This is a genomic window from Bradyrhizobium sp. USDA 3240 (assembly GCF_054063295.1).
Genome location: NZ_JBSSGD010000002.1, coordinates 6,798,813 through 6,913,866 on the forward strand (window position 1 = coordinate 6,798,813; position 115,054 = coordinate 6,913,866).

Sequence of the window (115,054 nt, forward strand, 5' to 3'; positions counted from 1 at the left end):
AGAATCCGTCGAGCCCTTATTTTGGACAGAATGCACGGGCCTACACAGCGATCGCCACTCTCTTCCCGGCCGGCTACGGCTACACCGACAACAGCCTGGGCATCGACGGCAAGGCGGCGCCGAAGATCGCGACCGGCAGGTTCAACGTCGCGGCCTCCGTGCTCGAGACCCAGATGGGTGGCGACATCAACATCCTCGGGCCGGGCGGCGGCATCACCGTCGGCCACTCCTCGCTCGATACCTTGAGCCCGAGCCAGGAGGGCATCCTGACGCTCGGCGGTGGCACCATCCGTGCCTTTGCCAACGACTCGATCCTGGTCAATCAGAGTCGCATCATGACCCAGCAGGGCGGCGACATCGGCCTGTTCACCGCCAATGGCGACATCAGCGCCGGCGCGGGACCGAAGACCTATGTCTCGAGCCCAGCGCTCAGCGAGATCTGCACCACCGACGGCTACTGCTATATCAACCCGCAAGGGCTGGTCACCGGCGCCGGCATCGCCGCGCTGGTCACGCTGCCCGGGCAGGATCCGACCAGGAGCAACGTTACTTTGGTTGCGCCGCGCGGCACCATCGACCTCGGCGCGGCGGGCATCCGCGGCAACGCGATCACGCTGGTCGCGCCGGTCGTCCTCAACGCGTTCAACCTGCAGGCCACCGGCACGGTGACGGGCCTCGCCTCCACGCCAACGCCGAGCACCACGCTGTCCGCCGTCACCAGCAACGCGACCGCTGCGACCCAGCAGGCCGGTCAGCCGGCGCCGAACAAGCCCAACGACCAGCCTTCGATCGTGATCGTCGAGGTGCTGGGCTATGGCGGCAGCGGCGGCGATGACGCGGCGCCGGCGGGCAGCAGCGGCGGTGGCAATAGCCAGACGCCGAACAGCAGCGATGACGAGCGCCGTCGCCGTGGCGGTGGGCAGTAGCCTGTCGTTGGTGCGAGCCATGGCTACGCTGATCCGGATTGCGCACTATGCGTCCTCGTCATTGCGAGGAGCGAAGCGACGAAGCAATCCATGGTTCCGCGTGTGCGGACGGATGGATTGCTTCGCGGAGCCTGTCATCCGGCGGCGCTTCGCGCCGACCGGGTGGCTCGCAATGACGGGGATAGGGCTGCGCGCTTCGACCGCAAGGTTCGACGCGCCTTGCGCCGCGCCGTGAGGTCCCCATGACGTCATCCGCATCGATCGCACCCACGCCATCAGCTTCAGCCGCCGATGCCGACCTTCTGAGCGCGCTGCTTGCGCCGGAACGTCTCACCGCCGTGGTCGATATCGGCGCCAATCCGCTCGACGTTCCGCCCTACGTGCCGCTGCTGCAGAAGCGGCTATGCCGGCTGTTCGGCTTCGAGCCGCAGCCCAGCGCGTTGGCCGAGCTGAATGCCCGCAAGAGCGAGCTCGAAACCTATCTGCCTTACGTCATTGGCAATGGCGAGCAGGCCCGCCTTCGCGTCTGTGCTGCGCCGGGGATGACCAGCCTGCTGGAGCCTGATCCCGTGATGCTGAAGCACTTTCAGGGCTTCAGCGAATGGGGCCGCATCATCGCCGACAGCAAGATCGCGACCCACCGGCTCGATGATATCGGCGAGATCGATGAGATGGACTATCTCAAGATCGACGTGCAGGGCTCGGAGCTTGCGATCTTCCAGAACGGGCGGCGGCGGCTCGCGGACGCGGTCGTCGTCCAGACCGAGGTCTCGTTTCTCCCGCTGTACAAGCAGCAGCCGGTGTTCGGCGAGATCGACCTCGAGCTGCGCAGCCAGGGCTTCATTCCCCATGCCCTGATGGCGATCAACAAACGCATGATCTGGCCGATGCGCGGCACCAATCCCTATGAGGCGTTCAATCAGCTGCTTGAGGCCGACGCCGTCTATGTCCGCGATTTCACCAAGGCCGACGCGATGAACTACGAGCAGCTCAAGCATCTCGCGCTGGTCGCCCATCACTGCTACGGCTCCTTCGATCTCGCGGCGATCTGCATCCAGCATCTGCTCAACCGCGATGCGATCGTCCCGCAGGCGGGAAGCCGCTATTTCGAGCTCGCCGCGGCACAGCGCGCCGCCGCCAAAACCGGCTGAGAGGCCGGCTGAGACGGCAAGAAAACAGCCGGGCCCCGATCGAGAGCCCGGCTGCTGATGTCTTGCGTGAAATCGTGATCCGGATCGTCCCGGATCACGATCTCATGTTGGCGTTATTTCGCGCCGCCGGTGACGCCCGTGCAGCCGTCGGTCTGCGTACCCGACGTGCTGGAGGCCGCGATCGCGCTCGGCAGGCCGCCGGCCGCGCTCGAGATCAGATAGGCATTCAGGATGTTGGTGGCCCACACGCCGTCGAGCTCGTGGAAGCCGTTGTTGCGGATGACCCGGGCGACATTCGGATCATAGCCGGGGTTGTCGGAGTTCGATGCCGCCGGATTGTAGTTGGGCAGCCCGGTGACCGATCCGCCGAAGAACCAGGCGAGCCAGTTCTTCACGGCGGGTACCCGCGTCCCGGTCGTGTCGGCGTAGCAGCTATACACGTTGAGGAAGCTCGCGCCGGTGATCGGATAGTCGGCCTGCGACTGCAGCGGGATGCCGATCACGGACAGGCCGTCATAGGTCACGCCGCCGACGACGGTGCCGGCGGGATACACCTGGGCATACAGGTTCCAGGCATCATAGCTGCTGCTGACGTCGGGGGCGGTCAGGTTGGTGAATGCCTGTTGGGCATTGTTCGGCGTCGGCGGCACGAAGTTCAGCGCCCTGCCGTTGCTGCCCACCTGGCCCGGATGATAGACGCCGAGCAGGCGCTGCTGTTCGTTCTGGATGCTGGCCGACAGCGGAGCCGCCGCGGAGATCGTGGTGCCGGCGATTTCCTCGGTCACGGTCTGCGCATAGGGCTGGGTGTAGTCGGCGCTGAGATAGCCGATCCGGCCGGCGAAGCGCGGGTCGGTGCCGATCTTGAGCGCTTCGTGGTTGCTGCCCGAGGCGCTGATCCAGCGCGGATCCGGACGTTCCTCGTCGTCATCCACGTCGTAGGGGTCGCTCTGGTCGGAGCTCTTCACCGCCTTGATGTTGTCGAGCAGGCGGACGAATTTGCCCGACGGCAGGTTGGCGGTGGCGCTGCCGCCGACGCCGACCCCGGTGAATATCTTCTTGTAGTTGTAGGTGCCGGTCGGGTCGAGCAGCGGGCAGAGGTTGGCGAGGTAGTTGGTCAGGATGAAGCTCGCGCCGGCATCATCCGCACGGTAGACCACCTTGATCGGCAGCCGGCCGCTGGTATAGGCGACCGGGGTCAGCGCGCCGTTGGTGTTGGCGTCGTAGAAGTGCTGGAATTGCTGCACACCGTTGGCGTCGAGCGCGGGGATCAGCGTCGAGGTGTCGTGCCAGTCGGTCACGGTCGCCGAGAAGATCGCGCAGAGCTGGGCAGCCGAGAGCTGGATCGCTCCGCCGGCCTGGCTGTTCGGCGACAGCGCCGACTGGTTGGTCCAGGTCACGCCCGAGGCGGAATTGGCGGTGTTGACCGAGATCGCAACCGGGACCTCCATGGCCGGGACCTGGATCGGCGCGCCGACGGCCGAGCTGTTGAAGCTGGCGTTCGATTTGCTCAGGGCGCCGATCAGCAGCGTGTTCTGCCAATTGGTCGACGGGACGAAATTGCTGAACGAGATGGTGGTCAGGCTTGCAATCGAGCTGGCGAGCGGCGCGTCGCTGGCGGCGAAGTCGAGCCGCGGATAGGGATAGCTCTTGAAGGCCGAATTGGCGGTGTCGCGGAACGGCGGCTTGGCCGAGGGCTTGCGCACCACGGCCGGCGCGGAGTCCGGGCTGCCGCGGAACAGCTGCCGCGCGTCGTCGGCGATGTAGGCGCGCTGGCCGTTGCCGGAGCCGACGGCGGCGAACAATCCCTCGACCGAGGTCGAGACGAGGGTGCAGCTGGTCGGCAGCAGGTTCGGGCTCGGTGTTGCGGTGGTGAAGCTCGGCGAGAACGCCTGGCCGTCATTGGCCAGCGTCGCGCCCGCATAGCAGTCGAAGATCTGCCGCAGCGCCAGCGACGACAGCGTGCTGCCGCCGCCGTAGATGCCGGTTTGGGCCGCAGCCGGTTGCTGGGCTCCGATCATGGCGGCGGCCGACAACACGACCAGCGAGGTCGTGCCCAGCACGCGTTCGGCGAACGATTTCGTCTTCATGATAACCTTCCCTGTTTTTGTTGCGTGACACAGCAGCGCCGCGCGACCGCCTGACGGCCGAGTGATGTCCGGAATGTCTTGTTCGATGGCTGTGAATGGGACGGCGATGAAGAAGACCTTGCGGGAACGTCTCAAGACAATCGAAGCTGTTCGCCGCGCAGAGCGAACAGCCCAGCGCGTCGTCGTCGGCATCGGCGCCGATGTGGCTCACACCCCTTAGACAATTTGAGCCGGCGCGATGCGCAGCTGGCTTGCGGTGATTTTTCGGGTGGGTGAATTCTCGGATGCCCGGGTGGCGCGATCCGATGTGAAAGCTGGATTACAATAAGGATGGCGGTGCGGAGCGAGACATTCGCCGATGCCGCAATTGATCTTGAACCCGCGGCTATCCAACGCGAGTGCGAGGCTGTAATGAGGGCGCTGGCCGCGTGCGTCGGGGGGCGCCGGCGGCCCGCGTTCGACCGGAGATGCTTGTCTCCGGGCGATCGAACTTGCGCAATAACGATGGATTTGACGTGGCGAAGACCAAGAAGGCCCGCGCGGTTGCTGGCGCGAAGAAGAACAGCAAGGGATCGACGCGTTCCGGGATCTCATCCTCCTCGCCACTCGGCATGCTGGCGCTGCATCTTCTCGAGCAATGGAAGAAGTCCGGGCGCGACGGCATCGTTTTTCTTGCGGAGAGCGAGAACCGAGCGGAGCGCCTCGGCAGCGTGCTGCATTCGCTCGATCCGTCGCTCGAGGTGCTGGTGTTCCCGAGGCTGAATACCTTGCCGTTTGACGGGCTGGAGCCGTCGCGCGAGATCGCCGGCCGGCGGAGTTCGGTGTTGCGGCGTCTTGCGAAAAGCAGGAAGCCGGTCTTCCTGGTGTCGACGGCCGAGGCGATCATGGAACGGTTGCCGTTGCCCGCGAGCTGGAGCCGCCTCAGCATCAGCCTGAAGGTCGGTGCGCGCTATTCCGAGCAGGATCTCAAGGATCGTCTGGAAGCGCTGGGATACGATCTCGACGAAGAGGCGGATTGTCCCGGAAGCGTGCTGTTCCACGGAATGACGTTCGAAGTGTTTCCTGCCGGTTCCCTTGGGCCGTACAGAATCGAGCATTCCGGTGGCGTGATCCGCAGGATAGCGGGCGTCGATCCCAACGAGCACGACGTCGTCTTCGATACCCAGGAATTGCTCATCGATCCGATGTCGGAACGGATCGCGTTGGGAGGCAAGCGGGCCCAGCGGGCGGCGCTGCCGGATTATTGTGAGCCCGCCCGCTGGATCGCAGACGCGGGAGTTTCAGGTCACGCCGATAGCTGGCTGAGCACGATCAAGGAGGCGGCCGGCCGCAGAGAGGCGGACCGCGAGTATTTCGGCCCTGGCGACTGGAAGCGGCTGAACAAATCTATGAGTGCGCTGCCTCGCAAGGCGGCCTTCACCCCGACGCCTGATTTCTCGAAGGTCGCCTCGTCGCGAAAAGCGCTCCGCGCATTTGTCGCCGACACGCAGCGCGCCGGATCGCGGCTGCTGTTCGTTGCGGCGGTGGAGGACGATCTGCGCGCGATGGAGCGCATGAGCGGGATCAAGGCGGAGCGCGTCGCCGACTGGAGCGAGGCGGCGAAGGGCCGGGGTGGCGAAGCAGCGCTGCTGGCCGACTTCGACACCGGCTTCATCGGTGCGGGCCGCAAGCCGCTTGTGGTCGTCACGGCGACCGACGTGCTCGGCAGCCGGGCGCATCATCCGCAGCCGATGGCCAGGGCCTTTAGTGCGGCTTTCGATCATCCCGACGTGCCGGAGCGCGGCGCGGTCGTCGTTCATCTGCCACGCGGGTTGGCCGTGCTCGATGGTTTGCAGACCTACGACATGGGGAAGGGATCATCGCGCGAGATGATCCGCCTGGCATTTGCCGGGGATGACGCCGTGCTCGTTCCGCCCGCCGACCTTGCGCTGATCTGGCCGTATGCGGCGGAGCGCGGCAGGCTGACATTGGACAAGGCGGACGGCAGCACGTGGTGGGCGCGGCGGACCAGGGCGGAGCAGGAAATTCAACTTGCCGCCAAGGCGCTTGCCAAGCACATCGCGCAACGCCGCCGACGGCGCGCTCCCAGGCTGGTCGCGCCCGGACCCGCATACGAGCGGTTCGTCGCGCGCTTTCCGTATTTCACGACCGTCGACCAGGCGAAGGCAATCCGGGACGTGCTGGATGATCTTGCCTCGGGTCATCCGATGGACCGGGTCGTCTGCGGCGACGTCGGGTTTGGCAAGACCGAGGTTGCCTTGCGCGCGGCGGCGGCTGTTGCCCTGTCAGGCAAGCAGGTTGCCGTCGTCGTGCCGACGACCGTTCTGGCGAGACAGCACGTCGTGACGTTCCGCAAGCGGTTTGCCCCGCTCGGCATCGAAGTCGGAAGCCTGTCGCGCGCGACGTCGACTGCGGAGATGAAGCAGACCAAGGAAGCCCTGCGAAGCGGAAAGATGAAGGTCGTGGTCGGCACGCAGGCGATCGCAGCGAAGGACGTGAAATTCGCCAAGCTCAGCCTGGTCGTTGTCGACGAAGAGCAGCACTTCGGGGCGGCGGAGAAGGCGAAGCTTTCCGGCCTGGCGAAGAGCGTCCATACGCTCTGGATGAGTGCCACGCCGATCCCGCGCACGCTCGCGGCAGGTCTCGCCGGATTCAGGGACCTGAGCGTGATCGCATCCCCGCCGGTGCATCGGCTTCCGGTCGTGACCAAGATCGCGCCGCTTTCGGACGCCGCCATTGCCGCTGCACTGCTGCGCGAGCAGCGACGTCACGGGCAAAGCTTCCTGATCTGTCCGCGCATCCAGGATCTCGATCCGCTGTTGGCGCGCGTGCAGGCGGTGGCGCCGGAGCTGCGGATCGTCTGCCTGCACGGCAAGCTGCCGGCCGATGAGCTTGACGACCGAATGATGAGCTTTGTCGAAGGCGAGGCCGACGTGTTGCTGGCGACCAACATCGTGGAAAGCGGTCTCGACATTCCGCGGGCGAACACCATCGTGGTCTGTTGGCCGGAAAAGTTTGGTCTGGCACAGCTCCACCAACTCAGGGGGCGGGTGGGGCGCGGTGGCACGCGCGCCTTCGCGTCCATGCTGACGGAATCGAACTCGGAGCAATCGGGCAAGCGTTTGGCCGTGCTCGAGGAGTTCAGCAGACCGGGCGCCGGCTTTGCGATCAGCGAGCGCGATCTGGACCTCAGAGGCGCCGGAGATCTGCTTTCCGAGCGGCAATCCGGCCACGTGCAGGTGTTCGGGCCGGTGCTCTATAGCCACCTTCTGAAGCAGGCCTCGGAGAAGGCGAACGACCGCTCCGCCGATCTGTGGGTGCCCGATCTCAACCTTCCACTCGCGGATCTGCTGCCCAGGAGTTATGTGCAATCGGAATCCATGCGCCTTGAAATCTATGGCCGCGTCGCGAGGTGCCGGAGCGAGGACGATCTGGAAGATCTGGAAGAAGAGACCTCTCGCCGCTTCGGCAAGCTGCCGTCGGCCGCCCGGGATTTCTTCACGGCGGCAAGGCTCAGGATCGATTGCAAGCGGCGAGGCATCGTGAGGCTCGACGTCGGGCCGGAGGCCGTCGCAGCGACGTTTCTGCCGGGGAGGCTGCCTAAATCAAGAGCACGATCGCTCCAGCGCGACGGCGATCGCGTCTTCTATTCAGGCAAGACAAACGAACCGCCGTTCGAGCGGGTCGATGATCTGCTCGACATCTTGGACGAGTGAGTACGACGTTACTCCTGACCAAGCCTTCGTCGTTGGCGTTCCCCGGTGCGAACGATCACGCCGCCGCTTCGCAGCGCTTGCTGACTCTCTTCAGCGACGAGTCTCGTGACTGAATCGGACTGCATCGCGTCTTGTGAGCGCATCGCGCGTGCAGTGGAGATATTTTATCGCGCGGTGGCCACGGAGAACAAATCAACTGATCCCGCGCGCTGACATCGCGGTGACATGTAGCGCCGGTAGTGCACATGTGAGGCGGTCCGTCCGCCGTCTTCCAGCCTGCTCCGAGCAATCGGAATGCCCCCTTCCAGGCGCGAGTCGACGGTATTTGAGGCGGGCTATGTCATTCAGATACCGGGGTTTTCAGGCCGAAAAATTGTGCACCGAGCCGGAATCAGCGGCGCCGGAACGGGCTCCGATTTCGCTTTCTCCATAGGAAGACGCGTTTTGCACACCGTTCCGCCCGGTGTTGCCCGAACTTGTGCCCGCTAGCGGTATCTCAGATATTCTTTTTGTATTTCAATGACTTGCAGATATGCCGCAGTTCAAATACCCGTGATATTTGTGCAACATTTGCCCGAAAACAGCCGTAACTTACCTCAACGCGAGCGGTCTTTTGTTGCGTGATCGGGGGGCTTCTGTCTCTTATGGAACTGCGACGGAGGGGGGCATCCCAAGGTCGTCCCGTTTTAGGTGGTTCGCTTAAGTCCCTCGCGTTCATGCGGGTGTGTCCGAAGGCGCGAAGCGACTGAGCGGGGATTTAAGGGACAAAGGGAACCAACCTAGGGTGTTTTACCCGGCGGATCCGGAACCTTCCCTGAGATAGAGCAACTTGGAGGTTTAACATGAAGATGGTTAAGAGCCTTATCCTCGGCTCGGCGGCGGCTCTCGTCGCGGTCGGCGGAGCTCAGGCGGCCGATCTTCCCGTCAAGGCCAAAGCGGTCGAGTACGTGAAGGTTTGCTCCCTGTATGGTCCCGGTTTCTACTACATCCCGGGCACCGATACCTGTATCAAGCTGGGCGGCTACCTGCGTGTGGACGTTTTGGCGAACACCAACTCGGACAACACGGGCAACACCTCGGGCGCTGGCGCGGCGAACAACCGCTTCACCAACGGCTACACCTGGCGCTCTCGTGAAGACCTGAACATCGATACGCGCACCGCGACCGAGTACGGCGTCGTCCGTACCTTCTTCGATGCGACGTTCTCGTGGACGACCGACACCTACGCCGGCCAAGGCAACGGCGCGACCGTTTACTCGCCGATCGGCACTGCGTCGGCTCCGAACAACGCCAACTCCGGCGGCGTTGCAGGCGGTACGGTTGGCGTCTACTACGCCTTCATCCAGTTCGCCGGCTTCACCATGGGTAAGGCGGTCTCGCAGTTCTCGGCTCCGTGGGCCAACTATCCGGGCAACAACTTCGACGGTCTCGTCGGCGGCGGCGGTACGATCACTGGTGTGAACCAGTTCACCTACACCGCTCAGTTCGGCAACGGCGTGTCGCTGTCTCTGTCGGCTCAGGATCAGACGGCTTACTATCAGGCTGGTGTGGCCAATCTTGGCGCCCTCAGCCCGATTGGTGCTGCTATCGGCGCTACCGGTCCTTTCGGCGCGAGCGATTACGCTGGCACGATCGCACCGGACTTCGTCGCGATGCTGCGCGTCGACCAGGCTTGGGGTCTGTTCCAGGCGTCGTTCGCGGCGCATGACAACCACGCGGCCTACTACGGCGGCACTGAGTTGACCGGCCATCCGGACGACAGATGGGGTTGGGCAGGTCAGTTGGCCTTGTCGATCAAGAACCTCCCGACCGGACCTGGCGACACCATCAACTTGCAAGGCGTCTATACGGACGGTGCGACGCGCTACAACATCCAGGACCTTGCCGGTTCGGCTGGTGGGAACACCATTTATGGTGGCACCAATCTGCCCGGCGCCTATCAGAGCGTAGGGTTCGGCATTGCGCCTGACTCGGTGTTCGCGACCGGAACCCAGCAGCAGCTGGTTCAGACCTGGGGCTTCCGCGGTGCATACGTGCACAACTGGAACCCCTACTGGAACACGTCGATCTACGGTGCTTATGCTGCTGTCATGTATAACGACACGGCCAAGACGCTCATCTGCGGTGTTGGCGGCGTGGGTGGTTCGCTCCGGAGCGCACTTGCTCCCGCGGGCAGCGGAGCTGCTATAACGACCTGCAACCCCGACTACAACATTGCGCAGATCGGCACGCAGACCCAGTGGACCCCGGTCAAGAACCTGACCTTCACGGCAGACCTGACCTACACCCATCTGGATCAGAAGGCCGAAGGTACAGTCGTGGCGCCCAGCACTCCCATTGGCAAGCCCACAGCTTTGTACGAGCTGAAGGACCAGAATACGCTTCTCCTGATGCTCCGCGCTCAGCGCAACTGGTAATACCGGTTGACCTGATTGCAAGCTAACAGAGCCCCCGGTGGAAACGCCGGGGGTTTTGCTTTGCCCGGTGGTGACTGCTCGCTAGCCATTTTTCTTTCGCGCGACGTCATAATTGGGTCATTGACGCAGACCCATCCACGGCGGACGTTTGTCCTGCCATGACGGTAGCCCAACGAATAGTTCGTATAATCCGCGAGCAGCCAGGTCTCACAGAGCGCCAACTTGCTGAGCGCATCTTCGGGGAGGGAGCCTCCATACAGCGCGTCAATCCAACGTGCCGAAAGCTAGTGGCGATGGGTTGGCTGGAACGACATGGCCGAGGATGGGCGGCAGACCCGTTCACCTATCATCCTGCGAAACCTAACCTCTGAGCCGAGAGAGTTCAGCTGATCCGTTCATCTCGACGAAGGGCTATGCAAAAGGGATCGCAAGGATTCGAAAATGCTCATAGGGAGCGTCTATAAGGCGAGTTACAAATTGATCTAACGCTCGTTAAACGAGCGCTCCAGCATAACGAAATTCTATGACATTGAAGCTTGTTCTCCCCGGAATTCCACAAGCCGATAAAGAACTTTTAAGCCCATAGTTGTTCTGCTGGCGTGTGTCAGAGACAACAAAAAGCCCTGTCCTCCAGCCACTTCTTAGTCTGCTAGCGACCGTGGACGTTCACGCTTGTTCGAAAACGCGCTTGAATGGCTGCGACGCATTGATGTAGTCCGTCAGGAGATCGGAGCGCCCAATGTCCACCACCAACAAGCTGACGCTCAATTTCCGCTGCCCGGCGGGGCTTGAGGGGCTAATACCGCGGCCCATTCCGGCAGCGCAGGGCATTCCCGACTGGCTCAAGGCCATGCCGGCGACGGCCTTCTCCTCGATCAATCTGCACGACGAGGACACCATCAAGCGCTGCCCGCCATTCGTGGACGCGATGACCTGCGGGTTCCTGCTGCCACTGGTCTGCGATCTCAAGGTCGCGGACGGCGAAATCACCTGGGATCACGACCTGCCGCCGGGAGGTACACCTGAATTTCCGCGTTCGCCGATCGGATTTCACGATCCGGGTCAGGTCAGCGGCACACCCTTGTTCGAAGCGGGCCGCTTCTTTCTCAAATTCCACAATCTGTGGACCGTCGAGGCGCCTGAAGGCTACGCGATCTACTTCACGCATCCCGTCAACCGCTTCGATCTGCCGTTCACCACGCTCAGCGGCCTGGTCAATTCGGACCTCTATACCGACAACTGGGTGCACTTCCCGGCTTACTGGCACGACCGGAATTTCCGAGGTGTCCTCCGCAAGGGGACTCCCATCGCGCAATGCATTCCGGTCAAGCGCGACGACTGGACTGCGCAGGCATCGTCATTCACCGCGGAAGAAGCCAAGCGCGTCGGCGAGTTCAGGGGTGAGCTCAAACGACAGCCCAACCTCTACCGCAGAAACTTCAGGGCCTGAGGCGCGACGAGATTTCGTTCGATCCGCTCAGCCTGCTTCCCCGCCGAGGAATTTCGCAGCGTCGCTCTGCGCGAAGAAGAAGCGGCCACGCGATCCTGCGGCCATGACGAACGCCGCGCGTCCCAGAAGCTGGGGCTGACCACGAATGACGGAGCGCAGCGCCGCCTCGGCAGCGTCGCGCTCACCCTGCTCGAAGAGCGATGTGGCAAGGTAGGCGCGGGTCGAGCGATCGTCAGGGTACTGGGCGAGCACGCGGCGGAAAGCATCCGCGGCCGCGGCGTAGTCGCCATGCAGGACCAGGACCCGCCCGAGCTGGTTGAGAATATCGGGGCGTCCCGGCGCAGCATCGCGCGCGGCGGTCAGGACATGCGCAGCCCGCGCGAAGTCATCGGTATCATGCAGCAGCCGCCCGAGATCAAGCTTCAGATCGACGCTGTCGGGGGCCAGCGCCAGGCCGGCCTCGACCGTGTCGATCGCCTCGTCGTATTGACCGGCCTTGGCAAGCTGCCCGGCGAGTTCCTGAAATGAAGGGAGATATGGCGGGCGGCGTGCAACCGTGCGCCGAAGCTGTGCCAAGCCGTCCGTGGCCCGCCCCGCACCGCACAACAATGCGCCAAGCAAGGTCTCGACCTCGCCATCGTCGCCGCGGCGCGCAACCCGCTCGAGCGGCGCAATCGCCTCGGCTTCCCGCTTCTGTCCCCTCAAAGCATGGGCGAGCAGAAGCGCTGCGTTCCTGTCTGTGCGGCTGGATTTCAGGATGTTGACTGCAATCTGCTCCGCCTGAGCGAATTGCTGCGTTCGTAACGCCATTGCACCTTGTTGCAGCGCTTGAGCGAGGAAATTGTTTTGCCTGCCACTCACGGGAAGCTTCCGGAGGATGCGAGAGAGAATGTCGTTGAGCCTTAGCCCGCGTCCCTCTGCGCGTCCATCAAAAGTCTCGTGAAAGCACGACATGAGGACAACCGGAGCAATCCGCTTGCGACGCGCTACAACATCCACGACCTCAGTGGTCCGGCTGGCGCCAACACCATCTTCGGCGGCACCGGTGCGCCAAGACCCTCGTCCGCGCCCCGGCGGCAACGGTGTGGGTGGTACTTGGGGTGCTGTTCCTCTGTGCGGCTGTCGCAGGCATCACCTCCTGCAACCCGGACTACAGCATCGCGCAGATCGGCACGCAGACCCAGTGGACCCCCGTCAAGAACCTGACCTTCACGGGTGACTTGACCTACACCCATCTGGATCAGAAATTTGCCGGTACGGTCGCCTTCCCGGGCAGCGCCGCTCTCGGCAAGCCGGCTGCGATTTACGAGCTGAAGAATCAGAACACCCTGACCATGATGCTCAAAGTCCAGCGCAACTGGTGATCCCGGTTGATCTGACAAAGATCTAACAGAGCCCCCGGCGCCAAAACGCCGGGGGTTTTGCTTTGCAGAGCTCGCTCTCGCCGATCAGGCGGCGAGCATGTCGCGCACCAGCGGCACCACCTTGCGGCCATAGAGCTCGATGCTCTTCATCAGCTTCTCATGCGGCAGCGGGCCCGCCGAATATTTCAGCTGGAAGCGCGCAGCGCCGAGCGCCTTCACGGTCGCCGCGATCTTGCGGGCGACGGTTTCCGGTCCGCCGACATAGAGCGAGCCGTGTTCGGCCTCGGCCACGAACTCGTCGCGGCTCATCGGCGGCCAGCCGCGCTCCTTGCCGATCCGGTCACGCATGACCTTGTAGTCGGGCCACAGTTCTTCCCGAGCTTGCGCGTCCGTCTCGGCGACGTAGCCTGGCGAATGCACGCCGATCGGCTTCGGCGTCCGGCCGAACTGCTGGTAGGCGCGCTGGTGCAGGTCGACATAGGGCGCAAAGCGCTTGGGATCGCCGCCGATGATGGCGAGCATCAGCGGCAGGTCGTAATGCGCCGCGCGCACCACCGATTCGGGGCTGCCGCCGACGCCGATCCAGGTCTTCAGCCGGCCGTGCTCGACCGGCGGATAGACCGACTGGCCGTTGAGCGGCGGCCGCAGCTTGCCCTCCCAGCTCACCGGCTCCTGCTTCAGGAGCTCGGTGAACAGGTCGAGCTTCTCCTCGAACAACTCGTTGTATTGCCGGAGGTCGAAGCCGAACAGCGGGAACGATTCGGTGAACGAGCCGCGGCCGAGGATCACCTCGGCGCGGCCGTTCGAGACCGCGTCTACGGTCGCGAAGCGCTGGAAGACGCGGATCGGATCGTCCGAGCTCAGCACGGTCACCGCCGAGCCGAGGCGGATATTGTTGGTGCGCGCGGCGATGGCCGCCAGCACGGTCTCGGGGGAGGAGATCGCGAAGTCGGCCCGGTGGTGCTCGCCAAGCCCGATGAAATCGATCCCGAGCTGATCGGCCAGCACCGCCTCGTCGACGACGTTGCGGATCACCTGGGCGTGGGGCAGCGGCGCGCCGGCAGCGTCCTTGGTGACGTCGCCGAATGTGTCGAGCCCGAATTCGAGAGAGGTGGTCATCACATAGTCCAGTTGTCGGCGTGGCGGAGGATCCGCCACGGGCCACCCATCGCACGCAGGCCGAAAGGTCGTATTGCTGCGGAGATGTCCGCAAGCCTGCGCTGTGGAGCCTTCGGTTGGAGATACAGTGCAGGTATTGCCTGTTCGCCGGCCGGCAAGGTCACGCTGCGAAACGCAGCGTTTCCAGGTCGCTTGTATCCGGCCTGCGCCGGGGCTGCGGCGATCAGCCCGGGATGACCAGGAAGCCGGCCCGCGGGAAATGCACCACGACCTCGCCTGCGCGTTCGTCGGACCGGCGGATCGCGACGTGCTGTGCCGACAGCGAGACGATCTCGCCGCGGACCGGGATCTTGCCGTAGTCATCCGGCATCACGCTGACGATGTCGCCGGGCTTGCGACCGTTCGGATCCAAGGGATCGCCGAAAACCGGCGTCTCCGGCTGTGCCTTCGCCGCGATCTCGAGCGCGTCGGCTGACGACATTTCGGTGCGCGCGCCGTGACCGATGCCGCGCACGCGCTCCTCCCAGGCCGTAGCGCGCGGGAAGGGCTTCATGATCTCGTCCATCGTCGCGACACTTTGCCGGGCGTACCACACGTTCATGTAGGCGCTGACGTCGGCGAGGCTGAACTCGCCGAACAGCCAGGATCGGCCATCGCCAAGTTGCGCCTCGATCCAGTCGACATGGGCGCGGAATTGGTCGCGCATCTGCGGCAGCGCCGCGGTCATGGCAGCGACATCGAACTTGGCGCCGCGCAGCTTCTCGCGATCCTCGATGAAATCCTGCGGGACCTTGTCGCCGATGAAGCCGAACGCAAGGGTGACCGTGTTCTGGAAGAACGGCCGGTCGGTCCACATGCCGAGCGCCCAGGGCATCCCGGCATGGCCTGCGGGAAACAGCGTCGGCGTCGGATAGCGCCGCTCCAGCTCGCGGATGATGATTTGGGTGTCGCAATAGATGTCCGCGCCGATCTGCATCGTCGGCGTGCGGCGATAGCCGCCGGTCATTGGCATCAGATCCGGCCGCGGCATGATCCGGGAAATCCGTACCGAGTTCCAGGCCAGCTTCTTGAAGCCGAAGATGATGCGGATCTTCTCGGAGAACGGCGATTGATCGAAATGATGCAGGATCGGCGTGGGCTGCGACATGGCCTTCTCCCGGGACAGGGCTGCGATCTCCTCGGATATTCTCGCACAGCCTGACAAGATTCCGGCGGATCGCAACCCATTTCCGCTGGAGAACGACGACGGCGCCGTGCCGTCAGAACGACTCCGCCCATGGCCGCAGGTCGAGCTCCAGCGTCCAGGCGCTGCGATGCTGGTGATGCAGCACCCAATAGGCGTCCGCAATGGCTGCGATGTTGAGCAGCCCATCCGGCCCGCGGTCGTCCTTCAATTGCGGACGCAGGCTCAGCAGGCGATCGCCCTCGATGCCGCCGTCGACCACGACATGGCCGACATGAATGCCTTGCGGCCCGAATTCCCGCGCCACGCTCTGCGCCATCGCGCGCAGCGCGGCCTTGGCGGAGGCGAATGGCGCGTAGTTGGCCTTGCCGCGCAACGAGCCGCTGGCGCCGGTGAACACCAGCGTGCCGCCGCCGCGCGCCAGCAGGGCAGGGATCGCGGCCTGTGCGAGCTGGAATCCGCCGAGCGCGTGTTCGTGCCAGTGCTCCTCGAAGCGCTGCTCGGTGACCTTGAGGAACGGCGCCGGCCGGTTGGAGCCTGCATTGTGCACGGCCATCGCCAGCGGCGCGAGCTTCCCGGCGGCCTCGACGAAGCGGGCGACATCTGCGGCATTTGAGGCATCGCCGACGACATGGCTGACTCTGGCGCCGGTTGCCGCGAGTTCGGCCGCCGTCGCGGCGAGCTTCTCGGCGTTGCGCCCGGCGATCGCGACGGGATAGCCACCGGCGGCAAAGCGACGCGCGATCGCGGCGCCGAGGCCGTTGGATGCGCCGACGCCGGCAATCAGCACGCTTCCTTGCACGGCGGTCTGCTCAAGGATGGGTTGGTCGTTCATGGCTCACTCCATCAAGTTGCCCGCGGCGCGGGCGAAATCATTGGTCTGACGCCATCGCGACGATGGCATCGCGCACCGTGCGCAGAATGGCATCGGACCGCTTCGGATCGGTGATGACGCGCGAGATCGCGAGCGCACCGACCATCGCGCTCACGGCGACGATCGCACGGCTATCGTCGTCGTCGCCCAACGTCTCGGTGACCTTGGCGATGAAGGATTCAATGTGCGGTTCCATCACCGCGCGGCACTGCTCGTCGGCGCGTCCGACGTCCGAGATCAGCGCGCCGATCGCGCAGCCCGACTTCGGCGAGTCGCGATGGCTGCGGCTGAGATAGCTTCGCACCAGAGTGTTGACGCTGACCGGTCTTTCGGGATCGCGCGCTGCGTGCGCCGACGCTTCGCCTGAATTCAGCGCCTGTTGCAGCGCCGCGGCGATCAGGTCGGAACGCGAGGCGAAGTGCCCGTAGAAGCCGCCATGGGTCAGCTTCACCTGCTGCATCAGGCCGCCGATGCTGAGCGCGTCGAGCCCCTTGTCGCGGATTTGCGTCGCCGCCTCGTTCAGGATGCGCTCCCGGCTCCTGGCCTTGTCGGCCTGGGAATGGCCCATTTCGCAGTGCCCCTGTTTGACTCTCCATCTGGATTATGACCATCATGCATCTGGATGACAACCATCATCCAGAAAATTCTCAGTCACAAAGCAGGGAGCAACAGATGTCCGGCAGCGCGAGCGAAGGGCGGGTCCGCCACGAGCGGCATGATCACATCCTGAAGATCATCATCGACAATCCCGCGAAGAAGAATGCCTTCAGCCCGGAGATGATGGCTGAGCTGTCCGACGCGCTGACGCTGCTCGACAATGACGAGGGCCTCTGGGTCGGCGTGCTGTGTGCCGCCGGCGGCAGTTTCACCGCGGGTCTCGACATGCCGAAGTTCTTTGGTCCGACGGCAAGCCGCAAGCCGCTGCCGGAGGGCAACGTCGATCCCTTTGGATTGTCGAAGCGGTGCCGGAAGCCGATCATCACGGCCGTGCAGGGCATCGTGTTCACTGTCGGGATCGAGATGATGCTGGTCGGTGATATCGTCATTGCCGCAGACGACAGCCGGTTCTGCCAGATGGAAGCCAAGCGCGGCATCGCGCCGCTGGCCGGCGCGCATTTCCGCTACATCAGCCGCGCCGGGTGGGGCGATGCGATGTATCACCTCTTGCTGTGCGATGAGTTCACTGCCGCAGAAGCGCATCGCATCGGTCTCGTGCAGGAAGTCGTGCCGGCCGGTCAGCAGGTCGAGCGCGCGATGGCGCTTGCGGAGATCATCGCGCGCAATGCGCCGCTTGGAATCCAGGTCACGAAAGAGGCGGGCCGCAGGTTCATCGAAGCCGGCGAGCAGGCGGCAATTGCGATCATCCCGCAGATCCGCGAACGCGTGCTCAACACATCAGATGCGGCCGAGGGCATCAAGTCGTTCGTCGAGCGCCGCGCCGCGGTGTTCCAGGGACGCTAGTCCTCGAAGCGCTAGCCCGGCGGCGCGCCAGCCCGCGGCGCAGCATGCTGCGTTCACGATACGTGCTCGAATTGCGGTTGTGACAATGTTGTCGCAGCCGCGTCAATTTCGATCACGATGACCGTGCGACGACTCTTGTCGAGATTCGTCGAATCAGGGAGATTCGAATCCATTCATTAAATTCAATTTCGTCCTGCTTTCACTCAAGCGTCAGGTATGGATTCCCATGACAAACGCACGAGTAATTGTTGTCGGAAATAACAAGGGCGGCTCGGGCAAGTCGACAATTGCCATGCATGTCGCCATCGCGCTGATCAAGGCGGGTCAGCGTGTCGCCACCATCGATCTCGACAACAAGCAGAAGTCGCTGACGCACTACGTCGATAACCGGCGGGATTGGGCGCGGCAAACCTCGCTGAATCTCGATATCCCGGCGCATATGTGCTTCGAGACGGTGAGCGGCAGAAGCAGCGAAGTCGAGACGCTCGGCCGCAGCGCGCTTGCCGAGATCGTCGAGCGGCTCGGCCGGTCGCACGATTTCGTCGTCATCGATTGCCCCGGCTACGACACCTATCTGACGACGTTCACGCATTCGCTGGCGAACACGCTGATTACACCGCTGAACGACAGCTTCCTCGACTTCGACGTGCTCGGCACCGTCGATCCGAACGACTTCAAGGTCACCGGCATCAGCCATTATTCGAAGATGGTGGAGGAAGCGCGGCGCGAGCGCAGCGCGCAGGATCTGCCGGCATTCGAGTGGGTGGTGCTGCGCAATCGCCTCTCGACGATCGGTTCACGCAACAAGCGCCTGGTTGGCGAAGCCCTCAACGAACTATCGAAGACGCTGAATTTCCGCCTGGTCGACGGCCTGGCCGAGCGCGTGATCTTCCGCGAGTTCTACCCGCGCGGATTGACGGCGGTCGACGACGTCAATCAGCTTGCGCTCGGTGGCCGGCCGACCATGTCGCATGTCACCGCATGGCTCGAGATGGAGCGGCTGATGACCGCCATCATGCTGGGTCACCTGGTGTCGCGCACGACGGAGTCCGCCGACGCCAACCTCGACGCGGCGTAGGCGAGGCCAAGCCACTACCGGCAGTTGGTGTTGCCCGCATTGGCAACGGTCAGGAACGTGATCGTTGCGGGAGCGAACACGAGCGCGCCCGCCGGGGCCGGCTCGCCGTTCAGGGCGGGCATCTCGTCGGAAGGACCAAGCGCAAGCGTGCTGCCGTTGAGCCCAACATTGCCGTCGACAAGCCTTTCGCTCGCCAATGTGTAGCGTTGCGATGCCGCCGGCAGCGTCAGCTTGCGCCGCATCCGCCGATCATTGTTGATGACGAGCAGGGCTATTCCATCAGGCACGTCGCGCGCGCAATGCGCATAGACGTGGAGACCGGAGGGCTCGTCGACGCCGGCATCGAGCACGGTGGTTCCCATCAGTCGTCGCCATAGCAGCGCGGCCCAGTAGTTCGGCCGCGGCAGATGGGTCTGCTCGTCGAGCAGCCCGTAGTCGCTCGCGGCCAGCGTGTTGTGCATCACCACCTGAACACCCGCCTTGGCGAGCCGCCCGAGCTGATCGAGATAGCGGAACGTATCGGCGAAGGTCGCTGCCCAGCGGTTGCCGCCGCACGCGGTCTCCGCGGTCTCGGTCAGCCAGACCGGCCTGCCCGGTGCGAGCCGGTCGCGCAGCGCCTGGTAGAAGGCGAGTGTCTTGCCGGTTCGCGCCAGCCATTGGTCTGACAGCGCATGCCTTGCGGTGCGATCGCCGGAACATCGCGCCGAGAGCGCGCCATAATGATGGTAGGAGATCGCGTCGATGCCCGCTGCCGAGACTGCAAAGAGGGCTTTTGCATCCGCGCCGGTGCCGATCGTGCCTGGGCCGAGGATCGTCACGCCGGGTGCGGTGTCCTTCATGAATGCGCGGAACGTTGCGAAATCGCGGCCGTAAGCGGCGAGCGCCTCCGCCTTCGGCACGCCCAGCGTGGTGATGACGTAGCTCAGGCCAAACACGGGGAAGAAATAGCCGAGCCCGTTCTCGGCCATCCGGGCGCCGAGCACGACGAAGAAGTTGCGCGGGTGCTGGCGCAACGCCTCCATCGCCGGATTGCGCTCGACCTTGCCGCGCGCAACCACCGCCTGGGTGTACACCGGCGTCTCGGTGATGCGCATGCGGACGAAGATGCCGACGACGATCAGGAGGAAGCTTGCCAGGAAGGGCAGGCGCCAACCCCAGCTCATCAGGTCCTCGCGCGGCAGCATCGTCACCAGCGCGAAGGCGGCAGATTGCCGACGGAGACGCCAAGCGGCGCGAAGCCGCCCCAGAAACCGCGATGCTTCGGCGGCGCGTTCTCCACGAGGTAGATCACCGCGCCGCCATACTCGGCACCGGCGCCGAGGCCCTGGATGACGCGCATCGCGACCAGCAGGATCGGCGCCCACACGCCGATCTGCGCATAGGTCGGCAGGAAGCCGATCGCGGTGGTGCCGATGCCGATCATCAACAGCGTTGCGACCAGCACCGGCTTGCGGCCATAGCGATCGCCGAGGATGCCGAATATGAGGCCGCCGAACGGCCGCACCACGAAGCCGACGCCGAAGGTCAGGAACGACAGCAGCGTGCCGACCACCGGATCGCTCTTTGGAAAGAACAGCTCGCCGAACACCAGCGCGGCTGCGGTGCCGTAGAGGAAGAAGTCGTACCATTCGAGCGCGGAGCCGATGCTTGCGGCCAGGATCACACGCAGGCGCGATGTGCGAGCGCCATCTGTTGCCATCTCGGTCATTCGTTTCCCCGTTGTTTTGTTTTTATGTCTTGAAAGCAGCAATGCCCGCGGCTGGCCGCGGGCATTGTGGTCAGTCTCAGGCGGCGCGCGTGAAGTAGGATTTCTTCGACGCCGACTGGGTCTCGTAGATCGATCCCTGTCGCTTGGCCGGCGGCAACGGCATCCGCACCGGCACGTCGGTCAGCCGCGGGGTAACCACCGGCGGTCCCGCCAGCAGGCGGCTGTTGAATTCGTCGAAGTCCTTGACGCCCATCAGCGGCCAGGCGTCGCTGGCGGCCACTTCATAGAGCAGCAGGTTGCGCGGCCGGTCCGATGTGTTGGTCGCCGAGCCGTGCAGCGCGCGCACGTGGTGGAACGACATGCTGCCGGCCTTGCCCATGCAGGGTACCGCGCGCTTGATGTCGCCCTCGATCTGGTCCGGATCGATCAGGCCGGCGAAGCAGCCGTCTTCGCCGTGATGATCCCACATCGTGCTGCCGGTGTGCGATCCCGGCGTCACCAGCATCGGGCCGTTCTCGATATCGCAATCGTCGAGCAGCACGCCGATCGCGAGGATGTCGTCATTGGTGTGCGGATAGAATGCCCAGTCCTGATGCCACTCGACCGGCGAGCCGTATTGCGCCGACTTCATGTTGAGTTTTGAGCCGTGCAGGCGAAGGCCAGGGCCGATCAGTCTGGTCAGGATCGAGATCACGGCGGGGCTGCGGATGATCTCGTCGAAGATCGGGTGCACCTTGTGCGGCGCCTTGATGCGGCGGACGCGCGGGGTCTCCGGCGTATGGCCCGGCTCGAGGTCGTAGACGTCGGTATGCTCGCTGACAGCAGCGGCGCCGGCCACCAGCTCGGCGAGCACCGTGCGAACCTTGCCGAGGGTCTCCTGGTTCAGCACCTCGGGGACCACGATTACCCCGTCGCGCTTGTAGGCCTGGGCCTGCTCGTCCGAAATCATGCCGTTTCTCCCTTTTCGTTCAATGTTAGCGCTAACATTAGGCGATGCTAGCGCTAACATCGTGGCTAGGCAACCCGGAATCGTGCAGGGTCCAGCCCATGAGCTCCGACCTGACCGAACCCGGGACCGGCCCGTCTGGTGCCGCGCCCACCCTTTCAGAGGTGGCCAAGCGCGCCGGCGTCTCCTCGATCACGGTGAGCCGGGTGGTGCGGATGCCCGATCTGGTTGCCCCCGGAGACCCGGGCGCGGGTCGAGCGGGCGATGCGCGACCTCGGCTATGTCCCGAACCTGGTGGCAGGCGCGCTGGCGAGCGCGCGGACCAATTCGGTCGGCGTACTGGTGCCGACCATCGCCAACTCGATCTTCGCCGACACGGTGCAGGGTCTGTCCGACAAGCTCGAGCCGCTCGGCTTCTCGGTGATCCTAGCGCAGTCGCGCTACGACGCGGTGCGCGAGGACCGCGTGCTGGCGGCGCTGCTGTCGCGGCGGCCGGAGGCGATCATCATGGTCGGCTCGCCGGCGACCGAGGAGGGCAGCCGCCTGCTGCGCAATGCGCGGATTCCGATCGTCGAGACCTGGGATCTGCCGGCCAACCCGATCGACGCGGTCGCGGGCTTCGACAATTACAAGGCTGGCGTCGCTGTCGCCAAGCATCTGGTTGCGCAAGGGCGCAAGCAGCTCGCCTTCATCGGGGGCGACGATCCGCGCGGCACGCGCCGTTGGTTCGGCTTCAGGGACGAGGCGTTGGCAAGCGGTCTATCCGAGCCGCGGCGGCTGATCCTCGACCGCAAGGACTCCGGCAGCGTGGCGGCGCATGCGCGGCTGCCTGATGTCGATGCGGTGTTCGCCGCCAACGATGCGCATGCGATCGGCTTCATGTCGGGGCTGCGCAAGGCCGGGCTGCTGCGCGACGGGCCCGCATCGGCGCAGCCGGTCGCCGTGATCGGGCTCGGCGATCTCGAAATGGGCCAGCTGATCTCGCCGACATTGAGCACGATCAGCGTGCATGGCGACGCGATCGGCCGCACCGCGGCGACGTTGACCTTGGAGCGCGGCGGCGAGCGCCGCATCGATCTCGGCTTCGAGCTGGTGCTGCGCGACAGCGGCTAGGTTTTGGTTCGCCGCTGCCAGCGGTCGATGCCGGCGAGCAGTGCAGCGATCACGCATCCCGTGATGATGCCGAATGTCAGGTCCTCGAACACCGTCAGGCCGAAGGTCGGGATCAGCACCGCGGCACCGCGCCAGTCTTTGATCAGCTCCAGGAACGCCTCCTTCTCGGCCATGTACCAGCACACGACGACGAGGACGCCGGCCAGCGCCGACAGCGGGATGTAGCTCGCCAGCGGCGCCGCCACGATCATGAACGACAGCAGGAACGCCGCGTGCAACATGCCGGACAACGGGCTGCGCGCTCCGGCCCGGATGTTGGTCGCGGTGCGTGCGATCGTGCCGGTGACGCTGATTCCGCCGAAGAATGCGGACGCGACGTTGGCGATGCCCTGCGCCACCAGCTCCATGTTGGAACGGTGCTTGCGGCCGGTCATGCCGTCGGCGACCTTGGCCGAGAGCAGGCTCTCGACACCGCCGAGCAGCGTGAAGGAAAGCGACGCCGGCAGGATCTGCAGCAGCAGCGCCCAGGAGAATTCCGGCAGATGCGGCACCGGCAGGCCGCGCGGAATTTCGCCGAACCGGCTGCCGATGGTCTCGATCGGCAGATGCAGCAGCAGCGCCGCGACCGATGCGATCGCAATCGCGATCAGCATCGCCGGCCAGGCCGGCCTGAAGGCGCGCAAGCCGAAGATCACGGCTGCCGAGCCGGCGCCGATTGCGAGCGCGGACCCGTTCAGGGTCGGCAGAGCGTGGCCAAGGGCGGCGAGCTTCGGCAGGAACGGCCCGGGCTCGTGACCTGCAAGTGTCAGCCCGCCGAGATCACGCAGCTGGCTGGCCAGAATGGTGACCGCAATTCCGCAGGTGAAACCGACGGTGACGGGATGCGGGATGTAGCGGATCAGCGAGCCAAGTCCGGACGCGCCGATCAGCGTCAGCATCAGCCCGGAAACCAGCACGGTGAGCAGCAGCCCCTCGACGCCGAACTTTGCGGCCGTCGCCGCGACGAGCACGATGAAGGCGCCGGCCGGCCCGCCGATCTGAAACCGGCTGCCGCCGAGGGCAGAGACCAGGAAGCCGCCGACGATGGCCGTGAACAGCCCGCGCTCCGGCGTCACGCCCGAGGCCACTGCGATCGCCATCGATAGCGGCAGCGCCACCACAGCGACGGTCAATCCCGCCATCACGTCGTGGCGGAATGCATCGACGCCGTAGCCTTCGGTCAGCGTGGTGACGAGCTTGGGACGATAGAGATGCGCCGTAGAGGAACCGTCAGGCATGGGGATAACCTTGGGGAGGGGAATGAAGGAAACGGGCAGCGTCGCTGGATGCGGCAAACCTGCGGGGAATTGTTGCGGGCGACAGCTGCGCGGGCCGCGGAAGAGAGGCTGCGTTCATTCGGCAATCTTCCGGTAGATGTCCGCGGCGCGGCGCAGCAGGCGGCTCTTGCGTTTCCGCTCATGCACGCGCTGGTGCTTGGCCTTGCGCTCATCGTCGCGTCGCGCGAGGGCATCGGCGCTTTCGAGCAGCGCGCGGCGGACCTCGTCATCGTTCAATTCGCCGAGCAGCTGCTGTCCCTTGCGCAGATGCTTGAGGACGTTCCGCCAGGACGCGTATTCGTCGGGTGGCAATCCGCCTTCCGAGAACTCGATGGCGTAGCGCAGCCGCTTGCTGGCGAGCCGGACGCGGTGGCGCTTGTTCTTGCCCATCCCTTGCAGCCCGCGGCTCTTCTGGCACAGTTTGCCATGCCACCGCGCCAGCCGGCGCGCGTGAAACACCGACACCGGCACGGCCCGTCGTTGCGCCGCGCGGCGGTTCTGCCGCGCGGTCCAGGGGCCGCTGCCGACCCAGTCCCACATGCCGTCGAACCATTGCCAGTAACGGTCGCTCTGCAAGGCCTCCTTCAGGGCTTCGAACGCATCGGCGCGTGCCGTCCTGAGCATCTGTTCCTCCGGCAGCTCCTTGCTGTTCTCGATCGCGACGTCGAGATCGCGCGTTGCACCGAGATGGGCGCTCAGCCATTTCAGCTCGGACTTCAGCCGCGTCCATTCGGCGTCCGCGACCATCGGGCCGTAGAACGCGACCGCCGCCTTCAGCCGCGTCAGTGCAATGCGGGTCTGGTGGAGCGCCGCCGGATCGCCGGAGCTCAGCGCCTCGTGGTTGGTCGCGACTTCCTCGAGACATTCGGACAGGATCAGGCGAAACGCGGTCTCGCAACGCATGGCTTCGCTGAGATGGCGCGGCCGCTTCGGGCGGACAACGCGCTCCCTATCCGAACTTGCCGCTGACGTCATGACACTCTCGTGACCCCGCCCGAGCCGCAAGCGCGACACTTGGGCTCCCGGGCGCAAGATTTCCCGTTTGATCGTTGTCGATCAAGGGTTTTCTGCTGGAACGCAGCGCTGCGATCCGGCGTGCGTTCAAAATGTCGCAATCAGCCCAGTCGCGGGGCGCATTCCGGTCAGTTTGCGTGGCTCGCTCGGTCAGCGCGTGCCGAATATCAAGATACTTCGCGCGCGAAATATCTTGATATTTCGCATGCGAAATATATAACAGGGGCATGAGAGCGGAACACCGGCTGATCTTTCTTCTGACCGTGGCCTATCGGCGGCTGCAGCGCGCCATCGAGCAGGAGACGGCCGCGCACGATCTGACGTCGGCGCAGGCTGGCGTGCTGTTCTTCCTCGGGCGCAATGACGGCGCGCTGATCGGCGATGTCTCGCAGGCGGTCGACATCGTGCCGTCGGCGATGTCGGGGCTAGCCGACCGGATGGAGCGCGCGGGCCTCGTGAAGCGCCGGCGCGACGGTGAGGACGGGCGCAGCCAGCGGCTCCATCTGACCGCCGCGGGGCAGGAGCTCGGCAAGCGCGCCGCAACGCGGACCAGGGTGATCAACAACCGTCTGATGGACGGGTTTTCGGAAGCGGAGATCGACGTGGTGTCGCGCTGGCTGACCAGCCTGCAAGAGAAATTTCCGAAGGACAAAGACGGCTAGCGCGCCTTCAAGCGAAACGGATACCAGTTCGCGTCAAGACAACGCGTCAAACAGGAAGCAAGCAACAGGAGTGAGACATGAGTGAAGTGGTCGTAACGCTGGACGGTGGCGTTCTCACCGTGACGATGGCGCGTCCGGACAAGAAAAACGCGATCACCAACGCGATGTATGGCGCGATGGCGGACGCGCTCGAACGCGCGGAAGGCGATCCCGGAATCCGCGCCGTGCTGCTCCAGGGCGACGGCGACAGCTTTACCGCGGGCAACGATCTCGCCGATTTCGCGGCGGTGTCGCGCGGCGTGCAGGGCGAGCGTCATGTGTCGCGCTTTCTCGCCGGCCTCGCCAAGGCGACGCGGCCGCTGGTTGCCGCCGTGCAGGGCAATGCGGTCGGGATCGGCACCACCATGCTGCTGCATTGCGACCTCGTCTACCTCGCGCCGACCGCGCGGCTGATCACGCCGTTCGTCAATCTGGCGCTGGTGCCCGAGGCGGCATCGACATATCTGCTGCCGCAGCGCATCGGCTATGCGCGGGCCTATGCGATGTTCGCGCTCGGCGAGCCGGTCGAGGCGGAAACCGCGGTCTCCATCGGCCTTGCCAATGCCGTGGTGCCGCTTGCGGATCTCCGCGCCAAGGCACGTGCGGCGGCGGACGCGCTGGCGAAGCGGCCGTTCGGCTCGCTCCAGCACACCAAGGCCTTGATGCGCGATCCCGCTGGGATCAGTGCGCAAATGGCGCGTGAGGGCGAAATCTTCCAGCAGCGGCTGATGAGCGCGGAAGCGCGCGAGGCTTTTGCGGCCTTTGCCGAGCGCCGCCAGCCCGATTTCTCCAAGATCACCGGGTAGGCTTGAGGCTACGGGCCGCCACGCGCAGGCGGCCCCGTCGCTTTGGGGTTGACGGCATCGCTGGCATCGAACATCTCGTGTGGGGGCATGGCGCAACCGGCGAGGCGAGGCATGAGCGACAGTTACACGCTGCGCGGCGAGAAGATCACCGCGATCATTCAGGCCCAGGGCGCCGAATTGTCATCGCTCAGGAATGCCGAAGGGACCGAATTGCTGTGGCAGGCCGGCCCGCAATGGCCGCGCCATGCGCCGATCCTGTTCCCGATCGTCGGCCGGCTGAAGAACGACACGCTGCGCCATAGCGGCAAGACCTATCCGATGACGCAGCACGGCTTTGCGCGGGATCGCCGCTTTGCCTGGCTGGAGCAGGGGCCGCGATCGTGCAAGCTCGCTCTCATCGACGATGCGGAAACCCGGGCGCGCTACCCCTTCGCGTTCAGGCTCGAGGTCACCTATGCGGTCGATGGCGCCGATCTCGATGTCGCCTTCGATGTCGTCAACACCGGCGACGAGATGCTGCCGGCCTCGCTCGGCGGTCATCCCGCCTTCAACTGGCCGCTGGTGCAGGGGCTGCCGAAGGAGGCTTACACGCTGACCTTCGGCAAGACTGAACCTGTGCCGATCCGGCGGCTGAAGGATGGATTGATGCGGCCGCAGCCTGAATCCAATCCGGTCAAGGGCAGAACGCTTGCGCTGTCGGAGGAGCTGTTCGACGACGACGCGTTAGTCTTCGATCAGGTCGCAAGTACATCGGTCCTGTTCACGGCGACACTAGGCCCGGCAGCAGCCACGCAAGGCCGGGCGATCGAAATATCCTGGCGCGGCTTTCGCGAGCTCGGCATCTGGTCGAAGGTCGGCGGCGCGCCGTTCCTCTGCATCGAGCCGTGGCACGGTTTTGCCAGCCCCGCGGAGTTCGATGGCGAGTTCGCCGACAAGCCGGGCCTGATGCACATCGCACCGGGCGCACATCAGTCGCTGGGCTATCGCATTCGCGTCAGCTGAGGGGTTGCTTTCGCGATCAGCTCAATGCGCTGCGCGGGTGCTGAGCACGCTCGTGATCGCGCCGACCGATGGCGGGTTCTCGTGTGCCCAGGCCTCATGCGCGGCGAGATCGCGATAATGCTCGGCCATGCGCAGCAGCCGCTCGCGGATGCCGGCATCTTGCTCGCCCCTGGCCTGATCGGCCAGCTGTGCGGCGCGTTCGAGAAGCGTTTTCGGATCGATCACGACAGGCTCCAAATCCGGTTTCGCCGAGCGGACAACGGCCATAGTCAAGCACAGTTCCTGCCACGCCTTGATGACAGCGCGTTCAGAGCTGGAACAAGCCAAGCCCCGCCATGACGTCGCGCCTGGTGCGCTCGGTAATCTCCCGCGCTTTCAGGGTTCCGCGCCGGATCACGTCGGCGATGTGGTCGCGATTGTTGGCGAGCTCGGCGCGCCGTGTGCGGATCGGTGCGATCAGGGCTTGCAGGACATCCTCCAGCCGCCGCTTGACGGTTGCGTCGCCGAGCCCGCCGCGCCGATAGCGCGCCTTCAGTTCCTTGACGGCGTCGCGATCGTCGTCGAACGCGTCGAGATAGGTGAAGACGACATTGCCCTCGACCTTGCCGGGATCGGCGACACGCAGATGATCCGGATCGGTGAACATCGCGCGCACGGCGGCCGAGATGTCATCTGGTGACGCCGAGAGCGGAATCGCGTTGCCTGCGGACTTGCTCATCTTGGCGCGGCCGTCGACGCCGGGCAGCCGCCCCGCGCGCGGGATGATGGCTTCGGCTTCCCGCAGCAGCGTATGGCCCGCCAGCGCATTGACCCGCCGGATGATCTCGTTGGTCTGCTCGATCAGGGGCGCCTGATCCTCGCCGACCGGCACGATGGTGGCGCGAAACGCGGTGATATCGGCGGCCTGAGCCACCGGGTAGCACAGGAAGCCCGCCGGGATGTCGCGTCCGAAACCGCGTGCGCGGATCTCGTCCTTGATGGTGGGGTTGCGCTCCAGCCGCGCGACGGTGACGAGGTTGAGATAGAGCATCGACAGTTCCGCCAACGCCGGGAGCTGCGATTGCAGGCAGATCGAGGTTCGCTCGGGATCGATCCCGACGGCAAGATAATCCAGCGCGACCTCGATGACGTTGCTGCGGACCTTGCCGATATCGTGCGCATTGTCAGTCAGCGCCTGCATGTCGGCGAGCAGCAGGAACTGCTCATGGCTGTCCTGAAATCTCAACCGGCTTCGGAGTGAGCCGGCGTAGTGGCCGAGATGCAGCGGCCCGGTGGTGCGGTCGCCGGTGAGGATGATCGGTTTTGTCACTGGTATCTCCATTCGGTTGAATGGGGACACCGCATGCGGGCTGGATGATGCCAAACAAAAAGGCCGCCCAATGCGGCGGCCCCGAAAATGCATGAACGCGTTCGGCCCGCCTGTCAGTCGGCGAGCCACCAGAAATTGGCGATGAGGTTCGATCGGTTCATGCCGCAAGCGGTAGGGCAAACCTGCGATGCGGTCAAGACATCGCCAAAACCTAGTTGAACGCCATGCCGCCGCTCATCGCGATGGTCTGCCCGGTCATGTAGGGATTGTTGACCAGCAGCATCACGGCCTGCGCGACTTCCTCGGCGGTGCCGAAGCGGCCGATCGGGATCCGGCTGACGAGGCCGCTCTGTCCCTTCATCATGTCGGTCTCGATCAGCGACGGCGCGACGGCGTTGACGGTGATGCCTTCCTTGACGAGGCGCGCGGCATAGCCGCGGGTCAGGCCCTCCATTGCGGCCTTGGACGCGTTGTAGTGCGGCCCGATCGCGCCGGCGCCACGCGCAGCGCCGGAGGAGATGTTGATGATGCGGCCCCATTTCCGGGTGCGCATCATCGGCAGCACCGCTTGCGTGCAGAGAAACGCCGACTTGAGGTTGACCGCGATGGTGCGGTCGAAATCCTCTTCGGTGAGGTCGTCGACACCCCTGACGATCGCGATCCCAGCATTGTTGACGAGGATGTCGACCGGGCCGAGCACCGATTTGGCGCGTTCGACCAGGCTGGCGACAGCGGCGGCTTCCGAGACGTCGGCGGCGAGAGCGGCGGCCCGGCCGCCGGCGGCTGTGATGCTCTTCGCCAGCGCTTCCGCTTCAGCCGACCGTTCGCGATAATTGATGGCGACGGCAGCGCCGGCGTCCGCCAGCATCTTGGCGATGGCAGCACCAATGCCGCGCGAGCCGCCGGTCACCAGCGCCACATGTCCGTGCAGACTGTTTGTCGTCATCGGCCGTCCTCCTTTGCGAATGCAGAGAGGTTCGCAAAGCGGGAGGCGAGGTGCAACGCAACCCTGCTCAAATCTGCGTTGCCGCAGGCGCCATTGCGGCGAAAAAACCGGCATCTGAAGCCGGAATCGGCCTTGCGTCCGGCGCGGGCCGGCGTCAAAGGTTGGGGCATCATTCTGTCCAGCCCACCCACGAGAGTTCGATGAGCAAACTGATTGTCCGCGCCGGCGAGTTCACCTTTGACGCCCGTTTCGAGGAGCAGCTCGCGCCGAAGACGGTCGCCGCCTTCCGCAAGGCGATGCCGTTCGAGAGCCAGGCGATCCATGTGCGCTGGAGCGGCGAGGGCGTGTGGATGCCGCTCGGCGATCTCGATTTCGGCGTGTCCTACGAGAACCACACCAGCTATCCGGCGCCGGGCCAGATCATTCTCTACCCGGGCGGCATCAGCGAGACCGAGATCCTGCTCGCCTATGGCGGCGTGCATTTTGCCAGCAAGATGGGCCAGCTCGCCGGCAATCATTTCATCACGCTGACCTCGGGGCTCGAGAACCTCACCGCCTTCGGCAAGACGGTGTTGTGGAAGGGCGCGCAGAACATCCGCTTCGAGGAAATCTGATGTGACCGAGGCCCGCTATCCGCGCGATCTCCGCGGCTACGGCCGTAACCCGCCGGATCCGAAATGGCCCGACGCGGCGCGCGTCGCCGTGCAGTTCGTGGTCAATTTCGAGGAGGGCGGCGAGAACAACATCCTGCACGGCGATCGTGCCTCGGAAGCGTTCCTGTCGGATGTCTTGGGCGCGCAGCCCTGGGTCGGCCGGCGTCACGCCAATATCGAGACCATGTTCGAATATGGCTCGCGCGCCGGCTTCTGGCGGCTGTGGCGGATGTTCTCCGAGCGCAAGCTGCCGGCCACGGTGTTCGGCATCGCGATGGCGCTGCAGCGCAATCCGGATATCGTCGCGGCGATGCAGGAGGCGGGCTGGGACATCGCGAGCCACAGCCTGCGCTGGGTCGAGCACAAGGACATGTCGGAGGACGAGGAGCGCGAGGAGATCGCGCGTGCCATCGCCGTGCATACCGAGGCGACCGGCGCACGCCCGCTCGGCTGGTACACCGGCCGCTCCTCGATCAACACGCTGCGGCTTCTGATGGAGACGGGCGGCCTGCGCTATCTCTGCGATTCCTATGCCGACGATCTGCCATACTGGATCAAGGCAGCCGGCACCGAAGCGCACCTTGTCATTCCCTACACGCTCGATGCCAACGACATGCGCTTCATCAACGCGCAGGGCTTTGGCGGCGGCGACGAGTTCTACACCTATCTGAAGGACAGCTTTGACGTGCTCTATGCCGAGGGCGCGACCTCACCCAAGATGATGTCGGTCGGCCTGCATTGCCGCGTGGTCGGCCGTCCCGGCCGCGCCGCCGCGCTGATGCGCTTCCTCGACTACATCCAGAAGCACGAACACGTCTGGGTGCCGACCCGGCTCGCGATCGCCGAGCACTGGCACGCCAATCTGAGGCATCTCGCCGCGGACGCATTCGAGATCGGGTAGGTCGGCGTTTGAGTGCGAGGCTCTTTCTTACCTCGCCCCGCGTGCGGGGAGAGGTCGGATCGCATGAAATGCGATCCGGGTGAGGGGAGTCTCCGCGAACTCAGCTATCACCGCATATGCGGAGACGGCCCCTCACCCCAACCCTCTCCCCGCAAAAGCGGGGCGAGGGAGCGCGGTGCCGTTGCCGCCGCTTCAGACTCCTAGTGCCCGGCCATGTGCCGGCCGATTTCGGTGAGGTCGGCCTCGCTGGCGCGGGCTTCGTGCACGAACGCGCCGTGGAACATCACGACCAGCCGGTCCGACAATTCCAGCAGCTCGTCGAGGTCTTCGCTGACCAAGAGCACCGCGGCGCCGCGGTTGCGGGCGGCCATGATCTCGGCGTGGATCTGCGCCACCGCGGCGAAATCGAGCCCGAAGCAGGGATTGGCGGCGATCAGCACCTCGACGTCGCCCGAGAGCTCGCGCGCCAGCACCGCGCGCTGCACGTTGCCGCCCGACAGCGCCGCGATCGGGGTCTCCGGCGTGCGGGTCTTGATCTTGTAGCGGTTGATCTTGCGCTCGGCGTCGGCGCGGAACGCCGATCGATTTAGCCACCAGCCGCCGCGCGCGAATGGAGTGCGATCGAACTCACGGAACGCGATGTTGTCGGCGACGCTCATGCCGCCGACACAGGCGTTCTTCAGCGGCTCCTCCGGCAACAGCGACATCCTGTGGCGGCGCATCTCCTCGCGGCTCGCCGCATAGGCCTCGCCCTGGACGCGGATGACGCCGCCTTCGGCGTCGCGCTGGCCGGCCAGCACCTCGACCAGCTGACGCTGGCCGTTGCCGGAGACGCCGGCGATACCGACGATCTCGCCGCTCTTCACCGTCAGCGACACGCCATGCACGGCGATCGCGCCGGCATCGTCGAGCGCGGTGAGCCTGTCGAGCTCGAGCCGGGGCGCGCCGGCCTCGCCGGTGCGCGGCGGCTGCACGGTCAGCTGCTCGGCGCCGATCATGGTACGGGCCATCTCGTCGGGCGTGAGGTCGGCGACCCGGCCGGTGCCGGCGAGCTTGCCGCGGCGCAGGATCGTGACGTCATCGGCAAAAGCCATCACCTCGCGGAACTTGTGTGTGATCATCAGGATGGTGAGTTCGCCTGCGACGACCATGGCGCGCAGCATGCCGAGCACCTCGTCGGCTTCGCCCGGCGTCAGAACCGAGGTCGGCTCGTCCAAGATCAGGAAGCGGCGCTTCAGATAGAGCTGCTTGAGGATCTCGCATTTCTGCCGTTCGCCGGCGGAGATGTCGGAGACTTTCGCATCGAGCGGCACCTTGAACGGCATCCGCGCCAGGAACGCCTCGAGCTCTTTCTTCTCCTTGCGCCAGTCGACCATCGCAGGCACGTCGTCGCGCGCCAGCACCAGGTTCTCCGCGACCGTCATCGCCGGCACCAGCGTAAAATGCTGGTAGACCATGCCGAGCCCGAGCGCGTGCGCGTCCTTCGGGTTGGCGATGGTCTGCTGGCGATCGCCAACGATGATCTCGCCTTCGGTGGCGTGGTAGTAGCCCATGATGCATTTCACGAGCGTGCTCTTGCCCGCGCCATTTTCACCAAGCAAGGCATGGAACGAGCCGGGACGCACCTTGAGCTCGACATTGTCGAGCGCTGCGAAGTCGCCGAACCGCATCGTCATGGCGATGGCGTCGACGCCGAACGCGCCTATAGGAGCGGGCGGTTCGCCGATGATCACGACAGTGCCCCGATCAGGTTGGTGGATGTCGTCACCGCGCCGAACACGCCGCCCTGCATCTTGATCATCTTCAGCGCGTGGTCGTGGTTGCTTCTGTCGGTCGCGCCGCAGCAATCCTCGACCAGCACGCATTCGAAGCCGCGATCGTTGGCCTCGCGCATCGTGGTGTGGACGCAGACGTCGGTGGTGATGCCGGTCAGCACGATGTTCTCGATGCCGCGCAGCCGCAGCATCAGCTCCAGATCGGTGGCGCAGAACGAGCCTTTTCCCGGCTTGTCGATGATCGGCTCGCCCGGCAGCGGCGCAAGATCGGGAATGATGTCCCAGCCCGGTTCGCCGCGCACCAGGATGCGGCCGCACGGGCCGGGATCGCCGATGCCGGCGCCGATCTGGCGCGAGCGCCAGCGCTTGTTGGCGGGCAGGTCGGCCAAATCAGGACGGTGACCTTCCCGGGTATGGATGATGTGAAAGCCTTGCGCACGCATCACTGCGAGCAGCTTCTTGATCGGCTCGATCGGCGCCCGCGTCAGCGACAGATCGTAGCCCATCTTGTCGACATAGCCGCCGACGCCGCAGAAATCGGTCTGCATGTCGATGATGATGAGCGCGGTATTCTCTGGCCGCAAATCGCCATTGTAGGGCCAGGCGTAGGGCTCGGATTTGATGAAGCGCTCGGGCATGGAATGATCTCGCGGTCTATCGGGTGATGGACAATTCGGCGGGCGCGCCGGTCAGCGTGCGCTTCGGCGAGCAGGTGATGATCATGATCGCGAGCGTCAGGATGTAAGGCGCGGCATTGAACAGGTGGTAGCCGGAGGTGACGCCGACCGACTGCAGCGCCGGCCCGAGCGCGGCGGCGCCGCCGAATGCAAGCGAGGCCCACAGGCACAGCATCGGGTCCCAGCGCGCGAAGATCACCAGCGCCACGGCAGTGATGCCCTGTCCCGAGGAGAGCCCTTCGTTCCAGCTGCCGGGATAGAACAGCGACAAAAACGAGCCGCCGATGCCGGCGAGGAAGCCGCCGACCATGGTGGCGCGCAGCCGGATCAGCAGCACGGAATGGCCCATCGCGCGCGCCGCGTCGGCGCTTTCGCCGGCGGTGCGGATCAACAGGCCCCAGCGCGTGGTCCTGAACGCCCAATAGAGCAGCGGCGCGATCGCGACGCCGATCAGGAACAGCACGTTGATGCGCAGTGCCGCGCGCAGCTGCGGCACGTCGCTCCACCAGCCGAAATCGATTGCCGGCAGCCGTGCCGCGGTCGGCTCGATCAGCGGCTTGCCGAGGAAGAAGGCCAAACCAGTTCCGAGCAGCATCAGCGCGATGCCGACCGCGATGTCGTTGACCCGCGGCAGCGAGCAGATGCCGGCATGCAGCGCGCCGAACAACGCGCCGGTGATGCCGGCCGCGAGCACCCCGAGCCATGGCGAGCCGGAGAGATAGGAGATGCCGTAGGCGCTCATCGCGCCCATCACCAGCGTGCCTTCGAGGCCGAGATTGATCCGGCCGGACCGCTCGGTGATGCATTCGCCGAGGCTGACGAACAGGAACGGCGTCGAAACGCGGATGGCGCCGCCGAACACGGCGAGCGGAACGGTCCAGAGCCCGAGCGAAGCGTCCGCCATGTCAGGTCTTTCCCTTCAGGAAGCCGATCCGCCCGTAGAGCGCGTCGCTTGCCAGCACGAACACGAAGATGATGCCTTGCAGCACCAGCACCGACGCATCGGGCAGGCCGAGCCGCCCGCTGCAACAGGCCGCCGGAGGCCGAGATGCCACCGAGCAGGATCGCCACCGGAATGATCGCGAGCGGATTCTGCCGCGCCAGGAATGCGACGAGGATGCCGGTGAAGCCGTAGCCCGCGGCGAGGTTGGCATTGGTGCGGCCCTGCACGGCCGCGACCTCGATCATGCCGGCAAGGCCCGCGCTGCTGCCGGCAAGGAAGCAGACGGTCAGGATCAGCTTGCCGACGGAAAGCCCGACGATCTTGGCGGCGCGGATGTTGCCGCCGGCGACGCGCGCGGCGAAGCCGAAGGTGGTGTGATAGATCAGGATGTAGGCGGCAACGGCCGCGACGAGGCCGAACACCAGGCCCCAATGCACGTCGGTGCCGGGAATGCTGCCGATCATGTTGGCGGCGCCGATCTCGCGCGTCGACGGCTTGTTGAGGCTTGCCGGATCGCGCATCGGCCCCTCGACCAGATGGTTGAGGATCGCAAGCGCGATATAGACCAGCAGCAGGCTCGAGATCGTCTCGTTGACCCCGCGATATTGCCGCAGGCCGCCGGACAGCGTGATCCAGAGACCGCCGCCGATCATGCCCGCGATCACCATCGCGGTCTGCACCACGATCGGTGCCGCGCCCTGCAGCGCCAGCGCCGCCGATGTCGCCGACAGCGCGCCGATCAGAAGCGCGCCTTCACCGCCGATGATCACCATGCCGAGCTGCGCCGGCAGCGCCGTGCATAGCGCGGTCAGGATCAAGGGCGCGGCGCGGGTCAGCGTGTTCTGCCAGGAGAACCAGGTGCCGAACGCGCCGTAATACATGTAGAAATAGAGGTCGAGCGGGTTCTTGCCGTAAAGCGCGATGAAGCCGCCGAACACCGCGAGTGCGCCGACCAGCGCCGCGCCCGGGATCAGGATGTATTCGATGCTCGCGCCGTAGCGCTGGAGGAAGCCGGGATCGGCGGCCGGAGCAACGCCGCCGGCCGCCTCCACCGATTCCGCCGCCTCGGTCGTCACGCGGTGGCTCCGATCACGCCCTCGACGAGATAGTCCATCTTCTCGAGTTCGGGATCCTGCTGGCCGCGGTCGGTGCCGCCGGCGATCACGGTCTTGCCCTTGTTGTCGACCAGCGGGCCCTTGAAGATCGCGAACTCGCCGGACATGAACTTGGCCTTGACGTCGTCAGCATGCTTGCGGGCCTCTGCCGAGACCATCTCGCCATAGGGCGAGACCTTGACGATCTCTTCCTTCAGGCCGCCGCGATAGAAGTTCGGGATCGCTTCACCCGCGACGATCATCTTGACGAATTTCGGATAGAGCGCTTCCCAGTTCCACTCGGCGCCGGTGAGATAGGCCTTCGGCGCCAGCGGCGACTGGTTGACGTGATAGCCGCACACCATCGCGCCGCGCCGCGCGGCGTTCTCGACCATCGTCTTCGGTCCGTCGACATGGCAGGTGAGCACGTCGACGCCCTGGTCGATCAGGCTGTTGGTGGCCTCGGCTTCCTTGACCGGCATCGACCAGTCGCCGGTGAAGATCACCTGCGTGGTCGCCTTGGGATTGGCGAGCCGGGCGCCGAGCGTGAACGCGTTGATGTTGCGCAGCACCTGCGGGATCGGCTTGGCCGCGACGAATCCGAGCTTGCCGCTCTTGGTCGAATAGCCGGCGACGATGCCGGAGATAAATTGCGCCTCGTCGATGTAGCCGAAATAGCTGCCGGCGTTCTTCGGGTCCTTGTCGCTCCACAGGCCGCCGCAATGCTCGAAGTGCAGCTTGGGAAACTTCGCCGCCATCTTGACGACGTGGGGGTTGTAGTAGCCGAACGAGGTCGGAAACAGCAGCGTGGCGCCGTCGAGATTGATCATGGACTCGATGGTCTTCTCGACCGCGTCGGTCTCCGGCACCTTCTCTTCCTCGACCACCTTGATGCCGGGAAGCTTCTTCACCGCCGCCGCGCCCTGGGCGTGGGCCTGGTTGTAACCGTAGTCGTCGCGGGACCCGACATAGATGAAGCCGACCGTGGTTTCCGCTGCCGCCGCGCCGCGAACGCCGAGCGTACTGCCCAATGCCAGCGCCGCGCTTCCCTGCAATAAATGCCTTCTTGAAATCCTGCCAAAATCCATCGCCTGCTCCCTCCGGCGGGTCCGGCCCGCCTGTCCTTGTCGCGGCCGCCGTAACGGCGGCGCTTGACGGAGTGTCGCAAGCTTCGTGCCAGAGCACGTTTGGCGGTCACCTTTCGGCAAGTATTTGAATATGAACGTGAATGGTTGTTGGAATGGCAGGGACCGGCGGCTGAGCGGGACTCTGTTGCCTATTTTGTAAGCTATCGACCGTTGTTGTATGCAATGCCGTTAAGCAGTCGCTAACCGCCGGACGGCCGGCGCGAGCCAGGTCGGGGGGCGGCGGACAACGCGTGATTTGCCGGCTGGTGAATCGGATCGGGCCTGCTACGAGTGAAGCGGGCTCGGGCGCCGGGTCGGACTGATGGGAAACAGCATGAGCGAGAAGAAACCGTCCGCGAATCCACCTTCTCTTGGCGACGAGATCGTGGCGCGGATCGATCAGCTCGCGGCGATCTCGGAGACGCCGGAGCATCTGGCGCGCGTCTTCCTCACCGATGAGCATCGCAAAGCGGCCGATCTCATCCTGTCCTGGATGCGCGAGGCCGGCATGAGCGCGCATCTCGATGCCATCGGCAATGTCTGCGGCCGCTACGAGGGCGAGCGGCCGGGCCTGCCGGCGCTGATGCTCGGCTCGCATTACGACACCGTGCGCGACGCCGGCAGATGGGACGGCCCGCTCGGCGTCATCACCGCGATCGCCTGCGTCGCCGATCTGAACCGGCGCGGCAAGCGGCTGCCATTCGCGATCGAGATCGTGGGCTTCGCGGACGAGGAGGGCGTGCGCTTTGCGTCGACCCTGCTCGGCAGCCGCGCGGTGGCCGGCACCTTCGACGAGAGCGTGCTCAACACCCGCGATCGCGCCGGCACCTCGATGCGCGATGCGCTGGTCGCGTTCGGGCTCGACCCCGACCATATCGGCAAGGCGGCGCGCGCCCGCCGCGAGCTGCTCGGCTATGTCGAGCTGCACATCGAGCAGGGCCCGGTGCTGGAACAGAAGGCGCTGCCGGTCGGCGTCGTCAGCGCGATCTCTGGGGCGACGCGGCTTGCCGCCAATCTCACCGGCGTCGCCGGCCATGCCGGCACCGTGCCGATGAAGTTGCGGCGCGATGCGCTGACCGGCGCTGCCGAATGCATCGTCGCGATCGAGCAGTTCTGCAAGAGCGATGAAGCCGGTCTCGTCGGCACCGTCGGCTATGTCAGCGCCATGCCCGGCGCCACCAACGTGATCCCGGGCAAGGTGTCCTTCACGATGGACATCCGCTCGCAGAGCGACATGCATCGCAAGCGCGCCGTCGCCGACATCGTGCGGCAGATCGAGGCGATCGCAAAGTGCCGCGAGCTCGCCTTGCAGATCGACGTCACCCACGAGAACCGCAGCGTGCCCTGCGCGCCTTGGCTGAAGACGCAGATCGCCGAGGCGGTCGCGGCGGAAGGCCACGCCGTGTTCGAGCTGCCGAGCGGGGCCGGGCACGACGGCATGGCGATGGTCGACGTCGCTGATATCGGCATGATCTTCGTGCGCTGCCGCGGCGGGATCAGTCACAATCCGGCCGAGCATGTCGAGCTTGCCGACGCCGACACCGGCGCGCGGGTGCTGCTGCGCTTCATCGAGAATTTTCGTCCGCACGGTGCAGTGAATAGCTGAAGCTGCCGCGCGTGGCGGCCCACATAGCACCAGTCCTGGCTCCGCCGTCGTCCGTCCGTGCCGAATCCGGACAGATTCGATTGGCATTTTCTGCATAGGTTGGGGCTATTTGCGGCCCGGCCATGAAGCGCTAGACTTGTCCGAACGGCGGGAAGGACATGCGCTCGTCCGTCGTCCAGGACGTTCAGTTCCCAAAACAACCGGCGCTGCAGCTGATCTATGACACTGCACCGATCGGTCTTGCCTACCTTTCTCCCGACTGCCGTTACCTCCAGATCAACCAGCGGCTCACCGAGATCTGCGGCATCTCGGTCGAAGGTCATCTCGGACGCACGGTGCATGATTGCGTGCCCGCACTCGCCACCGCGGTCGAGGGCATCGTCCGTTCGATCATGGAGACCGGAGAACCCGTCACCGATGTGGAGGTGTACGGCCAGCGCCCGGGCCACAATGACGAGCGATGCTGGATCACGCATTGGCACCCGCAGCGCGAGCCGAACGGCAGCATCGTCGGTGTCAACGTCGCGGCCGAAGAGATCACCGACCGCAAGCGCAGCGAACGCGAGATCCGCGCCGCGCGGGATGCGGCCGAGAAGGCCCTGCATCATCTGCAGGAGACCCAGGCCTCGCTGATCGAGGCCGAGAAGCTTGCAGCGCTGGGCCGGCTGGTGGCCGGCGTCGCACATGAGATCAACAGTCCGGTCGGCACCAGCCTCACCGTCGCTTCGGTGCTGGAGCAGAAATGCGCCGACTTCGCCGCCGAGGCCGCGCGCGGCAAGCTGAAGCGCTCCAGCCTCAGCGATTTCATCGAGGTCGTCGAAAGCGCGTCGTCGCTGCTGGTCGGCAACCTCAAGCGCGCGGCGGACCTGGTGCAATCGTTCAAGCAGGTCGCCGTCGATCGCAGCTATTTCGACCGCAGCCAGTTCGATCTCGGCGAGGTGACCGAGCAGGTGCTCTCGAACCTGCGTCCGGCGTTGCCGAAGAACAATCTGGCGCTCGAGGTCGATTGCCCGTCCGGACTCGCGATGAACAGCTATCCCGGCCCCTACGGTCAGGCACTGACCAATCTGTTCGTCAATTCGGTCGCGCATGCCTTTCCGGACGGCAAGGGCGGCACCATCACGATCCGGCTGCGCGCGTCAGGTCAGGACCAGGTGGAAATCCTGTTCGCCGACGATGGCTGCGGGATGAGCCGTGATGTGCTGCGGCAGGCCTTCGATCCATTCTTCACCACGCGCCGCGACATCGGCCGTATCGGGCTCGGCCTCCACATCGTTCACAACATCGTCACGAACCGATTGGGCGGAGAGCTCCATCTGGATAGTGCCCCGGGCACGGGGACGAGCGTGCGGATCGAACTGCCGCGCCTGGCGCCGCAGCGCGGGACCGATGGTTGATGCCGGATCAGCATGATCCGGAAAAGTGCGAAGCGGTTTTCCGAAAAGATCATGCTCAAACAAAGACCTAAAGCGCCTCGCGCTTTAGGCGCTCAGAAGGAAATACTCCCCGGCTTTCGGGCTGGAAAACGTCCTTCCAAGGAACCGGCGCAAAAGGCAGTCAACTACCCTTGCTTCCACCCCCGCCGTTGCGACATTGTGCTGACATTCCAGATGGTCAAGACGATGAGCCAATCCGCATTCGATCCCTTCGGCGAGCCGGTTCCCGCGGTCGATTCTTCGGCCGCGAGCGAAGGCGTGTCGAAGTGGTTGAAGACCGCGGGCACCAGCGTGTTCTGGGTGCTGGTGGTCGGCATCGTGCTGGCGCGCGCGGTCTATTTCGAGCCCGGCGTGTTCAGCTTCGAGCATGCCGTTGCGTGGGTGCAGGGTCTGTTCGCCGCGCTTTAGCTGACGGCGTGCGCGACGCCGCCTTCGCAGACCGCGTCTCCCGAATGATCCCCTCGAACGCGACCGCCGCCGGCACCTCCAGCCGGCCGGGCGATTTCAATTGCCAGAGTGTGCGCTCGATATGGACGCCCTTGATCGGGATCACCTTGAGCTTCCCGAGCTTCACCTGATCGTCGATCGTCGCGATCGACACGATGGCGACGCCGACCCCGGCCGCCACCGCCTGCTTGATCGCCTCGGTGCTGCCGATCTCGAGCGTCCGCTGCGGCTCGACCCGGTGGGCGGCCAGCGCCTGCGCGACCACCTCGCGCGTGCCGGAGCCGGGCTCGCGCACGATCAGGATCTCGTCGTTCAGCAGGCGGACGTCGATCGCTCCCGCGGCGGCTGCGAAGCGGTGATCCGGACCCGCGATCAGGACCATCACGTCGGTGCGCCAGGCTGCGCTGATCAAATTCTCGTCCTCGACCGGTCCCTCGACCAGGGCGATTTCGATCTCATGTCCGAGCATCAGCGCCGCGATATCAGAGGTATTGGCGCTCACGACATGCAGGTCGATGCCGGGAAACGCACGGTGGAACACGCCGAGATATTCCGGGATCATGTAGGTCGCGATCGTGGTGCTGGCGCCGATGCGCAGCGAACCGCTGTCGAGGTTGCGCAGCGCCTGCAATTCGTCCTCGGCGGCACGCTCGGCCGCGAACAGCGTCTCGGCATGGCGCGCCAGCGCCGCGCCCTCCCGGGTCGGCCGCACCCCCTTCGGCGTGCGGTCGAGCAACCGGCAGCCGACCTGCAGCTCGAAATCCCGCACGCCCTTGGAGATCGCCGGCTGGCTGATGTGCAGGAGATCGGCGGCGCGGGAGAAGCTTCCGGTCTTCGCCACGGCCGCGAACAGGCGGAGCAGATGCGGTTGAGGGACATAACTTCTCTCTATCGGGGCAGTTCGAAAAGATATTAGCCAAGAGGTGCGCCCGGGCGCATAAAATCTTCTCCGAAAAGAGGATTTCGTGCCGCAACAACAAGACCAAGGGCAGAAGCAGGGCGCGCTGAAGCGCATTTTCCTGCTCATTCCGGGCATTCTGCTCTGCGGGGTGGTCACGATCATCTCGCTCGGCATCCAGGCCGCCGAAGAGCGGGTTTTCGACCACCCCTATATCGAGGCCCTGGTCGTCGCGATCCTGCTCGGGATGGCGGTGCGCACCGCCTGGGAACCCGCCGAGCGCTGGCGCTCGGGCATTGCCTTCAGCGCCAAGCAGCTGCTCGAGGTCGCGGTGATGCTGCTCGGCGCGTCCATCAGCTTTGCCGCGATACTGGCGTCGGGCTGGCTTCTGATCGGCGCCATTGCCGCGACCGTCGTGATCATGCTGGCGGTGAGCTATGGCCTCGCCCGCCTGCTCGGACTCAAGGCCAAGCTCGCGATCCTGATCGCCTGCGGCAATTCGATCTGCGGCAACTCCGCGATTGCCGCGGTGGCGCCCGTGATCGAGGCCGATGGCGACGACATCGCCTCGTCGATCTCGTTCACCGCGATTCTCGGCGTGCTGATGGTGCTGGGCCTGCCGCTGCTGATCCCGCTGCTGAAGCTGACGGCGACGCAATACGGTATCCTCGCCGGGCTGACGGTCTATGCGGTGCCGCAGGTGCTGGCAGCGACCGTGCCCGCCGGCATCGTATCGACCCAGATCGGCACGCTGGTGAAGCTGGTGCGCGTGCTGATGCTGGGCCCGATCGTGGTCGGCCTCTCGCTGTTCGTGGCGCGGCGGCGCAAGGCCGCCGGCACCGCCAAGGAAGGGACCGCAAAGGCCGCCTCGATCAGCCCGTTCAAGCTGGTGCCGTGGTTCATCATCGGCTTCCTGGTGCTGGCCGCGCTGCGCTCGTTCCAACTCGTGCCCGATATCGCGATCGCGCCGGTGACCAGGACGGCGGCGATCCTCACCGTGGTGTCGATGGCCGCACTCGGGCTCGGCGTCGATGTCCGCGTGCTCTCGACCGTCGGCGGCCGGGTGACGGCCGCCGTCACGCTGTCGCTGCTGCTGCTGCTGGGCCTCAGCATCGGCCTCGTGCACTTCTTCAAGTAGCCGCGAGGGGTGGCGTGGCTACTCGGCGGCCTTCGCGGTCTTGCCGAACATCCGTGTCGGCGCGGGAAAGCCGCAGGACGTGCCGTCGGTGATCTTGACCTGATCCTCCCACGGCAGGCGGAAGCGGCCGGACACCATGTCCTGCATGAAGGTGTAGGGGCAATCCATCGCGCCGCCCTTCACCGCGACATAGCCGCGGTGCCAGAGCTGATAGATGTTGTTCTCGACACCCCAGTTGATCCGCGCCTCGCGCACGAGATCGGGTCGCACTTCGGCGGTGATGATCTCGTCGGCCCGTCCCGTGGTGCCGTGCGCGATGATGCTGCCGTCGAAATTGACGATCATGCCTTCGCCCATCGAGTCGAACGACCCGTCCGAGCCGCACATGCAGACGTTGGCGGTCACCATCAGGTTCTGGAACGCGTTGGCCTGGTTGGTGAAGCGCCAGCTGTCGCGGATCGGCGCGGTGTAGCCTGCGGTGCGGATCATGATCTCCGCGCCCTTGTAGGCGCATTCGCGCGCCATTTCCGGGAACATGCCGTCGTGACAGATGATCAGCGCGATCTTCGCGCCTTTCGGTCCGTCGATCACGGGAATGCCGACATCGCCGGGCTCCCACGGCTCGACCGGAATCCAGGGATGGAATTTGCGGTAGTAGAGCTTGATCTCACCTTGATCGTCGATGATCAGCCCGGAATTGTAGGGATTGCCGTGCGGGTTGAACTCCATGATGGAGAAGCAGCCCCAGATCTTGTTGGCGATGCAGGCCTTCTTGAAGGCCGCGACTTCAGGCCCATCGAGCCGGCACATGATCTCCGGATTGGTATCCATCGAGAGACCGTGCAGCGAATATTCCGGGAATACGACCAGATCCATGGTGGCGAGATTGCGCCGCGCCTTGCCGACCATCCAGACGATCCGGTCGGTCTGCCGCGCCAGATCGGCCTTGGTCGCAACCACGGGCAGCTGCAGCTGCACCAGTCCGATCACGACGCCGTTGGGTGACTTGTTGAGACCGCCAAGTCCATTCATGCCTGTCCTCCCGTTCTTTCAGACGCGTTGCGTCATTTCGTGAACCATCGTCGTGGTTTCGCTCGGGCCCCCAGCTAGCAACGATCATGCCAGCAAGATCGGTGGCTGCACAAATGCCGTGTGTGGTGAGGCGGTGCGAGCCGCGTCATTGCGCAATGGCACGCGGTTTGCTTAATCATATGCGGGTCTTCTCGCATTCGAGGCGTGCGTCATGGCGAATTCAAGCGGGACAATCGCGGCCGAGCCGGCGCCGATCACGCTCGACTGGAGCAAGACCGCGCTCGTCATCATCGACATGCAGCGCGATTTCATGGAGCCCGGCGGTTTCGGCGAGACGCTCGGCAATGACGTCAGCCGGCTTGCCCGCGCCGTAAAGCCGATCGCCGCCGTCCTCGCCTCTGTGCGCGACGCCGGGCTGCTCGTGGTCCATACCCGCGAGGGCCATCTGCCCGATCTCTCCGACGCGCCGCCGGCGAAAGTCGAGCGCGGTGCGCCGTCATTACGGATCGGCGATCCCGGACCGATGGGACGGATCCTGATCCGCGGCGAGGCTGGCCACGACATCATCCCCGAGCTCTATCCGCAGGGCAGCGAGATCGTGATCGACAAGCCCGGCAAGGGCGCGTTCTACGCCACCGAATTCGGCGACATCCTGCAGAAATACGGCGTCGAGAATCTCCTGGTCTGCGGCGTCACCACCGAAGTCTGCGTCAACACCACGGTGCGCGAGGCCAACGACCGCGGCTACCGCTGCATCGTGATATCAGACGGCTGCGCGTCCTACTTTCCGGAATTCCACGAGATGGGCCTGAAGATGATCAAGGCCCAGGGCGGCATTTTCGGTTGGGTCACCGATTCAGCCGCGGTGCTGGAAGCGCTCGCCGGCTAGGGCAGGATGAGATTGGGACGCGGACTCACCAACGCGTAGCCCTGGCCGGATCGAAGTGCCTAACCCTTCGCGGCGGGTGCGGGCGGCACCGGCAGAATGATTTCGGAAGCGATCTTCCAGTCCTTTCCGACGCGAAGCCAATTGATGATCATGAGAAACGGCCTGGCTGTTCCATCCTGCCCCGCATATGAGACCGTGATGTTCATCGGCACGTAGGACTCGGCGACGTCGCGCGTCAGGCCGACAACCATGAGCTTCGAATAATCCGGCTCGAGCACGACCGGACCGGAGCTGCCGATATCATGCAGCTTTTGATCAACCGCCTCGTTGCCCCAAAACCCGGCCCAGTTCCCCTCGGACGGGATCGCGCTCTTGGCCACCAGCAGGGTTGAGGGCGATTGCCAGAACATCGCATGCAGCGCCCTGAAATCGTGGTTGTTGGCCAATTCCATCAGCCTGCCGAACTTCGATTTTATCGCGCCGAGGGTCGCAGCATCCAGCGGCTCTTTCCTGACGGCGGGAGCAGCCGCGACAGTTCCGGTGGCAAGAGCCGAGGCAATGAGAGTGACAAGAATCGTCTTGTACATGCAGGAGTTTCCGTTCGATACGTTCTGCATTCTTTGAGCGAGCGTGCGCGCTCCCGGCGCGAAAGCGCCGGGAGCGGTACCGTCACTTCACGAGCGCTGCCTTTTCGATGACCTCGGCAACTTGCTTCGCATGCACGACGAGCGAGGCATGGCTGCCGGCGACTTCCGTCGTCTGAGCCTTCATCCTGGCTGCGAACGACTTCTGGGCCGCGGGCGCAAGGACTTTGTCCTTGGTGCTGATGACATAGAACGTCGGCTTGTCGTGCCAGGCTGCAACGTCGACCGGGGCTTCGAACGCAACGTGGTTCAACGGAAGCTGCGAGTTGGCCAGGTGCGCGGCGATTTCCGGAGGAAGGTCGGCCGCGACGGCTGACGGAAACACCTTGGGATCGATGTACAAATTGCCCTTCGCATCGGGATGGATCGCGTTGCCGCCTTCGGTCGGCGGGCCGGCCTTTGCCAGCGACGCGAGGGATTCACCGACCTCCGGTGCGAAAGCGGAGACATAAACGAGCGCCGACACCTTCGGATCGTTACCGGCTTGCGTGATGACCACGCCACCCCAGGAGTGGCCGACGAGGACGGTCTTGCCGTCCTGCTTCGCGAGCGCCTGCTTGGTGGCATCGACGTCAGCGGCAAGGGAGGTGAGCGGATTTTCGACGAGCCTGACGTTGTAGCCTTTCTTCGTGAGAATATCGGCAACGGGCTGCCAGCTCGTCTGGTCCACGAAAGCGCCGTGCACGAGCACGATGTTGTGGGCTGCTCCCTTGGGCAGTTCGGCGGAATGGACAGAACTGACCAATGTCGTTCCGGCCAGAAGTATGGTGGCGGCTGAGAGGAAGATATTTCGCATTGATTGTTCCTGTTGGCGTATCGGACGAACACGGTCCGGAGGAATGGACAGGCGTTTCCAGCAAGGTCGCGGTTCTTCCATCTGCCATCGGCGAAATGGTTGCCGTACGTGACGACGGCCCGCCGCGACGTGACCTATTCCGCCGGCCTTTCGGACGATAGAGATCGATCGTCCGTATGTTGTGTCGGATCGTCCGCCGGTCTAATCTCGGCGGCATGGATATTCTCGCCCAAGTGCTCGATCGCGTTCGTCTCGGCGGGACGCTGCTTTTTCATTTCGAGCTCGGCCATCCCTGGAATCTGGAGTTGCCGGCGCGTCCCTACGCCCTGTTTCACTATCTCAGCCGCGGCTCGGCGACCCTTGCGCTCGGACAGGGACAGGAAATCCAGATGACGGAGGGCGATTTTGTCGTGATTACTCGCGGCGAGCCCCATGTGTTTTATTCGGATCGCCGGGCCAAGCCTTTGCAGATTGTTGATATCGATCGATCGTCGCCGCGTCTTGGCGTCGTTCGCCACGGCGGTCGTGCAAAGCCGCTCTCGACCATGATCTGCGGCAATTTCACCGTCTCACGGCCGCTGTTCGGCAGCGTGCTGGAGCTACTTCCGCCCGTGCTCCTGCTGAAGCCAACGGCGGACGGTGAGTGGCTTGAAGCGATCCTGCGTCGCATGGTCAGCGAATCCGCACTGGAACGTCCCGGCCAACGCGTCGCGCTCTCACGACTGACGGAAGTGCTCTTCGTCGAGGTATTGCGAAACTGGATCAAGTCTCTCGGTCCCGGAGAAGGCGGGTGGCTCGGGGCGATATCGGACCCGCACATCGGGCCCGCACTCAAGCTGATCCACGAAAACCCGGAGCGGCCCTGGGCCCTGAGCGACCTCGGTCAGCGCGTGGGGCTCGGCCGCTCAGCTTTTTCGGCCCGGTTCACCAAGCTCGTCGGCCAGTCGATGCATCGTTATGTCATCGAACGCCGAATGGCAGAGGCGGCGTTCCTGCTCGAAACCAGCGACGAGCCGATCGCACGCATTGCAAGCCGGGTCGGTTACGGGACCGCGGCGGCGTTTTCGAAGCTGTTCCACCGGCATCACGGCCTGTCGCCTGGCCGGTACCGAGCAGCTCGACGATCTGACGGCGGAGGAAGGCAGGGGACGTTCAGGAAGCAGAAGTTGCGCCGAATGACGTTGGCCCAGATGTCCGCTCAACCATAGATGACGGTCTGGATGACCCCTGAGAACTTTGGCACTCCGAAGAGAACCGGTAGTCCCTAGGTTCGGTCGCTGCCAGCGGCTTTTGACCCAGAGCAGACCTTCTGCCTTCTTGATATAGATCAAGGTGGATGGACCCCGCCCCGTTTCATCTCTGGAGGAGGCAGGGAAGGTCCAGCATGTCTATAGACCGTCGCCAAGCGCTTGCGGGGATCGGCACCGCAATCTCGACCATTGCACTTTCGCGCGCAGCTCGCGCCGAGTTTGATGGCCCAGTGGTCCGGGCGTTGGAGGGCGGCGAAGACTTCTGGCTTGCCCAAGATGCATACATTTATGGCTATGCTCTCGTGACAATGGAGATGACCCGCCGGGTCATGACAAATGTTGCGTCAGTAGAGGGCACACGCGGGCCGATGGGGCAACTCATCAAGCTCCGTAAGTACCCGGATGCCAGCTTCAAGGACGTCACAGCCCCCAATGCCGATACGCTCTACACAACCGCCTGGATCGACGTGGGCGACGAACCTTGGGTCCTGAGCATGCCAGACATGAAGGACCGCTACTTCCTGTTTCCGATGCTGGATGGTTGGACCAATGTCTTTCAGGTGCCGGGCAAGCGCACGACCGGCACGAAAGCACAGAACTACGCGATCACCGGACCGGGCTGGAAGGGAACGCTGCCCGCTGGTGTCAAGGAATACAAGTCACCGACGAGTATCGTCTGGATTTTGGGTCGCATCTATTGCACTGGCACGCCAGAGGATTATGCGGCCGTGCATGCAGCACAGGATGAGTTCAAGCTCGTCCCGCTCAGCGCTTATGGCAAAGCGTATGCGCCGCCGGCAGGCAAGGTCGATACTTCAATCGATATGAAGACGGCAGTTCGCGATCAGGTCAATCGTCTGGACGCTGCAGCCTATTTTACCCTTCTTGCGCAACTCATGAAGCGCAATCCGCCGGCGCCCGCTGACGCTGCCGAGATCGCCAAGTTCGCGAAGATCGGCCTTATCCCCGGCAAGGATTTTGACGCGAGCAAGTTCGATGCTGCGTTTGCCAAGCGCGTCCCGCAGGTCGCCTTTGATCGGATCATGCTCCAGTTCAAGGTCAACAAGGCGATCAGAAACGACAACGGCTGGGCGTTCGATGGCGAAGCAGGCATCTATGGCACCAATTATCTCAACCGCGCTCTTGTCGCGGCAATCGGGCTTGGTGCCAACCGCATTCAGGATGCGTGCTATCCAACATCGCAGAAGGACGCCGACGGCAAGGATTACGTTGGCAGCAACAAGTACATCATGCACTTCCCGAAAGGGCACCTTCCCCCGGTCGGAGGCTTTTGGTCGCTCACGATGTATGACGAGAATTACTTCTTCGTCCCAAATTCGATCAACCGCCAGTCCATCAGTGCCCGCCAGAACCTCAAACCCAATCCGGACGGTTCGGTTGATCTCTACATCCAGAAGGATAGTCCGGGTTCCGACAAGGAGAGCAACTGGCTTCCTGCGCCTGCAGGCAAGTTTGTCCTAATGCTGCGCATGTATTGGCCGAACGAAAAGTCGCCATCGATCATCAACGGAACATGGAAACCGCCACCTGTACGGAAGGTGACAAACAGCTAGAGCAGTTCAAAAATGCTGCCGGTGACGCCTTCCATTGACCAGCTCAGCAGTATCATTGCGACTGTTGCAGCTCCGGCTTTCCCACTTGGCGCCGTTGCGAACTTCATTTCGGTGCTGAGTGGGAGGATAAACCGCGTGGTCGACAGGGCGCAGTTTCTGCACGCCATCCCGGATGAAAATGCCTCCAAGGCCTATCTGAAAGCCGATCTATCGCGTCTCAAGCGTCGAGTGGCTTTACTGAACCGGGCCTTAATTTGTGCGGTCATCTCCGCAATTTTCACCGGACTTATCATCATCGTCGCATTTGGGAGCCGCGGTCCCCTGCGACGGCCCAACAACTTGCCCTAGCCACCCTTCACTGCGCCCGCCGTCAGCCCGGCGACGATCTGCCGCTGCGCCAGCACGGTGAGCAGCAGCACCGGTGCCGTCACGATCAATGCAGCCGCGGCGAGCGGGCCCCAGCTCAGCTGGTCGAACGAGATCATGTTGTAGACCGCGACCGGCAGCGTGCGCGTCTCGCGCCCGGTGAGCACGATGCCGAACACGAAATTGTTCCAGGAGAAGATCACCGCGAGGATGAAGGCGACCGCGAGCCCGGGCCTCGCGATCGGCAGCGCGACATGGCGGAAGACCTGCCAGCGGGTGGCGCCGTCGATCAACGCGGCTTCCTCCAGCTCCAGCGGCGTGGTCTCGAAATAGCCGATCATGATCCAGATCACGATCGGCACCGTGACCACGAGATGGATGATGATCTGCGGCACTAGCGTGCCGAGCAGGCCGAGCCACTGGAACAGCAGGAACAGCGGGATCAAATACGACAGGCCCGGCGTGATGCGCGCGATCAGGATCACGATCGCCGATTTATGCGCGGCCATCCGCGCAATGCCGTAGCCGGCGGGCACGCCGACCAGCATCGCAAGCCCTGTGGCGCAGCCGGTGACGACGAGGCTGTTGCTGAAATAGGTCAGGAAGCGGTTGGAGGCGAACACATCGGCATAGTTCTTCCAGGCGAAATGCTCGGGGATGAACACCGGCGGATAGGAGGCGTTGTCGATCTCGAATTTCAGCGACAGCGAGCCCATCCAGAGGAAGAACAGGATCGCCGGCGAGACGATGACGAACACCGACAGCCACAGCCCGATGCGGCCCAGAATCTGACGCGGGCTCATGCCTCGCTCCCAAGCTGAGACGTCCACAGCAGGCGCTTGCGCAAGTAGAGCAACAGCGCCGCCAGCGCCACGATCAGGAGGAAGAACACCACCGCGATCGCCGAACCGTAGCCGAGGTCGTAGTAGACGAAGGCGACGCTGTAGAGATAGACGTTGATGGTTTCCGACGCCGAGCCCGGCCCGCCTTGGGTGATCGCGAAGATGATGTCGAAGCTTTTCACCGCGTCGATCATGCGGATCATGCCGGCGATGAACAGGAACGGCATGATCAAAGGCAGCGTGATGAAGCGGAACACCTGCCAGAAATTGGCACCGTCGATCTGCGCGCTCTCGTAAGGCTCGGTCGGGATCGCGGCGAGGCCGCCGAGCACGATCAACATCACCAGCGGCGTCCATTGCCAGGTCTCGACCAGCACCAGCGAGGGGATCACCGTCGTCGGGTTGAACACCCAGAGCTGCGGCGGCAGGCCGACCAGCGACAGCAGATAGTTCAAGACGCCGAGCTGCGGGTGGAACATCATGGTCCACACCAGCGCGATCGCCACCGGGGTCGCCATCATCGGCATGATGAAGATGCCGCGCAGGAAGCCGCGCGCGGCGAATTTCTGGTGAAACACCACCGCCGCCAGCGTGCCGAACACCAGCGGCAGCACCACCGACAGCGCGGTGTAGGACAGCGTGTGCCCGACCGCCTCGACGAAGCGCGGATCGGTCGGCAGCCGCAGATAGTTGGCGAGCCCGACGAAGACGGTCGGCGAGCCGACCTTCCATTCCTGCAGACTCATCCAGATCGTGAACACCCAGGGAAAGATGATCACGGCCAGCACCACGACGAGCGCCGGGATCACGAATGGCCAGTAGGACGGCGGACGCCATTCACGCGCCGGCGGCTCGCTTTCGGTCACCGCCGGCGAAACTTGTGTCACAACACTCACGCTTTTTCACTACGCTCCAGGATGGGGCGGAACTGCTCGTGCGCCTTCTTCAATTCGGTGGCGGGATCGGCGCCCGACAACGTCGCGGTCAGCGCCGCACCGACGATGTCGCGGAATTCGGCGACCGGGATGATGACGGGCAGGCCGAGCTTCGAGATCTTGGCGGAATCGACCACCGACTGCAGCCATTCCTTGGTCTTCACGCCCTTGGCGACCTCGGGGTCGTCGACGACGGAGTTGCGGAACGGCACGCCGCCGCCGGCCTGCAGCAGGCGGGCGCCTTGTCCCCGCGAGACCACCCATTGGCAGAGCAAATAGGCGGCCTCCTTGTTCTTGCTCGCCGCGGGAATGCCGATGCCGTCGCCATAGGTCGACGAGAATTTGCCCTTGGGTCCGGCGGGCACCAGCGTGTAGCCGACCTTGCCGACGACGCGTGAGGCGGCGGGGTCTTCCAGCGGCGGCGCCCAGCCGTCGGCATCGATCCACATCGCCGCGCGGCCTTGCGTGAACGAGGCCATCGATTCCATCCAGTTGAAGCCAGCGACGCCGGGAGGCGCGCATTTCGTCAGCAGCCGCTGATAGAGCTTGGTGGCCTCGATCGCCTCGGGGCCGTCGGTCAGGATATTGCCCTTGGCATCGAGGAATTCGCCGCCATAGTTCAGATAGAAGTTGGTCCACATCGCCATGTTGGCGTTGCGCAGGCCGCGGCCGACGAAGCCGTAGATGCCTTCCTTCGGATCGGTCAGCTTCTCTGCGGCGACCGCCATCTCCTCCAGCGTCTTCGGGACTTCGACGCCCTTCTTCTGGAACAACTCCTTGTTGTAGTAGAGGATGAAATAGTCGACCGACCACGGCAGCGACAGCATCTGGCCCTTGTCGTTGCGCGCATATTGCAGGCCGGCGGCCGAGAAATCGCTCTCGACGAGGTCCGGCAGCGTCATGCTCGGATCCTTGAGGTAGCCCGACAGATCGGCGAGCCAGCCGGCTTTCTCGAATTGCCGCTTCTGCACGTGATAGCTCAGATGCACGACGTCGAAGCTCGGCTTGCCCGAGGACAGCTCGATCACGCATTTCTGGCGCTGCTGCTGCTCGGGGACCTGCTCGGATTCGACCTTGATGCCGGTGAGCTCGGTGAATTCCTTGATGTATTTTTGCAGATTGTCGCCGCGCGGACCCTTGGCGAGGCTGACTTCGAGCGTGGTGCCGGAATATTTCTTCCAGTTGACCTCGGCGCGGGCCGGAAATCCGGTCAATCCAACCGCTCCGGCGGCAGCGGTGCCGGCCAGCATCTGCCGGCGCGAGATCAGGTGATGCGACATGTTTCTCTCCCTGGACGGTTCTTGTTTGGGAGAGATACTAGCGTCTCAACTTTCCGTGCCTAGCCCCTACATGCGCGGCGCCGCTGCATATCGTTGCGCCGCACATGGTATGGCGGTTATGCCTTGACGAAGGCGAGCAGGGTGCCGTTCGCAGCGGCCGGCGGCACGGTGATGCCGCTGCCGCTCTTGACGCCGGTCGTGCCCAGCGCCTTCTCGGTGGCGGCAAGGTCGGCCGCGATCACGAGGCCGGCGCCGCCGCGCTCGGACAGGCCATCCAGCGACACGCCGGGATAGCGCTTGCCGAGCTGATCCCTGGTCAGGAACACGAAGTCGGCGCGGTCGCCGCCGGACGGCACCGCAACCGCACCGTCGGGATCGTTTCTGACGGCGATATCGATCATCCTGGAGAGATGCGCGGCATCGGTTGCGGGATCCGGCGAGACGATCAGCACCTGCTTGAGGCGTTTTGCCCCATTGGCGTGCGTCATCAATTCGGGGATCCACACCGTCTCGCGGGTCTTGTGCTGGCAGGCGAAGATCCGGACGCCGCCGGGCGCCTCGGCGGTCGGCCACTGGAAGGTGCGGAATTTCGCCGCTGAGACCGTGCCGTTCGGCAAGGTCACCGGGCGCTCGAAATCGGTCGGCCCGATCGGCGGATAGCCGCGTGCGCGAATCTCCTCGGCGCCGGCGGTGGAATCGACGGCAGTGAACGCGATCCGTTCGATGCCTTCGCCGCGCTTCTCGAGGAAGGCGCGTGCCGGAGCGTTGTGTTCGGTCGGCGTCAGCACGCCGAGCAATTCCACGTAGTCGGGGTCGAACATGATGGTGTAATTGCCCGATCCCATATGCGCGCTGTGGGTGCCGCGCGGCGACACGGTGAAGCCGAGCCGCTTGTAATTCTCGGCGGCCTTGTCGAGGTCTTTCACCATGACCACGGCGTGATCGATTCCGATGACGTTCTTGAGTGCCACTTCTTGTCTTCCCGGCTGGAATGAGAGAGTAGAGTAAAGCTAACCAGAACGCGCAGGCCCCCGCAAGAAAGGATCATGATGAGCAGCAATGCCGTGCGCTGGCCCAATTCGCTCTGGGCAGCAGTGACGCCTCCCGGCCCTGATTGTCCCGAATTGACCGGCGCGCAGCAGGCCGATGTCGTCATCATCGGCGGCGGCTTCACCGGTCTGTCGACCGCACTGCATCTGCGCGAGGCCAATGTCGACGTCGCAATCGTCGAGGCCGCCGAGCCGGGCTGGGGCGCCTCGGGCCGTAACAACGGCCAGGTGATCCCGACGCTGTCGCGTCCCGATCCCGAGGACATCATCAAGAGGCACGGCGCGGCCGGCGAGCGCTTCGTGGTGATGCTGCGCGACAGCGCGGCAATGCTGTTCGACGTCGTCAAGCGCTACAACATCGAGGCCGAGCAGGAGCAGGCCGGCTGGGTGCAGCCGGTGCATTCGCCGGGCCGGATCAAGATCGCGGAGCGGCGGGTGCAGCAATGGTCGAAATTCGGCGCGCCGGTCGAATTGCTGTCGCGCGACCAGACCAGGGACATGCTCGGCTCGGATGCGTGGTACGGCGGCTTCTGGAACAGGACCGGTGGTCACGTCAATCCGCTGGCGCTGGCGCGGGGCCTGGCGCGCACCGTGCTCGGCCTCGGCGCGCGGATCTACGCCCGTTCGCCTGCGCTCAGTTTCGAGCGCCGCGGCGATCGTTGGGTGGTGAAGACCGAAAAGGGGGAGATCTCAGGCCGCGCGCTGGTGGTGGCGACCAATGCCTATAGCGGCGAGTTCGCGAAAACGCTGGTGCCTGAGATCGCGACCGAGGTGATGCCGGTGCTGTCGTGGCAGATGGCGACGCAGCCGCTGTCGGACAATGTCCGCAGGACCATCATTCCCGGCCGGCAGGCGATGTCGGACACCCATGGCGAGCTGTATTTCGCGCGCTACGACGCCCGCAATCGCCTCGTCACCGGCGGCGCCGTGCTCGGCCCGGGTGACAAGACCGGGCGGCTGAAGGCGCGGGTCACCGAGCGGTTGCAGCTGATATGGCCGCAGATCGGCGACGTCTCCTTCGACTATGTCTGGAACGGCTATGTCGGAATGACGGCGGATTTCCTGCCCCGCATGCATCGCCTCGGACCGAACGCCTATGGCTGGACCGGCTGCAACGGCCGCGCCGTCGCGCTGACGATCCCGCTCGGCCGCGAACTGGCAAAGGCAGTGCAGGGCGTGCCGGAAAGCGAGCTGGCGCTGCCGTTCACCGAGCCGGTGCAGTACATGGCGCACGGATTGCTGCGCAAGCTCGCGCCCTGGATGCTGGTGCTCTATCGGCGCCGCGATGCCCAGGAGTTGGTCAGGGGCGATCGCTTCGAGTTGCTGCGCTGGGCGGAGCAATTGCTCGCCTCGCGCCGCTCGCGGTGAATGTACGCCGACGCCACGTGCGCGGCTTGATCAGGCGATCAAGGCATCGCGCTTGCGCGTGAAGTCGCCGCCGGGGATCGCCGACAGCAGCGCCTGCGTATAGGGATGCTGCGGCCTGCCGAACACCTCGGCGGTCAGCCCTTGCTCGACCACGGCGCCATCCTTCATCACGGCCACGAGATCGCAGATCTGCGCGGCAACCCGCAGATCGTGGGTAATGAAGATGATGGAGAGGCCGAGCCGCTGGCGCAGCCCGGCGAGCAATCTCAAGACTTGCGCCTGCACCGAGACGTCGAGCGCCGAGACTGGTTCGTCGGCGACCAGCACATCGGGCTTCAGCGCCAGCGCCCGCGCGAGCCCGATGCGCTGCCGCTGGCCGCCCGAGAATTCATGCGGATAGCGATCGCCGGCGGACGGGTCGAGCCCGACCAGTTCGAACAGTTGTCGCGCTTCCGCGATCGCGATCGCCCGATCGGTGCCGTGCACGATCGGTCCCTGCGCCACCAGCTCAGCCGCCTTGCGGCGCGGGTTGAGCGAGGCGAACGGATCCTGGAACACCATCTGGATGTGGCGGGTCTCGCGCCTGATCTCCTCGCGGCCGAGCTTCGCCCAGTCCTTGCCGTTGAGCACGATCGAACCGGCGTCGGGATCGATCAGCCGGACGATGCAGCGCGCGAGCGTCGATTTGCCCGAACCGGATTCGCCGACGATGCCGAGCGTCGCGCCGCGCGGCAGGCGCAGCGAGACGTTCTTGACCGCCTCCGTCACTCGCGCGCCGCGGCCGAGGAAGCCGCCGGTGCGATAGGTTTTTGAGACGCCGTCGATGGTCAGAATATCCTTGCCGGAAAGGATGCGCGGCGGCGGCGCAGTCAGCGGCGGGACCGCCGCGATCAGTTGCCTGGTGTAGGCGTGCTGCGGGTCGTTCAGCACCGTGTCGGCCGCGCCTTGCTCGACGATCGCGCCGTGCTGCATCACCACGACGCGGTCGGCGATCTCGGCGACCACGCCGAAATCATGGGTGATGAACAGCACAGCCGTCTTTTTGCGCTGCTGCAAATCGCGGATCAGCTTCAGGATCTGCGCCTGCGTCGTGACGTCGAGCGCGGTGGTCGGCTCATCGGCGATCAAGAGCTTCGGATCCAGCGCCAGCGCCATCGCGATCATGGCGCGCTGGCGCTGGCCGCCGGAGAGCTCGTGGGGATAGGCCTTTGCGGCCGCCTTGGGGTCGGGGATGCGGACGTCCTCGAGCAGGGCCAGCACGCGCGCATTGATCTCGGCCTTCGAGAGAGCGGTGTGGATCGCAAACATCTCGCCGATCTGGTCGCCGATGGTGCGCAGTGGATTGAGCGCCGTCATCGGCTCCTGGAAAATCATCGCAATCCCGGCGCCGCGCACCTCGCGCATTTCGGCCGGATCGGCGGCGCAGAGGTCGCGGCCGTCGAACATCATCCGGCCCCGTTCGATCCCAACCTCGTTCGGCAGCAGCCGCATGATGGCGTTCGCCATCATCGATTTGCCGGAGCCGGATTCGCCGACCACGCAGAGGATCTCGTTGGAGGCGACCGACAGGGAGACGTCGGACAGCGCATGCGGCCGGTCGGCGCCTTTGGGCAGGCGCACGGTCAGGCCGTCGAGCGAAAGGACCGTGTCGCTCATCGGCTCTTCAGCCTCGGATTGAGCGCATCGTTGAGGCCCTGGCCGACCAGCGACACCGCCAGCACGGTGACGAGGATCGCGATGCCGGGGATCGCCGAGACGTACCATTGCACCCGGAGCACATCGCGGCCGAGCCCGATCAGATTGCCCCAGGAGGCGACGTTGGGATCGGACAGCCTCAGGAACGCGAGCGCGCTTTCCAAGAGGATCGCGACCGCCATCACCACGCTGGCATAGACGATCACGGGCGGCAGCGCGTTCGGCAGGATCTCGCCGAGGATCAGCTGCAGGTCCTTCATGCCGAGCGTCTTGCCGGCCTGGACGAATTCGCGATTGCGCAGCGACAGGAACTCGGCGCGGGTCAGCCGCGCCGGTGCCGGCCACGACACCACGCCGACCGCGATGGTCACCGTGGTCAAGGTCGAGCCGAACACTGCGACCAGAACCAGCAGCAGCACGAAGTTCGGCAGGGTCTGGAATGCCTCGGTGATCCGCATCAGCACATTGTCGACCCAGCCGCCGTAATAGCCGGCGAAGGCACCGACCAGGATGCCGATCAGGATCGCGATCACGGTGGCGACGCCGCCGATCAGGAGCGAGATCCGCGCGCCGTAGAAGATCTGCGCGGCGATGTCGCGGCCGGAATTGTCGGTGCCGAGCAGGAAGCGTGGATTGGAGAACGGCCAAACCAGCGGCCGGCCCGCCAGCGCCAGCGGATCGCGCGGATAGAGGAAGCCGGCGCTGACAGCCATCGCGATGATGAGCAGCAGCAAGATCAGGCCGATCACCGCGGCCGGGCTGCGGAAGTAGCGTTTCACCGTGTCCATCGTCAGCCCTCCGCCGCGATGCGCGGGTCGAGCCGCGCGTAGAGCAGGTCGACGACAAAGTTGACGACGATGACGAGCAGGGCGGACACGAACACGATGCCAAGCAAGGTGTTGAGGTCGCGCTGCACCACCGATTCATAGGCGAGGCGGCCGAGGCCGGGCAGCGAGAACACGCTCTCGACCACGACCGAGCCGCCGAGCATGGTGCCGGCTTGCAAGCCGATCAGCGTCACCATCGGCAGCAGCGCGTTGCGCAGCACGTGGCGGGTGATGACATGGGTCTCGTCCAGGCCCTTGGCACGGGCGGTGCGGACGAAATCGAGGTTCAGGACCTCCAGCATCGAGGCGCGCATGATGCGCAAATAGATCGCAAGGAAGATCAGCCCGAGCGTCAGCGTCGGCAGCACCAGGTGCGCGGCGATATCGAGCACGCCCCGGATGCCGGTCTGCACCGTTCCGATGTCCTGGAAACCGCCGGACGGCAGCCATTGCAGATAGACCGAGAACACCACGATCGCCATCAGCCCGAACCAGAACGAGGGGGTGGCGTAGAAGATCAGGCCGAGCGTCGAGATCAACGTGTCCGGCCAACGGTTGACGCCGCGCGCGGCGATCACGCCGAACACGAGACCGAAGAAGAACGCGAACGACAGCGATGCGGTCATCAGCAGGATGGTCGGCGGCAGCCGTTCCAGGATCACGGTCGCCACCGGCTTGCCGTAGATCGAGGAGAAGCCGAGATCGAGCCGCACCAGGTGCCACAGATAGTTGCCGAGCTGCGCCGGAACCGAGAGGTCGAGCCCGTAGAACTTGCGCAGCTGTTGCGCGGTCGCGGCATCGCCTCCGCCCATCTGCGCCATCAGCGCATCGACGGTGTCGCCCGGCGCGAGCTGCAACAGCAGGAACACGCCGATCAGGATCAGGAACAGGGTCGGGATCGAGGCGGCCAGCCGCCGCCCCGCAAGGCTCAGGATACGCATCGGTTATCTATAGCGTTTTCGAACGAAGTGGACACCGGCCTCTTCTTACCTCGCCCCGCTTGCGGGGAGAGGTCGGACTGCGCAGCAGTCCGGGTGAGGGGGTACAGGTCCATCGATAGAGCAATATTGGTGGAGAGAGCCCCTCACCCCAGCCCTCTAAGAGCGAGCTTCGCTCGTCTTGACCCTGCAAGAGCGGGGCGAGGGAGAAGCAAGGCTTGCCGCCTCATGCGCTCAGCCAAAGATCGTGCCAGCTCGCCGAGCCCCAGCGCGGCGTGTTGGAGTGGTTGCGCGCCTTGGCGGTGATCACGGTGACGAAGATCTGCTCGATCGGCATCCAGACCGGCAGCTCGGTGTTCACCTCCTTGACGAAGTCGGCATAGAGCGCCTTGCGCTTGGCCGGATCGACCTCGGTCGCGGCATCGTCGATGGTCTTGTCGACGGTCTTGTCCTCCCAGCCCCACTGGTTGGTCCACGGCGCGCCCTTGGGCTGACCGGAGCGGTACCACACCGTGGTCGAGACCGCGGGGTCGTTGCGGTACTGGTGCCAGCCGGTCGCGAGATCGAAGGCGTGGTCGTCATAGACCTGCTTGAGGAAGCCGCCGCCATCGTTGCGCACGATATCGACCTGGATGCCGATTTCTCCGAGCGACTGCTGGATGAAGGTCGACCACAGCGAGATGTCCTCGCCCCACGGCGCCGGCAGCAGTTTGAGCGAGAAGCGGTTGCCGCCGGAGGCCTTGAAGCCGGCCTCGTCCAGCAGCGCGATCGCCTTGGCCTTGTCGTAAGCATATTGCGGCGTGTTCGGCCCGGGATAGAAGTCGGTCGAGGTCGAGGGGATCGGGCCGGTGCCGAGCTTGGCGAAATCGCCCAAAAAATTGTCGATGAAGAACGGCACGTTGATCGCGTGCGCGATGGCGCGGCGGACGCGGATGTCGGACAGTTCCTTGCGGCGGAAGTTGAACTCGATGGTGTTGGTGCGGGCGTTGCCTTCATTGCCCTTGGTCTGGACGATGAAGCGCTTGTCCTTGCCGAGCCGCGCCATGTCCGAGATCGTCAGCCCCGAGAACGGGCTGTAGTGCAGTTCGCCGGCCTCCATCTGCGCGGCCGCCGCGGCGCGATCGGTGATCACCTTCCAGACGATGCGGTCGAGATAGGGGGCGTTCGGCCGCCAGTAATCCGGATTGCGGTCGGCAATGATGTATTGCCCGCGCTCGTATTTGACGAATTTGAACGGGCCGGTGCCGACTGGCGCCAGATTGGTCGGGTTCTGCCTGATGTCACCGCTCTCATAGAGATGCTTGGCGGAGACGTAGCCGAGGTCGGGGAGGGCCCGGAGCAAGAGGTTCAGCGGCATCGGCCGCTCGTAGCGGAAGATCGCGGTCTGCGGATCGGGCGTATCGACCGATGTGAGGAACAGCTGCAGCGTCGATCCGTAGTTGAGGATCTTCTTCCACATGTTCATCGCGGTGAAGGCGACGTCCTCCGAGGTGAACGGCTTGCCGTCGTGCCAGGTGACACCCTTGCGGAGTTTGAAGGTGACGGTCTTGCCGTCCGGCGTCGCCTCCCAGCTCTCGGCGAGCACGCCGACCGGCTGGCCGTTGGCGTCGAGGTCGACCAGATTTTCCTGGATCTTGCCGCCAATGATGTAGACGCCGGTCGAGGCCTGAATGCTGGGGTTGAGCTGGCGCTGCTCGGCGCCGTAATGGACGTTGAACACGCCGCCCTTGCGCGGGGTTTCCTGCGCGAATGCCCGCATCGGATTGATGACATTGGCCGCAATTGCGGCCGAGGTCAGAAGGGCCGTGCGGCGGTTGATCTCAAGGCGGGACAAATCCATACGCGGGGTCTCCGGAACATAGATAAAGGCTTGCATCGGGCGGCCAGCCGATCGGCCGTGGCGCCCCTTTGCGATGTTACGATGGAATGGGAACCCGAGTCATTTCTAATGCCTCGGCCTTTTTGAAGGATCGTTTCCGAAACCTGAAGTGGCGCGCCGCAGTGCGCCGCAACCCGAATTGGACGCAACATTGTCGCACACAGGACGCGCGGGACGCGTCGAGTGATTCTCTCAAGGGGACGTTTCGGGCGCCCCGAAGCCGCGCAAACGCTGTAATTTTAGGGGTCGGAAGCGACTTGACTGGAAAAAACACTGGAAAAAACTCTGATTCGGGGGCTGTCCACAGCGATATTGCTGTGGTGAGTGCAGAAAACACTGTTTTTCTCGGCGTTTTCCGCCATATCGTGCCCACTCCAGAATCAATGGAGCAACCATGGCTACCCAACTGTCGAAGTCGCAAGTGATCGAGAAGATCGCGACCACCACCGAACTCTCCAAGCGCGACGTCAAGAACGTTTTGGACTCGCTCGTCGATGTCGGCCACAAGGAGCTGAAGAAGGCCGGGGTGTTCCTCGTCCCCGGCTTCGCCAAGTTCGTTGTGGTCAAGAAGCCGGCGACCAAGGCGCGCAAGGGCACCAACCCCTTCACCGGCGAAGAGATGATGTTCAAGGCCAAGCCGGCCCGGAAGATCGTCCGCGCACGGCCGGTCAAGGCCGCCAAGGACGCGGTTTAAGAATAGAAGGCCTCCGGTGACGGAGGCCTTTTGCTTTTGAGCCGTCGCTTCCTGCCGTAGGTTGCTGCCTGCCAAAGCAAGACCCTGGCGCTTCGGCTTCGACTGGATCGAAGCCGAAGTGCTAGACCACCGGTGATCGGCCACCATCGACATTGATGGCGGTGCCGGTGATGTAGGAGCCTTGCTCCGAAGCCAGGAAGCAGGCGAGGTTGGCGAACTCCTCCGCCGTGCCGATGCGGCCGAGCGGCGTGCCCTTGGCTAGGCCCTTGGCGAATTCCCCGAAATCCGTGTCCGGCGCCTGGGCGGCATGTCGCTTGACCCATTGATCGCTCATGATCAGGCCGACCAAGAGCGCATTCACCAGGATGTTGTGCTCGCCGCCTTCATTGGCCATCACCTTGGTCAGCGCCATGCCGGCAGCGCGCGACACCGAGGTCGGAGCCGAATTGCCGGCCGGCGCCTTCGCAAAGGTGTTGAGCACGTTGATGATGCGGCCCCATTTGCGCTGCTTCATGCCCGGCCAGACGAGGCGGCTGAAACGGATCGCGGCGAACAGTTTCAGGTCGAGGTCTTCCTGCCAGGCCTCGTCGCTGATGTTCTCGAAGGCCAGCGTGCGCGCGGTGCCGGCGTTGTTGACCAGCACGTCGATCTTGCCGAGATCCGCGACGATCTGGTCGTGTGCCTTGGCGATGTCGGCGGCCTTCGCGACGTCGCAGACGTAATCGCGCACCACGAGGCCGTCCTTGGCGAGCGCTTCGCGCGCCGCCGCGAGGTCGGCCGCGCCGCGGGCGAGGATCGCGACCTTGGCGCCGGATTCCGCAAACCGCCGCGCCACCGCGATCCCGATGCCCTTGCTGCCGCCGGTGACCACCGCGACGCGGTCTTTCATGGATAGGTTCATTGTTGTTCTCCCTGGGGCTGGCCCTGAGAGAACGCTATCAAACCGACAGTGCGACCAACAAGGTCATGCAGAGCAGGTGTGCCGTGACGATTATCGCGAGATGGAGCGGGCCGGACATCGGATATCTCCATTGTAGGGGCGGCACGCACTCCGTGAGGCGAGCTGCGCCGCTCGTCGCCCTCCCCCTGAGAGGGGGAGGGCGGGGTGGGGGTTGCTCTCCACGAACGCCAGCGCTCGCGGAGGCAAAATCCCCACCCGGTTTGCTGCGCAAACCGACCTCCCCTTTTCAAGGGGAGGTGAGGATCGCTAGTTCAAGCTTGCGCTTGCCGTAAAACTGCGGTCGACGGCCTTGCCGACATCCAGCGTCTTGCCGAGGATGCCGTAGCGCGTGGCTCGGTCGGAGGCGGCCTGCACCTCCTTCACCACGGCCTCGTCGATCGCGATCGGGCTCGTCTTTTGCGCGGTGTAGGCGGCGAGCAGCACGTCTTCCGGCAGTTTGGTGAGCTCGGCCGTGCTCTTCGCGTATTCGGCAAGATGGTCGAGCGACCACAGCCGTGCCTTGTTGAGCCGCTGCACCAGATCCTGCACCGCGGCGCGCTTGGTCGCGATCGCGTTGTCGGAGGCGACGATGAAGGTAATGGTCGGCGTCAGGCCCTCGCCATCGGCGACGACGCGCGCATTGTCCTTCAGCTTGGCGTAGGAAACGTAGGGCTCCCACACCGCCCACGCGTCGATCGAGCCGGCGAGCAGCGCGATCTTGGCGTCGACCGGGCCGAGCGGGGCGAAGGTTGCGTCCTCGATCCTGCTGCCGGCCTTCTCCAATGTCGCATTGATCAGGAATTGGCCCCAGCCGCCCCGCGTCCCGGCGAGGCGCTTGCCCCTTAGGTCGGCCGCCGCCTTGATCGGCGAATCCCCGCGCACCAGGATCGCCTGGGTCCGCGCATCGGAGCGCGTGCCGCCGATCGCCTTGATCGGCGCGCCCGACGCATAGACCGTGAGGAAGGACAGATCGCCGGTGTAGCCGACATCGAGCGCGCCGGCATTGATCGCCTCCAGGATCGGCGCTGCGGCCGGAAATTCCGACCACTCGATCTTGTAGGGCAGATCCTTGGCGAGACCGGATATCTCCAGCAGCGAGCGGTTGCCGCCCTTCTGGTCGCCGACCCGCAGCACGATCGCATCAGCCGCGAACGCTGCGGCCGATGTCGACAGCGTGATCGCGGCCGTGATCAGCGCGGCCGCGGTGCGGCGTGTGAAACTATAGGGAGAACCCGAGCGGGTCAGTTTGCGCATATGCATTTTCTTTCTGATTCATTCGCTGCTCGTCGGAAAGCGCGGCAGCGTTCGACCAAGTCTATGAGCAAGCCGTTCGCCGTCAACGAAACGGAAAACTGAAATCAGCCCGCGCGCAGCAAGGATGATCTCGCCGGACCGTCATGCGTAGAAGACATCGCGCAAGCGGCGCTGTTTGGCTCAAATTCGGTGCAATCGATGCCGTTCCGCCGCGCGCTTGCGCCGCGACAGCAGCGAAAATGCTTTCATCGTCGCGCGCTGCGATCGTGGAGAGTTTAGCTGCCGCGCCGACCACATTCGAAATTCCATTTCATTGACGGTGAACTTGTCGCGCCGCATCATTTGCGCGTTGCTTTGAGGGCAATAGCGCCGGAGAAATCCGCTTTTTTCTAAACCATGAGCTTCGAACGACGGGGCGCGCAGACGGACACGTCTTGTGCGCGGGGCGGAGCCTTGCCGAAATGCAGGAGTGATGATGTCGACGAACAAGAAGACGGTGATGGATCGCCGCACCTTACTGCGTGCAGGCGCCGCTGCAGCTCTTGCCGCGCCGATCGGCGCCTATAGCGCGCAGGCGTTCGCGCCGCGCCCGGTCGCATCGGCGATCGACTTCTCCGAATTCCCGATCTGCAAGACCGCCTCCGATGCGCCCCCGCTGACCGGCGTGCCGCGCAAGTTGAAGCTGTCCTGGAATGCCGGCGCGGTCTGCCTCGCGCCGCTGCCGGTCGCGATCGACCACGGCTTCTTCCAGAAGCAGAACCTCGACGTCGAGCTCGTCAACTATTCCGGTTCGACCGACCAGCTGCTGGAGGCGATCGCCACCGGCAAGAGCGACGCCGGGCTCGGCATGGCGCTGCGCTGGTTGAAACCGCTCGAGCAGGGCTTTGACGTCAAGATTGCCGCCGGCACCCATGGCGGCTGCATGCGCGTGCTGACCCGCACCAATTCCGGCGTCGGCAAACTCGCCGATCTCAAGGGCAAGATCGTCGCGGTCGGCGATCTCGCAGGTCCCGACAAGAATTTCTTCTCGATCCAGCTCTCCAAGCTCGGCATCGACCCGGTGAGGGATGTCGACTGGCGCGCCTATCCCGGCAATCTGTTGAACGTCGCGGTCGAGAAGGGCGAGGTGCAGGCCTTCCTGTCGTCGGATCCGCTGGCCTATCTCTGGCTGAAGGATGCGCAGTACAAGGAAGTCGCCTCCAACCTCGACGGCGAATATCGTGACAAGAGCTGCTGCATCGTCGGCCTGCGCGGCAGTCTGGTGCGGGAAGAGCCGCATGTGGCGCGCGCCATCACCCAGGCGCTGCTCGATGCCGCGATGTTCACCTCGCAGAATCCGGACAAGGCGGCAAAATCGTTCCAGCCCTATGCGCCGAAGGCGGCGAGCCTCGCCGATCTCGAGGCGATGGCGCGCTACCACACCCATTACCATCATCCCACCGGCGAAGTGCTCAAGCGTGAGCTGAAGGGCTACGCCGACGATTTGAAATCGGTGCAGGTGTTCAAGCAGAGCACCGACACGGCCAAATTCGCGGAGCGGATCTATGTCGACGTATTCAGTGTCTGACACGACGGCCGCCGCCGCGCCGCGTGCCGCGGTCACGTTCGCGAACCTCTCCGGAAGCTACGGTGTCGGGCTTGCGGCGAGCCTCGTTTGGCTCGCGTTCGGGCTGTCGTGCCTCTATTGGCCCGATGTCGGCGACTGGTCGCGGACGGAGTCGCTTGGGATCGGCGCAATCGTGATCGCGGCCTTCATCCTGTTCGGCACATTCAGCGCGGATTATCTCGGCAGCGCCGGGCAGGCGTTGCGCAAGCGGGCGCCATGGCTGGTGGCGTTCGGCGCCTTCGTGACGCTGTGGGAGGTCGCCACCGCGAAATTCGCCTGGCTGCCGCTGCCGTTCTTCCCGCCGCCGCAATCGATCCTCGAGGTCTATACCGACGATCTGCCAAAGCTGCTCGACAGCGTGTTCGCCTCCATCAAGCTGCAACTCGGCGGCTACATCATCGGCGCGACGATCGGCTTTGTCACCGGCGTCTCGATCGGCTGGTCGCAGAAGATCGGTTACTGGGTGCATCCGGTGCTGCGCTTCATCGGTCCGCTGCCGGCGACCGCCTGGCTGCCGATCGCGTTCTTCACCTTCCCGTCGAGCTGGAGCGCCTCGACCTTCCTGATCGCGCTCGCCACCGGATTTCCGGTGACGGTGCTGACCTGGTCGGGTGTGGCGAGCGTCAGCAGCGCCTATTACGACGTCGCACGCACGCTCGGCGCCAAGCCGTCGTTCCTGGTGCTGAAGGTCGCGATCCCGGCCGCGCTGCCGCACGTGTTCGTCGGCCTGTTCATGGGGCTCGGTTCGTCCTTTGCGGTGCTCGTGGTCGCCGAAATGATCGGCGTCAAGGCCGGGCTCGGCTGGTACCTGCAATGGGCGCAGGGCTGGGCGGCCTATGCCAACATGTATGCGGCGCTGATCGTGATGTCGCTGCTCTGCTCCGGCGCGATCACGCTGTTGTTCAGGACCCGTGACCGCCTGCTGGTCTGGCAGAAGGGTGTCGTCAAATGGTAGTGCAGTCCACCGCCGAAGCGATCACCTATCCTGCGGTCGGCGCCGAGCTCGACATCGAAGGCGTCAGCCATGCCTTCGATATCGACGGCGCTCTGCTGCCGGTGCTCGACAATGTGAACCTGTCGATCGCGGCCGGCGAATTCGTCGCGCTGCTCGGCCCGTCCGGCTGCGGCAAGTCGACCCTGCTGCGGCTGGTCGCGGGGCTCGAGAAGCCGCGCGGCGGCGCGCTGCGCGAGGATGAAGTCCGCATCAGCGGCCCGCATCCGTCGCGTGTCGTGGTGTTCCAGGACCCGACGCTGTTTCCGTGGCGCTCGGTGTGGGACAATGTGGCGCTCGGGCTGGAAGCGCAGGGTATCCTGAAGGCGCAGCGGCACCGGGTCGACGCCGTGATCGAGCTGGTCGGCCTGTCCTCGTTCCGCAATGCCTATCCGCACCAGCTCTCCGGCGGCATGGCGCAGCGCGTGGCGCTGGCGCGCGCGCTGGTCAATGATCCGAAGATCCTGGTGCTCGACGAGCCGCTCGGCAAGCTCGATTCGCTGACGCGGATCGCGATGCAGGCCGAGCTCGTGGCGTTGTGGCAGCGCAAGGGCTTCACCACGCTGCTCGTCACCCATGACGTCGAGGAAGCGCTGGTGCTCGCCAACCGCGTCATTGTGCTCTCCGATCGCCCGGCGCGGATCAAGGCCGACATCGCGGTCGGGCGGCCATACCCGCGGCATCGCGGCGATCCCTATCTGGCCGAGCTGCGCAAGCAGATCCTCGGCCTGCTCGGACTGGAGGCGACATGGTGACGACCGCGGCGCGGGAGCTGCCGCCGACGAACGAGCCTGAGCATATCGCGCGCGCGTTGCGGCTCGCCGAGGTGTTTGCCGCGCGTGCTCCCGCGCATGACCGCGACGCCAGCTTTCCCTTCGAGAATTTCGCTGACCTCTCGCGCGAAGGCCTGCTCGCGCTGACCGTGCCAGTGGCGCTGGGCGGTGGCGGAGCGGGCGCGCACGATGCCACGCGCGTGCTCGGCATCGTCGGCAAGGCCGATCCGTCGACCGCGCTGGTGCTGTCGATGCACTACATCCAGCATCTGGTGATGGCGCGCAGCACGCGATGGCCGGCGCGTCTGTCGCGTAAGCTCGCCAGGGAAACGGTCGAGGGCGTGGCGCTGATCAACGCATTGCGCGTCGAGCCCGAACTCGGTTCGCCCGCGCGCGGCGGCCTGCCGGCGACCACGGCGCGCCGCACCGAAACCGGCTGGCGGCTGACCGGCCGCAAAATCTATTCAACCGGCGCGCCGATCCTGAAATGGTATTCGGTGTGGGCGAAGACCGACGAGCAGGACGCCCGTGTCGGATTGTTTCTGGTTCCCGCCGGCCTGCCGGGAACGCGGATCGAGGAGACATGGGATCATCTTGGCCTGCGCGCCAGCGGCAGCCACACCGTGATCTTCGACGACGTGGTGTTTCCGCTGGATTACGAGATCGACGTCCGCAGGCCCGACGACTGGAAGGTTCCTGACGTCACCCAGGCGACCGTGCATGCGATCTTCGTCGCCGCGATCTATGACGGCATCGCGCGCGCTGCCCGCGACTGGCTGGTCAAATTCCTGAAAGAGCGGGTGCCCGCCAATCTCGGCGCGCCGCTAGCGACGCTGCCGCGCATGCAGGAGGTCGTCGGCGGAATCGAGGCCCGCCTTGCAGTCAATGCCCGCCTGATCGACAGCTTTGCCGCCGATTTCGATAACGGCTTCCCGCTGTCCGCAATCGAGTCTAACATCATCAAGCTGACGGTGACCAATAACGCCGCAGCAGTCGTGGAGGATGCCTTGTCGCTGACCAGCAATCATGGCCTGTCGCGCACCAATCCGTTGGAGCGGCATTACCGTGACGTGCTGTGCGGCCGCGTCCATACCCCGCAAGACGATGCCACCCGTGTCTCCGCCGGACGCTCCGTGCTGGGCGTCTGAAACAACACAACAACAACGGAGTTGTCAGTCATGCCGGTCGAGTTCATCGGCTTCATCACCAACAACAATGCCTCCGAGACCATCGTCCGCTCAGGCCCGGTGCTCGATCCGCCCTATATCGAGACCGTCGCCAAGGCGCATGAGCTCGCCGGCTTCGACCGCGCGCTGCTGGCATTCCACTCGACCACGCCGGACGCGCTGCAGGTCGCACAGCATGTCCTGACCATCACCAAGCAGCTCAAGGTGATGATCGCGCAGCGGCCCGGCTTCACCGCGCCGACGCTCTTGGCGCGCCAGCTTGCGACGCTGGACCAGTTCTATGGCGGGCGGGTCTCGCTGCACGTCATCACCGGCGGCAACGCAATCGAGCTGCGCCAGGACGGCAACACGCTCGACGACAAGGACGAGCGCTACGCCCGCACCGACGAATTTCTCGACGTGGTACGGCTGGAATGGACCAGCGAGAAGCCGTTCAACTACAGCGGCAAGTATTACAACGTCGAGAACGGCTTCTCGCAGGTGAAGCCGTTGCAGAAGGGCGGCATCTACACCTTCGTCGGCGGCGGCTCGGATGCCGCGGTCGAGGTCGCGGGCAAGCACGCCGATACCTTCGCGCTGTGGGGCGAATCCTACGCCCAGGTGCGCGACGTCACGGCGCGGGTGCGCGCTGCCGCGGCCAAGCACGGTCGCCCGACGCCGCGCTTCAGCCTGTCGGTGCGGCCGATCCTGGCCGACACCGAGGAGAAGGCGTGGGCGAAGGCGGAGCATATCCTCGCGCGCGCCACCGCGTTGCAGGATCAGACCGGCTACCGCCGGCCCAATCATGCGACCGACGGCGCCAAGCGGCTGCGGGCGCTGACCGATCAGGGCACGCGGATCGACAAGCGGCTGTGGACCGAAATTGCAAAACTCACCGGCGCCAACAGCAACACGACAGCGCTGGTCGGCGCGCCCGAGCAGGTCGCCCAGGTGTTCGCCGATTACTACGATCTCGGCGTCAGCCACTTCCTGATCCGCGGCTTCGATCCGCTGGTCGATGCCATCGACTATGGCCGCGAGCTGATCCCGCTGACCCGCAAGCTGATCGATGCGCGCGACCAGCAGCGGGGGATCGCTGCCGAATGATCCGTCTCATCGTTGCGGCGGCGCTTGCGCTCGCCGCCATCGACCCGGCCTTTGCGCAGACCACGCTGCGCGTCGGCGACCAGAAGGGCAATTCGCAGGCCGTGATGGAAGCGGCCGGCGTGCTCAAGGACGTCCCCTACAAGATCGAATGGAAGGAGTTCGCCGCCGCGGCGCCGCTGCTCGAGGCGCTCGGGGCGGGCGCGATCGACACCGGCCTGGTCGGCGACGCGCCGTTCACGTTTGCGGCCGCCGCCAAGATCCCGATCAAGGCGATTGCCGCCGTGCGGCAATCGCGGGCAGGGCTTGCGATCGTGGTGCCTGAGAATTCCGCGATGAAAAGTTTCGACGATCTGCGCGGCAAGAAGATCGCAACCGGCCGCGGCTCGATCGGGCATCAGCTGATCCTCGCGGCGCTGGAGTCCAGGGGATGGCAGGCCAGCGACGTCCAGATCGTGTTCCTGGCACCGTCGGATGCCAAGGTCGCCTACACGCAAGGCTCGGTCGATGCCTGGTCGACCTGGGAGCCTTACGTCAGCCAGGAGGAGGTGCTGTTCAAGTCGCGCCTCGTCATCACGGCCGACGGCCTCACGCCGGGTCTCGGCTTCCAGGTCGCACATCCGGACGCGATCAAGGACAAGCGCGCCGAGCTCGAGGATTTCGTGCGTCGCCTCGCGGCCGCGCGCGCATGGTCGCAGAACAATGTCGAAGGTTATGCTGCGACCTGGGGCAGGTTGATGAACATCCCGCCTGCGGTGCCGCTGAACTGGCTGACACGGGCCAAGATCCGCATCGCGCCTATCGACGACAGCGTGGTGGCCGACGAGCAGAAGACCATCGACCTCTACGACCGCTGGGGCCTGATCCGGCAGAAGATCAACGCCGCCGACATCGTCGACCGCTCGTTTGGCGCGGCCGTGGAGAAGGGCGCGGGGCTGTAGGCTTCGCAATCCTGCTGCTTTCGGCCCTCACGGCGGAGGAGCGCGAATGTGCGTCTCGAACCATGGGCGCGCTCTATCCGCGTCATTGCGGGCGAAGCGAAGCAATCCATCGCGCGGCATATGCGGACCGATGGATTGCTTCGTCGCTATCGCTCCTCGCAATGACGGATTGGATAGGTCCACAGCCTCTCCTGATGAGGGGGGCAGCTTGCGATACCGCTAACGGATCCGTGATCGCCAAAACATCTATTCGTCGGCGCGCCTGCCTCCAGCAAGGATTTTCCCCGCGCGGCACCTTCCAGAAACGCAACGTTGCTATTTTCGCCGCGGCCTTGCCACCCCGGCCGGCACCGCCAACATCAAACAGAGCAACAATCGAGTCCGGGAGATCACCGTGGGCCTTCAACAAACTCGTATCGAGTCGCTGCCGTTTGTGACCGCTGAACTGAATTATCTCGCGCCGACGCCGGGCAAGCCCCGGACTTACGCTTTCGATCCGCCGCCCGGCGAACCCAAATCCACCGCGCTGCCCGAAGCCCATAACGTTCCGATCTTTGACGGGCGTCTGATCGCTGACAGCTTCTCGCTCGACCGCGAAGGCTTTGCGCTGGTCAAGCATCCGACCTTCGTGAAGGACTATTACGACGACAAAGAAGTCCGCAACGTTTACTACCCGGCCGTCGAAGCCTTCCTGAAGGCGACGCTGAAGGCGGATCGCGTCTTCATCTTCGATCACACCGTGCGCAAGCGCGTCGAAGGTGCGGCTGATATCCGTGGCGGCGGCCCGCGTCAGCCCGCAACCCGCGTCCATGTCGACCAGACCGCCATCTCCGGCCACAACCGGGTGTTCGAGCACTTGCCAGACGAGGCCGAGCAACTCGTCAAGGGCCGCGTCCAGGTGATCAATCTGTGGCGCCCAATCCGCGGCCCCTTGCGCGATGCACCGCTTGCGATGGCCGACGGCACCACGATTGCGCCGGAGGATCTGATCGCCTCCGACCTGATTTATCCGAACCGCAGCGGCGAAACCTATTCGGTGAAGTACAACCCGAACCATCGCTGGTTCTACATTCCCGAGATGACGCCGGACGAGGCGATCCTGCTGAAATGCTACGACTCGGCGACCGACGGCCGGACCCGGTTTGGACCGCACACGGCGTTTGTCGATCCAACCACGCCCGCGGATGCTGCGCCGCGCGAGAGCATCGAGCTCCGCACGCTGGTGTTCCATAAGCAGTAGAAGTGTCTGACCGCGAGACAAGTGTGCTCCCTCTCCCGCTTGCGGGGGAGGGCCGGGGTGGGGGCTCCCTCCACGAGTCACATCGCGGAGAGAACCCCCACCCGCCGCGCTTTGCGCGTCGACCTCCCCCGCAAGCGGGAGAGGTGAGGTGTGCCCGCGGATAGGCTGAGTCCATCAGCTCTGCTCTCAAACTTGGCACCCCTGTCCCAATAATGTTACGCCCGTCCCCCTTACTGCTCGGGGAGAGGGCTACTCATGGACGGCGTGGTGACGAAGGAAGCAGCGGGGATCGGGTTCCGCGCCCTGGTCCTTGCGCTTCTGGCATTGGCCTCTGGCCACATGCTGTCGACGCTGCTGCGCACGATCCCGGCGATCAGCCTCGATCTGATGGCGCGCGATTTCGGCACCTCGCCGCAGGCGCTGGCAAGCCTCACCTCGATCTACCATTTCTCCTTTGCCGCCTCGCAAATCCCGGTTGGCGCCGCGATGGACCGTTTTGGCGTGCGGCCGGTGTCGCTGAGCCTGCTCGGAGGTACCGTGGTCGGGACGCTGGTCTCGGCGCTCGCCACAGGGCCCGCGAGCTTCGTGCTCGGGCAACTGATGCTCGGCATCGCCACCTCGGGCATGCTGATGTGCCCGATGACGCTGGCGGCGAAGCAGATGTCGGCGGCGAAGTTCGGCCTGTGGTCCGGCCTGATCCTCTCGATCGGCAATATCGGCATGCTGCTGTCGGCAAGCCCGCTGGCCTTCGTGGTCGACCAGTTCGGTTGGCGCGCCGGATTCTGGATCTCGGCCGGATTCGGCATTGTCGTGCTGATCGCGGTGCTCGCGCTGGTGCCGCGGCAGCCGGCGGCGCATGCGGACGATTCCTCGCCGTTGCAGCAGATGGCCGAGGTGCTGCGGCTCGGCCTGTCGCGCGGCCTGCGCGGACTGATCGCGCTGTCGCTGGTGTCGCTCGGCGCCTCGCTGGTGCTGCGCGGACTCTGGGGCGGCCCGTGGCTGATGGATATGAAGGGTCTGAGCCGCATCGAGGCCGGCAATGTGCTCGGGCTGTTCACGCTGGCGATGATCATTGGCCCGGCCTGTATCGGCGCCATCGATCGCAAGTTCGGGCATCGCCGCACCATGGTGGCGTCGACCCATGCCGTCGCCGCGCTGCTGCTGGTGCTGATGGCGGCCGGCGCGCCGCATTTCCCGGTCTCGACCCTGCTCGGTGTCCCCGTGATGATGCCGGTGCAATATGATCTGGTGCTGCTGATCCTGATCGGGTTTGCGACCTCGGCGCAGCCGCTGATCTACGGCATGACGCGGCAACTGGTCGACGCTAAGGACACCGGCAAGGCGCTGTCGTCGGTCAATCTCGCTTTCTTCCTCGGCGCGGCGCTGCTGCAATTCAGCACCGCCGGCGTCGCGGCGCTGTTCGGGCTGCCCGCGGTGCTGCTGTTCATCGCCGGCGCGCTGGTGATCGGGATCGTGCTGTTCCTGATCTATACGCGGCCTTCAGCGGCCTAGATCGTCTGCGCCTGCTTGCGGATTTCGTTGGCAAGCGGCCGCAAGGAATCGACCCCGCGCGGCCCGACCAGGCTGTAGCCCGTGCCGCCGTCGGCCCAGGAGACACCCGCGATGTCGCCACCCGAATGCGCGGCCATCGGCGCGTTCTGATCCGACGTCATCGGACGGGTGAGGACCACAAGCCGCTCGCCGTGATCATCGTCGTACATGAACATGGCCGCCGGACCGTGCGCGGTCGGCACCACCCGTCCGCCCATCAAGCGATATCCCGATTTGCTCAGATCAGGCAGCTTGACCGGCTGACGCAGCCGGTTCGAGACCCATTGCACAAGCTCGGTGCTGCCGCGCAGCTCGACCGGCCGGGTGCGGTCCGAGGCGTAGACCTTGTAGGAATCGCTTGCTTCTTCGGCCAGCGCCGCAAGCCCGCCGGAAGGCGCCTGCGTCGCGCCACGGATCACCCATCCGCCGAGGCCGCCGATCGAGAGCATCAGCATCGCTGCGATGGCCCAGCGCAATGACGAGGGACGGCGGCGCGGGCGCTCGATCATCCGGGCGAGGTTGAGCTGCGGCGGCAGCGGTTCCTCGGCAATCGGCAGCAATGCCGATCGCAACAGGTTGCGCTCATCGGAGTAGGCGGCGATGCGCTTGGCCACATCAGGATGCTTTTCCAGATAGGCCGTGATTTCCGCCTCGCGCTCCGGCTCCAGCGCGCGATCCACATAGGCATGCAGATCGTCTTCGGTAATGGGTCGGTTGCTCATGTCTTGTTCCGCAATTGCACAATATTATTGTTTAGGTCGCCGGCAGTGCCCTCCAACTCCTGATGGAGCCGCTCGCGGGCGCGCGCCAGCCGCGACATTACCGTGCCGATGGGCACGCCAAGCACCTTTGCGGCGTCGGCATAGGACAGGTCCTCGACGCCGACGAGCAGCAGCACCGCCCGCTGGTCATGCGGAAGCCTTGCGAGCTTCGCCATGACATCGCGGTACGTCACCTTGTGCTCCTGCTCTGCGTCCTGGCCGAATGCATCCTCGTTGGTTTCGTCGATCGCGACATGGACGCCGCGCGTCGTTGCGCGGCGAAACTGGTTGATGGCGAGGTTATGAAGGATGGCGAACAGCGACGGCCGCGGATTGTCCGACCGCCGCTGCTCCCAGTGAATCACGGCGCGCTCCAGGCAGTCCTGCACCAAATCGTCGGCCGCTGCGTGATCGCGGACCAAGGCCCGCGCATACCGCCGCAAGGCGGGTATCAGGGGCTCGACGAGGCGCAGCATGTCGTTCATGGCGTTTGCACCTGGATGACCGCACCGAGTTTCGCCGGTTCACCTGATGCGATGACGAGATAGCGCCGTTCCGCCTTGGCCGCGCTCTGCACGATCTGGCGGATCGGACCCGCGGCGTTGACGATCGCAGAGCCGGCGGGGTTGGTCATGAAGGCTGCCAGCGGCTGCACCGATCCCGTCCCATCGGCATGTTCGGCCAATCCTAGCACGTAGGGCTGCTTGGGTTCGAGCCCGGTGACCGATGCCTGCACCACCTGGATCAACCCCTGATCGAACAGCGAAACGCTGGTCGGCGGCTTGTGGCCCTTGGCGTCCTTCTTCGCCGCGAGCGTGAGGTGGGCGGCCTGGCCGCCGACGCCGAGCGCCTGCAGGTTCTGGCGGTCGTCAGGGTTCGGCGCAGCGTTCGGTACATAGGCGATGGCCTGCGGCGCCTGGCCGATCGGGATGTTGGCGATCACCTTGTTGGTGGCGGTGTCGATCGCGGCCAGCGCATCGGCGTTTTCCAGGCCGACATAGACCCGCGTGCCGTCGCCGGACGGCCAGATGCCGTGCGGGAGGTTGCCGACGGCAATGGTCGCGACCTCCGAGAAGTCGTCGGTGCGGAACACCTTGACCTCGTTGGTGCCGCCGATGGTCACATAGGCCAAGGTCCCCTTGGCCGTCTTCGCGAAATTGACGTGGTTGGTGATCGGGCCGGTGTTGATCGTCTTGATCAGGTTGAACGGCGGCCTGGCGTTGAACACCTGGGTCCTGCCGACATCCTTCAGCGTGAACCACACCTGCTCGCCATCCGGCGTCGCTGCGATGTTCGGGCAGAACGGGCTTTCCTGCTTCACCTTGGCGACGATCTGATGGTCGGCGACCGAGACCACGTCGGTCTCCGGATTGAACGACGAGCAGATGTAGCCGTACTTGCCGTCGGGCGAGAAGATCTGCATGCCTGGTCCCGCCGGCACCTCGATCCGCATCGCTTCCTTGAAGCTCGAGGCGTCGATCACCGAGATGTAGTTCTCGCCGCGCACGGTGACCCATACCTCCTTGCCGTCGGGCGTGAAGAACGCCTCGTGCGGCGAACGCCCGACATAGGTGACGTGCTTGACTGCGTTGGTTGCCGTGTCGATGAAGGTCACCGAATTCGAGCCGATCGAGACGATGGCGAGGGTGTGGTGGTCGGGCGAATAGCCCATGCCGTGGACCAATACCTGTCCCTTGTAGAGCGGGCTGAAATTGCCGGGCTGCGGGTCGCCGAGCCTGATCACGCCGAGCAGCTTGTTGTCGACGGGATCGGTGACCGACACCGTGTTCGAGAACTGCTCGGCGGCGTAGACGCGGTCGTGATGGCTGATCGGGATATCGGGCGCGGACGCAGCTCCCGGCGCCTGTCCCGCAAACGCCGACGTCGACAGCGCGATCATGCTGGTGGCCAGCAGGCCCTTCACGAATGGGCTCGTCATCACTTGGTCTCCTGCTTCATCATGTCGTGGTGCATGTTCATGTGGTCGTGGGTGGTCGCCGGGCCGGGTGTCGCTCCGGCTTGTTGTGTCGGGGCGGGCGTCGTGTCCGTGACCTGTTCGCCGAGTGCGAGCTTCATGGCGTCGATCTCCTGGCGTTGCTCGACGATGATCTCCTGTGCGATCCGGCGCAGGCGCTCGTTCTTGCCGTAGCGCAGCTCGATCACGGCCATGTCGATCGCGCCCTGGTGGTGCGGCGTCATCATCGCGACGAAATCGCGATCGATGTCGCCGCTCGGCTTGGCGGCCATGTCATTCATCATCTTGGTCATCGCCGCATCGTTCTCGGCGAGGAAGGCGCTCTCGTCGGCCATCTGCGCGCTCTCGGCCGGATGATGATCGCCGTCATGTGCGAACGCGGCCGCGGCAACGGCGAGCAGGACGGCCGCGCCGAGCGGCGCGAGGCCGGATTTGAGGAATCGAGGAAGCATTGCGTCACCCTGGGAGTTGTCGGGGAAGCCCGAGCGGTCCGGCCTTGGCGTTTGGGCCTTGGGGCCGGCTTGCATGGGTGGGACGCGGTGGCGTGAGTTCTATTCCGTCGCCAGGTCGGTTCTTGTCGATCACGACTTGCTGATCGATGGAATACCCCGTTACGGCCGAACCGGCCGATTTGCGAATGGCAAGCCTCTGGCTATAAGAAGGAATTCCGGTCCTGATCGACCGGTTCCGCGATCCTCTCTGCGCAATCCCATGCGCCCACAAGGGCAAAAATGTCCGCCAAGATCGATCCGATCACCCGTTCCGTGGTCCAGCACCGCCTGTCGTCGATCGTGAAGGAGATGGGCGAAGCCATGCTTCGCACCTCCTATTCGCAGATCCTCAATTCCAGCCGCGATTTCTCGCTGGCGATCTGCGACACCGGCGGGCGGCTGATCGCGCAGGCCGACCATATTCCGGTTCACGTCGGCGCCTTGCCCTGGGCGACGCTCGCGGTCGAGGAACGCTTCAAGGATGTCGCGCCCGGCGACGTCATCCTGCTCAACGATCCCTATCAGGGCGGCAGCCATCTGCCCGATCTCACCGCCTTCGTGCCGGTGTTCGACGGCGGCAAGCGATTGCTCTGGACCATCGTGCGCGCCCATCAGAGCGACATCGGCGGTGCCACCCATGGCGCCTATAATCCGGCCGCGACCGAGATCTATCAGGAAGGCATTCGGATTCCGCCGATCAAGCTCTACGAGGCCGGCAAGCCGCGTGAGGACCTGCTCGACCTCCTGGCGCTCAACATCCGTAACCCCCGGGAATTCCGCGGCGACCTTGCGGCGATGCTGGGCGCCGCGCATCTCGGCGAGCGCCGCGTCGCAAAACTGTTCAGCGAGTTCGGCGCGGAGACGGTCGAAGCTGCCATCGAGGCCATCCTTGACGCGACCGAGCAGCAGACCCGCGCCGTGGTGTCGACCTGGAAGGACGGCGTGTTCTACGGCGAAGCCCTGCTCGACGATGACGGCCATGGCCGCACCGATATCAAGATCGCGGCCAAGGTGACCAAGACGGGCAGCGACATCGAGGTCGATCTCACCGGCTCCGATCCGCAGTCGACGAGCTTCGTCAACTCCTCGCATGCCAACATGCAGGCCGCGGTCGCGATGGCCTTTGCCTATCTGATCGACGCCGACATTCCGAAGAACACCGGCGCGCTGCGGCCGCTCAAGGTGGTGGCGAAGCAGGGCACCATCGTGTGGGCCGATCCCGGCCGCCCGGTGACGCTGTGCACCAGCCATCCCTCCAACGAAATCGTCGAAGCCATCATCAAGGCGATGTCGGCCTCCTGTCCGGATCGCGTGATGGGCGGCTGGGGCCGCCGGTTCCGCATCGCGATCCAGGGTGAGGATCCACGCAACGGACGCAATTTCATCTGGCACATGTTCCAGGCGCGGCCCGGCGGCGGCGCGTCGCCCGGCGGTGACGGCTACTCCTCGATCGGCGAATGGCACTCGGTCGGCGGTCTCAAATTCGGCAGCATCGAGGTTGCCGAGGTGCGCTTTCCCCTGCATTTCCGCCAGCACGAATTCCGGCCGGATTCCGGTGGCGACGGCCAGCATCGCGGCGGGCTCGGCGTCGCGCTCGACATGGTGCTGGAGACGGCAAAGTCCGCCAAGGGCAACACCGCCGGCGACGGCGCGCGCCACGGCCCGTGCGGCATGCTCGGCGGCAAGGACGGCGAGCCGCATCACTACCGGCTGCTGTCTGAGGGCCGCGAGCCGCGCGTGCTGAAGACCAAGGAGGTCGGCATCGAGCTGCGCCCCGGCGACTGCCTCGAGATCCGCTCGTCCGGTGGGGGCGGCTGGGGTCCATCGGAGAAGCGATCGGCGGAAGCGCGGGCGCGCGACGTCGCGCAAGGTCTGGTTTCGAAGGCGGTATAGGGCAGCGATGTACACGATTGGGGTTGACGTCGGCGGCACCTACACCGACCTGGTAGCAACGGATCAAACCGGGCGAACTGTGTTTGCGAAATCACCATCCACGCCGGCCGATCAGTCGGTCGGCGTCATGGCGGGGCTTGAGGAATTGGCGCGCCGCCTCGGCGTCACGCGCACGGCGATGCTCGCCGCGACCGATCGCCTCGTGCACGGCACGACGGTTGCGACCAACGCGTTGTTAGAGCGCAAGGGCGCCAAGGTCGCGCTGCTGACCACCGAGGGCCATCGCGATGTCGTCGAGATGCGCGAGGGGCTGAAGCCGGATCGCTACGATCTGCGCACGCCGCCGCCCGAGCCGCTTGTGCCGCGCGAACGACGGTTTGGCGTACGCGAACGGCTGAAGGCCGACGGCAGCGCGGCGGTTGCGCTCGATGCCACAGCGCTCGGCGACGTCATCGCCGAGGTGAAACGGTCGGCTGCGAACTCCGTCGCGGTCTGCTTCCTGCACGCCTATCTCAACCCGGCGCATGAGCTCGCCGCGGTCGAGCGGCTGGCGAAGGAGCTGCCTGACGTCAGCGTGTCGCGCTCGAGCGACGTGCTGCCGCAGATCAAGGAATATGAGCGCGTCTCGACCACGATCGTGAACGCCTATGTCGAGCCGACCGTGCGGCGCTATCTCACCAATCTCGAGCGAAGCCTGCATGAGGCCGGCTTCAAAGGCTCGCTGTTCGTCGTGCTGTCGCATGGCGGCATGGCGCCGGTCGAGGAAGCCTCGCGGCTCGCCGCGGGCACCGTGCTGTCGGGCCCGGCGGGCGGCATTTCCGGTAGCCGCCGCTGCGCCGAGATGCTTGGGATTCCCGATCTCGTGCCGTTCGACATGGGCGGCACCTCGACCGACATCTCGCTGATCGCAGATGGCGAGGCCTCGCTGTCGGCCGACGGCATGCTGGCCGGCCAGCGCATCGCGCTGCGCAGCCTCGACATCGCCAGCATTGCGGCGGGCGGCGGCTCGATTGCCGGCGTCGACGGCGGCCGCACCTTGCGGGTCGGGCCGGAGAGCGCGGGCTCGGTGCCGGGCCCGGCCTGCTACGGCAATGGCGGTCTAGCTGCCACCGTCACTGACGCCAATGTCGTGCTCGGCTATCTCGATGCCGCGGCCTTCATGGGCGGCGCGCGACCGCTCGATCGCGCGGCGTCGGAAGCCGCGGTCGACCGGATCGCGAAGGCGCTCGAGCTGTCGCGGATCGAGGCCGCCGCCGGCATCTACAAGATGATCAATCTGAAGATGGCCGACGGCATCCGCCTGATGACGCTGCGCCGCGGCGTCGATCCCAGAAAGTTCGCGCTGCTCAGCTTCGGCGGTGCGGCCGGCATGCACGCGGCCGAAGTTGCGCGCGAGCTCGAGATCAAGCGCATCATCGTGCCGACCGTCGCCTCCGTGCTGTCGGCCTGGGGCATGCTGACCAGCGATCTGCGCTATGAGGTCAGCCGCACCCATTACGGCACCGGCCGCATTTCCGCGGACGAAGTGCGGGCGCTGTTCGCCGGACTGGAGGAGCAGGCGGCCGGCCGTTTGCGCGACTGGTTCAAGGGCGACATCGCGATCGAGCGCTCGGCCGAGATGCGTTATGGCGAGCAGGTGTTCGAGATCGACGTGCCGCTCGGCGATCTCGATCTCGACGCCGCGGATCTCGTGGCGCAGATCGAGGAGCGCTTCCATCGCCGCCACGAGGAACTCTACACCTATGCCTCGCGCGGGCAGGAGGTGGTGTTCGTCAACGCCCGCGTCGCCGCGGTCGGCAAGGTGGCGCGCGGCGGCGGCGATGCCGGCGAGGCCGCCTCAGTCGCACCCTGCACGCCGCGCGGCAAGCGGCAGGCCTGGTTTGGTGCCTGGCGCGAGGTGCCGGTCTATGCGCTCGACGATCTCAAGCCGGGCCATACGCTGGCCGGTCCCGCGATCATTGAGGCCGAAACCACGACGGTTCTGGTCGACAGCGGCGATCGTGTCGCGGTCAACCCGCTGGGCTGGCTCGACATAACATTGCGCTGAGGTTCGCCTCCGCCATCAACATTTCATTTTCCCGGCATTGGCTTGGGCGATAAGGTCGCGTCCTCGGGAGGGAGCGCCGGCTGCTGCCGGCGTTTGTGGCGATGTTGATGCAAACAAAACGACAAACCGTGCTTTCGATATCTCTTGTCCTCGCAGCTGTTCTCGCGGCGTCGCCGTTGCGTGCGCAGCAGGCGCCGGAAGCGAAGACGGACAGCGACATCCGCGTCGGCAATGTCATGCCATACACCGGGCCGCTCGCCGCGTTCGCGACCATCGGGCGGGCGGAAGCGGCCTATTTCGACATGATCAACGAGCATGGCGGCATCAACGGCCGCAAGGTCAAATTCATCTCGGTCGATGACAGCTCCAATCCGAAGACCGCGATGGAGCAGACCCGCGACCTCGTCGAGAAGCAGGACGTGCTGTTGATGTTCGGCTCGTTCGGCACGCCGAGCAATCTCGCCGTGCGAAAGTATCTCAACGAGAAGAACATCCCGCAGCTGTTCGTTGCCTCCGGCGACGAGGAGTGGGCGCATCCGAAGAGCTTTCCCTGGACCATGGGCTGGCAGCCGACCTTCCGCGCCGAAGGGCGGATCTATGCCAACTACATCCAGGCGGCCTACCCGTCGCGCAAGATCGCGGTGCTGTGGCAGAACGATCAGTTCGGCCGCGATTTGTTCAAGGGGTTGCAGGAAGGGCTCGGCGATACCGCGGGCATGATCGTTGCCGATCTCGCCTTCGATGCATCGGAGACCGCGATCCAGAACCAGGTCGGAGTCCTGAAGGGCTCCGGCGCGGACATTTTGGTGTTCGACGGCGCGCCGGCGATCGCGGCGCGCGCGATCCGCGTGGCCGCCGACCTCGACTGGCACCCGGTGTTCATCCTCGACAACGCGTCGGCCTCGATCGCCAGCGCGTTGCGGCCGGCGGGCCTGCAGAATTCGCTCGGCGTGATCTCGACCTCGTTCCTGAAGGATGCCGGCGACGCCTCCTGGAAGAACGATCCGCAGATCAAGGCGTGGGACGCCTTCATGGACAAGTACTATCCCGACGGCGACAAGGACGATATCTACGCCGTGTTCGGCTATGCCGCCGCCGACACGCTGACGCAGGTGCTGCGCCAGTGCGGCGGCGACCTGTCGCGCGAGAACATCATGCGGCAGGCCGCCTCGCTGAAGGACTACCAGAGCCCGATCGCGCTGCCCGGGATCGTGATCAACACCGGGCCGAAGGATTTCCGCCCGATCAAGCAGATGCGGTTGGTGCAGTTCGACGGCAACGCCTGGCAACCGATCGGCGACGTAATCGAGAGCGCGTTCACGCCGGTGCGGGAGGATAATTGAGCACCGCAGCCGCTCCAACTCCGTCACCCTGAGGAGGCCGCGCAGCGGCCGTCTCGAAGGGTCGACGGCCCGGCTGTGGCCGTGCATCCTTCGAGACGCGCTACGCGCTCCTCAGGATGACGGTTAGGCCGTGCCGCACTCGGCTCCCTAAGTAACCGCCTACTTCTTCAGCCCATAATTCAGCAGCCCGCCCTTGTTCTTCGGCGGATGGGCGCGCAGGCCTTCCTCGTTCGGCTCGGTGCCCCAGCCCGGGCGATCCGGAATCACGAGATGGTCGTCGACGAACTCCGGCACGTGGGTGAACAGCTCGTGGTCCCAGGCCAGCCGATCGATGTCGGTCTCCATGATGCGCAGATTCGGCACCGCGGCGCAGAAATGCGCGTTCATCATGGTGCAGAGGTGACCGTAGAAATTATGCGGCGCGACGTTGACCTCGAAATGCTCGGCGGCCGCGGCGATCTTCATCGACTGCCAGACGCCGTTCCACGGCGTGTCGATGATCGCGACGTCCATCGCCTGCTCGGTGAAATAGGGCAGGAATTCGCGCAGGCCCAATAGTGTCTCGCAGGACGAGATCGGGTGCGGGCTCTGGCGGCGGATATAGCCGAGCGCCTGCGGATTGAAGGTGTCGATCTCGACCCAGAACATGTCCATCTTCTCGATGGCGCGCAGAATCTTGAGATAACCCTCGGTCTTGGCGTTGAAGTTCAGGTCGAGCAGGAGATCGACATCCGGCCCCGCGCCGTCGCGGATCGCCTCCAGATGCATGCAGAGATTGCGCAGCACAGTGCGGTCGACGTTGATCTCGGGCTGGAACGGCGCGCCGAAGCCGGGCCGCCAGCCTTGCGGCTTGCCGTCGGTGTAGACGAAGATGTTGGTCTTCATCGCCGAGAATTTCTTCTCGCGCACCTCGGCCCCGATCGCCCTGACGCCGTCGAGATCGGTGATAGCCGGCTTGTACCAATCCGGATGATTGATGCGCCAGGTCGCGCAATGCGACCAATAGACCCGCACGCGGTCGCGGATCTTGCCGCCCAGCAGGTCGTAGCAGGGCACGCCGAGCGCCTTGGCCTTGACGTCGAGCAGCGCGTTCTCGATTGCACCTAGCGCCAGCGCCACCACGCCGCCGGCGGCGGGGCGCGTTGCGGCGAACAGTTCCACATAGATGCGCTCGTGCTCGACTGCGTTCTTGCCGACCACGCGCGCCGACAGCCGCTCGATCGCGGCGGTCACGCCAGGCGCACCAAAGCCCTCGTCATATTCGCTCCAGCCGACCAGCCCATCCGCGGTCGTCACCTTGACGAAATGATAATTCCGCCAGCCGGCATCGCAGGCGAGCGTCTCGACGCTTTTAATGGTGGTGGATTTGCTCATGGTTTCCTGCCCGGCGTTTGTTGGTGTTGAAGAGACCACAATAGCGGATCGAGCAATGCGTCAACCGCACGGCGGCAGACCCTCAGCGCACGCTCGTTGCAAAGTACCGCGGCAATCGCTTGAATTCCGTCAAGTGGAAGAAAATTCCACTTGCATCACACAGTCGGCGCGGCTTCAAGTTCACGCAACAAGAAACTGAATCAGCCGATGGCCTCGGCTGGTCATTTGTCGCGAGGAAGCGTGATGGGCACGTTGTCGCATCTGCGGATAGTCGAGATCGGAAGTGCGGCGGCGACGAGCTATTGCGCGCGGCTGTTCGCTGATTTCGGCGCCGATGTGCAGAAGATCGAGCCGCCGGCGGGCGATTCGCTTCGCCGCGCGGCGCCGCTGACGCCGCAGGGGCACAGCGCATGGTTTGCGTTCCTCAATTTCAACAAATCGAGTGTCGTGCTCGACCGGAACGACGCGAGCGCCACGTCGCGCCTGCATGAGTTGATTGCCGGCAGCGATATCCTGCTCGATGGGCGTGGCATCGATGCGGCCAATTGTCCCGGCATCGATCTCGATGCGATCAAGCGGAACAATCCGGGCCTGATCCATCTCGACCTCGCCTGGTTCGGCGATCGCGGTCCCTATGCCGATTTCGCTGCGACCGATTCCACGATCCGTGCACTCACCGGGCTCGTGAAGCTGGTCGGACCCGAGCAGGGACCGCCGATGCATGCGCCGGATTTCCAGACCGGGATTCTCGGCGGGCTGTGGGGCTTCATCGCGGCGGCCTCGTCGGTGCTCGGCCGCATGCAGGATGGGCGCGGGCGCGACAGCCATCTCAGCCTGTTCGAGGCCTCGATCGCCGTCACCGAATACATCATGTTCGAGGCGTTCCAGCGCGGCGACATCATGCGGCGGATCGGCGTCAACCGGTTCTGGCCGACCTTTCCGGTCGGCATCTACGAGACCAAACAAGGCTGGCTCGGTGTCACCACGGTGACCCCGGCGCAGTGGCGTGCGTTCTGCGAGATGCTCGGGCTCACCGATCTGCGCGACGATCCGACATTGGTCATGGGTGTCGACCGGCTGCAGCGCGTCGCCGAGATCGAAGGCAAGATCCTGCCGAAGCTGAAACAGCGCACCGCGCAGGACTGGTTCGCGGAGGGTCTCAAGCGCAAGATCCCGATCGTGCCGGTGCCGGAGATCGCGGATCTCATCGCCGATGAAGAGAAGCGCGTCCGCGGTGCGATTGTCCCGATCACGGTCGGCGACGAGACCGGTTCTTCCGCAGGCACGATGCAGCGGCTGACGGGGACGCCGCCACTTCGCGGTGGCCGCGTGCCTGATCTCGGCGAGCAGCAGGCGAGGCGCGATGCCGCGCCGCGTGTGCCGGCGCCGAAGCCGGCTCCGACCGATCGCCTGCCGCTCGAGGGCATCCGCGTGGTCGATTTCTCGATGGGCTGGGCCGGGCCGATCTGCACCCGCACGCTCGCGGATCTCGGCGCCGACGTCATCAAGATCGAGGCGACCCAGTATCCGGACTGGTGGCGCGGCGTCGACCGCCGCCCGGCCTATGTGCGGGAGCAGATGTACGAGAAGTCGGTGCGCTACTGCATCATGAACCGCAACAAGCGCGGCATCACGCTCGATCTGACCCGGCCGAAGGGGCTCGCGCTGGCAAAACGCCTGCTCGCCGATGCCGACCTCGTGGTCGACAATTACTCGGTCGAGGTGCTGCCGAAGCTCGGGCTCGGCTACGACGTGCTGAGCAAGATCAATCCGAAGCTCGTGATGATGTCGATGTCGGCGTTCGGTACCGGCAGCGCGCATCGCGACTGCCGCGCTTACGGCTCGACATTGGAGCAGGGCTCCGGCTTGCCCAGCGTGGTCGGTGATCGCGACGGCCCGCCTGTGATGAGCCACACCGCGTTCGGCGATGCCGTCGGCGGCCTCAACGGCGCTGCCGCGGTGCTGACCGCGCTGATCCACGCCAGGCTGACGGGGCAGGGCCAGTTCATCGATCTCGCGCAGATCGAGTGCATGATGCCGTTCGCGGCACCATGGATCGTGGCGCATTCGATCGACGGCAAGCAGCCTGCGAAATATGGCAACCGCCATCCTGATTTCGTGCCGCATGGCTGCTTTCGTTGCGACGGCGAGGACAACTGGATCGTGGTCGCTGTATCCGACGACGCGATGTGGCCAAGACTCGCGCGGCTGCTCGGCCGCGAGGACTGGGCTGCGGACGCGACGCTCAAGACGGACGCGAGCCGCCGCGCCATCGAGGCCGAGATCGAGGCGGCGATCACGGCCTGGACTTCGGCACGCGATCCCGATGAGGCGATGGCCGCGCTGCAAGCTGCCGGTGTCGCCTCCGGCGTCGCGCGGCTGCCGATCGATCTTCTTGATGACCCGCAGCTCCACGCCCGCGGTTTCATCCAGCAGGTCGACCGTGCTTTCATCGGTAAACATCCGCAGCCGTCGATGCCGTTCCGCGAGGGCGATGCGCCGTTCGCGATCCGCTCGGTGCCGCCGACGCTCGGCGAGCACAATCGCGAGATCCTGTCCGGCATGCTCGGCCTCTCCGACGCCGAGCTGGAGGAGCTCACCCGCGAAGGCATCATCGGCACCGAGATGCTGATGGAGGAGCAGCTGGTGAAAGAGAAGAAGCGGGCGGCGGGCTGATGGCAGCAGGGCCACCGGCACAGCGCAGGACGGACGTTGCGCGCGACGGCGCGCCGCCGCTGCTGTCCGTGCGCGGGCTCGGCATCCGCTTCAAGACCGCGCAGGGCATCTGGCAGGCGACGCGCCGGATCGATTTCGACATCGCGCCGGGCGAGCGGGTCGGCATCGTCGGCGAGAGCGGCTGCGGCAAGACCATCACCGGCCTGTCGATTCTGCGGCTGCTGCCGGGCAACTTTGCCGGGCTCGACGGCAAGATCCTGTTCGACGGCACCGATCTCGCCTCCTGCAGTGCGCGGCAGATGCGGGCGATCCGGGGCAAGCGGATCGCGATGATCTTCCAGGAGCCGATGAGCGCGCTCGATCCGGTCTTCACCGTCGGTCACCAGATCGCGGAAACGCTGCGCGTCCACACCGATGTCAGCTACGAGGAAGCCCGCGCCAAGACGCTCGAGATGCTGCGCCGTGTCGGCATCGCGTCTCCCGAGCGGCGCATCGACGACTATCCGCACCAACTCTCCGGCGGCATGCGCCAGCGTGTGATGATCGCCGCAAGCCTGATTTGCGGCCCGCAGCTCCTGATCGCCGACGAGCCGACCACCGCACTCGACGTCACCGTGCAGGCGCAAATCCTAGAGTTGCTGCGCGACATCAGCGAGACCTCGAAGACCGCGCTGATGCTGATCACCCACGATCTCGGCGTCGTCGCCGAGACCTGCACGCGGATGATCACGATGTATGCTGGCGAGGTGATCGAGGACGCCACCGTCGACGAGGCACTGGTGCGGCCGCTGCATCCCTATACGTCGGGGCTCTTGCGCTCGCTGCCGCATTTGAGCCCGCGCCATGGCCGTCTGCCGTCGATCCCGGGCCGGGTGCCGTCGATCGCCGAGATGCCGGCCGGCTGCCGCTTCCGCGCCCGCTGCGCGCATGCGGCCAAGGGCTGCGAGGCGGAGCAGACGCTGCAGGACGCCGGCGGCGGCCGCAAGGTGCGCTGCTGGCGCTTTGCCGAGCTCAATCTGCCGGGCGCCCTGCATCCGCCCGATGCGCCGGCGGCTGCGAAGGTCGCGACGCAATGACCGCAGCTACAGCCGAGCCCCGCCGCGAACCCATCGTCTCGGTGCGCGATCTCCAGGTCCGCTTCCAGACCTCGGACCGCCGCGCCACCGTGAAGGCGGTCGATGGCGTCAATTTCGACGTCCGGCGCGGCGAGACTTTCGGCATCATCGGCGAATCCGGCTCGGGCAAGACCACGATCGGCCGCGCGCTGGTGTTTCTGCTCAATCCCAGTGCCGGCGCCATCCTGCATGACGGCATCGACCCGACGGCGCTGTCGCGCCAAAAATTCCAAAGCCATCGCCGCGACTACCAGATCATCTTCCAGGATCCGAATGCTGCGCTGAATCCGCGCATGACGATTCTGAGCTCGGTCCTGGAGCCGCTGGAGCTCGCGCATGTGGGCAGCCGTGCCGAGCGCGAGCGGCAGGCGCGGGAGGCACTGGAGCGCGTCGGCCTGCCGCAGGAGTTCGGCGAGCGCTATCCGCATCAACTGTCCGGCGGCCAGAAGCAGCGCGTGGTGATCGCCCGCGCGCTGACGTTGAAGCCGAAACTGATCGTCTGCGACGAGGTGGTGGCCGCGCTCGACATGTCGATCCGCGGCGACGTGCTCAACCTGTTTGCCGATCTGCAGCGCGATCTCGGGCTGACCTATGTCTTCATCACCCACGATCTCGCGGTGGTCTCGCATATCAGCGAGCGCGTCGCGGTGATGTATCTCGGCCAGTTCGTCGAGCTCGGGCCGACCGAAGAGGTCGCCGAGCGGCCGCTGCATCCCTACACCATTGCGCTGTTGTCGGCCGAGCCGCGGCCGTTGCCGTCGACGATGCGCGAGGCGCAGCGGATCGTGCTGCAGGGCGAGGTGCCGAGCCCAATCGATCCGCCGTCGGGATGCCGGTTCCGCACCCGCTGCCCGCACGCGCAGCCGCTCTGCACCGAGCGTGTGCCGGAGTGGCGCGAGCTGAAGCCCGATCACTGGGTGGCCTGCCATTTCGCCGACCACCCGAATTTTTCGCCAAACATACCGGAGACAACGCCATGACGATGACGACACGACGCGGGGCCATGGCGCTGATCTCGGGCGCACTCGCCAGCACCACGCTCGGCGGCCGCGCGTTCGCGCAAGGCACGCCGAAGAGGGGCGGCACCTTGCGGATCTCAGCGCCGGCCAATCCGTCGAGCCTCGATCCGGCAACCGGCGGCGCCGGTTCAGATCACGCCTTCCTGTTCACGATGTACGACACGCTGACCGAATGGGAATTCGAGACGCTGAAGCCGAAGCCGGGGCTTGCCGAGAGCTGGAAGTTCACCGATCCGAACACGCTGGTGCTCAACATCCGCTCAGGCGTCACCTTCCATGACGGCACGCCGCTCGATGCCGAAGCCGTCAAGTTCAACCTCGATCGCAACCGGAGCGATGCCAAGTCGAACATCAAGGCCGATCTGCTGTCGGTGGAGGCGGTCGAAGTCACCGGGCCTCAGCAGGTGACCTTGAAGCTGAAGACGCCGGATACGGCGCTGCCGGGCATCCTCTCCGATCGCGCCGGCATGATGGTGTCGCCGACGGCGCTGAAGGCGGCCGAGGGCGGCGTCGTGACGCGCAAGCCGGTCGGCGCCGGCGCCTATGCGTTTGTGAGCTGGGCCGACGGAGAAAAGATCGTGGTCAAGCGCAACGAGAAATACTGGAAGCCGGACCGGCCGTATCCCGATGCGATCGAGATCTCGATCATTCCGGAGCTGACCACCGGCGCGCGCTCGGTTACCGCCGGGCAGAACGATCTGATCTATCAATTGCCGCCGCGGCAGAAGGCGATCATCGAGCGTGCTTCCAGCGTCAAGGTCGTGCATGGCCCGACGCTCTATGTGTTCCAGATCTTCCTGAACTGGGCCAAGCCGCCGTTCGACAACATCAAGGTCCGCCAGGCGCTGAACTTTGCGATCGATCGCGAGGCCTTCGTCAAGGCCGCGCTCGCCGGGTTAGCCGAGCCGGCCTACATGAACCTGCCGAAGGCGCACTGGGCCTATGATGCCGAGGTCGCAAAGCTCTATCCCTACGATCCCGACAAGGCGCGCAAGCTGCTCGCCGAGGCCGGCTTCAAGGAGGGCACCCCGATCGAGATCGGCGGTTACACCGATCAGGACTCGGTGCAGCGCGAGGAGATCTTGATCGAGCAGTTGCGGAAGGCCGGCATCACCGTGCGCTTCGTCAACGGTACGGTCGCGGAAGCCTCGGCCGCCTTCTTCGGTCCGGAAAAGAAAGGGGCCGGGTTGCTGTCGGCCTGGACCGGGCGGCCCGATCCAAGCCTGACCTACTCGCTGATGTTCACCAAGGACGCCTATTACAATGGCGGCCGTGCGCCGGTGCCGCCCGAGCTCGAGGCGGCGATCAAGGACTCGCGCGCGTCGGAAGATATCGAGGTCAGGCGCAAGGCCTTCGCCACCGTACAGCGGCTGGTGATGGAGAACGCCCTGGTTGTGCCGCTGGCGTTCCAGTTCGAGCTGGTTGCCATGAACAAGAAGGTGCAGGGCTATCGGCCCAATCTGCTCGGCAAGCCGAAATACGACGACGTCTGGCTCGAAGGCTGAACCATGGCACGACGGTCACCAGTCAAGGTCATCGGCAGCCGCCTGTTGCAGGCGCTGCCGGTGATCCTGCTCGCGACCTTCATGGTGTTTGCGCTGCTCAAGCTGGTGCCCGGCGACATCGCCGTGACCCTGGCGGGCGACAACGCGACCGATGCACGGATCACCGAGATCAGGCAGATCTACGGCCTCGACCGGCCGTTCCTGGTGCAATACGGCGCCTGGCTCGGTCATGTCGCGCAGGGCGATCTCTCGCAGTCGCTTCTGACCGGCGAGAAGGTCGCGGTTTCGATCGGCCGCGCCTTCCCGAACACACTCTTGATCGTCGTGATCGCGCTGGTGCTGGCGCTGGTCACCGGCATTCCGATGGGCGTGATGGCCGCGATCAAGCCGAACGGCTGGGTCGACAAGCTGATCAGCATGATTGCGTCGCTCGGCGTCGCGGTGCCTGGCTTCTGGCTCGCGATGATCCTGGTGGCGGAGTTCTCGCTGAAGCTGAACTGGCTGCCGGCAACCGGCGCAAAATCCTTCAGCGTCTCGCCGATCGATGCGGTCCGGCACGCGCTGCTGCCGGCCGTCGCGATCGCGGCCTACGGCATGGCCGAGGTCGCGCGCCAGCTGCGTGGCGCGTTGCTGGAGGTGCTGTCCTCGCAATATGTCCGCACGCTGCATGCCAAGGGGCTGTCGATGTCGCGGATTCTTTGGCAGCACGGCCTGAGGAATGTCGGCGTCAATCTGCTCACGATCATCAGCCTGCTGGTCAACCGCATGCTGGCGGCGACCGTCGTGATCGAGGCGGTGTTCGCCATTCCCGGCCTCGGCAGCCTGATCGTGCGCGGCGCGATCCAGCGCGATTTCCCGATTGTGCAAGGCGTCGTCTTCACCATGGTGGTCGTCGTGATCGCGGTCAATCTGATTGCCGACCTGCTGTGTGCCGCGGTCGATCCGAGGATCGAGCAATGACCGACACCGCGCTCGCTCCGCTGAAGATGCCCGCAAAGCCGACCCGGCTTCGGCGTTTCCTGCGCTGGCTGGCCGGCGATCTGCGCGCTGCGCTGTCGATCCTGGTGCTGGCGGTGCTGGTTGTCGTGGCAATCGGCGCGCCCTGGATCGCGCCCTATGCGCCGACCGCGCAGGACGTCAACAACATGCTGGCGCCGCCGGGGCCGCTGCATCTGCTCGGCACCGACGACCTCGGCCGCGACATCTTCTCCCGCCTGATCTACGGTGCACCGGCGACCGTCTATGCCAGCCTGCTCGCGGTCGGCGTCGCGGTTCTGATCGGGCTGCCGGTCGGCCTGATCGCCGGCTATTTCGGCGGCTGGATCGACGACATCATCAGCCGCATCATCGACACCTTCCTGTCGTTCCCCGCCATCGTGCTGGCGATCGCGGTCACCGGTGCGCTCGGCATCGGCCTGACCAACGGCATGATCGCGATCGGCATCACGATGTTCCCGGCGCTGGCGCGCATCGTCCGCGCCCGCACGCTGATCGTGCGGCAGGAGCTCTATGTCGACGCGTCGAGGGGCTTTGGCGCGCCGACCTGGCACGTGCTGTGGCGCCACGTGCTTCCGAATACGCTGCAGCCGGTCATCGTGCAGGTGACGCTGCTGCTCGCCGCGGCGCTGCTGGCCGAGGCCAGCCTGTCGTTCCTCGGCCTCGGCATCCAGCCGCCGGACCCGAGCTGGGGCGCCATGCTGGCGCGCGCCTATCAATATATGGAAATCGCCCCGGAGCAGATGTATGCGCCGGGCCTCGCCATTCTCGTCGTCTCCCTGGCGTTCAATGCGCTTGGGGAATCCTTGCGTGTCGTGCTCGATCCGACCATGAAGGATCGTTGACCTTTGGTGGAATGATCATGTCGTTCAAGAAATTGCTGATTGCCAACCGCGGTGAGATCGCGATCCGCATTGCCCGCGCCGCGGCGGAGAGCGGCATCGCGACGGTCGCGATCTATCCCGCCGACGATGCCGCCTCGCTGCATGTCCGATCCGCCGATGCAAGCCACGAGATCCCCGGCCGCGGCGCGCGGGCGTATCTCGACATCGAGGCGGTGATTGCGGCGGCCAAGGCCACGGGTTGCGACGCGCTGCATCCGGGCTACGGCTTCCTCAGCGAGAATACCCAGCTGGCGCGGCGCTGCGCCGAGGAGAAGATCACCTTCGTCGGCCCGTCGCCGGAGGCGCTCGATCTGTTCGGCGACAAGGCCAAGGCGAAGGCGCTGGCCAAAAAGTGCGGCGTGCCGATCATTGCCGGCACCTCGGGCGCAACGACGCTCGACGAGGCAAAGGCCTTCTTCGCCTCGCTCGGTGCCAATGCCGCCGTGATGGTCAAGGCGATCGCCGGCGGCGGCGGGCGCGGCATGCGCGTGGTCGAGGACCTGGCCAAGCTGGATGAAGCCTATGCGCGCTGCCAGTCGGAGGCCAAGGCGGCGTTCGGCAATGACGCCGTCTATGTCGAGCGGCTGATCCGCAAAGCGCGCCATATCGAGGTGCAGATCATCGGCGATCGTCATGGCGCGATCAGCCATCTCTGGGAACGCGAATGCACCATCCAGCGCCGCAACCAGAAGCTCATCGAGGTGGCGCCGAGCCCGTCGCTGAGCGAGAGCCTGCGCGCGCGCATCATCGAGGCCGCAAAGCAGCTCGCCTCCTCGGCGCGCTACGACAATCTCGGCACCTTCGAATTCCTGGTTGATGACGAGGCAGACGAAGGTAAGGGCGAGGGCGCCTTCGCCTTCATCGAGGCCAATCCGAGGCTTCAGGTCGAGCACACCGTCACCGAGGCGGTGCTCGGCATCGACCTCGTGCGCGCGCAGCTCGCCGTCGCCGCGGGCGCCACGCTCGCCTCGCTTGGGCTAGCGCAGGCGGCGGTGCCGCTGCCGCGCGGCTACGCCATGCAGCTCCGCGTCAACATGGAGGTGATGGACGAGACGGGCGTGACGAAGCCGACCGGCGGCACGCTCAGCGTGTTCGATCTGCCGTCGGGCCCCGGCGTCCGCGTCGATACGTTCGGCTATTCCGGCTACCGCACCAGCGCCGCGTTCGACTCGCTGCTGGCAAAAGTCATCGTGCATTCGCCGAGTCTGAAATGGACCGACGTGGTGCACAAGGCATCGCGCACCTTGCGCGAGTTTCGCATCGGCGGGGTCGCCACCAACATCCCGTTCCTCGGCGCGATCCTGGCGCATCAGAGTTTTGCGCGGAACAAGATCAGCACCAACTTCATCGATACCCATGTCGCGGCGCTGGTCGGGGCAGCCAGCGATCTCGCGGCGCCGTTGATCGAGGTGAGCGAGGCGGCCACGAACAAGTCCATCGCCATCGAAGCGGCGCCCGAGGGATCGCTGCCCGTGCCGGCGCCGTTGCAGGGCACCATCGTGGCGATCGAGGTCGCGGAGGGCGATCTGGTCCGTCCCGGCCAGCAGATCGCGGTGCTGGAATCGATGAAGATGGAGCATCTCGTCACGGCACCGCATGGCGGCCGGGTGACGAAGATCGCGGGCGGTCCCGGCGTCACCCTGATGCATGGCGAGCCGATCCTGTTCCTTGAACCCGCCGAGGTCGACGGCCATACCGCGGCGGAAGAGGCCGCGATCGATCTCGATCACATCCGTCCTGATTTGGGCGAACTGATCGCGCGCAAGGCGATCACGCTGGACGAGAACCGTCCGGCGTCGGTGGAGCGCCGCCGCAAGACCAACCAGCGCACCGCGCGCGAGAACATCGCGCAGCTGGTCGATGAGGGCTCGTTCGTCGAATACGGCTCGCTTGCGATCGCGGCACAGCGCCGCCGCCGCAAGGTCGAGGACCTCATCAAGAACACGCCGGCCGACGGCCTGATTGCGGGCGTTGCCACCGTGAACGCCAAGGACTTTGGCGCCGATGGCGCGCGCTGCATGGTGATCTCCTACGACTACACTGTGCTCGCCGGCACGCAAGGCCATATGAACCACAAGAAGATCGACCGCATGCTCGGCCTCGCCGAGCAGTGGCGCATGCCGCTGGTGTTCTATGCCGAGGGCGGCGGGGGCCGGCCCGGCGATACCGACCGGCTCGGCATGACCGGTCTCGACGGCCCGTCCTTTGTGCAATTCGCAAAACTCTCCGGCCTCGTGCCCGTGGTCGGTGTGGTCTCGGGCTATTGCTTCGCCGGCAACGCCGCGATGCTCGGCGTCTGCGACGTCATCATCGCGACGAAAAACGCCTCGATCGGCATGGGCGGTCCGGCGATGATCGAGGGCGGCGGGCTCGGCGTCTATCATCCGGCCGAGGTCGGCCCTGTCTCGTTCCAGTCGCCGAACGGCGTGATCGACATCCTGGTCGAGGACGAGGAAGAGGCGACGGCGGTCGCGCAGAAATACCTGTCCTACTTCCAGGGCGCGGTGCAGGACTGGAAAGCGCCGGACCAGCGGCTGCTGCGCCGGGCGATCCCGGAAAATCGCCTGCGGGTCTACGACATCCGCAATGTGATCGACCTGATGGCCGACGAGGGCTCGGTGCTGGAGATCCGGCGCGATTTCGGCGTCGGCATGATCACGGCCTTCATCCGCATCGAAGGCAAGCCGTTCGGCCTGATCGCCAACAATCCAAAGCATCTCGGCGGCGCGATCGACGCTGCCGCCGGCGACAAGGCCGCGCGCTTCATGCAGCTGTGCGACGCCTTCGACATCCCGATCGTCTCGCTGTGCGACACGCCGGGCTTCATGGTCGGGCCGGAGGCCGAGAAGACCGCGATCGTGCGTCACGTCGCACGGATGTTCGTCACCGGCGCCAGCATCACGGTGCCGCTGTTCGGCGTCGTGCTGCGCAAGGGCTACGGCTTAGGGGCGCAATCGATGATCGGCGGCGGCTTCCACGCCTCGTTCTTCACGGTGGCGTGGCCGACCGGCGAGTTCGGCGGTATGGGCCTGGAGGGCTATGTCCGTCTCGGCTTCCGCAAGGAGATGGAGGCGATCGAAGACCCGGTCGAGCGCGAGAAGTATTTCCAGACCAAGGTCGCCGAGCTCTACGCCAACGGCAAGGCGGTCTCGATCGCCTCGGTGCTCGAGATCGACGAGGTGATCGACCCCGCCGACACCAGGTATTGGATCATGGCCGGCCTCCGCTCGGTACCGAAGCCGGAGCCGCGCACGCACCGCAAGCGGCCGTGCATTGATGCGTGGTGAGGCTGCGTAGGGTGGGTTAGCGGATCGTGCATCAAACTCGGTGTCGTCCCGGCGAAGGCCGGGACCCATAACCACCGATGGTCATTGTTGCACGGCGCTGGGGCCACGGCCTCCTTTAACAACCCAACCCTGTGGTTATGGTCCCGGCCTTCGCCGGGACGACGCCGGTGGGTGTGGCTCGCGCCTCGCCTCAATACGCGCTACCCCAACCTCAACTCCGCATACCCCTTCGCCGCCACCTCGTCGCACCGCGCGCGATAGGCCGGCGCGCTGCCGCTGTAGCGGGCGACGATGCGGGTCTGCTTGCCGTCGACGTTGCGGTTGATGCCGGTCATCCAGGAATCGACCTCGTTGGACAAGAGCCCGACACCGAGCGCCTTGACGTGATCGGTCCAGTCGGCGGTGCCTTCGGGCGTGGCGTCGAGTAAGGTCAGGCCTCTCTCCTGGGCGAAGCGGATCAGCCCGGTAACCCAGTCGACGCTGTATTCGATGCTGCGCGGAATGTTGCCGAGCGCGGTGTGCGGGCCCATCAGCATCATCATGTTGGGGAAGCCGTCGACCATCAGTCCGAGATAGGTTTCCGGGCCGTGCGTCCACTTCTCCCTCAGCCGCGCGCCGTGCGCGCCGCGAAGATCGATGTTGTCGAAGCTCCCGGTGATGGCATCGAAGCCGGTGGCAAAGATGATGATGTCGAAGGCGTAGTCCTTCTCGGTGGTGCGGATACCCTCGGGCGTGATCCGCTCGATCGGCGTCGCCTTCAGATCGACCAGCTCGACATTGTCGCGGTTGTAGACCTCGTAATAGAAGGTCTCGAGCGGCAGCCGCCGCGTGCCAAAACCGTGGTTCGTCGGGATCAGCATCTCGGCAACCCTGGGATCCTTGACACGCTCGCGGATCTTGCGCGCGACGAAATCGCTGATCGTCGCATTCGCCGCACGGTCGATCAGGATATCCCTAAAGTTACCCTGCCAGATGCCGAAGCCGCGCTCGCCATAGAGCTTCTCGTAGAACGCCTCGCGCTCGGCGTCGCTGACCTCGAACGCGCCGCGCGGGTCAGGCGTATGCACGAAGCAGGCGAAGGTCTCCTTGCAGCGTGCAAAAATCTCGGGATAGCCGGCCTTGATCCTGGCTTGCGTCTCGGCGTCGATCTTGCCGTTGTGCAGCGGCGCGGCCCAGTTGGCGGTGCGCTGGAACACGGTGAGGTGGCCGACCTCGCCGGCGATGGTCTGGATGGTCTGGATACCGGTCGCGCCGGTACCGATCACGGCGACGCGCTTGCCGGCGAAATCCACCTTCTCCTTCGGCCAGCGCGCGGTGTGGAAGGATTGCCCCTTGAAATCGTCGCGGCCCTCGATGCGCGGCAGGGTCGGGGTCGACAACGGGCCGATCGCGGTGATCAGGAATCGGCAGGAGCGGCGGACGCCGTCCTCCAGCGTGACCTGCCAGCTTCGCGCGTCGTCCTGGTAGATCGCGGACGTGATGCGGCTCTCGAACTGGATGTCGCGGCGCAGGTCGAACTTGTCGGCGACATAGTTGCAGTAGCGCAAGGTTTCGGGCTGGCCGGCGAAATGCTCCGACCACTCCCATTCCGCGAGCAGCTCCTTCGAGAACGAATAGCCGTAAGAGTAGCTTTCGGAATCGAAGCGTGCGCCGGGATAGCGGTTCCAGTACCAGGTGCCGCCGACGCCGGTGCCGGCCTCGAACACTCGCGCCGAGAGGCCGAGTTCGCGCAGCCGGTAGAGCTGGTACATGCCGGACAGGCCGGCGCCGATGATGATGACGTCGTAGTCCAGCGCGGCCTTCTCGGGGCTGTTGTCCTGGCGCGTTGCGGCCACCTGTCGTCGCTCCCTGATCCGTTGATTGCGCGCAAGGCTAACCGGTCTGACCGCCGCCGACAAACATCGAGCAGCGGGGCAGCTATCGCGATTTGCCGGGTGCGCCGGCCTGCGCGCATTCCGCGCGGCGGACTGTCCGTTCCGCGGCTTTACTCGGCCGCGAGATACCCGCTATCGTCGGCCCGACAAGACGATCGCCCGCCAAGCGGCGACGGAACCAGCGGGAGTGAGGCGATGGGAGAGGCGCTGCGCAGGCCGACGTCGATAGATGTCAGTAACCCCCGGCTCTATCAGGACGATACCTGGCGGCCGCTGTTCGCGCAGCTCCGCCGCGACGACCCCGTGCATTATTGCGAGGCTTCACCTTACGGCCCGTATTGGTCGGTAACGCGCTACGACGACATCTTCGCGGTCGAGCTGGATCATCAGAACTATTCCTCGGCCTCCGAACTCGGCGGTATCCAGGTCGCTGACCAGCCGAAAGGACAGGAGCGGCCGAGCTTTATCCGCATGGACCCGCCGGGCCACCCGGCGCAGCGCCGCACGGTCGCGCCGATCGTGGCGCCGTCGAACCTCGCCAATTTCGATGCGCTGATCCGCCAGCGCACCGCGGCCGTACTCGACGCGCTGCCGCGCAACGAGACCTTCGACTGGGCCGAGCGGGTCTCAGTCGACCTCACCAACATGATGCTGGCGACGCTGTTCGACTTTCCCGCAGAAGACCGCGCCAAGCTGACCTGGTGGTCGGATGTCGCAATCGCCAATATCGAGTCCCCCGACGCGGTGGTGCATTCGGAGGCTGAACGCACCGCCGAGCTGATCAAGATGGGAGAATATTTCCGCAAGCTATGGGACGCGCGGGTCGATGCGCCGCCGACCTTCGATTTGATCTCGATGCTGGCGCATTCGGAAGCGACGCGGAATCTGGAGCCGCGCGAGTTCATCGGCACCATCGGGCTCCTGATCGTCGGCGGCAACGACACGACGCGGAATTCGATGTCGGCCGGGCTGATGGCGCTGGTGGAAAGCCCCGAGCAATTCGAGCTGGTCCGCGCCCGGCGCGAGCTGATCCCGAACCTCGTCTCCGAGACCATCCGTTACCACACGCCGGTGCTGCACATGCGCCGCACCGCGCGCAACGACGTCGAGCTCGCCGGCCGCCACATCAGGAAGGGCGACAAGGTCGTGATGTGGTACATCTCCGGCAACCGCGACGAGGACAAGATCGAGCGGGCCGACGAGTTCATCATCGACCGCGCCAAGCCGCGCCAGCATCTCGCCTTCGGCGCCGGTGTCCACCGCTGCGTCGGCGATCGCCTCGCCGAACAGCAATTGCGTATCCTCTGGGAGGAGGTGTTGGCGCGCGATCTGCGTTTTGAGCTGATGGGCCCGCCGCAAAGGCTCTATTCCAATTTCATCCGCGGTATACGAAGCTTGCCGGTGAGAATCGTGAATTGAGCCGCATCACCCCGTCATTGCGAGCGAAGCGAAGCAATCCATGGAGCCACAAGTGGAGAGATGGATTGCTTCGTCGCTGTCGCTCCTCGCAATGACGATGAAGGCAATACCAGGAAACAAGAATGAAGAACGATCCCGTTGACGTCCTGATCATCGGCGCCGGCGCCTCCGGTGCCGCGATAGCGTGGAGCCTCGCCGACACCAAGATGCATATCCTCTGCCTCGATCAGGGCGGCTGGATGAACCCTGCCGAGTATCCGAGCACCGGGCGTGACTGGGAGGCGAAATTCTACGGCGAGTGGTCGTCCAGCCCCAACATCCGCAAGCGGCCGGAGGACTATCCGATCAACGACGACAATTCGCCGATCAAGGTCGTCAACTTCAACGCCGTCGGCGGCTCGACCGTGATGTACACCGCGCATTGGCCGCGGCTGCACCCCTCCGACTTCAAGGTCAGGACGCTCGACGGCGTCGCCGACGACTGGCCGATCGATTACGACGCACTGACGCCGTTCTTCGAGGAGAACGATCGCATGATGGGCACGTCGGGCCTGTCCGGCGATCCGCTGTCGCCGCTGTCGCATCCGCCGATGCCGCCGCAGCCGCTCGGCCTGTCCGGCCCGATGATAGGCAAGGCGATGAACGAGCTCGGTTGGCACTGGTGGCCGTCGGACACGACGGTTGCGACGACGGATTACGAGGGCAGGGCGCGCTGCATCAATCTCGGCCATTGCACGCCGGCCTGCGCGCAGGGCGCCAAGTCCTCGACCGACATTACCTACTGGCCGCACGCGATCCGCGCCGGGGTCGAGGTCAAGACGCATTGCCGGGTGCGCGAGATCCTGACCAACGAGCATGGCATGGCCTCCGGCGTCGTCTATTACGACAAGGACGGCGTCGAGCAATTCCAGCCGGCCGAGGTCGTCATCGTCGCCTGCAACGGCGTCGGCACGCCGCGGCTGTTGCTCAATTCGGTGTCGGGGAAATTCCCGAACGGCCTGGCGAACTCGTCCGGCCTGGTCGGCAAGAACCTGATGTTCCATCCCTATGCGCAGATCTACGGCTATGTCGCCGGGCCGACCGATTCCAACCGCGCGCCGCCGACCTGCCTGTGGAGCAAGGAGTGGTATGACACGGACCTCTCGCGCGGCTTCGTCCGCGGCTATGGTGTCCAGTTCGTCCGCGGGGCGGGACCGGTGTTCGAGGCCGTGTCGAGCGAGCAGAAGGGCATCTTGCCCTGGGGCAAGGATCATCACCGCGTTTTCCGCAAGTTGAACGGTCATCGGCTCGGCTTCTCGGCGATCTGCGAGGATCTGCCGGAAGAGCACAACCGCGTCACACTCGATCCGGTGCGCAAGGACAGCCACGGCATTCCGGCACCGCGGATCGACTACACGATCAGCGAGAACAGCCGCAAGATGATGGACCATGCACTGGCGCGCGGCCGCGAAGTTCTCGAAGCCGCCGGCGCCACCGACCTTTGCGTCAATGCGCCGATCCCCTGGGGCGGCTGGCATCTGCTCGGCACCGCGCGGATGGGCACCGATCCCGCACGCTCCGTGGTCAACGAATGGGGCCGCTCGCACGACGTGAAGAACCTGTTCATCGTCGACGGCAGCATCTTCGTCACCTCGGGCGGCGTGAATCCGACCTCCACCATCCAGGCCCTCGCGCTCTACATCGCCGACCAGATGAAGCAGCGCCTCGCCAATCTGTTCGATTGAGACCGACATGTCCGATGCAAAACAACTGACCGCAGCCCAGCGCGCCGATCTGCGCACCGTCGCCGCGATGATCGTGCCCGCCAGTGAAGAGTACAAGGTGCCGGGGGCTGATGATGCCGTGATCCAGGCTGACATGCTGGCAACGCTCGGCCGCGACACCGCGCTGGTCGCGCAGGCGCTGGATCATCTGGCTCAGCTTGCGGGCAAGCCGCTTGCCGAGCTCGACGAGGCCAGGCGCGATACGGTCGCGCTGGAGTTTCGGAGCCGTGGTGGCGCCGCCGCAGCCACGCTCGTCCGCGTCGTGCTGCAATGCTACTACCGCGACGACCGCGTGCTGCGCTCGCTCGGGCTCGAGCTGCGCGCGCCGTTCCCGAAGGGCTACGTGCTGCCGGACGGCGACTGGTCGCTGCTCGATCCGGTCAAGGCGCGCGGCGGCACGCTGCGCGGGGCGACCTAGCCGATCGGGCAGGTGCAGGCGTAACCACTTGCGGCGGCGGGAGCAGGTCACCATCTGAGGGGACCAAAGGACTCTCGCCATGCTGGATTTTACCTCCGATACCGCCGCTGACACGCCGTCATCGCGGGCGGCTGATGCTGCTCAAACCGATGACCGGGCGTTGCTGGATGCCTATTCCAATGCCGTGATCGACGTCACCGATCGCGTCGGCCCCGCTGTGGTTCGTGTCGAAACCGGACCCAAGGTGCGCAATGGGCGCGAGCGCGGCGGGCTCGGCTCGGGCATCGTGATCTCGCCCGACGGGTTCGTGCTGACCAACAGCCATGTGGTCGGATCGTCCAAGGAGATCCGGCTGCGCGACACTGAGGGCTTTGACACCGATGCCCATGTGCTCGGCGTCGATCCCGACACCGATCTGGCGCTGCTGCGCGCCGACGGTGCGCGCGATCTGCCCTATGCCTCACTCGGCAACTCCAAGACCTTGCGGCGCGGCCAGCTCGTGGTCGCGATCGGCAATCCGCTCGGCTTTGAATCGACGGTCACCGCCGGCGTGGTGTCGGCGCTCGGCCGCTCGATCCGCTCCGTCAGCGGGCGCACGATCGAGGACGTGATCCAGACCGACGCAGCGCTCAATCCCGGCAATTCCGGTGGCCCGCTGGTGTCGTCCAAGGGCGAGGTGATCGGCATCAACACCGCAATCATCAACGGCGCGCAGGGCATCTGCTTTGCGGTCGCCAGCAACACCGCACAGTTCGTGCTGTCGGAGATCATCCGCCACGGCTATGTCCGCCGCGCCTATATCGGCGTTGCCGGGCAGACCGCGCCGGTGCCGCGGCGGCATGCGGTGCTCGCCGGCGTCGAGAACAAGATGGGTGCGCTGTTGATGCAGATCGAGCCGGACAGCCCGGCTGCGCGCGCCAGCCTGTTGCCCGGCGACGTCGTCATCAGGCTCGACGGCATCGAGATCCACGGTGTTGACGACCTGATCCGCGCGCTCGATCACAGCCGGATCGACCGCACCCTGTCGATGTACGTGCTCCGCCTCGGCCGCCTGCGCGCGATCGACATCCATCCGATCGAGCGTAAGCCCGCGAAGCAGTGAGCCAGAGAGGACGCTGACGGCTCGCTTCGACAGGCCACTTGGGCTCGCGCGCGCAACCAATGCAATTCAGTCTTCCGAGCGCAGTGCCGCTTCGATGCGCTGGATCAGCCGCTCCCGCAGCGAAGGCACCGCGTTGCCGAGAACGGCGAAGGTGCGGACGATGGGCAAATACGGCTCCATTGCCGCCGTTAGCTCCGCGAGAGACATGCCGGCCAGCCGCGCATATTCGGATTGCGCCGCCGCATTGGTCGCGCGCGGCCGCTCCGGATTGTCGGCGACTTCCGGCCCGAGCTCGGACAGGATCACGCGCAAGAACCCAAGCTCGAGGACGGCGGGCCCGCACAGCGCGCTGATCCAGTCGACCAGCTTTGGGCCTTCCGCTGTCATGATCACGTTACCGGGGCTCAGGTCGGTATGGCAAAGCCCGTCGCCCGGCGGCAAGCGATCGATCAGCGCGAGGATTTCAGTGGCGATGTGCTTCGGGAGCTTGCCGTCGTCGTGCCCCAGCTGAGCCTCCATGTACTCGCGCATGGAGAGGACCTCCGGCGGCAGGGGTGTCTTGTGAATGGACATGGCAAGAGCCGCGACGATCGCGCCGGCCTGTTCGAACGTCACCGCGCCGGTTCGGGTTAGCTGCAGCAGGGTCGGTCCATCGAGGCGCTGCAGCACGATGCCGAAGCGCCCGTCCAGGGTCACCTCGCCGAACACCTCCGGCACCGGAGCGCCGGCGGCGTGGACGGCGCGGATCATCTGCACCTCGAACCAGGGCATCCGCCGCGGCAAGCCGGGCTTGAACAGTTTAACGACTTGCCCCGGCGCCCAGGCGTAGGCTTCGGAGTAGGCGCCTTCACCGATCTTGTCCCCCAGCGATCCCTGCATCTTCAGCCTCCGTGTTGCTGTGACGGTCAATCACCATAGGCGGAGCGCGATGACCGAGAGTAATCACCCCACGGAGCGCAGGGCCGGCTCGACGCGCTGGATCAGCCGCTCCCGCATGTCAGGCATCGCCCCGCCGAGCAGGAGGAAGACGCGGACGATCGGCAAATAGGGCTGCATCGCCGCCGTCAGCGCCGCAGGGGCTATGCCGGCCAGCCGCGCATACTCCGCCTGCAGAACCGAATTGACCGTGGCCCGCTCCGGATCGTCGGCGTGTTCCGGGCCAATCTCGGCAAGCAGGATATGGCACTGTGCAATCTCGTAGGCGGCGGGCGCACGAGCCGCGCCGAGCCAGTCGATCAGTCTCGGACCCTGCGCCGTCATGATCACGTTGCCGGGGCGAAGATCGGAATGGCACAGAACGTCATCGGGCGCGAGGTGTTCGATCAGCGCGAGGACGCCGGTGGTGATGCGCTCTGGAAGCACTTTGTGTGATCCGCGTTTTGCGCAAATGTTGCTCAACAATCCCAATCTCATCGTAGAGCTTATCCAGAAGTTGTCGCCGAATTGCCGAAGCGCGCTAAACTCAGGCCCGACCAACACAACCAATACAGATTGCGGTCCATGCAGGCGCCAATATCAGACTTGTTTGATTGTGACTCATGGCAGCGGACCTTGCAGGCCATGTCCGCCTCCATGTGGCTGAACAATCCCGGCGGCAGATCGTCATCGAGGTCCAGTTTCGAACCGTGGCGTTGAAATGCAATGCCATCGCGTATCGCGGATGCCAGACCGTGGCCGGGCAGCGGCTAGGGGTCCGCAATTCGAGGTGCACGCCGGAGGAGCCATGAAACGGCAACCCCGTAATTTCGGCTGAACAGCTTGGGCGTTACGCTCCACCGCCGCGTCCGTCAGGGAACGATCACCACTTCTCCCGGAATGCGACCTGTTTGGCCTGATCGCTGTTTACCACCAGTATGGCCACCGCCACCCCTCATAGAGGTCCCAAGATGACACCAGGGGCGGCCCGTTTGGATCGACCCGGTCGTCTTCAGGGCGATAACGATATCGTGGAACAATATAATAGTCCCACGGAGTCGGCGTTACCACGGGAGTCGAGATCACGACCCTCGTTCGTTCATGAACGACGTGTGCCTTCCGCGTCCGGGCTTCTGCACTTGACGTCCCGAGGTTGCACAGCACCAGGGCCGTTCCGAGAGCGCACGCGACGGTCATTATCTTCATCTTCATGCATCGGCCTCCTATCCTGAGAGTGCAAAAGGACTCAACGCAAGGCAAGCTAATTCGCTCTTCGCGACGGACGCCTACGCTGTCGGACTGGGCGTTCGCGGCATTTCGGAATAATAGAAGATATCGCTGAGTTGCCCGACGTGTCAAGTTGCTTGTCAGAGTGCCGACGGCCGCCCTGCTACTTTGCATGGGGTTGTTTTCGATATTTTGGGTTCTCCAACGTCACCAGCAGTGGTGACGACAAAACGAATGCGAAAGCGCCGGAGCTGGCTGAGGGGCTTTCATCCGCGGAGACAGACCCCTCATCCGGCGCTTCGCGCCACCTTCTCCCACAGGGGAGAAGGGAAGAGGGACGTCGCTACCGCAGTGCCGCCAGCAATTCGTCGGGCTGCTCGACCATCATCATGTGGCCGGCGCCTGGCAGCACGACGGTGCGCGCATTCGGCGTCGCCGCGGCGAGCGCCTTGCCGGCCTTGGCGGGGGTCATCATGTCGCGCTCGCCGAGCACGAACGTCGCGGGCACCTTGACCGCGGCTGCGGCGGTGAGCGCGTTCTGATAGGCGTTGCAGGCGTTGAGGTCGTTGTAGAGCACGCCGGGCTTCGCCTCCTGCAGCACCCGCTGCGCGCCCTGGTGCATCCACAGGCCGGGCGCGAGGCTGCCGCCGAGCTCGGCCCTGAAGCCGAGTCCCCAGATCGAGACCATGTCGATCGCGGCCACGTCATTGGCCTCGGCCGCCTTCAACAGATCGGGACCGACCGTCATGGTCGCGGCGGTGCCGATCAGCGCGAGGCCGGAGACCTTGTCGGGATGCCGCGCCGAAGTCTCGATCGCGATCAGCGAGCCCATCGAATGGCCGATCAGCCGGGCCTTCGACGCGCCGGCGGCGGTGATCAGCGCCGCGACCCAGTCGGCCATCTCGGCGATGGTCGCGAGCGGCTTGCCGGCGGAGCGGCCGTGGCCCGGGAGATCCGGCGCCAGCACGGAATAGCCGTGATGGGCGAACCAGCGGCTGTGCAGCGCCCAGGTCGAAGAGTCGAAGCCGGCGCCGTGGATCATCACCACCGTGGCGAGCTGCGGATCGAACGGCTTGCCGCCGGTCGCGATGAAGGTATCGGCCCCGTTGACGGAAAGCTGCATGGTCTTAAGTCCTTTGCGAGGCGCGCAGCGCCTGGCCGAGATCGTCGATGATATCCTCAGCGGCTTCGATGCCGACCGATAGCCGCACCAGCTCCTCGCCGATGCCGGCGGCCTTGAGCTGATCGGCGTCCATCTGCTGGTGCGTGGTGCTGGCCGGATGGATCACCAGCGTCTTGGCGTCACCGACATTGGCGAGGTGGCTGATCAGCTTCAGCTGCTCGATGAACTTCTTGCCGGCGGCGCGGCCGCCCTTGATGCCGAAGCTGACGATCGAGCCGGCGCCGCGCGGCAACAGCTTCTTCGCCAGCGCGTAGTCCGGATGCGTCTCCAGCGACGGATGCAGCACCCAGTCGACCGCCTTGTTCGCGGTGAGGAAGTCCAGCACCGCATGGGTGTTGCTGACATGGCGGTCCATGCGGACGCCGAGCGTCTCGATGCCCTGCAAGAGCTGGAAGGCGTTGGTCGGCGACAGACAGGCGCCGAAATCGCGCAGGCCCTCGGTGCGGGCGCGCATGATGAAGGCGGCCTTGCCGAACTGCTCGTCGAAGACGATGCCGTGATAGCCGGCATAGGGCTCGGTGAGCTGCGGGAATTTACCGGAGGCGCGCCAGTCGAACCGGCCGCCATCGACGATGACGCCGCCGATCGCGATGCCGTGGCCGCCCATCCACTTGGTCGCCGAGTTCATCGTGATGTCGGCGCCGAGCTCGATCGGCTGGCTCAGATAAGGCGTCGCGAAGGTGTTGTCGATCAGCAGCGGGATCTTCGCATCATGCGCGATTTGTGCCACTGCCGGGATGTCGAGCACTTCGAGGCCGGGATTGCCGATGGTCTCGCCGATCACGAGCCGCGTATTCGGCTTGATCGCGGCGCGGAATTCGCCCAGCGCGCGCGGCTTCACGAAGGTCGTGGTGATGCCGAAGCGCGGCAGCGTGTGCGCCAAGAGGTTGATGGTGCCGCCATAGAGCGAGGCGGAGGCGACGATATGGTCGCCGGCATTGAGCAGGGTTGCGATCGCAAGATGCATCGCGGCCATGCCGCTGGCGGTGCAGATCGCGCCGACGCCGCATTCGAGCGCCGCGATCCGTTCCTCCAGAACCGCGGTCGTCGGGTTCGAGATGCGGGTGTAGATGTGGCCGGCACGTTCCAGGTTGAACAGCGCCGCCGCATGATCGGCGTCCTGGAAGACGTAAGACGTGGTCTGATAGATCGGAACCGCGCGCGCGCCGGTCGCGGGATCGGGGCGCTGGCCGGCGTGCAGGCTCAGGGTTTCGAAGGCAGGCGGCTTGGGTGCGGGCATGCGAAGCTCGTCAGGTCAGTCGATCGGAGTGATCGGTGCGTTGGTTTAGACGTGAACTGCGGTGCGAACACGGCCGACATTGCCGAACACGCGCAAATAGCGCTCGACCTCTGTGGGGATGCCGGTCGCCTTCTCCGGATTGTCGGAGAGTTTGACGGCCGGGCGTCCGTCGACCGACGTCACCTTGCACACGATCGAGATCGGATCGAGCTCGGCAGTGCCATCAGGCGCGCAGCCGACGAAATCGTTGGTGAGGTTGGTGCCCCAGCCGAAGCTGACGCGCACGCGTCCCTTGAAGTGATGGAACGTCTCCTCGATCGAGCCGACATCCATCGCGTCGGAGAACACCAACAGCTTCTCCTTGGGGTCACGGCCCTTCTGCTTCCACCACTTGATGATGTCTTCGCCGGCGGTGATCGGCGGCGCGCTGTCGGGACGAAAGCCGGTCCAGTCGGCGACCCAATCCGGCGCGTCGCGCAGGAATGGCTTGGTGCCGAACGCATCGGGCAGGGCGATCAGGAGGTTGCCGCCATAGGCGTGGCGCCATTGATCGAGGATGCGATAGGGCGCCCAGCGCAGCTCCTGGTCGTCGTTGGCGAGTGCCGCGGCCACCATCGGCAGCTCATGCGCGTTGGTGCCGATCGCCTCGAGGTCGTTGTCCATCGCGAGCAGCACGTTCGACGTTCCAGTGAAGGACGGGCCGAGGCCTTCCTTCACCGCCTCGACGCACCAGCGCTGCCACAGGAAGCCGTGGCGGCGGCGCGTGCCGAAATCGGACAGCCGCAGGCCGTCCAGCTTGCGCAGCCGCTCGACCTTGGCCCACAGTTTGGCCTTGGCGCGGGCGTAGAGCACGTCGAGCGCGAAGCGGCCGTAGGTCTTGGTCGCGGCGCGCGAGCGCAGCTCGTTGAGGATTGCGAGCGCCGGGATCTCCCACATCGTGGTGTGGGTCCACGGCCCGTGGAAATGCAGCTCATACTGGCCGTCGACCTTGTGCAGCTCGTATTCGGGCAGGCGGAAGGTCGAGAGCCAGTTGATGAACTCGGGCGAGAACATCTGGGTCTTGCCGTAGAACGTGTTGCCGGCGAGCCAGATCAGTTCCTTCTTGGAGAAGCGGATGGTGCGGGCGTGGTCGAGCTGGGCGCGCAACTCGCCCTCGTCGATGACCTCGGCAAGCCGGATATGGGTCGACCGGTTGATCACCGAAAAGGTCGTGCGCGTGTCCGGATAGCTTTCCCGGATCATCTGCTGCATCAACAGCTTGTAGAAATCGGTGTCCAGCAGGCTGCGCACGATCGGGTCGAGCCGCCAGCCGTGGTTGTAGGTCCGGGTCGCGATGTCTGTCACGGTCATGCGGGAACCTTAACCTGCCCCGCGCCGCCCGCCCAGTGGGTATCGGGCGGAACATGGCAGGTCAGCGCGCTATGGTCTGCCGTATACGGCCGACCGTGGCGGCGACATCGGTCCAGGCCGGCTTGCCCGGGGCAAATTGCTGCCGCAGGAAGGAGGCGAGCTCGGCGACCTGGCCGTCGCTCATGCTGTCCTTGAAGGCCGGCATGTAGCCGAGATCTGTCACGGCCGGCTTGGCGATGCCGTGCAGGATCACCTGGATCAGATTGTCGGGGTTGTCGCTGTGCAAATTGCTGTTCAGAGCCAGCGACGGCCGGCTGCCGAACAGCGGCGGGCCGCCGACCTCGTGGCAGACGGCGCAGGCGCCTTGATAGATCCGCGCGCCTGCCGAGGCCGCGGTGGTGACGGCCGTGGCGGCCTCGAGTTTGGCGGCCACGGCATCGTGCGCGGGCCGATCGGTGGCTTCGTTGAACGAGGCGAGGTAGACCGCCATCGCGCGGATGTCCTGGTCGGGCAGTGCGGCGAGCTCGTGCACGACCGGTGCCATCGGTCCCGCGGCAACGCCATGCAGGCGGGACTCGCCGGTGCGCAAATAGGCGTAGAGCTCGTCCTCGCTCCAGGGGATCGGCGCCTTCGACAGCGACGTCAGCGCCGGCGCCTCCCAGCCCTCGGCGAAGCCGCCGGCGAGATAGGCGCGTTGTTGCTCGGCGCCGAGCGCATTGCGCGGCGAGTGACAGGCGCTGCAATGGCCGAGACCTTCGATCAGGTAGGCACCGCGATTCCAGATGTCGGACTTCGATGGATCAGGTTGGAATGTGCTGGACTGATGGAACAGCGCATTCCATCCGGCGAGCAGCGGGCGCAGGTTGAACGGAAATGCCAGCGCGTTCGCCGGCGTCTCGGCGCGCACCGGTGCCTGCGTCATCAGATAAGCGTAGAGCGCCTGCAGGTCGGCATCGCTGGTCCTGGCAAAATGTGTGTACGGAAACGCCGGATAGAGATGGCGCCCGCCGCGATGAATGCCCTCGCGCATCGCGCGCTCGAACGCGGGATAGGACCAGGCGCCAATGCCGGTGTCGATATCGGGCGTGATGTTGGTCGTGTAGATCGTGCCGAACGGTGTCTCGAGCGGGCGGCCGCCGGCGTTCACGATGCCATGCTCCGACGTATGGCAGACCGCGCAGGCGCCGAGCGCCGCGAGCTCCTTGCCGCGCGCGATCGTCGCGGCGGAATAGATCGAGGCATCGGGCCGCGCGATCGGCGCAATCGCGCGCCACGGCAGCACGGCAGCGCCGATTCCGAGCGCCGCGGCGCAGAGCGCAGCAATGCCGGCGAGCACCCCGCCGCGTTTCGCAAACGGATTCTGCCATCTGCTGAGGTCGGCCGGTGGTGCGGGTAAGGGAAGTGCCGCAGGCGCTGCGGGCTGCTCGCCGTGCAATCCCTTTAGAATGCGTTCCGGCGTGAACGGCGGCTCGCGGAAGCGGACGCCGGTCGCATCATAGATCGCATTGGCGATCGCGGCGGCACTCGGCACCGAGGCGGACTCGCCGACGCCGAGCGGCGGCTGGTCCTGCCGCGGCAGCATCAGGACGTCGATCGCAGGCAGATCGGGGAATTTGATGATCGGGTAGGCGCCCCATTCGCGCGCCGTCACCGCGCCGCGCTCGAACGAGACTTCCTCCATCAGCGCGCGGCTGGTCGACTGGATGACGTTGCCTTCGATCTGGTGCCGCACGCCCTCCGGATTGATCATCAATCCGGAGTCCTGGCCGGCGACGACGCGCGTCACGCTGACATCGCCGGTCGCCTTGTTGACGGCGACGTCGGCGATCCAGGCCGACCATGCCGCGCCATAGCCGGGAAACTTGCTGTGCACATAGAGCGCATAGGCAAAGCCGCGGCCGCGGACGATATCGCCCTCGGCCTCGGGCTCCTGCCGCACCGGGCGCGGCGTCCAGCCGGCGCGCTCGGCCACCGCATTGACGAGATCGATCGCGCGCTTATCCCTGAGGTAGCGCAGCCGGTATTCGATCGGATCGACCTCGGCCTCGGCGGCCAGCTCGTCGATGTAAGATTCATGCGCGAACGTATTGGGCAGCGCAGAGACGCCGCGAAGCCATGACGCGCGCACGATCGGCGGCATGTCGTTGGCGACCACGCGCATGTTCTCGTAGTCGTAGGGCGGGATCGCTGTGCGGTCGCCCATCTCGAACACGGCCGCTTCAGGCGCGATCCGCCCGGTGAGCAATAGCGCCAGCGTCGGCGCGCCATTCGAGGGATAGCGCGTAACGAAGTCGTAGCCGGCGACGCTGCCATCGGCATTGAGTCCGCCATTGACGTCCATCAGCTGCGCGGTGCCCTTCGGCTCCCAGGCGTGTTCCTGCTCGCGGGTGAGCTGCACGCGCACCGGGCGGCCGACCGCGCGCGACAACAGCAGCGCATCGGCGGAGACATCGTCGGCGCAGTTGCGGCCGTAGCAGCCGGCGGCCTCCATCCGGATCACGTCGATCTCGGATTCCGGCCGCTGGATCAACAATGCCAGATCGCCGCGCAGGATGTGCGGGTTCTGGGTGCCGGACCACACCCGGATGGCTCCGTCGCCGAAATCGGCGACTGCGCAAGAAGGGCCGATCGAGCCGTGCATCTGGTAGGGCCAGACGTAGGTTCGCTGCATCGGCTTGGCCGCCGCCTTGATCGCGGCATCGACGTCGCCTCTGTCGATCAGTTGCCGCGGCGTCGAGGGATTGGCGCGCAGCGCTTGCTCGATGTCGGAGAGGTCGGTCAGAACAGGTCCCGGCTTCCAGCTCACCTTGAGCTGCGCGGCGGCCTGGATCGCGTTCTCCTCGCGCTCGGCGACGACGCCGACGAAGTCGCCGATCCGCACCACGGCGACGAGGCCGGGAATATCGCGCGCTGACGCCTCATCGACGGCGATCAGGCTGGTGCCGACGAACGGTCCGGCATCGACGCCGGCATAGGGCGGGCGGACGACGCGGCCGTGCAGCATGCCGGGGACGCGCATATCGTGGACGTAGACGAGCTCGCCGGTGGCCTTCGCCGGCAGGTCGACCCGCGGCACCGACTTGCCGACCACGGAATACGCGTTCACCGCTTTGACCGGAACGTCGTCGGCGAGCTCGAGCCGGATAGTCTCATCCGCGATCAGCTCGCCATAGCTGATGCTGCGATTGTCGTGGCCGCGGATCAGGCCGTCCTCGATCATGAGCTCATCGGCGGGCAGCTCAAGCCGCTCCGCCGCGCGCGAGAGCAAAAAGTGCCGCGCCTGTGCGGCGGCCTTGCGCAAGGGAACGGCGGTGATCTGGATGGTTTCGCTTGCGATCGTCGCACCCTGGTTCGGCACCACGGCGGTGTCGCCGAGGATCACGACCACTCGGGCAAAGGAGACATCGAGCTCTTCGGCGACGATCTGCCCGAGCGCGGTGCGGATGCCGGTGCCGAGATCGACATGGCCGTTATAGGCGTTGACCGAACCGTCTGATGTGATGGTGATGAAAGTCTCGAACGCGCCTTCCGCGCCGAGCACCGCGGGGCGAACGACCGACAGCGAGCCGCGCATGCGTTGCTCCGAACCGGCCATCAATCGCGCGCCTCGAGCACGTGGCCGGCAGCGCGCATCGCCGCACGAATGATTTCGATATGCGCGCCGCACCGGCAGAGATTGTAGCGCAGCGCTTCCAGCACCTCGTGCTCGGACGGATGGGGATTGCGCGCGAGCAAAGCCTTGGTGGTGATGATCATGCCGTTGAGACAATAGCCGCACTGCGCGGCCTGTTCGCGAATGAAGGCATCCTGCACGGGATCGGGATGCTCGCGGCTGCCGAGCCCTTCGAGCGTGACGATGTTGCGCCCCACGCAGCCTTCGATCGGAATCACGCAGGCGCGCGCAGCGACGCCATCGATCAGCACCGCGCAGGCGCCGCATTCGCCGAGCCCGCAGCCATATTTCGGTCCGTTCAATTCGAGGTCGTTGCGCAGCACGTAAAGCAATGCGGTGTCGGGAGCGGCGTCGACATCATGATTCCTGCCGTTCACGGTCAGGCGCATTGCTCCGGTTCTCCCCTTGATGTTTGCGCTGCAGCGTCGGCGTCAAATCCACCGATGAGGATAACGTTTGTATACAAACGTGCAAGCGGCGGCATGCCGCGCTGCAGCGAGTGCACGCTTTATGAACAGGGTGCGCAAGCGAATGGCAGAGTTTGATCGCAAAGCCCGCTTGACAGGTCCCGGGCTCGCGCGCAGGATCATTCGTACACGAACGATATAGGCGGGGAGGCGGAAGCGCAGTATGATCGACCGCCACCACAAGTCCAGGCTTGGTCACGATGGCTGACACAATGACGGTCGCCGCCGGCGACAAGATCCGCTGCGATGCCTGTCCGGTGATGTGCTACATCAAGCCGGGCGCGGCCGGCGCGTGCGACCGCTATGCCAATCACGACGGCACGCTGGTGCGCGTCGATCCGCATGTCGTGCTGGAGCGCACGGTCTCGCATGGCGGCAAGCTGGTGCCGTTCCAGGCCAGCGGCGACTGGGACGGCAAGATCGTCCGTCATCCCGAACTGTTCGTCACCGCGATCGGCGCCGGAACCACCTATCCGGACTACAAGCCGGCGCCCTTCATCGTGTCGTCGGAAGTCGACGGCGTCGACATGGTCACCGTGGTGACCGAGGGCATTTTCTCCTATTGCGGCGTCAAGCTGAAGATCGACACCGACCGCTATCTCGGGCCGGAGACCGCGATCGTCCGTGCCGAGGGCGAAGCGGTCGGCCATGTCACGACCAGCGAATACGGCTCGCAGATGCTCTCGCTCGGCGGCGTGCATCATCTGACCGGCGGCTCCAAGAAGGAAGGCCGCGTCACCTGCGACACGCTGATGGATCTGTCCAACTGCAAGGCGGTGGAGCTGACCATCGATGGCGGCGCGACCGTGGCGGTGCAGGCGGGCAAGCCGCCGATCGTCAACGGCATGGCGGAAGAGCGGATGCGGGTCGGCTGTGGCTCGGCGACCATCGGCATGTTCGCCAAGCAGTGGCACGGCAAGGTCGATGAGGTCGTGGTGGTCGACGACCACATCACCGGGGTGCTCAGCGAGCACCAGGCCGGCAAGCTGCTCGACATCGCCGACACCGGCATCAAGATGAAGGGGCGCCGCTCGACGCCGGGCCGCTACTTCCAGGTCGCTGATCCCGGCACCGGATGGGGCGGCACCAACATCTCCGATCCGCTGTCGATCCTCGGCCCCTTCAATGCCAAGGAAGCGCGGCCCGGGCTCACCATGCTGATGGTCTCGACCACCGGGGAGCATGCGTCCTATTACGTGCTCGACGAGGCGCTGAGGCCGATCGAGACCGAGATGCCGGCGGACCTGAAATTCTCGGTCGAGCGCATCCAGGAGAATTGCGAGCCGGCGCTGTGCACCGTGCTGTTCATGGGCGGCGCGGGCGGGTCGCTGCGCGCCGGCGTCACTGACAATCCGGTGCGGCTGACCCGCTCGGTGAAGGACGCGCTGACGCGGGTGACCAGCGGCGGCGCGCCGGTCTATGTCTGGCCGGGCGGCGGCATCACCTTCATGGTCGATGTCACGCAGATGCCGGCCGGCGCCTTCGGCTACGTGCCGACGCCGGCCCTGGTGGCGCCAATCGAGTTCACGATGCGGCTGTCGGATTATGCGGCGCTCGGCGGCCATATGGATTTTGTCCGGCCGCTGTCGTCGCTGCGGGACAGCGCCGAAGTCCGGCCGATGCCTCATCTTCCAGGGCGGCGCGCATGAGGCGGCTCCCGCAAATCGCGCTTCTTCCTGACGGCAAGCGGCTGCATTTGCAGGACGGCCCCATTGATCTCATTGTCGAGGCCAAGGGCGCGGACCGGGACGTCAGCGCCGCCTATCAGGCGGCGGCGGAACGCTTCACTGGCTTGCTTGACGAGCTCTGCGGCGAACTCGCCTTGCTGCGGAGCGCGGCCGATCCGCAGCACTGCGTGCTGAAGGGCGTGGTCGCGCGGCGTATGCATGCGGCGGTCGCGCCGTTTGCTGCCGATCGCTTCATTACGCCGATGGCGGCGGTCGCAGGCTCGGTCGCCGAGGAAATTCTCGGCGCGATGCTGAGAGCAGCGGTGCTTGACCGCGCCTATGTCAACAATGGCGGCGATATCGCGTTGCATCTCGGCGATGGCGAGCAGTTCACCGTCGGCCTGATGGATAGGCCCGACCGCCTTGGTGTGATGCGCGCCGTGGCCATAGATACCGACATGCCGGCCCGCGGCATCGCCACCAGCGGCCGCCATGGCCGCAGCTTCTCGCTCGGCATTGCCGATGCCGTGACCGTGCTGGCGCGGACGGCGTCGCAGGCCGATGCGGCCGCGACCGTGATTGCCAATGCGGTCGATCTGCCCAATCATCCTGCGATCCTGCGCGTTCCGGCGAGCGAGTTGCAACCCGACAGCGACCTCGGCGCACGGCTGGTGACCCGCGATGTCGGGCCGCTGGCGGAACATGAGACCGAGCAGGCGCTCGAGGCGGGAGCGGCGCTGGCGCGCCACCTCCTGACGTCGGGATTGATCGAGGGCGCGGCATTGCGTCTACTGGGCGAAACGCGGCTTGTCGGTGCAACTGGCAACGGGACGCCGGCGTCGCACACGTTTCAGGGACGAACGATAGAACACATGCTGCAGGCATGACCGGGAGCGAGCCAAGATGAGCGCCGTCATTCGCAAGATCGTCACCGTGGTCGAGGAGACCCATCTGGAGATGGGCAAGACCATCGCGCCGCCGACCCGGCGTGCTGCCGCGATCGCGGTGATCGAAAATCCCTTTGCCGGCCGCTATGTCGAGGATCTGTCGCCGTTGATCGCGATCGGCGAGGAACTCGGCGAATTGCTTTCGAAGCGGGCGGTCGCCGCGCTCGGCATCGACGGCGCCAAGGCGCACAGCTATGGCAAGGCCGCCGCCGTCGGCGAAAATGGCGAGCTCGAGCACGCGGCGGCGATCCTGCATCCGAAGATGGGCGCGCCGGTGCGCAAGGTGCTCTCCAAGGGTGCGGCGCTCATCCCGTCGTCGAAGAAGCGCTCGGGTCCCGGCACGACGCTGGATATTCCACTCGGGCACAAGGACGCTGCCTTCGTGCGCAGCCATTTCGACGGCATGGAGGTGCAGATCAACGACGCGCCGCGGGCCAACGAGATCATGGTCGCGGTTGCGGTGACCGACAGCGGACGGCCGCTGCCGCGCGTCGGCGGGCTGACGGTCGACGAGGTCAAAGGCGAAGACGGATTGCGATAATCTCTTTGAAGAAAAACTGGAGGACGGGATGCGTGGTTATTTTGTAGGGGCGGGATTGGCGATCGCGGTCGCGACCATGGCAACGAGCGCCATGACGACACAGGCGTTGGCGCAGAGCGAAATCAAGATCGGCGAGATCAACTCCTACTCCTTGCTGCCGGCGTTCACCGAGCCCTATCGTAAGGGCTGGCAGCTCGCGGTGGAGGAGATCAACGCGGCCGGCGGCATCAACGGCAAGAAGCTCGTCGTCATTTCCAAGGATGACGGCGGCAAGCCCGCGGATGCGCAGACCGCGGCCAACGAGCTGGTGTCGAGCGAGAACGTCGCGATGCTCACCGGCACGTTCCTTTCCAACATCGGCCTCGCAGTCAGCGATTTCGCCAACCAGAAGAAGGTGTTTTTCCTGGCGGCCGAGCCTTTGACCGACGCCATCACCTGGTCGAAGGGCAACCGCTATACGTTCCGCCTGCGTCCCTCCAACTACATGCAGGCGGCGATGCTGGTGGAGGAGGCCGCGAAGCTGCCCGCAAAGCGCTGGGCGACGATCGCACCGAACTATGAATACGGCCAGTCGGCGGTCGCGGTGTTCAAGAAGCTGATGTCTGAGAAGCGGCCCGACATCCAGTGGGTCGACGAGCAGTGGCCGCCGCAGGGCAAGATCGACGCCGGCCCGGTGATACAGGCGGTTGCCGCGGCGAACCCGGAAGCGATCCTCAACGTCACCTTCGGTGCCGACCTCGTCAAGCTCGTGCGCGAAGGCAACACCCGCGGCCTGTTCAAGGGCCGCACGGTGGTGAGCTTCCTGACCGGCGAACCGGAATATCTCGATCCTCTGAAGGACGAGACGCCGGAGGGCTGGATCGTCACCGGCTATCCCTGGTATTCGATCAAGACGCCGGAGCACGACGCGTTTCTGAAGGCCTACCAGGCCAAGTACAACGACTATCCGCGGCTCGGCTCGATCGTCGGCTACCAGACCATCAAGGCGGCGGCAGCGATCCTCGCGAAAGCCGGCTCGAACGATCCGGAGAAGCTGATCGCGGCGGCGGAAGGCATCTCGATGCCGTCGCCGTTCGGCGAGATCACCTTCCGCAAGATCGATCACCAGTCGACGTTAGGTGCCTTCACCGGCAAGACCGCGCTGAAGGACGGCAAGGGCATCATGGTCGATACCGCCTATCGCAAGGGCTCGGACTATCTGCCCAGCGATGCCGAAATCGAGAAGCTGCGGCCGAAGGATTGATTTCTCTTCTCTCTCGCCCCGCTCTTGCGGGGAGAGGGTCGGGGTGAGGGGCTGCCACCGCGAGCGAGCGCGTGGGGAGTCCCCCTCACCCGAAACTCAAGCTCCGCTTGAGTTTCGACCTCTCCCCGCAAGCGGGGCGAGGTGAAGGAAAGTGACGCTTGTGATCTCCAACGCGGACCGCCCATGGCCTTCTATGTCGTCCAGTTCCTGACCGGTCTTGCCAGCGCGGCGTCGCTGTTCCTGGTCGCTTCGGGTCTGTCGATCATCTTCGGCGTGACGCGGATCGTGAATTTCGCGCATGGCGCGTTCTACATGCTCGGCGCCTACGTCGCCTTCACGCTGACCGAGCGCTTCTCGGGCGCATTCGGTTTCTGGGGCGGCATCGTCACCGCGGCGCTGGCCGTTGCCGCGATCGGCGTGCTGGTCGAGATGGTCCTGCTGCGCCGGATCTACCATTCGCCCGAGCTGTTCCAGTTGCTCGCCACCTTCGGTCTCACGCTGATGGTCGAGGACCTCGTGGTGCTGATCTGGGGCCCGGACGACTTGGTCGGCCGCCGTGCGCCGGGCTTCAAGGGCGCGATCGATTTCTTCGGCCAGAATATTCCGAGCTACGATCTGTTCCTGATCGTGCTCGGGCCGGTCGTGCTCGGTGT

The 115,054-nt window shown here is 65.1% G+C and carries 96 protein-coding genes and 3 pseudogenes (2 of these 99 only partly in view); 52 read left to right on the top strand and 47 right to left on the bottom strand.

Annotated features, from left to right (window positions below; genetic code table 11):
* A protein-coding gene (locus ACVIGA_RS32820; RefSeq protein ID WP_456669252.1) for a filamentous haemagglutinin family protein crosses the window boundary here: on the top strand, positions 1–926 show its 3' portion. 12,391 nt of this gene lie to the left of the window's left edge; the window shows 926 of its 13,317 coding nt (coding positions 12,392–13,317); the start codon falls outside the window, past its left edge; its stop codon occupies positions 924–926.
* Positions 927–1,168: 242 nt separating this feature from the next.
* Positions 1,169–2,077: an FkbM family methyltransferase gene (locus ACVIGA_RS32825; protein ID WP_456669253.1), complete on the top strand. Its 909-nt coding sequence runs from the start codon at positions 1,169–1,171 to the stop codon at positions 2,075–2,077.
* A gap of 113 nt (positions 2,078–2,190) precedes the next feature.
* Here the strand turns inward: ACVIGA_RS32825 and ACVIGA_RS32830 are convergent, their stop codons facing one another.
* Positions 2,191–4,164 carry a substrate-binding domain-containing protein gene (locus tag ACVIGA_RS32830; RefSeq protein ID WP_456669254.1) on the bottom strand — a complete coding sequence of 658 codons (1,974 nt, stop codon included), beginning with the start codon at positions 4,162–4,164 and terminating at the stop codon, positions 2,191–2,193.
* A gap of 611 nt (positions 4,165–4,775) precedes the next feature.
* On the opposite strand from ACVIGA_RS32830, the gene ACVIGA_RS32835 reads away from it, so the two are divergent.
* From ACVIGA_RS32835 to ACVIGA_RS32845, 3 genes are all read left to right on the top strand, one after another.
* Entirely contained in the window at positions 4,776–7,880 is a 3,105-nt protein-coding gene (locus tag ACVIGA_RS32835; protein WP_456670941.1) for a DEAD/DEAH box helicase, read from the top strand.
* 842 nt (positions 7,881–8,722) lie between these two features.
* Positions 8,723–10,297 carry a porin gene (locus ACVIGA_RS32840; RefSeq protein ID WP_456669255.1) on the top strand — a complete coding sequence of 525 codons (1,575 nt, stop codon included), beginning with the start codon at positions 8,723–8,725 and terminating at the stop codon, positions 10,295–10,297.
* Positions 10,298–11,036: 739 nt separating this feature from the next.
* Positions 11,037–11,747 (top strand): hypothetical protein, encoded by a 711-nt coding sequence (locus tag ACVIGA_RS32845; RefSeq protein ID WP_456669256.1) that lies wholly within the window; start codon positions 11,037–11,039, stop codon positions 11,745–11,747.
* A gap of 27 nt (positions 11,748–11,774) precedes the next feature.
* Here the strand turns inward: ACVIGA_RS32845 and ACVIGA_RS32850 are convergent, their stop codons facing one another.
* On the bottom strand, positions 11,775–12,557 hold the full coding sequence (locus ACVIGA_RS32850; protein ID WP_456670942.1) for a tetratricopeptide repeat protein: 783 nt from the start codon (positions 12,555–12,557) through the stop codon (positions 11,775–11,777).
* A gap of 272 nt (positions 12,558–12,829) precedes the next feature.
* Between ACVIGA_RS32850 and ACVIGA_RS32855 the strand changes: the two genes are divergently transcribed.
* A complete protein-coding gene (locus tag ACVIGA_RS32855) occupies positions 12,830–13,111 on the top strand; it encodes a porin (RefSeq protein ID WP_456669257.1) in 282 nt (93 codons plus the stop codon).
* A gap of 84 nt (positions 13,112–13,195) precedes the next feature.
* Here ACVIGA_RS32855 and ACVIGA_RS32860 read toward each other — a convergent pair whose 3' ends face one another.
* The 4 genes from ACVIGA_RS32860 to ACVIGA_RS32875 all read right to left on the bottom strand — a co-directional run bounded on the left by ACVIGA_RS32860 (position 13,196) and on the right by ACVIGA_RS32875 (position 16,855).
* Complete coding sequence (locus ACVIGA_RS32860) at positions 13,196–14,230, bottom strand: LLM class flavin-dependent oxidoreductase (RefSeq protein ID WP_456669258.1); 1,035 nt, start codon at positions 14,228–14,230, stop codon at positions 13,196–13,198.
* Between the two features lie 223 nt (positions 14,231–14,453).
* On the bottom strand, positions 14,454–15,377 hold the full coding sequence (locus tag ACVIGA_RS32865) for a glutathione S-transferase family protein (protein WP_456669259.1): 924 nt from the start codon (positions 15,375–15,377) through the stop codon (positions 14,454–14,456).
* 112 nt (positions 15,378–15,489) lie between these two features.
* Positions 15,490–16,248, bottom strand: a complete 759-nt coding sequence (locus ACVIGA_RS32870; RefSeq protein WP_456669260.1) for an SDR family NAD(P)-dependent oxidoreductase — start codon at positions 16,246–16,248, stop codon at positions 15,490–15,492.
* A gap of 37 nt (positions 16,249–16,285) precedes the next feature.
* On the bottom strand, positions 16,286–16,855 hold the full coding sequence (locus tag ACVIGA_RS32875; RefSeq protein WP_456669261.1) for a TetR/AcrR family transcriptional regulator: 570 nt from the start codon (positions 16,853–16,855) through the stop codon (positions 16,286–16,288).
* A gap of 104 nt (positions 16,856–16,959) precedes the next feature.
* Between ACVIGA_RS32875 and ACVIGA_RS32880 the strand changes: the two genes are divergently transcribed.
* A complete protein-coding gene (locus tag ACVIGA_RS32880) occupies positions 16,960–17,748 on the top strand; it encodes a crotonase/enoyl-CoA hydratase family protein (RefSeq protein ID WP_456669262.1) in 789 nt (262 codons plus the stop codon).
* Positions 17,749–17,974: 226 nt separating this feature from the next.
* A complete protein-coding gene (locus ACVIGA_RS32885; protein ID WP_223968241.1) occupies positions 17,975–18,826 on the top strand; it encodes a division plane positioning ATPase MipZ in 852 nt (283 codons plus the stop codon).
* A gap of 14 nt (positions 18,827–18,840) precedes the next feature.
* Here the strand turns inward: ACVIGA_RS32885 and ACVIGA_RS32890 are convergent, their stop codons facing one another.
* The 3 genes from ACVIGA_RS32890 to ACVIGA_RS32900 all read right to left on the bottom strand — a co-directional run bounded on the left by ACVIGA_RS32890 (position 18,841) and on the right by ACVIGA_RS32900 (position 21,483).
* Complete coding sequence (locus tag ACVIGA_RS32890; RefSeq protein ID WP_456669263.1) at positions 18,841–19,989, bottom strand: hypothetical protein; 1,149 nt, start codon at positions 19,987–19,989, stop codon at positions 18,841–18,843.
* Positions 19,990–20,012: 23 nt separating this feature from the next.
* Complete coding sequence (locus tag ACVIGA_RS32895) at positions 20,013–20,534, bottom strand: MFS transporter (protein WP_456669264.1); 522 nt, start codon at positions 20,532–20,534, stop codon at positions 20,013–20,015.
* 76 nt (positions 20,535–20,610) lie between these two features.
* Positions 20,611–21,483, bottom strand: coding sequence for a phytanoyl-CoA dioxygenase family protein (locus ACVIGA_RS32900; protein ID WP_456669265.1), 873 nt, complete (start codon positions 21,481–21,483; stop codon positions 20,611–20,613).
* Positions 21,484–21,581: 98 nt separating this feature from the next.
* Here ACVIGA_RS32900 and ACVIGA_RS32905 point away from each other — a divergent pair.
* Positions 21,582–21,674 (top strand): annotated as a pseudogene (locus tag ACVIGA_RS32905) (hypothetical protein); the annotation flags it as partial.
* Positions 21,675–21,708: 34 nt separating this feature from the next.
* Positions 21,709–22,593, top strand: a complete 885-nt coding sequence (locus ACVIGA_RS32910) for a LacI family DNA-binding transcriptional regulator (protein ID WP_456669266.1) — start codon at positions 21,709–21,711, stop codon at positions 22,591–22,593.
* A 35-nt stretch (positions 22,594–22,628) separates the two neighbouring features.
* Here ACVIGA_RS32910 and ACVIGA_RS32915 read toward each other — a convergent pair.
* Positions 22,629–23,870, bottom strand: a pseudogene (locus ACVIGA_RS32915) (SulP family inorganic anion transporter); the annotation flags it as partial.
* Positions 23,871–23,984: 114 nt separating this feature from the next.
* Positions 23,985–24,884: a CHAD domain-containing protein gene (locus ACVIGA_RS32920; RefSeq protein ID WP_456669267.1), complete on the bottom strand. Its 900-nt coding sequence runs from the start codon at positions 24,882–24,884 to the stop codon at positions 23,985–23,987.
* A gap of 266 nt (positions 24,885–25,150) precedes the next feature.
* Between ACVIGA_RS32920 and ACVIGA_RS32925 the strand changes: the two genes are divergently transcribed.
* From ACVIGA_RS32925 to ACVIGA_RS32935, 3 genes are all read left to right on the top strand, one after another.
* Positions 25,151–25,585, top strand: a complete 435-nt coding sequence (locus ACVIGA_RS32925) for a MarR family winged helix-turn-helix transcriptional regulator (RefSeq protein WP_223968234.1) — start codon at positions 25,151–25,153, stop codon at positions 25,583–25,585.
* Positions 25,586–25,662: 77 nt separating this feature from the next.
* Positions 25,663–26,430 (top strand): enoyl-CoA hydratase-related protein, encoded by a 768-nt coding sequence (locus ACVIGA_RS32930; protein ID WP_456669268.1) that lies wholly within the window; start codon positions 25,663–25,665, stop codon positions 26,428–26,430.
* 111 nt (positions 26,431–26,541) lie between these two features.
* Positions 26,542–27,432 (top strand): aldose 1-epimerase family protein, encoded by an 891-nt coding sequence (locus tag ACVIGA_RS32935; RefSeq protein WP_456669269.1) that lies wholly within the window; start codon positions 26,542–26,544, stop codon positions 27,430–27,432.
* Between the two features lie 21 nt (positions 27,433–27,453).
* Here ACVIGA_RS32935 and ACVIGA_RS32940 read toward each other — a convergent pair whose 3' ends face one another.
* From ACVIGA_RS32940 to ACVIGA_RS32950, 3 genes are all read right to left on the bottom strand, one after another.
* Positions 27,454–27,657, bottom strand: a complete 204-nt coding sequence (locus tag ACVIGA_RS32940) for a hypothetical protein (RefSeq protein WP_456669270.1) — start codon at positions 27,655–27,657, stop codon at positions 27,454–27,456.
* A gap of 82 nt (positions 27,658–27,739) precedes the next feature.
* Positions 27,740–28,741: a tryptophan--tRNA ligase gene (gene trpS / locus ACVIGA_RS32945; protein WP_456669271.1), complete on the bottom strand. Its 1,002-nt coding sequence runs from the start codon at positions 28,739–28,741 to the stop codon at positions 27,740–27,742.
* A 211-nt stretch (positions 28,742–28,952) separates the two neighbouring features.
* On the bottom strand, positions 28,953–29,687 hold the full coding sequence (locus ACVIGA_RS32950) for an SDR family NAD(P)-dependent oxidoreductase (RefSeq protein WP_456669272.1): 735 nt from the start codon (positions 29,685–29,687) through the stop codon (positions 28,953–28,955).
* A 200-nt stretch (positions 29,688–29,887) separates the two neighbouring features.
* Between ACVIGA_RS32950 and ACVIGA_RS32955 the strand changes: the two genes are divergently transcribed.
* On the top strand, positions 29,888–30,301 hold the full coding sequence (locus ACVIGA_RS32955; RefSeq protein WP_016843084.1) for a DUF3830 family protein: 414 nt from the start codon (positions 29,888–29,890) through the stop codon (positions 30,299–30,301).
* A gap of 1 nt (position 30,302) precedes the next feature.
* Positions 30,303–31,241 (top strand): allantoinase PuuE, encoded by a 939-nt coding sequence (gene puuE / locus ACVIGA_RS32960; protein WP_456669273.1) that lies wholly within the window; start codon positions 30,303–30,305, stop codon positions 31,239–31,241.
* A gap of 200 nt (positions 31,242–31,441) precedes the next feature.
* Here puuE and ACVIGA_RS32965 read toward each other — a convergent pair whose 3' ends face one another.
* The 5 genes and pseudogenes from ACVIGA_RS32965 to ACVIGA_RS32985 form a co-directional block, all read right to left on the bottom strand.
* Positions 31,442–32,974, bottom strand: a complete 1,533-nt coding sequence (locus tag ACVIGA_RS32965; RefSeq protein ID WP_456669274.1) for an ABC transporter ATP-binding protein — start codon at positions 32,972–32,974, stop codon at positions 31,442–31,444.
* A complete protein-coding gene (gene biuH / locus ACVIGA_RS32970) occupies positions 32,971–33,654 on the bottom strand; it encodes a biuret amidohydrolase (RefSeq protein WP_456669275.1) in 684 nt (227 codons plus the stop codon). The genes ACVIGA_RS32965 and biuH overlap by 4 nt, the downstream gene beginning before the upstream one ends.
* Before the next feature lie 16 nt (positions 33,655–33,670).
* Positions 33,671–34,597: an ABC transporter permease gene (locus ACVIGA_RS32975; protein WP_092124843.1), complete on the bottom strand. Its 927-nt coding sequence runs from the start codon at positions 34,595–34,597 to the stop codon at positions 33,671–33,673.
* 1 nt (position 34,598) lies between these two features.
* A pseudogene (locus tag ACVIGA_RS32980) lies at positions 34,599–35,712 on the bottom strand (ABC transporter permease).
* Positions 35,709–36,818: a BMP family ABC transporter substrate-binding protein gene (locus tag ACVIGA_RS32985; RefSeq protein ID WP_456669276.1), complete on the bottom strand. Its 1,110-nt coding sequence runs from the start codon at positions 36,816–36,818 to the stop codon at positions 35,709–35,711. The pseudogene ACVIGA_RS32980 and the gene ACVIGA_RS32985 overlap by 4 nt, the downstream one beginning before the upstream one ends.
* Before the next feature lie 373 nt (positions 36,819–37,191).
* On the opposite strand from ACVIGA_RS32985, the gene ACVIGA_RS32990 reads away from it, so the two are divergent.
* From ACVIGA_RS32990 to ACVIGA_RS33000, 3 genes are all read left to right on the top strand, one after another.
* Entirely contained in the window at positions 37,192–38,463 is a 1,272-nt protein-coding gene (locus ACVIGA_RS32990) for an allantoate amidohydrolase (protein ID WP_456669277.1), read from the top strand.
* A 158-nt stretch (positions 38,464–38,621) separates the two neighbouring features.
* Positions 38,622–39,860, top strand: coding sequence for an ATP-binding protein (locus tag ACVIGA_RS32995; RefSeq protein WP_456669278.1), 1,239 nt, complete (start codon positions 38,622–38,624; stop codon positions 39,858–39,860).
* A gap of 225 nt (positions 39,861–40,085) precedes the next feature.
* On the top strand, positions 40,086–40,307 hold the full coding sequence (locus ACVIGA_RS33000; RefSeq protein WP_097670291.1) for a hypothetical protein: 222 nt from the start codon (positions 40,086–40,088) through the stop codon (positions 40,305–40,307).
* Here the strand turns inward: ACVIGA_RS33000 and ACVIGA_RS33005 are convergent.
* The gene (locus ACVIGA_RS33005; protein WP_456669279.1) at positions 40,255–41,187 is read right to left on the bottom strand and encodes a LysR family transcriptional regulator; all 933 of its coding nucleotides are present in this window, start codon (positions 41,185–41,187) and stop codon (positions 40,255–40,257) included. The genes ACVIGA_RS33000 and ACVIGA_RS33005 overlap by 53 nt on opposite strands.
* Positions 41,188–41,311: 124 nt before the next feature.
* On the opposite strand from ACVIGA_RS33005, the gene ACVIGA_RS33010 reads away from it, so the two are divergent.
* Positions 41,312–42,382: a YeiH family protein gene (locus tag ACVIGA_RS33010; RefSeq protein WP_456669280.1), complete on the top strand. Its 1,071-nt coding sequence runs from the start codon at positions 41,312–41,314 to the stop codon at positions 42,380–42,382.
* An 18-nt stretch (positions 42,383–42,400) separates the two neighbouring features.
* Here the strand turns inward: ACVIGA_RS33010 and ACVIGA_RS33015 are convergent, their stop codons facing one another.
* Positions 42,401–43,414: a formamidase gene (locus tag ACVIGA_RS33015; protein WP_456669281.1), complete on the bottom strand. Its 1,014-nt coding sequence runs from the start codon at positions 43,412–43,414 to the stop codon at positions 42,401–42,403.
* A gap of 211 nt (positions 43,415–43,625) precedes the next feature.
* Between ACVIGA_RS33015 and ACVIGA_RS33020 the strand changes: the two genes are divergently transcribed.
* Entirely contained in the window at positions 43,626–44,303 is a 678-nt protein-coding gene (locus tag ACVIGA_RS33020; protein WP_456669282.1) for a cysteine hydrolase family protein, read from the top strand.
* Between the two features lie 59 nt (positions 44,304–44,362).
* Here the strand turns inward: ACVIGA_RS33020 and ACVIGA_RS33025 are convergent, their stop codons facing one another.
* Together ACVIGA_RS33025 and ACVIGA_RS33030 are read right to left on the bottom strand one after the other, a co-directional pair.
* Complete coding sequence (locus ACVIGA_RS33025) at positions 44,363–44,890, bottom strand: hypothetical protein (protein WP_456669283.1); 528 nt, start codon at positions 44,888–44,890, stop codon at positions 44,363–44,365.
* 82 nt (positions 44,891–44,972) lie between these two features.
* The gene (locus ACVIGA_RS33030; protein WP_456670943.1) at positions 44,973–45,743 is read right to left on the bottom strand and encodes an alpha/beta fold hydrolase; all 771 of its coding nucleotides are present in this window, start codon (positions 45,741–45,743) and stop codon (positions 44,973–44,975) included.
* A 215-nt stretch (positions 45,744–45,958) separates the two neighbouring features.
* Here ACVIGA_RS33030 and ACVIGA_RS33035 point away from each other — a divergent pair, with 215 nt between their 5' ends.
* The 3 genes from ACVIGA_RS33035 (at position 45,959) to ACVIGA_RS33045 (ending at position 48,915) form a co-directional block, all read left to right on the top strand.
* The gene (locus ACVIGA_RS33035) at positions 45,959–46,951 is read left to right on the top strand and encodes a cupin domain-containing protein (protein WP_456669284.1); all 993 of its coding nucleotides are present in this window, start codon (positions 45,959–45,961) and stop codon (positions 46,949–46,951) included.
* Positions 46,952–47,127: 176 nt separating this feature from the next.
* The gene (locus tag ACVIGA_RS33040) at positions 47,128–48,567 is read left to right on the top strand and encodes a DUF1254 domain-containing protein (RefSeq protein WP_456669285.1); all 1,440 of its coding nucleotides are present in this window, start codon (positions 47,128–47,130) and stop codon (positions 48,565–48,567) included.
* Between the two features lie 12 nt (positions 48,568–48,579).
* The gene (locus ACVIGA_RS33045; RefSeq protein ID WP_456669286.1) at positions 48,580–48,915 is read left to right on the top strand and encodes a DUF2721 domain-containing protein; all 336 of its coding nucleotides are present in this window, start codon (positions 48,580–48,582) and stop codon (positions 48,913–48,915) included.
* On the opposite strand, the gene ACVIGA_RS33050 is transcribed toward ACVIGA_RS33045, so the two are convergent.
* From ACVIGA_RS33050 to ACVIGA_RS33065, 4 genes are all read right to left on the bottom strand, one after another.
* Positions 48,912–49,736 (bottom strand): carbohydrate ABC transporter permease, encoded by an 825-nt coding sequence (locus tag ACVIGA_RS33050; protein ID WP_456669287.1) that lies wholly within the window; start codon positions 49,734–49,736, stop codon positions 48,912–48,914. The genes ACVIGA_RS33045 and ACVIGA_RS33050 overlap by 4 nt on opposite strands.
* Positions 49,733–50,671 carry a carbohydrate ABC transporter permease gene (locus ACVIGA_RS33055; RefSeq protein WP_456669288.1) on the bottom strand — a complete coding sequence of 313 codons (939 nt, stop codon included), beginning with the start codon at positions 50,669–50,671 and terminating at the stop codon, positions 49,733–49,735. Before ACVIGA_RS33055 ends, ACVIGA_RS33050 begins: the two co-directional genes overlap by 4 nt.
* The gene (locus ACVIGA_RS33060) at positions 50,668–51,990 is read right to left on the bottom strand and encodes an ABC transporter substrate-binding protein (RefSeq protein ID WP_223968210.1); all 1,323 of its coding nucleotides are present in this window, start codon (positions 51,988–51,990) and stop codon (positions 50,668–50,670) included. The genes ACVIGA_RS33055 and ACVIGA_RS33060 overlap by 4 nt, the downstream gene beginning before the upstream one ends.
* Positions 51,991–52,106: 116 nt before the next feature.
* Positions 52,107–52,961 (bottom strand): VOC family protein, encoded by an 855-nt coding sequence (locus ACVIGA_RS33065; protein ID WP_456669289.1) that lies wholly within the window; start codon positions 52,959–52,961, stop codon positions 52,107–52,109.
* 78 nt (positions 52,962–53,039) lie between these two features.
* Here ACVIGA_RS33065 and ACVIGA_RS33070 point away from each other — a divergent pair, with 78 nt between their 5' ends.
* Positions 53,040–54,407, top strand: a complete 1,368-nt coding sequence (locus ACVIGA_RS33070; RefSeq protein WP_456670944.1) for an NAD(P)/FAD-dependent oxidoreductase — start codon at positions 53,040–53,042, stop codon at positions 54,405–54,407.
* 30 nt (positions 54,408–54,437) lie between these two features.
* Here ACVIGA_RS33070 and ACVIGA_RS33075 read toward each other — a convergent pair whose 3' ends face one another.
* From ACVIGA_RS33075 to ACVIGA_RS33090, 4 genes are all read right to left on the bottom strand, one after another.
* Positions 54,438–56,063: an ABC transporter ATP-binding protein gene (locus tag ACVIGA_RS33075; protein WP_456669290.1), complete on the bottom strand. Its 1,626-nt coding sequence runs from the start codon at positions 56,061–56,063 to the stop codon at positions 54,438–54,440.
* Positions 56,060–56,890, bottom strand: a complete 831-nt coding sequence (locus ACVIGA_RS33080; protein WP_456669291.1) for an ABC transporter permease — start codon at positions 56,888–56,890, stop codon at positions 56,060–56,062. The genes ACVIGA_RS33075 and ACVIGA_RS33080 overlap by 4 nt, the downstream gene beginning before the upstream one ends.
* A 2-nt stretch (positions 56,891–56,892) precedes the next feature.
* Positions 56,893–57,870, bottom strand: coding sequence for an ABC transporter permease (locus ACVIGA_RS33085; protein WP_375784384.1), 978 nt, complete (start codon positions 57,868–57,870; stop codon positions 56,893–56,895).
* A 223-nt stretch (positions 57,871–58,093) separates the two neighbouring features.
* The gene (locus tag ACVIGA_RS33090) at positions 58,094–59,707 is read right to left on the bottom strand and encodes an ABC transporter substrate-binding protein (RefSeq protein ID WP_456669292.1); all 1,614 of its coding nucleotides are present in this window, start codon (positions 59,705–59,707) and stop codon (positions 58,094–58,096) included.
* Positions 59,708–60,140: 433 nt separating this feature from the next.
* Here ACVIGA_RS33090 and ACVIGA_RS33095 point away from each other — a divergent pair, with 433 nt between their 5' ends.
* The gene (locus tag ACVIGA_RS33095) at positions 60,141–60,440 is read left to right on the top strand and encodes an HU family DNA-binding protein (protein WP_021077434.1); all 300 of its coding nucleotides are present in this window, start codon (positions 60,141–60,143) and stop codon (positions 60,438–60,440) included.
* 121 nt (positions 60,441–60,561) lie between these two features.
* Here the strand turns inward: ACVIGA_RS33095 and ACVIGA_RS33100 are convergent, their stop codons facing one another.
* The 3 genes from ACVIGA_RS33100 to ACVIGA_RS33110 all read right to left on the bottom strand — a co-directional run bounded on the left by ACVIGA_RS33100 (position 60,562) and on the right by ACVIGA_RS33110 (position 63,123).
* A complete protein-coding gene (locus ACVIGA_RS33100; protein WP_456669293.1) occupies positions 60,562–61,341 on the bottom strand; it encodes an SDR family oxidoreductase in 780 nt (259 codons plus the stop codon).
* Between the two features lie 306 nt (positions 61,342–61,647).
* Positions 61,648–62,634: an ABC transporter substrate-binding protein gene (locus ACVIGA_RS33105; protein WP_456669294.1), complete on the bottom strand. Its 987-nt coding sequence runs from the start codon at positions 62,632–62,634 to the stop codon at positions 61,648–61,650.
* Between the two features lie 180 nt (positions 62,635–62,814).
* Positions 62,815–63,123 (bottom strand): hypothetical protein, encoded by a 309-nt coding sequence (locus tag ACVIGA_RS33110; RefSeq protein WP_456669295.1) that lies wholly within the window; start codon positions 63,121–63,123, stop codon positions 62,815–62,817.
* Between ACVIGA_RS33110 and ACVIGA_RS33115 the strand changes: the two genes are divergently transcribed.
* The 8 genes from ACVIGA_RS33115 to ACVIGA_RS33150 all read left to right on the top strand — a co-directional run bounded on the left by ACVIGA_RS33115 (position 63,110) and on the right by ACVIGA_RS33150 (position 71,967).
* Positions 63,110–64,201 (top strand): ABC transporter substrate-binding protein, encoded by a 1,092-nt coding sequence (locus ACVIGA_RS33115; RefSeq protein WP_456669296.1) that lies wholly within the window; start codon positions 63,110–63,112, stop codon positions 64,199–64,201. The genes ACVIGA_RS33110 and ACVIGA_RS33115 overlap by 14 nt on opposite strands.
* On the top strand, positions 64,179–65,195 hold the full coding sequence (locus ACVIGA_RS33120) for an ABC transporter permease (protein ID WP_456669297.1): 1,017 nt from the start codon (positions 64,179–64,181) through the stop codon (positions 65,193–65,195). Before ACVIGA_RS33115 ends, ACVIGA_RS33120 begins: the two co-directional genes overlap by 23 nt.
* Entirely contained in the window at positions 65,189–65,986 is a 798-nt protein-coding gene (locus ACVIGA_RS33125; protein ID WP_456669298.1) for an ABC transporter ATP-binding protein, read from the top strand. Before ACVIGA_RS33120 ends, ACVIGA_RS33125 begins: the two co-directional genes overlap by 7 nt.
* Positions 65,980–67,152 (top strand): acyl-CoA dehydrogenase family protein, encoded by a 1,173-nt coding sequence (locus ACVIGA_RS33130; RefSeq protein WP_456669299.1) that lies wholly within the window; start codon positions 65,980–65,982, stop codon positions 67,150–67,152. The genes ACVIGA_RS33125 and ACVIGA_RS33130 overlap by 7 nt, the downstream gene beginning before the upstream one ends.
* A 30-nt stretch (positions 67,153–67,182) precedes the next feature.
* Positions 67,183–68,277, top strand: a complete 1,095-nt coding sequence (locus tag ACVIGA_RS33135) for an LLM class flavin-dependent oxidoreductase (protein WP_456669300.1) — start codon at positions 67,183–67,185, stop codon at positions 68,275–68,277.
* The gene (locus ACVIGA_RS33140) at positions 68,274–69,215 is read left to right on the top strand and encodes an aliphatic sulfonate ABC transporter substrate-binding protein (protein WP_456669301.1); all 942 of its coding nucleotides are present in this window, start codon (positions 68,274–68,276) and stop codon (positions 69,213–69,215) included. Before ACVIGA_RS33135 ends, ACVIGA_RS33140 begins: the two co-directional genes overlap by 4 nt.
* Before the next feature lie 394 nt (positions 69,216–69,609).
* A complete protein-coding gene (locus ACVIGA_RS33145; RefSeq protein WP_456669302.1) occupies positions 69,610–70,455 on the top strand; it encodes a CmcJ/NvfI family oxidoreductase in 846 nt (281 codons plus the stop codon).
* A gap of 255 nt (positions 70,456–70,710) precedes the next feature.
* Positions 70,711–71,967, top strand: a complete 1,257-nt coding sequence (locus tag ACVIGA_RS33150; RefSeq protein ID WP_456669303.1) for an MFS transporter — start codon at positions 70,711–70,713, stop codon at positions 71,965–71,967.
* On the opposite strand, the gene ACVIGA_RS33155 is transcribed toward ACVIGA_RS33150, so the two are convergent.
* Genes ACVIGA_RS33155 through ACVIGA_RS33170 form a run of 4 tightly spaced genes read right to left on the bottom strand, consistent with a single transcriptional unit; the run spans position 71,964 to position 75,194 of the window.
* The gene (locus tag ACVIGA_RS33155; protein ID WP_456669304.1) at positions 71,964–72,728 is read right to left on the bottom strand and encodes an anti-sigma factor family protein; all 765 of its coding nucleotides are present in this window, start codon (positions 72,726–72,728) and stop codon (positions 71,964–71,966) included. The two genes, ACVIGA_RS33150 and ACVIGA_RS33155, sit on opposite strands and share 4 nt — an antisense overlap.
* Complete coding sequence (locus ACVIGA_RS33160; protein WP_456669305.1) at positions 72,725–73,252, bottom strand: RNA polymerase sigma factor; 528 nt, start codon at positions 73,250–73,252, stop codon at positions 72,725–72,727. The genes ACVIGA_RS33155 and ACVIGA_RS33160 overlap by 4 nt, the downstream gene beginning before the upstream one ends.
* Positions 73,249–74,706: a YncE family protein gene (locus ACVIGA_RS33165; protein WP_456669306.1), complete on the bottom strand. Its 1,458-nt coding sequence runs from the start codon at positions 74,704–74,706 to the stop codon at positions 73,249–73,251. Before ACVIGA_RS33165 ends, ACVIGA_RS33160 begins: the two co-directional genes overlap by 4 nt.
* Positions 74,706–75,194, bottom strand: coding sequence for a DUF305 domain-containing protein (locus tag ACVIGA_RS33170; protein ID WP_456669307.1), 489 nt, complete (start codon positions 75,192–75,194; stop codon positions 74,706–74,708). The genes ACVIGA_RS33165 and ACVIGA_RS33170 overlap by 1 nt, the downstream gene beginning before the upstream one ends.
* A 279-nt stretch (positions 75,195–75,473) precedes the next feature.
* Between ACVIGA_RS33170 and ACVIGA_RS33175 the strand changes: the two genes are divergently transcribed.
* From ACVIGA_RS33175 to ACVIGA_RS33185, 3 genes are all read left to right on the top strand, one after another.
* Positions 75,474–77,126 carry a hydantoinase B/oxoprolinase family protein gene (locus ACVIGA_RS33175; protein ID WP_456669308.1) on the top strand — a complete coding sequence of 551 codons (1,653 nt, stop codon included), beginning with the start codon at positions 75,474–75,476 and terminating at the stop codon, positions 77,124–77,126.
* A 7-nt stretch (positions 77,127–77,133) separates the two neighbouring features.
* Positions 77,134–79,173 (top strand): hydantoinase/oxoprolinase family protein, encoded by a 2,040-nt coding sequence (locus ACVIGA_RS33180; protein WP_456669309.1) that lies wholly within the window; start codon positions 77,134–77,136, stop codon positions 79,171–79,173.
* Positions 79,174–79,280: 107 nt separating this feature from the next.
* Entirely contained in the window at positions 79,281–80,516 is a 1,236-nt protein-coding gene (locus ACVIGA_RS33185; protein WP_456669310.1) for an ABC transporter substrate-binding protein, read from the top strand.
* A 159-nt stretch (positions 80,517–80,675) separates the two neighbouring features.
* Here ACVIGA_RS33185 and ACVIGA_RS33190 read toward each other — a convergent pair whose 3' ends face one another.
* Positions 80,676–81,890, bottom strand: a complete 1,215-nt coding sequence (locus ACVIGA_RS33190) for a mandelate racemase/muconate lactonizing enzyme family protein (RefSeq protein ID WP_456669311.1) — start codon at positions 81,888–81,890, stop codon at positions 80,676–80,678.
* A gap of 243 nt (positions 81,891–82,133) precedes the next feature.
* Between ACVIGA_RS33190 and ACVIGA_RS33195 the strand changes: the two genes are divergently transcribed.
* The 7 genes from ACVIGA_RS33195 to ACVIGA_RS33225 are packed head-to-tail and all read left to right on the top strand — an operon-like array spanning position 82,134 to position 93,372.
* Positions 82,134–84,566 (top strand): CaiB/BaiF CoA transferase family protein, encoded by a 2,433-nt coding sequence (locus tag ACVIGA_RS33195; protein WP_456669312.1) that lies wholly within the window; start codon positions 82,134–82,136, stop codon positions 84,564–84,566.
* Positions 84,566–85,642 (top strand): ABC transporter ATP-binding protein, encoded by a 1,077-nt coding sequence (locus ACVIGA_RS33200; protein ID WP_456669313.1) that lies wholly within the window; start codon positions 84,566–84,568, stop codon positions 85,640–85,642. The genes ACVIGA_RS33195 and ACVIGA_RS33200 overlap by 1 nt, the downstream gene beginning before the upstream one ends.
* Positions 85,639–86,661: an ABC transporter ATP-binding protein gene (locus tag ACVIGA_RS33205; RefSeq protein WP_456669314.1), complete on the top strand. Its 1,023-nt coding sequence runs from the start codon at positions 85,639–85,641 to the stop codon at positions 86,659–86,661. The genes ACVIGA_RS33200 and ACVIGA_RS33205 overlap by 4 nt, the downstream gene beginning before the upstream one ends.
* Complete coding sequence (locus tag ACVIGA_RS33210) at positions 86,658–88,205, top strand: ABC transporter substrate-binding protein (protein ID WP_456669315.1); 1,548 nt, start codon at positions 86,658–86,660, stop codon at positions 88,203–88,205. The genes ACVIGA_RS33205 and ACVIGA_RS33210 overlap by 4 nt, the downstream gene beginning before the upstream one ends.
* A 3-nt stretch (positions 88,206–88,208) precedes the next feature.
* A complete protein-coding gene (locus ACVIGA_RS33215) occupies positions 88,209–89,165 on the top strand; it encodes an ABC transporter permease (protein WP_456669316.1) in 957 nt (318 codons plus the stop codon).
* A complete protein-coding gene (locus ACVIGA_RS33220) occupies positions 89,162–90,046 on the top strand; it encodes an ABC transporter permease (protein WP_456669317.1) in 885 nt (294 codons plus the stop codon). Before ACVIGA_RS33215 ends, ACVIGA_RS33220 begins: the two co-directional genes overlap by 4 nt.
* Before the next feature lie 17 nt (positions 90,047–90,063).
* Positions 90,064–93,372 carry a carboxyl transferase domain-containing protein gene (locus tag ACVIGA_RS33225; protein WP_456669318.1) on the top strand — a complete coding sequence of 1,103 codons (3,309 nt, stop codon included), beginning with the start codon at positions 90,064–90,066 and terminating at the stop codon, positions 93,370–93,372.
* Between the two features lie 200 nt (positions 93,373–93,572).
* Here the strand turns inward: ACVIGA_RS33225 and ACVIGA_RS33230 are convergent, their stop codons facing one another.
* Positions 93,573–95,207, bottom strand: coding sequence for a flavin-containing monooxygenase (locus ACVIGA_RS33230; protein ID WP_456669319.1), 1,635 nt, complete (start codon positions 95,205–95,207; stop codon positions 93,573–93,575).
* 234 nt (positions 95,208–95,441) lie between these two features.
* Here ACVIGA_RS33230 and ACVIGA_RS33235 point away from each other — a divergent pair, with 234 nt between their 5' ends.
* The 4 genes from ACVIGA_RS33235 (at position 95,442) to ACVIGA_RS33250 (ending at position 99,948) form a co-directional block, all read left to right on the top strand.
* A complete protein-coding gene (locus ACVIGA_RS33235; protein WP_456669320.1) occupies positions 95,442–96,665 on the top strand; it encodes a cytochrome P450 in 1,224 nt (407 codons plus the stop codon).
* A gap of 122 nt (positions 96,666–96,787) precedes the next feature.
* Positions 96,788–98,389: a GMC family oxidoreductase gene (locus tag ACVIGA_RS33240; RefSeq protein ID WP_456669321.1), complete on the top strand. Its 1,602-nt coding sequence runs from the start codon at positions 96,788–96,790 to the stop codon at positions 98,387–98,389.
* Positions 98,390–98,396: 7 nt separating this feature from the next.
* Positions 98,397–98,846: a hypothetical protein gene (locus tag ACVIGA_RS33245; RefSeq protein ID WP_456669322.1), complete on the top strand. Its 450-nt coding sequence runs from the start codon at positions 98,397–98,399 to the stop codon at positions 98,844–98,846.
* Between the two features lie 79 nt (positions 98,847–98,925).
* A complete protein-coding gene (locus tag ACVIGA_RS33250; protein WP_456669323.1) occupies positions 98,926–99,948 on the top strand; it encodes a S1C family serine protease in 1,023 nt (340 codons plus the stop codon).
* A 66-nt stretch (positions 99,949–100,014) separates the two neighbouring features.
* On the opposite strand, the gene ACVIGA_RS33255 is transcribed toward ACVIGA_RS33250, so the two are convergent.
* The 7 genes from ACVIGA_RS33255 to ACVIGA_RS33285 form a co-directional block, all read right to left on the bottom strand.
* Positions 100,015–100,827 (bottom strand): aminoglycoside phosphotransferase family protein, encoded by an 813-nt coding sequence (locus tag ACVIGA_RS33255; RefSeq protein ID WP_456669324.1) that lies wholly within the window; start codon positions 100,825–100,827, stop codon positions 100,015–100,017.
* A gap of 63 nt (positions 100,828–100,890) precedes the next feature.
* A complete protein-coding gene (locus ACVIGA_RS33260) occupies positions 100,891–101,310 on the bottom strand; it encodes a phosphotransferase family protein (protein ID WP_456669325.1) in 420 nt (139 codons plus the stop codon).
* A 1,123-nt stretch (positions 101,311–102,433) separates the two neighbouring features.
* Complete coding sequence (locus tag ACVIGA_RS33265; protein WP_456669326.1) at positions 102,434–103,213, bottom strand: alpha/beta fold hydrolase; 780 nt, start codon at positions 103,211–103,213, stop codon at positions 102,434–102,436.
* Between the two features lie 4 nt (positions 103,214–103,217).
* Positions 103,218–104,513 (bottom strand): O-acetylhomoserine aminocarboxypropyltransferase, encoded by a 1,296-nt coding sequence (locus tag ACVIGA_RS33270; protein ID WP_456669327.1) that lies wholly within the window; start codon positions 104,511–104,513, stop codon positions 103,218–103,220.
* A gap of 45 nt (positions 104,514–104,558) precedes the next feature.
* Positions 104,559–105,863 (bottom strand): nicotinate phosphoribosyltransferase, encoded by a 1,305-nt coding sequence (gene pncB, locus ACVIGA_RS33275; protein WP_456669328.1) that lies wholly within the window; start codon positions 105,861–105,863, stop codon positions 104,559–104,561.
* A gap of 61 nt (positions 105,864–105,924) precedes the next feature.
* Positions 105,925–109,437: a molybdopterin cofactor-binding domain-containing protein gene (locus tag ACVIGA_RS33280; RefSeq protein WP_456669329.1), complete on the bottom strand. Its 3,513-nt coding sequence runs from the start codon at positions 109,435–109,437 to the stop codon at positions 105,925–105,927.
* A 20-nt stretch (positions 109,438–109,457) separates the two neighbouring features.
* Positions 109,458–109,925, bottom strand: a complete 468-nt coding sequence (locus ACVIGA_RS33285) for a (2Fe-2S)-binding protein (RefSeq protein ID WP_456669330.1) — start codon at positions 109,923–109,925, stop codon at positions 109,458–109,460.
* 278 nt (positions 109,926–110,203) lie between these two features.
* Between ACVIGA_RS33285 and ACVIGA_RS33290 the strand changes: the two genes are divergently transcribed.
* From ACVIGA_RS33290 to ACVIGA_RS33310, 5 genes are all read left to right on the top strand, one after another.
* Positions 110,204–111,652: a 6-hydroxynicotinate reductase gene (locus tag ACVIGA_RS33290; RefSeq protein WP_456669331.1), complete on the top strand. Its 1,449-nt coding sequence runs from the start codon at positions 110,204–110,206 to the stop codon at positions 111,650–111,652.
* Positions 111,649–112,557 (top strand): UPF0280 family protein, encoded by a 909-nt coding sequence (locus tag ACVIGA_RS33295; RefSeq protein ID WP_456669332.1) that lies wholly within the window; start codon positions 111,649–111,651, stop codon positions 112,555–112,557. The genes ACVIGA_RS33290 and ACVIGA_RS33295 overlap by 4 nt, the downstream gene beginning before the upstream one ends.
* A gap of 16 nt (positions 112,558–112,573) precedes the next feature.
* The gene (locus tag ACVIGA_RS33300; RefSeq protein WP_029078203.1) at positions 112,574–113,158 is read left to right on the top strand and encodes an amino acid synthesis family protein; all 585 of its coding nucleotides are present in this window, start codon (positions 112,574–112,576) and stop codon (positions 113,156–113,158) included.
* A 28-nt stretch (positions 113,159–113,186) separates the two neighbouring features.
* Positions 113,187–114,401: an ABC transporter substrate-binding protein gene (locus ACVIGA_RS33305; RefSeq protein ID WP_456669333.1), complete on the top strand. Its 1,215-nt coding sequence runs from the start codon at positions 113,187–113,189 to the stop codon at positions 114,399–114,401.
* Positions 114,402–114,584: 183 nt separating this feature from the next.
* Positions 114,585–115,054 carry the beginning of an ABC transporter permease gene (locus tag ACVIGA_RS33310; protein ID WP_456669334.1) on the top strand. It continues 1,420 nt past the right edge of the window, so only the first 470 of its 1,890 coding nucleotides appear in the window; the start codon lies at positions 114,585–114,587; its stop codon lies off the right edge, out of view.

Bases quoted from the DNA above. Each gene is read 5' to 3' on its own strand.
- ACVIGA_RS32825 (WP_456669253.1), top strand. From the start codon at position 1,169: ATGACGTCATCCGCATCGATCGCACCCACGCCATCAGCTTCAGCCGCC.
- ACVIGA_RS32830 (WP_456669254.1), bottom strand. From the start codon at position 4,164: ATGAAGACGAAATCGTTCGCCGAACGCGTGCTGGGCACGACCTCGCTG.
- ACVIGA_RS32835 (WP_456670941.1), top strand. From the start codon at position 4,776: ATGCTGGCGCTGCATCTTCTCGAGCAATGGAAGAAGTCCGGGCGCGAC.
- ACVIGA_RS32840 (WP_456669255.1), top strand. From the start codon at position 8,723: ATGAAGATGGTTAAGAGCCTTATCCTCGGCTCGGCGGCGGCTCTCGTC.
- ACVIGA_RS32845 (WP_456669256.1), top strand. From the start codon at position 11,037: ATGTCCACCACCAACAAGCTGACGCTCAATTTCCGCTGCCCGGCGGGG.
- ACVIGA_RS32850 (WP_456670942.1), bottom strand. From the start codon at position 12,557: ATGGCGTTACGAACGCAGCAATTCGCTCAGGCGGAGCAGATTGCAGTC.
- ACVIGA_RS32860 (WP_456669258.1), bottom strand. From the start codon at position 14,230: ATGACCACCTCTCTCGAATTCGGGCTCGACACATTCGGCGACGTCACC.
- ACVIGA_RS32865 (WP_456669259.1), bottom strand. From the start codon at position 15,377: ATGTCGCAGCCCACGCCGATCCTGCATCATTTCGATCAATCGCCGTTC.
- ACVIGA_RS32870 (WP_456669260.1), bottom strand. From the start codon at position 16,248: ATGAACGACCAACCCATCCTTGAGCAGACCGCCGTGCAAGGAAGCGTG.
- ACVIGA_RS32875 (WP_456669261.1), bottom strand. From the start codon at position 16,855: ATGGGCCATTCCCAGGCCGACAAGGCCAGGAGCCGGGAGCGCATCCTG.
- ACVIGA_RS32880 (WP_456669262.1), top strand. From the start codon at position 16,960: ATGTCCGGCAGCGCGAGCGAAGGGCGGGTCCGCCACGAGCGGCATGAT.
- ACVIGA_RS32885 (WP_223968241.1), top strand. From the start codon at position 17,975: ATGACAAACGCACGAGTAATTGTTGTCGGAAATAACAAGGGCGGCTCG.
- ACVIGA_RS32890 (WP_456669263.1), bottom strand. From the start codon at position 19,989: ATGAGCTGGGGTTGGCGCCTGCCCTTCCTGGCAAGCTTCCTCCTGATC.
- ACVIGA_RS32895 (WP_456669264.1), bottom strand. From the start codon at position 20,534: ATGACCGAGATGGCAACAGATGGCGCTCGCACATCGCGCCTGCGTGTG.
- ACVIGA_RS32900 (WP_456669265.1), bottom strand. From the start codon at position 21,483: ATGATTTCGGACGAGCAGGCCCAGGCCTACAAGCGCGACGGGGTAATC.
- ACVIGA_RS32920 (WP_456669267.1), bottom strand. From the start codon at position 24,884: ATGACGTCAGCGGCAAGTTCGGATAGGGAGCGCGTTGTCCGCCCGAAG.
- ACVIGA_RS32925 (WP_223968234.1), top strand. From the start codon at position 25,151: ATGAGAGCGGAACACCGGCTGATCTTTCTTCTGACCGTGGCCTATCGG.
- ACVIGA_RS32930 (WP_456669268.1), top strand. From the start codon at position 25,663: ATGAGTGAAGTGGTCGTAACGCTGGACGGTGGCGTTCTCACCGTGACG.
- ACVIGA_RS32935 (WP_456669269.1), top strand. From the start codon at position 26,542: ATGAGCGACAGTTACACGCTGCGCGGCGAGAAGATCACCGCGATCATT.
- ACVIGA_RS32950 (WP_456669272.1), bottom strand. From the start codon at position 29,687: ATGACGACAAACAGTCTGCACGGACATGTGGCGCTGGTGACCGGCGGC.
- ACVIGA_RS32955 (WP_016843084.1), top strand. From the start codon at position 29,888: ATGAGCAAACTGATTGTCCGCGCCGGCGAGTTCACCTTTGACGCCCGT.
- biuH (WP_456669275.1), bottom strand. From the start codon at position 33,654: ATGCCCGAGCGCTTCATCAAATCCGAGCCCTACGCCTGGCCCTACAAT.
- ACVIGA_RS32975 (WP_092124843.1), bottom strand. From the start codon at position 34,597: ATGGCGGACGCTTCGCTCGGGCTCTGGACCGTTCCGCTCGCCGTGTTC.
- ACVIGA_RS32985 (WP_456669276.1), bottom strand. From the start codon at position 36,818: ATGGATTTTGGCAGGATTTCAAGAAGGCATTTATTGCAGGGAAGCGCG.
- ACVIGA_RS32990 (WP_456669277.1), top strand. From the start codon at position 37,192: ATGAGCGAGAAGAAACCGTCCGCGAATCCACCTTCTCTTGGCGACGAG.
- ACVIGA_RS32995 (WP_456669278.1), top strand. From the start codon at position 38,622: ATGCGCTCGTCCGTCGTCCAGGACGTTCAGTTCCCAAAACAACCGGCG.
- ACVIGA_RS33000 (WP_097670291.1), top strand. From the start codon at position 40,086: ATGAGCCAATCCGCATTCGATCCCTTCGGCGAGCCGGTTCCCGCGGTC.
- ACVIGA_RS33015 (WP_456669281.1), bottom strand. From the start codon at position 43,414: ATGAATGGACTTGGCGGTCTCAACAAGTCACCCAACGGCGTCGTGATC.
- ACVIGA_RS33020 (WP_456669282.1), top strand. From the start codon at position 43,626: ATGGCGAATTCAAGCGGGACAATCGCGGCCGAGCCGGCGCCGATCACG.
- ACVIGA_RS33025 (WP_456669283.1), bottom strand. From the start codon at position 44,890: ATGTACAAGACGATTCTTGTCACTCTCATTGCCTCGGCTCTTGCCACC.
- ACVIGA_RS33030 (WP_456670943.1), bottom strand. From the start codon at position 45,743: ATGCGAAATATCTTCCTCTCAGCCGCCACCATACTTCTGGCCGGAACG.
- ACVIGA_RS33035 (WP_456669284.1), top strand. From the start codon at position 45,959: ATGGATATTCTCGCCCAAGTGCTCGATCGCGTTCGTCTCGGCGGGACG.
- ACVIGA_RS33040 (WP_456669285.1), top strand. From the start codon at position 47,128: ATGTCTATAGACCGTCGCCAAGCGCTTGCGGGGATCGGCACCGCAATC.
- ACVIGA_RS33045 (WP_456669286.1), top strand. From the start codon at position 48,580: ATGCTGCCGGTGACGCCTTCCATTGACCAGCTCAGCAGTATCATTGCG.
- ACVIGA_RS33050 (WP_456669287.1), bottom strand. From the start codon at position 49,736: ATGAGCCCGCGTCAGATTCTGGGCCGCATCGGGCTGTGGCTGTCGGTG.
- ACVIGA_RS33060 (WP_223968210.1), bottom strand. From the start codon at position 51,990: ATGTCGCATCACCTGATCTCGCGCCGGCAGATGCTGGCCGGCACCGCT.
- ACVIGA_RS33070 (WP_456670944.1), top strand. From the start codon at position 53,040: ATGAGCAGCAATGCCGTGCGCTGGCCCAATTCGCTCTGGGCAGCAGTG.
- ACVIGA_RS33075 (WP_456669290.1), bottom strand. From the start codon at position 56,063: ATGAGCGACACGGTCCTTTCGCTCGACGGCCTGACCGTGCGCCTGCCC.
- ACVIGA_RS33080 (WP_456669291.1), bottom strand. From the start codon at position 56,890: ATGGACACGGTGAAACGCTACTTCCGCAGCCCGGCCGCGGTGATCGGC.
- ACVIGA_RS33085 (WP_375784384.1), bottom strand. From the start codon at position 57,870: ATGCGTATCCTGAGCCTTGCGGGGCGGCGGCTGGCCGCCTCGATCCCG.
- ACVIGA_RS33090 (WP_456669292.1), bottom strand. From the start codon at position 59,707: ATGGATTTGTCCCGCCTTGAGATCAACCGCCGCACGGCCCTTCTGACC.
- ACVIGA_RS33095 (WP_021077434.1), top strand. From the start codon at position 60,141: ATGGCTACCCAACTGTCGAAGTCGCAAGTGATCGAGAAGATCGCGACC.
- ACVIGA_RS33100 (WP_456669293.1), bottom strand. From the start codon at position 61,341: ATGAACCTATCCATGAAAGACCGCGTCGCGGTGGTCACCGGCGGCAGC.
- ACVIGA_RS33105 (WP_456669294.1), bottom strand. From the start codon at position 62,634: ATGCGCAAACTGACCCGCTCGGGTTCTCCCTATAGTTTCACACGCCGC.
- ACVIGA_RS33115 (WP_456669296.1), top strand. From the start codon at position 63,110: ATGTCGACGAACAAGAAGACGGTGATGGATCGCCGCACCTTACTGCGT.
- ACVIGA_RS33120 (WP_456669297.1), top strand. From the start codon at position 64,179: ATGTCGACGTATTCAGTGTCTGACACGACGGCCGCCGCCGCGCCGCGT.
- ACVIGA_RS33125 (WP_456669298.1), top strand. From the start codon at position 65,189: ATGGTAGTGCAGTCCACCGCCGAAGCGATCACCTATCCTGCGGTCGGC.
- ACVIGA_RS33130 (WP_456669299.1), top strand. From the start codon at position 65,980: ATGGTGACGACCGCGGCGCGGGAGCTGCCGCCGACGAACGAGCCTGAG.
- ACVIGA_RS33135 (WP_456669300.1), top strand. From the start codon at position 67,183: ATGCCGGTCGAGTTCATCGGCTTCATCACCAACAACAATGCCTCCGAG.
- ACVIGA_RS33140 (WP_456669301.1), top strand. From the start codon at position 68,274: ATGATCCGTCTCATCGTTGCGGCGGCGCTTGCGCTCGCCGCCATCGAC.
- ACVIGA_RS33150 (WP_456669303.1), top strand. From the start codon at position 70,711: ATGGACGGCGTGGTGACGAAGGAAGCAGCGGGGATCGGGTTCCGCGCC.
- ACVIGA_RS33155 (WP_456669304.1), bottom strand. From the start codon at position 72,728: ATGAGCAACCGACCCATTACCGAAGACGATCTGCATGCCTATGTGGAT.
- ACVIGA_RS33160 (WP_456669305.1), bottom strand. From the start codon at position 73,252: ATGAACGACATGCTGCGCCTCGTCGAGCCCCTGATACCCGCCTTGCGG.
- ACVIGA_RS33165 (WP_456669306.1), bottom strand. From the start codon at position 74,706: ATGACGAGCCCATTCGTGAAGGGCCTGCTGGCCACCAGCATGATCGCG.
- ACVIGA_RS33170 (WP_456669307.1), bottom strand. From the start codon at position 75,194: ATGCTTCCTCGATTCCTCAAATCCGGCCTCGCGCCGCTCGGCGCGGCC.
- ACVIGA_RS33175 (WP_456669308.1), top strand. From the start codon at position 75,474: ATGTCCGCCAAGATCGATCCGATCACCCGTTCCGTGGTCCAGCACCGC.
- ACVIGA_RS33180 (WP_456669309.1), top strand. From the start codon at position 77,134: ATGTACACGATTGGGGTTGACGTCGGCGGCACCTACACCGACCTGGTA.
- ACVIGA_RS33185 (WP_456669310.1), top strand. From the start codon at position 79,281: ATGCAAACAAAACGACAAACCGTGCTTTCGATATCTCTTGTCCTCGCA.
- ACVIGA_RS33190 (WP_456669311.1), bottom strand. From the start codon at position 81,890: ATGAGCAAATCCACCACCATTAAAAGCGTCGAGACGCTCGCCTGCGAT.
- ACVIGA_RS33195 (WP_456669312.1), top strand. From the start codon at position 82,134: ATGGGCACGTTGTCGCATCTGCGGATAGTCGAGATCGGAAGTGCGGCG.
- ACVIGA_RS33200 (WP_456669313.1), top strand. From the start codon at position 84,566: ATGGCAGCAGGGCCACCGGCACAGCGCAGGACGGACGTTGCGCGCGAC.
- ACVIGA_RS33205 (WP_456669314.1), top strand. From the start codon at position 85,639: ATGACCGCAGCTACAGCCGAGCCCCGCCGCGAACCCATCGTCTCGGTG.
- ACVIGA_RS33210 (WP_456669315.1), top strand. From the start codon at position 86,658: ATGACGATGACGACACGACGCGGGGCCATGGCGCTGATCTCGGGCGCA.
- ACVIGA_RS33215 (WP_456669316.1), top strand. From the start codon at position 88,209: ATGGCACGACGGTCACCAGTCAAGGTCATCGGCAGCCGCCTGTTGCAG.
- ACVIGA_RS33220 (WP_456669317.1), top strand. From the start codon at position 89,162: ATGACCGACACCGCGCTCGCTCCGCTGAAGATGCCCGCAAAGCCGACC.
- ACVIGA_RS33225 (WP_456669318.1), top strand. From the start codon at position 90,064: ATGTCGTTCAAGAAATTGCTGATTGCCAACCGCGGTGAGATCGCGATC.
- ACVIGA_RS33235 (WP_456669320.1), top strand. From the start codon at position 95,442: ATGGGAGAGGCGCTGCGCAGGCCGACGTCGATAGATGTCAGTAACCCC.
- ACVIGA_RS33240 (WP_456669321.1), top strand. From the start codon at position 96,788: ATGAAGAACGATCCCGTTGACGTCCTGATCATCGGCGCCGGCGCCTCC.
- ACVIGA_RS33245 (WP_456669322.1), top strand. From the start codon at position 98,397: ATGTCCGATGCAAAACAACTGACCGCAGCCCAGCGCGCCGATCTGCGC.
- ACVIGA_RS33250 (WP_456669323.1), top strand. From the start codon at position 98,926: ATGCTGGATTTTACCTCCGATACCGCCGCTGACACGCCGTCATCGCGG.
- ACVIGA_RS33255 (WP_456669324.1), bottom strand. From the start codon at position 100,827: ATGCAGGGATCGCTGGGGGACAAGATCGGTGAAGGCGCCTACTCCGAA.
- ACVIGA_RS33265 (WP_456669326.1), bottom strand. From the start codon at position 103,213: ATGCAGCTTTCCGTCAACGGGGCCGATACCTTCATCGCGACCGGCGGC.
- ACVIGA_RS33270 (WP_456669327.1), bottom strand. From the start codon at position 104,513: ATGCCCGCACCCAAGCCGCCTGCCTTCGAAACCCTGAGCCTGCACGCC.
- pncB (WP_456669328.1), bottom strand. From the start codon at position 105,863: ATGACCGTGACAGACATCGCGACCCGGACCTACAACCACGGCTGGCGG.
- ACVIGA_RS33280 (WP_456669329.1), bottom strand. From the start codon at position 109,437: ATGCGCGGCTCGCTGTCGGTCGTTCGCCCCGCGGTGCTCGGCGCGGAA.
- ACVIGA_RS33285 (WP_456669330.1), bottom strand. From the start codon at position 109,925: ATGCGCCTGACCGTGAACGGCAGGAATCATGATGTCGACGCCGCTCCC.
- ACVIGA_RS33290 (WP_456669331.1), top strand. From the start codon at position 110,204: ATGGCTGACACAATGACGGTCGCCGCCGGCGACAAGATCCGCTGCGAT.
- ACVIGA_RS33295 (WP_456669332.1), top strand. From the start codon at position 111,649: ATGAGGCGGCTCCCGCAAATCGCGCTTCTTCCTGACGGCAAGCGGCTG.
- ACVIGA_RS33300 (WP_029078203.1), top strand. From the start codon at position 112,574: ATGAGCGCCGTCATTCGCAAGATCGTCACCGTGGTCGAGGAGACCCAT.
- ACVIGA_RS33305 (WP_456669333.1), top strand. From the start codon at position 113,187: ATGCGTGGTTATTTTGTAGGGGCGGGATTGGCGATCGCGGTCGCGACC.